The following is a 113,435-nucleotide window of genomic DNA, read 5'->3' as shown; positions in this document are numbered from 1 at the left end:
CGACCTTCGGGTTATGAGCCCGACGAGCTACCGAGCTGCTCCACCCCGCGTCCGAGGTGGCCAATAATAGGCGCCAGCGCACAGATTGCAAGTAAATATATCAAAAAAAGTTTATTCGTAGATTTATACGACAAAGAGTGCGGTCTTTATCAGCATCATGCTGTTTTTTCAGGCAAACGAATCTGAGGAAGGCATCCGGCACTACACTCAATAAGCTGAACACTCCTCATTTTGGGTAGGTATGATATGCGCATCTCCGCCGGACATTGCCGTCAGTTGGGGGCTACACCCGACAGTCACGGCGTCAACTTCGCGATCTGGGCACGCCTGGCCAGCCGGGTAGAACTCCTGCTCTTCTCCAGTGCAGAAGACTGCACCCCAGAGGTGATCCCGCTCTCGCCCCGTTTCAACCGTACCGCCTATTACTGGCATATCCATATTGAAGGCCTGCCCATCGGGCAGCGTTACGCCTATCGCATTCAGGGCCCATGGCGCCCCTATTGCGGTACCCGCTTCGATGGGGAAAAGGTGCTGCTCGATCCCTATGGCCGCAGCATCGAGCTCGGCCCCAACTACGATCGCTGGGCTGCGGCACTCCCGGGCAGCAACATTGCCAGCTGTGCCAAGAACCGGGTGGTCGATACCCGCCACTATAACTGGGAGGGTGACAAGCTACCGGCCCACTCCCTCTCGCGCTCGGTGATCTACGAACTCCATTTGGGGGGCTTCACCAACTCGCCAAGCTCCGGGGTTGCACCTGAACTGCGCGGCACCTACCTGGGTCTCATCGAGAAGATCCCCTATCTGCAATCCCTCGGTGTCACCGCCGTCGAGTTGCTGCCGGTGTTCCAGTTTGATCCGCAGGATTCGCCCAAAGGACTCTCCAACTATTGGGGTTACAGCCCCATGTCCTTTTTCGCCCCCCACGCCCAATATGCCTGCGGGGACGATCCACTGACCGAGTTTCGCGACATGGTCAAGGCACTGCACAAGGCCAATATCGAAGTGATCCTCGATGTGGTCTACAACCACACGGCGGAAGGGGGCAACGATGGCCCCACCTTCTCGTTTCGCGGCATCGACAACGAGGCCTACTACATCCTCGACAACAACCAGCAGGACACCAACTACTCGGGCTGCGGCAACACCTTCAACGGCGCCCACCCGGTAGTGCTGCGGATGATCATGGACAGCCTGCACTTCTGGCGACAGGAGATGCACGTCGATGGCTTCCGGTTTGATCTGGCGGCCATTTTGTCGCGGGATGAATCGGGCCAACCGCAGGCCAACGCCCCCACCCTGCGCACCATAGACACAGACCCCAACATCGCCGATATCAAGCTGATTGCCGAAGCCTGGGATGCGGGGGGGCTCTATCAGGTGGGGTCACTCGCCGGCGCGCGCTGGCGTGAATGGAACGGTCAGTTCCGCGACGATGTGCGCCGTTTTCTGAGGGGGGACGATAACAGCGTGACCGCCTTTGTCGAGCGACTCTGCGGCAGCCCCGATATCTACCACTATCACCATGCCGACCCCGAGAAGAGCATCAACTTCGTCACCTGCCACGACGGCTTTACCCTGTGGGACTGGGCCAGCTACAACCACAAGCACAACGAAGCCAACGGCGAGCAGAACCGCGATGGCTGTGATCACAACTTCAGCTGGAACCACGGCCACGAAGGGGTGACGGAAGATCCCCAGATCAACGCCCTGCGCATGCGGCAGGCAAAGAACATGATGGTAGCCACCCTGCTCTCGGTGGGCTCCCCCATGCTGCTGATGGGCGACGAACTGCTGCGCACCCAGCATGGCAACAACAATGGCTACTGTCAGGACAACCCCACCTGCTGGATGGACTGGCAACCCAGCGCCCGCAGTCAGGAGATGTTCCGCTTCATGAAGGAGCTGATCCAGTATCGCAAACACCTGTTCCAGCGCCCCGAGCAGGAGAGCATGCCGTTGTCACTGACCGAGATCCTGCGCCACAGCGAGATCTGCTGGCACGGCGTCAACGCCATGCAGCCGGACTTCAGCCCCCACTCCCACGCCATCGCCATGTCGGCCCTCTCGAGCGAAACCCGGCTGGCACTCTACGTGCTGTTCAACGCCTACTGGGAGCCCCTCACCTTCAACCTGCCAAGCCCCCCCAAGGGCGTCGGCGGCTACTGGCGACGGATCCTCGATACCGCCCTCCCCTCGCCGCAGGATATCTGCACCTTCGGCATGCCGCTGGAGGGACTGACCCGCGAATATCTGGCCCAGCCGCGCAGCAGTTGCCTCTTTATCTGCGGGGCCGACGACTTCTACTGATGCCCTCTCTTGCAAACAAAAAGCCCCCGGACAAATCCGGGGGCTTTCTATTTCAGAGCTCACAGTAAACCCGTTTGCGTCACACCAGCTGATGGAGCACGCTGGTTGCGGCGATCTGGGCAATGAGCAGACCACACAACGAAGTTGAAACCACAACCGGCGCAGTGTCACGCTGCAGATAGAGCGGGCTGAACCAGAGCAGCAGGGAGGCCACCAGCAATGCAGCCTGGGTCACCACCGCCGGGATCAGGGCATCGAGATTGGCCTCCCCCCCTTGCCAGCCCACCAGCACGCCCAGCCAGATAAGGCTGGCCATGGCACCAACCAGACCGGCCAGTGGCAGCAGGGTATTGAATGCCTGCAGGCGGTGACGTGCTCGCAGCAGCATCAGGTGGGCAAAGGCCGCACCCAGCATCGCCATCTGCAGCAAACCACTCACCCAGCCCTGCAGTTGCAGCAGGCCCACACCATAAACTGCCAGCGGCAACGCCGGTAGCCAGAGCAGGGAAGATGGGATGGAACGTTTCCCCTCCAGCCGTGACTGGGCGAGCGACAGGCTCACGCCCAGCACCAGCGCCGCACCGCCGCTCCAGATCAGCCAGCTGGCCGCCTTGGCCTCTACCGCCAGCATCAGCGAAAGGGCGGTAATGACCCAGATGGAGAAGAGTTGCTGGCTGATGCGCGAGCGTTGGCCAGGGCAGAGATCACCGCGCCAGAGCACGATGCCAAGGGCAACAAGGGCGCCCAGCGCCATCAGGCCGGTCAGGGGAAAAAGCCAGAAAGGGAGTTGGACGAACATGGCGCCTCCAGCAAAGGGTGTCGAAATGCGCCGTGGTGGCGCCAGAGAGGGGCCGAGTATACCCAAACCCGGCGCCATCCCCAACGCCTGACATCACAAGTGGCGGCCTTAACGCTGACCGCGGGCCAGCGCCACCACCCGGGCAAACATCTGGCGGATAACCGGCGGTATGTGTTCAGCGCCGAGCCGCTCCGCCTCTTCGACCACCGCCAGCGCCATACCCGGCTTGCTGCGATGATGGATCGCCTTGTTGATGATATGGCTGGCACTCCACATGGCGCGGCCACCGACACCGGCTTCGCGCCGGAATACTCCCTCAAAGCCGTTGTTGTAGAGGTAGTGCTCGATGTCGACCGCAGGCAGCTGGGTCAGCCGATCCCGCTCCCTGTCGCCTTTGAGCTGCCCGCGGGCCGAAGCGGCATATTTGACCCCCGCCTCGTCGCCATCGGCCAGCAGATGCCACTCGATGCCAAAGTCGCGCGCCACCTTGATCAGCGGTGACTGGCCACACTGGGCAAACTCGATGATCCGCACCCCCTCGGCCCGCAGGCTGTAGCCACAGATCTGGGCCAGCTCCGAGAGCAGCCAGATCTCGGTCTCCCCCTCCACCAGCAGCCAGCAACGGGCAAACAGCGACATGGGCCGGTTGATCCGCACATGGAAGGCAATCTTGCGCAGATCGTCGCTGCTGTAGCGCTCGCCACCCAGCTGGTGGCAGAGGATATCCTGCTGGCGCCGCACCAGCCGACGCACCTGATTGAGCGGCAGGGAGGAGAGCAAGTCCCCCGAGTTGGTGGTGAGCAGCTTCTGGCCAGGCAACTGCTCCAGCAGCCCCCACGCCAGCGCCAGCATGGTCGGATGGAGGCGGCTTTCGGGATCTTCGAGGATCATGATGGGGCGAGCCCCCTCCTCCAACTCCCGGTTGCCACGCGCCTGCAGCAGGGTCGCCGCCATCCCCGCCATCGCCAGCTGCAGGGCCCGGTTGTCCGCCTGACGCAGCAGGGTGTGCAGGTTACCCGGATTGCGCAGTGTCATGGGGCGATTGATGATGTCGCGCTGACTGCGCGGCTTGTTCTTGATGGGCGCCAGCGCATTGAAGTAGTGATCCATCAGCTGGCGCACCGCCTGCAGCGCTTCCTTGAGCTCGGGCTCGCCAATGCGCTGGGGCTCGTCGATGAGCTTGTCGGCCAACTCGTTCAGGCGATGTTCGGAGAGATCTCCCCACTGCAACGTCTCCACCCCGTTGCGGGCGGTGCGGGCATCGCGCAGGCGAAAGACCGGGTTCATGGTGATGAGCATGCAGACCAGTTCGTGAGCATTGGCGATGGGCAGGCTCTTGCCCACCCCGTCGAGAAAATCGTGCAGAGTCGCGACCGTACCATCCTCCAGCAGCTCGGCACTGGCACGATAGTGAATGCGGTTGAACTTGTCCTTGTGCAGCACCCAGGCGGGGCAAAGTCGGGCCAGACGGCGGGAGTGCTGGCACATCTGGGGTCGGTGCTCACAGAAGGTGAGCACCAGTTGCAGATGGCGCGCCGGGGCGAGCTCGGGATCTTCCGGCCGGTGGAAATCCTCGGCGCCAAACTGATAGGGCTCGGCATTTTGCCCTAGCAGACACCAGAGGGCGCGCAGCAGGCTCGATTTCCCCCAGGTGTTTTCACCGATCAGCACTGTGGTATGGTCGAGCCCGAGCGACAACCGATTGATGCCGCGAAATCCTTTAACTTCAATACGTTCCAGATACATCCAGCCATGTCCACGTCACTCTGATGGAGCAATAGTGGCAAAGTTGCCGGAAAAATCCTATCTGGCAGCGCCCTTTTTCAACGGGAACTGTGAGGAATAGCCGGTTCGGGCGGGGTTGGCTCGGTCAGGCGCCCCTGCGGGGCATTCCAGTGGTTGAACCAGAGGTGGCGGGTACGGATCTGGCGCTTGCGATGATTCAATGGCGGCTCCTGTTTGTGGCACTGCGAAATGACGGGGTGAGCGAACTCACCGGAACGCATTGAGTCTCGCGGTTAACTGTGACAGGAGGATGACAGCCGGGCACGCCACTGCCCCGGCGTCAGACCAAACGCCTCGCGAAAGCGGTTGCCAAAGTGGGCCTGGGAGGAGAAACCGCACTGGCTGGCGATCGTCGCCAGCGGTTCAACACCTGCCAGCAACTGTTTGGCCCGCTTGAGGCGCAGCTCCAGCAGGTAGCGATGGGGCGGGCAGCCGAGGCTCTGACTGAACATGCGGGCGAAGTGATACTCGCTCAGACCCGCCTGCTGCGCCAGCTGGGCCAGCGTCACCGGCTCGGCCAGATGAGCATGAAGGTACTCCTGCACCCGCCGGATCGCTACCGGAGCCAGCCCGCCACGCACTGTCGGCAGCGCTGGCGCCGCCTCGGTATGGTGGCGATAGGCGTGGAGGATCAGCATCCAGGCACCGTGAGAGAGCGCCAGGCGGTCGATGCCGTGCTGCCACTCTAGCTGCATCAGCTGACTCTGCACCAGCAATGCGGCCTTCGGATCGTCGATAAAGGTCTTGTCCAGCAGTTGCAGGTGGCGCCCCTCGCGATCGCACACCTCCTCGGCGATGCGGGTCAGGTGGGCCGGGGTGAAGTAGAGGTGGAAGAAGCGAAACTCCTCGCGCACCAGCCATTCGGATCTGTGGTGATCCGGCATGATGCACACCTTGCCGGTGCCGCCACAACCGCCCGGCCCGTCGAGCCGCTCGGTCTGCTCGCCCCCCTGCAGATAGACGCTCAGGGTGTGGTGGCCCGGCTTGTGGTAGCGGGTCTGATCGTAGCAGTTGCGCCAGCTGGCGACGCCAAGCCCGGGCTCCAGCCAGCAGGAGTCCTCCAGCCGGGCGCCGGTGCTGACCAATGCGTCGAATACCCCTGCCGTTTTCATCTGACCCTGCCTCTCCCTGACGATCCCGGCAAGCCCATCCTGCCGTCCGCTCATCTTACCGGCTGACGCCCGGGATAACAGCGGCCCACAAACAAAAACCGCAAGATGGTGCAAGCCAGCAAGCCCCTGCCCACCCCATGCTGGAATACAAACCTACCTACTTGTGGAACAACCGATGAACCTTCTGCTCTATCTCGCCACCGTCCTTATCTGGGGCAGCACCTGGATCGCCATCGCCTGGCAGCTTGGCCCCATTCCCATCGAAGTGTCGGTGCTCTATCGCTTCTTGCTGGCGGCGGTGGCGCTGTTTGCCCTGCTCACCGCCAGCGGCCGCTTTCCGCGCCTGCCGTGGCATGGCCAGCGCTATGCGGCGCTGCTCGGCGCCCTGCTCTTTTCCACCAACTTTCTCTGTTTCTACCACGCCACCCGCTATATCCCGAGCGGCATGTCGGCGGTGATCTTCGCCAGTGCCAGCATCTTCAATGGCCTCAACCTCTGGCTGTTCGAGGGCAAACGCCCGGGCCTGCGCTGGCTGCAAGGGTCGCTATTGGGGCTCTTTGGCACCCTGCTGCTGTTCTGGCCGGTGCTGGCAGATGCGCAACTGGGTGCAAACGGCTGGAAGGGATTGCTGTTCGCCTGTGGCGGCACCCTCTGTTTTTCGCTGGGCAATCTGGTCTCGGCCCGCGGCCAGCGCCACGGCTACCATGTGTTGCAGATGGTGCCCTGGGGCATGGTTTACGGCGTCGTGCTGTTGCTGGGCTGGGTCACATTGCTCGGTCAGCAACTGGTGGTGCCGACCGACAGCCACTATCTGGCGGCCATGGTCTACCTCGCCCTGTTTGGCTCGGTCATCGCCTTTACCGCCTACCTGACCCTGGTGGGGCGCATCGGGGCCAGCAAGGCCTCCTACGCGACCGTGCTCTTTCCGCTGGTAGCGCTCACCCTTTCGACCTTCTATGAGGGATTTGTCTGGCAGCCGGTGTCAGTGGTCGGCGTGGTGGTGAGCCTCATCGGCAATCTGGTGATCTTCGCACCACCCTTGAAGAGCTGGCGCATTGGCCCGTTCAAGGCGGTAAACGACACTTGCTCCTGAAGCGACCAGCCCCTAAGGTAACGCAGATCCAATCTGCAGATGGCAAGGGGGCGAGATGTTACTGGAAGGGCTGGAGACGCTGAGCCTGCTGGCAAGTGAAGGAACCATGGCCAAGGTGGCCAGCCGCCTCTATATCAGCCAGTCGGCGGTGAGCAAGCGGATTGCCCAGCTGGAGCAGCGCCTTGGCAAGAAGCTGATCGAGCCGGAGGGGCGCCAGATCCGCCTCACCCCGCAGGCGCTGGAGCTGCTGGAGCGGGTAGCGCCAAGCCTGGCCGAGATGAAGGGGGTGCTGGCCGACAGCCAGGATCTGGCCGATCACAGTCCCCTCCCCATCGCCTGCTCCGAGACCCTGCTGGCCGGTTATCTCGCCCACTTCATGCGCGGCTACCTTGGCCGCGACCCGCATCTCGCCCTCTCCACCCACCACACCCCGGTCATTCTGGCACGGGTGCGCAGCGGCGATGCCCTGCTCGGCATCTGCGCCGGTCGCCTCCCGCCCGGCCATGGCCTCGGCGCCGAGCTGCTGCTGGAGGAGCCCTTCTATCTGGTGGGAGAAGAGCAGCAGAGCCTGCCCCCTGCCGCTCAGGGTGGTGGGCGCAAGATCCTCACCATGGATCTGGAGAACCCTGCCAATCGCTATCTGCGCGAGCCCCTCGCCGCCCTCGGCCTGGAGCCCGCCATGGAGCTCGACTCCTATCTGGCACTGATCGAGCTGGCCAAGGCCGGTATCGGCCCGGTCCTGCTGCCTGCCGGTCTGCTGGCGCTGGTGGGGGAGCAGGGAGAAACGGCCCGCCTGCTGCCGACACTCGCCCGCCCGCTCCATTTGGTCTACCGGCCAAACAGCCTCAAGCGCGAGCGCATTGCCAAACTGGTCAGCGCCTTGCGCAAACACTTCAGCCATTACAGCGACACACCGCGCTAACGCTGTAAAACCGCAGATATGACAACGGGGCCCGAAGGCCCCGTTAACAATTGCGATGCGGCAAGCAAGGCGCACATCAGATCCAGGCAAACAGCTCGGGATACTGGCTCCACACCAGCTTGGCAGACATCAGCAGGGAGACGGTCACCAGCAACGGCTTGATCAGCTTCACCCCTTTTTTCAACACCATTTTGGAGCCAAAACGGGCGCCCACGAATTGTCCCAGCGCCATGCAGAAACCGACGCTCCACACCACCTTGCCGCCGAGGGCAAAGAACAGCAGGGAGGCGATGTTGGAGGTGAAGTTGAGCAGCTTGGTGTGGGCGGTGGCCCGCGCCATGCCAAAGCCTGCCAGCGCCACGAATCCGATGGCAAAAAATGAACCGGTCCCCGGCCCGAAGAAGCCGTCATAGAAGCCGACCCCGCCCCCCACCAGCAGCGCAAACAGCATGGGGGTCAGGCGGCGGGAGCTCTCGGCATCGCTCACCCGCGGCGAGAAGAAGAAGTAGCAAGCAAAGGCCATCAACAGAAAGGGGAGCAAACGCTCCAGCACGGCGGCATCGATGGTCTGTACCGCCAGCGTGCCCACGGCGGCGCCGATAAAGGTGCAGATCACCGCAGGCCAGATCATGGCCCACTCCAGCAATCCTCTGCGGGCATAGAACCAGGTGGCGGAGAAGGAGCCGAAACTGCTCTGCAGCTTGTTGGTGCCAAGCACCAGCGCGGGGGGCATGCCGGTGGCCAGCAGGGCCGGCACCGTCAACAGGCCGCCGCCACCGGCGATGGCATCGATAAAGCCGGCGATGAGCGCCACGCCAAACAGGGCAAACAGGGTAACCAGTTCCAATTCCATCCATAGACCTCACGGGATTGGGTTGCCCGACACAAGGGCAACCGGGGGGAGAATAAACACGCCGGGCAGAGGGGCTGCACTGACTGCCGGTTATCCTAACGGGCCAAAGTCCATGAATCTAACGAAACAGTGGCAGCCAATTGATTCCTGATTTTCACTAATTTGGGCTCACGCGCCCCTGCCCCTCGGCTCAGGCGGCGCTTTGTGGCGCCGGTGACTCCGCTTCCGCTCCCTTGATGGCGGTCAGGGCCGCCAACAGCGGCGCCTCGTCATCGCCGGGGAAACGGCTGACCCGACCGGCCATGTAGCGACGGCTGAAGAGATTGAACCAGTGCTGCAGCGCCTGCCCGGCCTTGAGCTCCCCGGCCACTTCCAGCACACAGGCGGCCACCTCGGCGGTGCAGAGGTGCTCCTCGCTGTTGGCGACCCGCATACCGTAAGTGGAGAGCGCATCGGGCTTGATGGCCAGCACCGGAAAACCGTCGAGGTAGGGGCTCTTGTTGAACATCTTGCGCGCCTCGGGCCAGGTGCCGTCGAGCAGGATAAAGAGCGGCTTCTTGCCGGGCGCCAGCACAACCTCGCCGGTCAAACGGGCCGGCTCCTTTTCACAAGCGGGAAAGACCACATAGGGTTGCCAGGCAGGATCGGCCAGCAGGGCTAGCAGCTCGGGATGGGGCTCGGTGCGCGACCAGAGAAAGGCCCAGGTGGTATCCGGCAACACATCGGCGATAAGGCGGCCGGTGTTGGAGGGCTTCATCGGCTCGCTGTCGTACATCAGCAGGCAAAAGCCCGCCTCCGCTTTGAGCTCGGGGCGCCACTCGCAGGCACACCAATCCTCACGCAGCTGACAGGCGGGGCAACGGGCCAACGTGCCGCCACGGGCGAGAAACGGTCGGGTAGAGATACTCTTGCGCCAGGCCCGCAGGCGGTTGACGGCGTGATCAGGAACAGGCTTCATCTTGCGTCACAAACAGAGGGAGATCATCAACGGCGGCGCCAGCGGCCCGCCACAAAGGGGCTGGATTGTACCCAGTTGCGCGGCGATGGAACAGCATTCACTGCCCCTTTCGCCAATTCACACGTCCCGCAAAAAAGCTCAGGACTCCTGACAGGTGCGCAGCAGCTCCAGCAACAGGCTGCCGTCGCGCAGCGCTTTGTGCACCTGCACCGAGGTGGGCTTGGTGGGATCTTCGTAGAAGTGGGTGGATTCGATCTGCAGCCGCACCAGATATTCGGCCGGCAACTGGCTCGCCAGCGACTGATGCAACATGGGGAAGAGCAGCCGATCGGCACGGGTGATCTCGCCCCCCAGCAGCAGCTTGCCCGGATTGAGCAGGCAGATGAGATTGGAGAGCACCCGCGACAGGCGCCCCGCCGCCTGATGGAGAATGTCCTGACAGAGGCTGTTGCCCGCCAGCGCCAGCTCGCACAGCTCGCGAATGGTGACGCTCTCCGGCAGATCGTGCTCCTGCATCCGCTCGCGCAGATCCCGGTATTGCGCCTCCAGCGCCTGATTGGTCACCAGCGTGCAGGCGCAGCCAAAGCCGCCGCAGTAGCAGCGCTGGCCATAGGGTTCGAGCTGCAAATGGCTGAGATCGCCGAGCAGCGCATTCTCGCTCTCGATAAGCTGGCCATTGACCACCATGCCGACCCCGATGTCGTTGTGAACGAACACCAGCACCGCATCGGCGCAATTCTTGGCGGCTCCCCACTCGCGCTCTGCCTGGATCCAGGTGCGCACGTCGCCGCTCACCAGCACCGGCACCGCAAAGGCCTCCTGCAAAGCCGGCCCCAGCGGCCAGTTGCGCAGATCGTAGAAGGGGAAGTGCTTGACCATGCCGGAGTGGCGCTCTACCTGTCCCGGCAGACAAAGGGCGATGCAGGCAAGGTTGAGGGCCTTTTTCGGCAAGAAGCTGCGAATGGCGTGAACCAAGCTATCCAGCAGTTCGCCGCGCTCGGCCTCGGTAAAAATATGGCGATGGCGCGCCAGCGAACGACCGGTGAAGTCGAACAGCGCCATGTCTACATAACCACGCCCCAGCCGCATGGAGAGAAACTGGAAGCGGCGCTCGTTGATGCGCAGCAAGGTCTGGCGACGGCCACGCCCCACCGAGCTTTCACCACAGGTGACCACCAGCCCGCTGTCGAGCAGCTCGCGGGTGATCTTGGTAATGCTGGCGGGAGAGAGACCTGTCAAACGGGAGAGATCGGTGCGCGACAACTCCTTGTGCTCTTCCAGGCTGGCATAAACCAGGCCGTAGTTGAGCTGGCGGATCAAGTCGATACTACCTTTCACGATCTCATTCATAGGCTATGGGGCAAACGCAGACACAGAGGGCGGCAATTTTCACACATTATTGGTCAATCCCCAAATAAAGTGCGGCCTGAACCGGGGTTCAGACCGCATCTTGTGGCACTCGTCACCTGACAAGGCCGGATCAATAGCGGAACTGGGAGACCAGCTTGCGCAATTTGTCGCCGGTATTGGCCAGATCACGGGTGGTGCTGTTGGACTCGACCGCCGCGCTGGTCAGCTCGCTGACAATCTGCTGGATGGCCACCAGGTTCTTGTTGATCTCCTCGGAGACCGCGTGTTGCTCCTCGGCGGCCGTGGCGATCTGGATGTTCATGTCGTTGATGGTGCTGACCGCCATCACCATGCTGTCGAGGGAGCTGGCGATATGGCTCGCCTCCTGCACCGTCTCTTGGCTGCGCTCCTCGCTCGCCTGCATTACATCCACCGCCTGCTTCACCCCGCCCTGCAGACGCTGGAGCATCTCGTTGATCTCCTTGGTGCTCTGCTGGGTACGGCCGGCAAGGGATCGCACCTCGTCTGCCACCACCGCAAAGCCGCGGCCCTGCTCGCCAGCCCGGGCCGCTTCGATGGCCGCGTTCAGCGCCAGCAGGTTGGTCTGCTCGGCGATGCCGCGAATGACCTCCACCACAGAGCCGATCTTGCCGGTCTCCTGCGCCAGCTGCTCGATAACGCCGGAGGCGGTATGTACCTCGCCCACCAGCCGGTTGATGCTGTTGATGGCGGTACTGACCACGCCGCGTGCCGCATCCGATTCGCGGGCCGCATCGCTGGTAGCACTGGCGGCATTGGAGGCGCTGGCAGCCACCTCCTGCGCGGTCGAGCTCATCTCGGTCACAGCGGTGACCACCTGATCGGTCTCCCGGCTATGACCGTGCATCTGCTGGTCGTAGTGCTCGCTCAGGTGATGCAGCTTGTCGACGGCGCTGAAGAGGTGGTTGCTGGTCTCCCCGACCTGACTCACTACCGACTGGATCCGCTCGACGAAGCGGTTGAAGGCGCTGGCCAGCTGACCAATCTCATCCTTGCTCTGCACCTTGAGACGTTGGGTCAGATCCCCCTCGCCGTTGGCGATATCGTTCAACGCCAGCACCGCATCTGCCAGCGGTTTGCTGACCCGGTTGCCGACGATAACGGTCGCCACCAGAGTGACGCCCAAAATCACCAGGATCACCAGCACCCCGACCTGCAGCGAGCTGTTCATCTTGCTCTCCCGCTCGGCACGCAGGGTGGCCAGTTCGTTGTCGATGTCATCGATATAAAAGCCGGTCCCTATGATCCACTGGTATTTGTCGAGCACCAGGGTAAAGGCCAGCTTGGGCGCATCACGGCCAATGGAGGGCTTGGCGGTCCAGTATTCGGTAAAGCCATCCCCCTGACGGGCCGACTTGAGGATCTCCTGGATCAGGAACTTGCCCTTGGCATCCTTGTCATTCCAGCGATTTTTCCCCTCCAGTTCAGTGCGAACCGGCAGCAATATGGTATTGCCCTCAAAGTCATAGACAAAGAAGTAACCGTCGCTGCTGTAGCGCAGCGGTCTGAGCAACTCTTTGACCTTTTGCCGATTCTCCGGTGAATCAGGCAAGGAGTAGACAGCGTTGATGGCAGTCTGGGCCATCATGATGTAACTGCTGAGCAGCGCCTTTCGATCCTTGATCGCCTTCTCCCGCGCCACCACCAGATCAGACTCCAGATCGCTTCTGGAGAGCATGTAGTTGCTGAGATTGACCGCCAGTGCCATCAACAGCACAGGGAGCGCTCCGAGTAACAGGATTTTCTGCTTTAACGTCATTTTTCACATCCTTGCAGCTGTTTTTATTGGAATTCCTTGCCCAATCATCAGTATAGGTGCTGGCAGTTCGCGGCTCGCTTTCGTTACAATTCCCTTAAAATAAATCGGCCAATTAGCGAAAAACATGACTCTTTGCCCTTGCGGTTCCAACCTTTCTCTCGATCTGTGCTGCGGATCACTCCACGGCGGTACTCCTGCTCTCACCCCAGAACAGCTGATGCGCTCGCGCTACAGCGCCTTCGTGCTGGGTCTGGGGGATTATCTGGTGCATAGCTGGCACCCCGACTATCTCGGTGATCTGACCGCAGAACTGCTCTCGCAGACCGATACCCAATGGGATGGCCTCGAGATCATCGCCAGTCAGGGCGGCCCCGACGACATACTCGGCATGGTGGAGTTCAAAGCCTGGTTCGTGGAAGGCGAGACTCGTCACTGCCTGCATGAACGGTCCCGCTTCGTGCGTCATGAGGGGCGCTGGGTCTATACCGACGGGGAGATAGATCCCGTCCCGCTCCGGATCGGGCGCAATGATCCCTGCCCCTGTGGCAGCGGCAAGAAGTTCAAGAAGTGTTGCGGCAATTGAGGCTGACTACTTAAATGAATCTGTAACGCGGGAGCATCGGGACCATGATCCATGACACAACAGACTCAGCAGTCACCCTTCAAATCGATCAAGGATCGCATCAAGGCCAATAAGGAGAAGGGCATCTCCATCCAGGGGCCCGATGTCATGGATTATCTCTATCCCGCCAGCAAGGTCGGGATCGAGGTGATCACTCCGACCGGTCAGCTGCGCTCACTGCCTGCCGTGCTGATCGGCGCCGACAAGGCGCGCATCATCTATTTCAGCCTGCCCGCCACCACCCCGGCGGATGCCGCCCTCTACTGCCAGCCGGGTTACCGGCTCACTGCGGCCATCATCTGCGAGCGAGGCGTGGGAGCCATGCTCTGCTTCGAGGGTTTTATCGAGCAGTTCAACAAGCAGCCCCAGCTCTTCACCATGCGCCAGCCAGAGAGCATGACCCTGTTCAAGATCCGCAAGGAGATCCGCTACCCAATCAGTTGCACAGGAGTCGCTCTTTTTGCCCAGCATCCGCTCAACATCCATCTGGTGGACTTTTCACTGGCAGGTTGTGCCTTCAGCACTCACCATCAGGCGCCGACCATTCCCCTCAACCACTCGCTTGAGCTGCGTCTCGATGCCTCTAGCGCCAACGGGATGCCCTACCAGCTGACCGGCACAGTGCGCAACCAGCGCCAGATCAACAACTACCCCGTCTACGGCATGCAGTTCGACGCAGCCGGCTTGCAGCAAAGCGAAACCTTTTTAAAGCACCTAGAATTCAATGGCCATCAGATGGTCGTTCGCACTCAAGCTGGCGCCGTTGCGAACATCGCCATGGGCCACTCCGCCCTCTGAAAGGGGCTATTATCAGGCCGATCCCGATCACATTTCTGAGCATTAACGGTCGAAAATGTTCGATCACGCTCATTTATTTGGTCTGAATCAAACATTTTACTCACGGTTAACGTCAAACTTCTCATCAATGTGAGTAGCGAGACCGGCACCAATGCAAAGAATAACTACACAAGTCGTCATCATAGGCGGCGGGGCCACCGGGGCAGGCATCATGCGCGATTGCGCACTGCGTGGCATTGACTGCATTCTGCTCGAACGGGACGATATCGCCGCCGGCACCACGGGGCGCAACCATGGCCTGCTCCACTCGGGAGCACGCTACGCGGTAACGGATCAGGAGTCCGCCCGCGAGTGCATTCAGGAAAACCGTATCCTCAAGCGGATTGCCAGCCACTGTGTCGAGGACACTGGCGGCCTCTTCCTCACCCTGCCGGAAGATGACATCAATTTCCAAACCACCTTCATGGATGCCTGTGCCCGCGCCGGGATCGAAACCCGTCAGCTCGATCCCCGCGAAGCCTTGCGTATGGAGCCCAACGCCAACCCGGCGATGATCGGCGCCATCCACGTGCCGGATGGCACGGTCGATCCGTTCCGCCTCGCCGCGGCCAACGTGCTGGACGCCAAAGAGCACGGCGCGCGCATCTTTACCCACTGCAAGGTGCTTGGACTCTTGCGCACTCAGGATCGGGTACACGGGGTCAAGGCGATCAACACCCGCACCGGCGAAGCGTTCGAGGTGGAGTGTCAGGAGGTGATCAACGCCGCCGGCATCTGGGGCCAGCAAATTTGCGAATACGCCGATCTCGGCATCCGCATGTTCCCGGCCAAGGGATCCCTGCTCATCATGGATTACCGCATCAATCAGCTGGTGCTCAACCGCGCCCGCAAACCGGCGGATGCGGACATTCTGGTGCCGGGCGATACCATCTCCCTCATCGGCACCACCTCCAGCCGTATCGATTACAACAAGATTGACCAGCTCACCGTCGAGCCCGAAGAGGTGGAGGTGCTGTTGCGCGAGGGGATCAAGCTTGCCCCCATCATGGCGCGCACCCGTCTGTTGCGCGCCTACGCCGGCGTTCGCCCGCTGGTAGCAGTGGATGGCGACGAGAGCGGCCGCAATATCAGCCGCGGCATAGTGCTGCTCGATCACGCCGAGCGCGACGGCCTCAAGGGCTTCAACACCATCACCGGCGGCAAGTTGATGACCTACCGCCTGATGGCCGAGTGGGCCACCGATCTGCTGGCCAAGAAGCTTGGCAACAACAAGCCCTGCCGCACAGCCGAGCTCAATCTGCCCGGCTCGCGGGATCCGGAGAAGGTCTCCGCCCCGGGGCTCTCGGTGCCTGCCGAAGGGTCGGCCCAGTACCGCCACGGCGAACGGGTCATCGCCTTCTTCCGTGACAATCCGAAAGCCAACGCCCTCATCTGCGAGTGCGAGATGGTCACTGCCGGTGAAATCGAATACGCCCTGCGCGAGCTCGATGTGGACAACCTCATCGACCTGCGCCGTCGCACCCGCCTTGGCATGGGCCCCTGTCAGGGCGAGCTCTGCGCCTACCGCGCCGCCGGCCTGATGCAGGAGTACGGCAAGGCGGACGGCCGTCAGGCCTGCGTCATGCTGCGCCAGTTCCTCGAGGAGCGTTACAAGGGCACCCGCCCGGTGCTGTGGGGCGATGCCCTGCGCGAGGCCGAGTTTACCTACTGGATCTACGAGGGGCTGTTTGGCCTGGGCGAATGGACCACACCGCAGCTGGTCACCGATGCGCCACGCGCCCCCGGGCAGCACAATGCCACTCACGCCACTGAGAAGGAGAGCCGTCATGAAGTTTGACAATATCGTTATCGGCGGCGGCATGGCAGGCCTCTCGGCCGCCCTGCGTCTGGTAGAAGCGGGCCAGAAGACCCTGCTGATGGCCTCAGGCCAGAGTGCCCTGCACTTCTCCTCCGGCTCGGTCGACCTGCTGGAGAGCGAAGGGGATCCCCGCGCCGCCCTGCCCGCCTTTATGGCGGCCCATCCGGATCACCCCTACAGCAAAGTCGGAATGCAGAATATCGAGGCAAGTCTGGCCGACCTGCAGCGCCACTGCGCCGAGCAGGGGCTGCCGCTGGTGCGCCACGAAACCAATCACCAGCGCCTGACCCCCATTGGTACCCTCAAACGTACCTGGCTCTCCCCCGATACTTGCGCCTGCGTCACCGATGCACCGATCCCGGACGTGCTGCTGCTGGCCACCCTCGAGGGCTTTCGCGACTTTCATCCGGCACTGGCGGCGGCCAATCTGGCGACCCATCCGCGTTTTGCCCACTGCCGCATTCTGACTGGAGAAATCCGCCTGCCCCAGCTGGCGGAATTCAGCCGCAATCCCCATGAGTTTCGCTCTGCCGATATTGCGCGTCTGTGTGACAAGCACCATCTGGTGGCCGATCTGGCCAGCGAGATCAGTCGAATGGTGCAGGAGAGCGGCGTGCCCGACTGCCGCCATATCGTGCTGCCCGCCTGCCTGTCGCTGGGGCTGGTTGGCCCGCGTCTGGCGGAGCTGGAGCAACGTACCGGCTGCACCATCAAGGAGGTGGCGACCATGCCGCCATCGCTGATCGGGATGCGGATGCAGGAGGCGCTCAAGCGCCGCTTCATGGCCCTTGGCGGCACCTTCCTCACCAGCGAGCGGGTGCTGGGCGCCCGTTACGAGGGGGATCGGGTGGTCGGCGTACACACCCAGAATGGCGATGACCAGCTGTTTGAAGCGGACAACTTCGTGCTCGCCTCCGGCAGCTTCTTCAGCCGCGGGCTGGAGTCCCGTCTGCGCGGCATTCGCGAACCCATCTTCGATGCCGATGTGCTGAGTCTGGAGGAGCGCGACGCCTGGGCCGGTCGCCGCCTGTTCGATCACCACCCCTTTATGGGCTTCGGGGTCAAGACCGACGACAAGCTCAGAGTGCTGCGCGGCGGCAAGCCGCTCACCAACCTCTACGGCGCCGGCAGCGTGCTGGCGCACTATGACCCCATCAAAGAGGGATCAGGTTCCGGTGTCGCGGTTGCCACCGGCTGGCAGGCCGCCGGCCATATTCTGGGCGCCGCCCAATGATGATTTTGTCCCATATCCCGTGCCTTCACACCCTACGGGAGGAGAACTGACATGCTACTGGATCATGCCAATCAAACTTTCGATCAGTGCATCAAATGCACCGTCTGTACCGCCTACTGTCCGGTGGCCAAGGCCAACCCCGCCTACCCCGGCCCAAAACAGGCGGGCCCGGATGGGGAGCGGCTACGGATCAAGAGCCCGGAGCTCTTTGACAGCGCCCTCAAGCACTGCACCAACTGCAAACGCTGCGAAGTCGCCTGCCCGAGCGGGGTACGCATCGGCGACATCATCGCCAAGGCCAAGCACCAGTACAGCGGCTTCAAACCGGGGATCCGCGAGTTCGTGCTCTCCCACACCGATCTGATGGGCAGCATGTCTACCCTGATGGCGCCGGTGGTCAACTTCACCACCGGCCTCAAGCCGATGAAGCTGGTGCTGGACAAGGCGCTGGGAGTCTCCTCCCACCGCGACCTGCCCAAATACTCCCAGGGCACCTTCCGCGGCTGGTACAAGAAGCAGAAAGAGACTCAGGCCCGTTATGAGCGCCAAATTGCCTATTTCCACGGCTGCTACGTCAACTACAACCACCCGCAACTCGGCAAGGAGCTGGTGCAGGTGCTCAACGCCATGAACATCGGTGTCCAACTGCTGGAGCGGGAGAAGTGCTGCGGCGTGCCACTGATTGCCAACGGCTTCATGGACAAGGCCAAGCAGCAGGCGGCCTTCAATATCAAGCAGATGGAGAACTCCCTGCTCGGCAACGAGATGCCGCTGCTGGCCACCTCCTCCACCTGCGGCTTTACCCTGCGCGATGAATATCCCCACCTGCTGGAGCAGGACAACCACAAGGTGCGGGATCGCATCTCGCTGGTGACCCGCTTCCTGTGGAACGAGTTCTACAAGGGCAACAAACCGGCGATGAAGCCGCTCAACCTGCACATCGCCTACCACACCCCCTGCCATATGGAAAAAATGGGGGGTGTCATCTACACCCTCGAATTGCTGCGCGCCATTCCTGGGGTCAAGGTGACGGTGCTGGAGTCCCAGTGTTGTGGTATCGCCGGCACCTACGGCTTCAAGTCGGAGAACTATCAGACCAGCCAGACCATCGGCGAGGGGCTGTTTGATCAAATCAACCGCCTCTCCCCCGATCTGGTGATCACCGATTGCGAAACCTGCAAATGGCAGATCGAGATGAGCACCAGCTTCCGCTGTGAGCATCCCATCCACCTGCTGGCCCAGGCACTGGCCTGATCGGCTGATAAAAAGACAATCCACGCAGAGATAAACAAAGAGCCGGCAATTGCCGGCTCTTCCTTTTACTTTTACGTTTCACGCCTGCTATCAGAGATGCTGGATGATCAAACTGTGGTTATCCAGCATGCTCTGCAGGATGTCGTGGAAGGAGGTGCTGACCGACTCCGACACAGCACAGCCCCACCCCCACTGTAAAAATACAATAAAGGAGCAGCCAAACAGCAGCGCCTATCGATAATTATGTGAATAAAAATTTTAGATTTCGCATAGCCATTCCTCTTGCCGAGCGACGAAGAAGAGATGGCCATAGCGCCGAGGAGTGAACTGACCTCCACAACCCTCTTTGCCCTGCTTCGTAAAATCCGCTGATTTTTCTTGGCAAGACCGTCACAACAGCCTGACTTTTCGTAAAATTCTACCCAGATCTCATTTCTGTGTTTTGCTCGTGCTGCCAATTGATCTGGCGCAACTCCCCTCCCGATAATTCATCATTTTGTTTACCAGTTTGATAACGTCGTTCTCTGAAAATGCATAAATCCGGTTTATTCACCGGTAATAACAACAGGCCTGCCACCCCGCTCGGGGTGTCGATCTCCGCATCACAAAAGGGAGCCGGTCAGGCCAGACAAGGACAATGATTGGGAGTGATGATGGTGAGTTCACACAACAGACAGAGCAGACTGGGGCTTGCCGCCCTGCTGCTTACCACCTGCCTTGGCACCAGCGGCTGGGCACAGGCGGCCGACGAGGCACAATCCAAGGGCAAGATCGAGGCGCGCAGCGAGCTGTTCGCCAAGGATCACGCCGATCAGTTCACCAGCTGGAAAGGTACCAGCGAGAGCCGCGAGCGCACCGACGCCCTGGCGGAAGATCCCCAGATGGTGGTGCTCTGGGCCGGCTACCCCTTCTCCAAGGATTACAACAAGCCGCGCGGCCACTTCTATGCGCTGACCGACGTGCGGGAAACCCTGCGCACCGGCGCCCCCAAGACCGCCGAAGATGGCCCGCTGCCCATGGCCTGCTGGAGCTGCAAAGGCCCGGATGTGGCCCGCGTTATCGATGAAAAGGGTGAGGATGGCTACTTCAAGGGCATGTGGGCCAAGGGCGGCCCCGAGATCGTCAACACCATCGGCTGCGCCGACTGCCACGATACCGCCTCGCAGGAGTTCAAGGAGGGCAAGCCCGCCCTGCACCTCTCCCGTCCCTATGCCGACCGGGCCATGAGTGCCATCGGCAAGCCGTTCAAGGAGCAGGGGCGCTTCGATCAGCAGTCTCAGGTGTGCGGCCAGTGCCACGTGGAGTACTACTTCAGTGGCCCTACCAAGGCAGTGAAATTCCCCTGGGACAAGGGCACCAGCGTCGAGCAAATGGAAGCCTACTATGACGAGCTGGGCTTCGCCGACTGGACGCACGCCCTCTCCAAAACACCGATGCTGAAAGCCCAGCACCCCGAGTACGAGACCTGGCGCGCCGGCATTCACGGCCAGAACAACGTCGCCTGCGTCGACTGCCACATGCCCAAGGTGCAGAACGAGCAGGGCAAGGTCTACACCGATCACAAGGTGGGCAACCCTTTCGATCGCTTCGAGCAGACCTGCCGCAACTGTCATACCCAGAGCAAGGAGATGCTGCAGGGGATCGTCAAGCAGCGCAAGGAGGCGGTACACGAGCTCAAGCTGAAAGTTGAGAAACAGCTGGTTCACACCCACTTTGAAGCCAAGGCGGCCTGGGATGCCGGTGCCACCGAGGCCGAGATGAAGAATATCCTGCAAGACATCCGTCACGCCCAGTGGCGCTGGGACTACGCCATCGCCTCCCACGGGGTGCAGATGCACGCCCCGGAAGTGGCGCTCAAGGTGCTCGGCACTGCACTGGACAAGGCCGCTGATGCCCGCACCAAGCTGGCTCGTCTGCTGGCTGCCAAGGGAATAACCCACGAGATCGCCATTCCCGATATCTCCACCAAGGAGAAAGCGCAAGCCGCCCTTGGCATGGATATGAAGCAGTTCAACAGCGACAAGGCACAGTTCCTCAAGACCACAGTCCCCGCCTGGGACGCCGAGGCCAAAGCGGCCGGACGGCTGGCACAGTAACGGCGCCTGCGGGCCCGGCCAGCTCGGGCCCGCATTGGATGGAGGCTTCCTATGGGTGATTTAACGATGGATTTCTTACGACTGATGCTGATGGCAGCCATGCTGCTCACCAGCCTGCAGGGCCAGGCGGCCGAGCCAGCTGCCGCCCCTGTTCCGACCACTGCTGTCCCAGCCACACAGGAGGTGGAGTTTTTACGCAATCCCGACAAGGCCTGCACCGACTGCCACAAGGAGCAGAGTGAGGGGATGCATGGCAAGCATGGCCAGGCGACCAACCCCAACAATCTGGCGCCGGTCACCTGCACCAACTGTCATGGTCAGCCCTCTCCCCAGCACCGGGAAGGGGTCAAGGATGTGATGCGCTTCAGCCACAGCCTGAAGGATAAAGAGAGCATCAAGCTTTATCCCATCAGCGAGCAGAATGGAGTCTGCATGAGCTGCCACGAGCCCAAAGAGCTTCGCGAGGCGCTCTGGGCCCACGACGTGCACGCCACCAAGCTCACCTGCACCAGCTGCCACCAGCTGCACCCGGCCAAAGAGCCGATGGTGGAGATCCCGGAAAAGTCCCGTATCAAACTCTGCGTTGACTGCCACAGCAAGCAGCATGAGGCCAGCAAGGCCCGGCAGGAGCAGTCCAAACCGGCTACCGGCAAGGAGGCATCATGAGCTGCTCTCGCCGTCACTTCATGGCGGGGATGAGTGCGGGGGCCCTCATCATGATGACGGGGGCTGCTCGTGCCAACACCCGCTCCCTTGCCACCACCCTCGCTCACAGCCAGATCATCGACGGGATCCGCTATGGCATGATCCACGATGAGACGGCCTGCATCGGCTGTACCGCCTGCATGGATGCCTGCCGGGAGGTGAATCAGGTGCCAGAGGGGGTCTCACGCCTCGAGATCATCCGCTCCGGCCCCATCGGCGCCTTCCCTGATGCCGAGTACCACTTCTTTCGCAAGTCCTGCCAGCACTGCGACAACGCCCCCTGTGTGCACGTCTGCCCGACCGGTGCCTCCCATATCCGCAAGGAGGATGGCATCGTCGACGTCAACCCGGATCTCTGCGTCGGCTGCATGTACTGTCTGGCCGCCTGCCCCTATCAGGTGCGCTTTATCAACCCTGTGACCAAGGTGGCCGACAAGTGCGACTTTTGCCGCAAGACCAACCTGGCGGCGGGCAAGGAACCGGCCTGCGTGGAATCCTGTCCCACCAAGGCGCTGGTGTTCGGCAATCTGGATGACCCGGACAGCCCCATCGCCAAACGGCTGGTGAAGGAGACCACCTATCGCTACAAGCAGGCACTCGGCACCTCGCCCAAGATGTACCGCGTGCCCAAAGGGGAGATAAAGTCATGACCATGCAAGCGGCATTTCACTTCCCCTCTCTTGTCTGGGGATTTGCCCGATCGCCATCTACTGCTGTGACAGAGGGAGGAATGGATCATGTTGCATGACGCATTTCACTTCCCTTCACTTGTCTGGGACTGGCCCATCGCCATCTATCTCTTTCTGCTCGGCATCTCCGCCGGCGCCACCACTCTCTCGGTGCTGTTGCGCCGCAAGGGGGCAGGCAGCGAGAGCGGCATCATCAAGGCGACCGCCATTCTGGCGCCGGTGAGCGTGGTGCTGGGGTTACTGATCCTCATCTTCCACCTGGCCCGCCCCTGGACCTTCTGGAAGCTGATGTTCCACTACCAGTTCGACTCCGTGATGTCGATGGGGGTCATGCTGTTTCAGGTCTACATGGCGGTGCTGTTCGCCTGGCTGGCGGTGGTGTTTCGCTCCGAGATCGAGACCTTGCGCCGTCACCTGCTGCAAGAGAAGTTCGCCTTTGTGGATGGGCTGATTGGCTGGCTCGCCCGCATCGAGCGACTGCTGGCGCCGCTCTTGCTGCTGCTCGCCGTGCTCTTGGGGGCCTACACCGGCTTTCTGCTCTCGGCACTCAAGACCTATCCGCTGTTGAACAACCCGGTGCTGCCGGTGCTGTTCCTCATCTCCGGCGTCAGCTCCGGCATCGCCTCCACCATCTTGCTGGCGGTCACACTGTTCAAGGAGAACCATCACAGCCAGGGGGTGAGCTTTGTGCACCGCTTCGAGCGGCCGGTGCTGGCGGTGGAGGTGTTGCTGCTGGTCTGCTTCTTTACCGGCCTCTACTTCGGTGGCGGCCAGAAGGAGGCAGCCATGTGGGCCGCCATCGGCAGCGGCTTCTGGGCTCAGGTGTTCTGGCTAGGGGTAGTGGGCATCGGCATGCTGCTGCCCCAGTTGCTGGCCCTGCTGGCCCCCGCGCCGCTGCGGGCCAAAAACGGCTATCTGGTGCTGGTCTGCAGCCTGACCCTGGTGGGGATCCTGCTGCTGCGCTACTTCGTGCTCTATGCCGGCCAGATGACGGTAGTTTAAAGGTATGATCACCAGCGCCAGCCACCCTCGGGTGACTGGCGCTGGTTTGTTGCTGGCCCAATGAATTTCTGGTGATGCCACACCCGTTGCTTGGCAATGTGTTCCCCCAAAGGGAGACGACGCGGCGTGTGTGGCATGACATGAATGAGATCAAAGATTGAACCGGAGGTTATGTGCTGGCAGAGCTCGGCTATCTCTCACTGTTGCTGGCGACCGGGCTCGCCCTGCTGCAAGGGCTGCTGCCCTGGCTGGGGCTACGGCTCGCCTCCCGCCCGCTGCTCGGCTGCGCAACACCGCTGGCCATCTTGGTCGCGATCCTGCTGTTGGCCGCCCTGCTGCTGCTCGCCAGCTGTTTTGGCCTCGATGACTTCACCCTGGTCTATGTGGCCCAGCACGCCAACAGCGCCCTGCCGCTTGGCTTCAAGCTGGCGGCCGTGTGGGGCGGCCACGAGGGCTCCATGCTCTTTTTTGTCTTTGCGTTGGGGCTGTGGGGCGCTCTGGTGGCGATTTGTTCAAAACGGGTCGATCCGCTGATCACAACCCGGGTACTGGCCATCATGGGGCTGATCGTGGGGCTGTTCGGCCTCTATACCCTGATCTTCTCCAGCCCGTTTGACCGCCAGTTCCCGGGGCCGCTAGAGGGGCGCGATCTCAACCCCATGCTGCAGGATATCGGCCTCATCATCCACCCGCCCCTGCTCTATCTCGGTTACGTCGGCTTTGCGGTCAACTTCGCCTTCGCCATGGCGGCGCTGCACTCGGGTCGGCTCGATGGCGCCGTGGCCCACTGGAGTCGCCCCTGGGCGCTCGGCTCCTGGGTGTTTCTCACCGCCGGCATCGTGTTGGGCTCCTGGTGGGCCTACTACGAGCTCGGCTGGGGCGGCTGGTGGTTCTGGGATCCGGTGGAAAATGCCTCCCTCTTGCCCTGGCTGCTCGGCACCGCCCTGCTGCACGCCCTGGTGGTGTGCGAGAAGCGCGGCGCTTACGGTCACGCCGTGCTGCTGCTCTCCATCTTTACCTTTTCGCTGAGCCTACTCGGTACCTTCGTGGTGCGCTCCGGGGAGCTCACTTCGGTGCACGCCTTTGCGGTGGACCCCAGCCGTGGCCTCACCCTCTTGTTGCTGCTCGGCTTGTTATTGACCTGCGCCCTCACCCTGTTTGCCCTGCGGGCGGACATTCGCGCCCCCTATGCCCGCTTCGGTTTCTGGTCGAAAGAGGGGCTGCTCGGCGCCGCCATCCTGCTGCTTTGCGTGGCCTGCGCCAGCGTGTTGCTCGGCACCTTCTACCCCATGGTGTTCCAGTCACTTCATCTGGGCTCGCTCTCGGTGGGCGCCCCCTATTTCAATACCATCTTCGTGCCGCTGGCCCTCTGCCTGATGGCGCTGATGACCCAGCTGCCGCGCCTGCGCTGGCAGCAGCTTGCGGCATATTCCAGACTAAACGCTCTGTTGCCGCCGCTGTTTGGTCTGCTTGGCGGCGGGCTCATTAGCCTTGCCTATCTGGAACAGGAATCGTTTTCCGGTAACTGGAACGGCATCCTCGCCAATATGGTGAGCCTCTGGCTGATGGCCAGCCTGCTGCTCCCGCTCTTGCAACCGACGTCGCTGCGCGAGCTCACCCTCAATCGGTTCGGTAGCCTGCTGGCCCATCTCGGGGTAGCGGTGTGTGCCCTAGGCATCGCGCAGGTGAGTCACCACAGTCAGGAGGGGGGCGCCGTACTCGCCGCAGGCCAGCCCTATCGGCTCGGCGCCTTCGAGTTTCGCTATGAGGGGAGCGAGCCGATCATCGGCCCCAACTATACCGCCGAGCGCATCACGCTTAGCGTGCATAAGAGCGGTAAAGAGGTGGCACGGCTGACGCCGGAGCGGCGCCACTACAGCGTGCGCACCATGAACATGAACGAACCGGGCATCGCGTGGGGAATGCTCGGCGATCTCTACGTGGTGCTGGGTGAGAAAATGGGGCCCGGCGCCTATGCCATGCGGCTGCACTACAAGCCGCTGGTACGTTGGATCTGGCTCGGCGGCCTGTTGATGATGGCAGGCGGCACCCTGCGTCTGCTCGCCCGTCGCCCCTTGCTTGCTTCCCGTTCCGTTGCGGTTAGCGCCTCCCATCCCCGGCTCGAACAGGAGGCGTTATGAGATCCCGCCTGCGCCTCTTTGTTCCACAGCTGCTGACCCTGAGCCTCTGCATCCTGCTCTGGCTCGGCCTTGGCAACAATCCCTACAGCCAGGATGAGGCGACGCTTGGCCGTACCCTGCCTGCCTGGCAGAGTGACGATCTGTTTGGTGGCGCCCCCATCCACACCGCGGCGCTCAAGGGGGAGCCCTTCATGCTCAACGTCTGGGCCAGCTGGTGCCCCAACTGCCGCGCCGAGCATCCGTTGCTGGGTGAGCTGGCAAGCGCTGTGCCCCTCTATGGCCTCAACTATCGGGACAAGGGGGATGCCGCCCGCGCCTGGCTTATTCAGGCGGGCAACCCCTATCGCGCCGTGCTGGCCGACCCCGATGGCCGACTTGCACTGGAGCTCGGCGTCTATGGCACGCCGGAGACCTATCTGTTCGATGCCGACGGCACCCTGCTCACCCGCCACACGGGTGAGCTCACGCGGGAAGTCTGGCAACGCCAGTTTGCCCCCCAGCTTGCAAAGGCCCGCAGCAACATCGCCGGCCAGCCCGAACTGGAGAGACAAGTGCAGGAGAGCAAGCCATGAGCCGTCTCAGCCACGCCCTGATAGCGCCACTCTTGCTGGCATTGAGCCTCGGGGCCCTTGCCAGCGGGGTCGACACCTATCAGTTTCGCCATCCCGAGCTGCAAAATCGGGCGCAAGAGCTGGCCCGCGCCCTGCGCTGCCCCCAGTGCCAGAACCAGAACCTGGTGGAGTCCAACTCCCCCATCGCGCGGGATCTGCGGCTCGAGGTATACCGCTGGGTCGACGAGGGGCAGTCTGATGAGCAGGTGATCGCCCGCATGACGGAGCGCTTCGGCGATTTCGTGCGCTACGATCCCCCCTTCAAGGCCAGCACAGCGCTGCTATGGGGCGGCCCCGCCTTTATCCTGTTGTTGGCACTCAATCACCTGCGCAGGAGCCTGCATCGCCGGCAACCGGCGCGGGTGCCGCTTGTCGGCGACAGAGCAGAGGGGATGCTCGCCCACGACCCCAGAGCCGAGCTGAACCGCCTCATCATGGCCGAGCAGCAGGTGGGACTTGCCTCCACTAGCCGCCTCTATCGGGAACTGGAGCTGGCTCGCCTCGCCAACGCCCTCCCACCAGCCGAACAGGCCCTGCACGAGCGGCTGGTAAGGGATCGCACTGCCCGTCCGCTGCTCTGGTTGTGCTCCTGGATACTGCTTGGGGCCCTGCTGCTGGCGCTGGTTGCCGGCATCTATGCCGGCACCGGCCGCTATCAGGCGTGGCAGACCTATCAGTCGCGCCCCGATCCACTGGCGGGATTGAGCCCGCGGGATCTGCAGGACAAGGAGCTGGGCGCCCTGCATCAACGTTTGCAGACCAACCCCGCAGATCTCGACGCTTGGGCGGCGCTCGGCCAGCTCTATCTCTATCGGGACGAGTACGATAACGCCCTGCTCGCCTACCAGCGTCTCGCCCTGCTGGAAGGGGGCGCCAGCGCTGCGACTCAGGCCGCCCAAGCCACTGTGCTCTACTATCAGGCGGGCCAGCAGCTGACTCCCGAGGCAACCCGCCTGCTGGAGAGCGCCCTCAAGCAGGACAAGAGCGAGGTGAGCGCCCTGATGCTGCTTGCCTCCGATCACTTCCTGCATGGTCGCTACAGGCAGGCTATTGCGCTGTGGCAACAGTTGCTCGATGAGGAGCGACCCCGCATCAACCGGGCTGCGCTGATCGAGGCAATTCAGACTGCGCGGATGATGGGTGGCTAGCCCGACAGATCCATTGCTTCTTTTCAGGAAGTTAGCGCCTTCTTCCTGCCAAGCCCTGCACAATGCCAATCAATGCAACCCCCCCCATGCGGGGGTGTTTTGTTATTGGTTCACCTTGGCAGGTTTCTCTCGACGTGCGCTTAAGGTCGCTCGCCAGCGGCCAGACGGCGGTTGATATCGGCGATAACCGAGGCGATATCCGCCAGAGTGTCGATCACATAGTGCGCCCCCGCCGCCCGCAGTTTGGCCTCGGCCGGTGCGCGCCGGGCGGCGATCTCTGCCTCGCTCATGGCGACAAACTCGTCCCAGGTGGCGCCAAATTCGTTACCGGAAACCGACAATCCCACCGTCCACATACCCGCGTTAAGCCCTTCGCTGATACCCGGCACGGCGTCATCCACCTTGATGCAGCGATGCACCGCGCTTACTCCGAGCTCAATCACGTTGGCCAGCGCCATCCAGGGGCCGGGGCGACCGCCTGCCTTAAGATCGTCGGTGGCGACCCAGTGATCCGGGCGATAGCCGTGATCGGCCGCAGCAGGTACCAGTGCCTCCATCACCGGACGGGGGTAACCGGAGCAGGAGCCGATACGCAGCCCCTGACCCCGCAGCGCGTCCAGCACCGGCAGCACACCGGGGATCGAGTCTGCAAAGCGGGTCACCGCGGCAATCTGCAGCGGCATAAAGGTGTGATAAATGTGGTCCACCTCAGCATGGCTCATGGGGTGGCCAAAGCGGGCCTGCCAGCGCGCATCCACCGAGGGCAAACGGCCCAGCGCGGCGATATGATCCCACTTGCCAAGGCCCATGGGCTGGCGCGCCTCATCCAGAGTAACGGGGAAGTCATAGGCGCGGGCGAAGGCCTCGACGAAGATGGAGGTGGGGGCGAAGGAGCCGAAATCGACGACGGTGCCGGCCCAGTCGAGGATCAACGCCTCTACGTCGGTGGTCGGGTCTACAGCAATCTGCAAGTCAGTCATGGTGGTGTTCCTGTTTCGGTGAAAGTGCGATCTCGCCGAGGGCGAGATCGAGAATGGCGATGGCGCGCACCAGATCGGCGCGGGCGATATTGAGTGGGGGCGAGAGCTGGATAACATTGCCCTGGGAGACCTTGAAGCTGAGCCCCAGTTCCAGACAGCGATAGAGCAGCCGCTCGGCGGCCTGGCTATTGCGGGTGCGACTCTGATGATCGACCACCAGATCGAGCGCCCAGAGCATACCTATGCCGCGCACCTGCCCGATCAGCGGGTGACGCTCGGCAAGCGCCGCGAGCTCTGTCGCCATAAAACGGCCATCCTCCTGCGCTTTTGCCAACAATCCAGCTTCGCGGATTGTCTCTATAGTGGCGAGGGCCGCCGCGCAGCCGATGGGGCTCTTCTCGTGGGTGTAGTGACCGAGCGAAATAGCTGCGGCCTGATTGAAACGGTCGCGGGTGATGAGCGCCGCAAACGGCACCACCCCGCCCCCCAACCCCTTACCCAGACAGATGATGTCGGGTTCGATGCCGAACTCCTCGAAGCTGAACCAGTGGCCGGTGCGGCCAAGGGCATTGGGGATCTCGTCGACGATCAGCAGCACCTTGTGGCGATCGCAGATCTCCCGCACCCGCTGCCAGTAGGCCTTCGAGGGCACCTGTACGTCGGTGTTGCGGATGGGCTCGGCGATAAAGGCGCCGATCCCTCCCTCCTTCTCGATGACGTACTCCAGATAATTGGCATAGTGCAGGTCATCCCCCTCCCCGCGATACCAGACACCGCGATAGCGGGTGGGCGGCGGAATGCGCTCCACTCCGGCCATCAGCGTGCCCATACCGGCGCGAAAACAGGCCTCGCCACCGACCGAGATGGCATCGAGGGAGGCGCCGTGAAAGGCATCCCAGAGGGACACCACCTTGCTGTTGCCGGTAATGAAGCGGGCAAGCTTCAGGGCAATCCCCACCACCTCGCTGCCACCGGGGGCGAACAGCACCCGGTTAAGATCGCCGGGGGCCAGCTCGGCCAGGGTGCGGGCGCAGTCGATGGCAACCTGATGGGTGTAGCGCCGGGGCGCAAACGGCAGATCGGCGAGTTGCTGCTGCACCGCGGCCACCACTCTGGGGTGGCCGTGGCCCAGCTGATGGGCGCTGTTGCCGTGAAAATCGAGGTAACGCTTGCCCGATACGCTGGTCAACCAGCTCCCCTGCGCGCGCTCAAGCAGATCGAGACAGGGGGTGGAGAGGGCCTGATGGAGAAAGTAGCGGCTATCCTCCGCCAATCCCGCCTGCACCGCCTCGCTCTGACCTGCCCACCAGCGCGCCCGCCCCTCGCCAAGGTTGATATCCCCTTCGCTGTCGGCGCGGCCGCTGCCGTGCAGCTTATGGTCATGCAAATCGCGGCCACGCAGATCGCAACCCTGAACCGGCATGCTGGTCATCACGCAGCCCCCTGCCAGTAGCAGGCGCTGGCCATGGCGGCGAGCAGTTCGCGCACCCGCTCAGGGGTCACATCGCCGATATTGCCGATACGGAAGCAATCAGCCTGCGAGACCTTGCCCGGATAGATGACAAAGCCCTGCGCCTTGAGCCGCTGGTAGAAGTCGGCGAAGCGGTAGTCAGGGTGGGTCGGAGAGTAGAAGGCGGTGATGATGGGAGACTGCCACTGCTCGGGCAGCAGCGGCGCAAAGCCCAGGGCGGCCATGCCATCCACCAGGGTGCGCTGGTTCTCGCTGTAGCGCTGATGGCGGGCGGCAATGCCCCCCTCCTCTTCCAGCTCGCGCAGGGCCTGGGCAAAGGCAAGCACGGTATGGGTGGGCGAGGTAAAGCGCCACTTGCCCCCCTGCAGCTCCATGGTCTGCCACTGGGCGTGCAGGTCGAGGGAGACCGAGCGGGCACGACCGGCGCAGGCCGTCAGCGCGGCGCGGCGAGCGATGACGAAACCAAAACCCGGCACCCCCTGAATGCACTTGTTGGCAGAGCTGATAAGAAACTCGATGCCAAGGCGCCCCATGTCGATGGTGATACCGCCAAAGCTGCTCATGGCATCGACGATCAGGCGAATGCCGCGGCGCTGGCAGAGCGCAGCCACCTCCTCAAGGGGGTTGAGCATGCCGGTGGTGGTCTCGCAGTGCACCATGGCCAGATGGGTGATCTCGGGGTGACGCGCCAGCATCGCCTCGATAGCGGCGGGCTCCGGGCGGGTGGTCTCGCCGCAGTCCAGCTCATGGTGACGCAGGCCAAGACAGCGGGCCATCTCCCCCATGCGGGCACCGTAGGCACCGTTGTTGATGATCAGCAGACACTCATCGCTACCTATCGTCGAGCCCAGCACGCTCTCCACCACATAGCTGCCACTCCCTTGCAGCAGCACGGCGCTGTAGTCACTTTGATATTCCGGGCCGGTGGCCAGCCGCACCAGCTCGCGGCGGATGGGCTCTACCACGCCGAGGTTATAGTCCGCATCCCAGGTGCAGCTGTCTTGCAGCATGGCGGCACGCACAGTCGCGGTGGTCGAGAGGGGGCCCGGGGTCAGCAGCAGGTAATCGACGGCGGCGGGGGCCGCAGGAATATGGGTCATGACTTCGCTCCACTTGGTATATACCAGAATGAGCGTATTGTGGGTAACTGCCCCGCCAAGGTCAAAGGGGTGGCGCTACGTGCAACAAAAAATTCATTTTCAGCGCCGGGATCGCGATAATCTAGGAAGCCTGAACAGCAGGGGCGATGCTGGTATCTACCAACGCATGTTGATGTCGCCGTTTAACGACCGGGCAGATGACCTGCCCTGTGCCCAGCCCATTGCCCAACTCATTGCATAACCAGGGATTTTCATGAGCAAACCGCAATATCTGCAGATCAAGGATGCCCTCGCCAACCAGATCCTGGCGGGGGGGCTGGCCCCCAACGACAAGCTCCCCTCCGAGCGGCTGCTGGGGGAACTCTATGGCACCACAAGGGTCACCATTCGCGAGGCACTGGTTCAGCTGGAGGCCAATGGCCTTATCTATCGGGAGGATCGCCGCGGCTGGTTCGTCACCCCGCCGCGCTTTCGCTTGAACCCCAGACGTACCTCCAACTTTCACCAGATAGTGCGGGAGCAAGGGGGTGAGCCGCGCACCGAACTGCTGGAGAAAAGCCGTCAGGCGGTACCGCCCGCGTTGATGGCGCAGTTGCAGCTCAAGCCGTTCGACAGCCTGTTTCTGCTAAAACGGCTGCGCTACGCCAACGGGCGCGCCATCTGCTACTGCGAGAACCACTGCCTGCCCGAGCGGGTACCCGACCTGCTGGAGCTGGATCTCAACGGCAGCCTGACCGAGATCTATCAGGCCCATTACGATCTCCACTACGCCCGCATGCAGGTACGTTTCTTCCCCACCGCCCTGCCGGACGAGGTGGCCAAAGCGCTGGGGGCCACCGCAGGTCTGCCCGCCCTGCGCCTTGAGCGACTCAACTTCGATCAGCACGGCCGGGTGCTCGACTTCGATCTGGAGTACTGGCGCCACGACAGTCTGGAGATCGAGGTGGATACCCAGGATTAGTCACGAACAAATCAGGAATGGCAAAACGTCACGGGGCTGTCACGGTCACGTCATAAAGTTCCCCTAGCCTCTCTCTCGACCAATCTGGTTTATACCAAGCCGATTTATATGGAGAAGAGGATGAAACAGGGAACCCATCTGCTGGCCGCCACCGTGCTGGCTGCCATGACCGCCCCGGCACTGGCCGCAACCGACCTCACCGTCTATACCGCCTTCGAACCGGAGCAGCTCAGCGAGCTGAAAACCGCGTTCGAGCGCCAGCATCCGGACATCAATATCAAGTGGGTGCGTGACTCCACCGGCGTGGTCACCGCCCGCTTGCTGGCAGAAAAAGCCCAGCCCAAAGCGGATGTGGTATGGGGACTGGCGGCGACCAGCCTGATGCAGCTCGATCAGCAGCAGATGCTCAATGCCTATGCGCCGAAAGGGCTGGATAAGCTCGACAGCCGCTTTCGCGACAGCAAGGCCGAGCCGCACTGGATCGGTCTGGACGCCTTCTTCAGCGCCATCTGCTTCAACAAGGTAGAGGCCGAAAAACAGGGGATCCCGGCACCCACCAGCTGGGCCGACCTCACCAAGCCCATCTACAAGGGCAAGGTGATCATGCCCAACCCCAGCTCCTCCGGCACCGGTTACCTGAGCGTTGCGGGCTGGCTGCAGACCATGGGCGAGCAGCAGGGCTGGCAATTTATGAACGGCCTGCACCAGAACATCGACCGTTACACCCACTCGGGCTCCGCCCCCTGCAAGCTGGCCGCCAGCGGCGAGACGGTGATCGGTATCTCCTTCGACTTCCCGGCTACCAGCCTCAAGGCCAAGGGTGCCCCCATCGAGGTGGTGTTCCCGAAAGAGGGTTCGGGCTGGGACATGGAAGCTGCCGCCATCATCAAGGGCACCCCCAAGCTGGAGGCCGCCAAACAGCTGCTCGACTTTGCCGCCACCGAACAGGCCAACGCCCTCTACAACAAGTCGTTCGCAGTGGTCGCCATTCCGGATGTGGCCAAGCCCAGAGCCGGCTATCCCGCCAACATCAAGGGCCAGATGATCGACAACGACTTTGGCTGGGCTGCCCGCGAGCGTAACACCATCCTGGCCCAGTGGAGCGCCAGCTTCGACGGCAAGACCGAAGCCAAGCAGTAAGCGTGAAGGGCGGCGGTTTGTTCACGCCAGACACACCGCTTCCAATAAACTGCCAGTCGAAGGCCAACAGCTGTTGGCCTTCACTTTTTGGTTTTAACTTCCCGAGTTTGCATTGCCTTCAATTAGCGATGCTTAGTCCATTCGCACAGTGCCCAGCCACTTGCTGGCGACCCGATGTCATTTGACTGTCATCAAGCTGTCATCCCCCGATCACCTGACCGTCACACTTCGCCTGCAAACTGGTATATACCAAATCAGTAGCGAGTCGAACCATGACCCAGCCCTATCTGGACATTCAACATCTCAACAAGCAGTTCGGTGCTTTTCAGGCCCTCAAGGGGATCTCTCTGGCCATTGAACCGGGGGAGTTTATCTGCTTTCTCGGCCCCTCTGGCTGCGGCAAGACCACCTTGCTCAGAGCCATCGCCGGGCTGGATCTGCCAGACAGCGGCGAGATCTGGCAAGGGGGGCGCAATATCTCCCGGCTACCGCCCCAGCAGCGCGACTTTGGCATCGTGTTTCAGTCCTATGCTCTCTTCCCCAACCTGACGGTGGCCCAGAACATCGCCTTCGGCCTTGAGAATCAGGGGCTGGCACGGGATCTTATCAAGGAGCGGGTCGATCACTGGCTGGGGCTGGTGGATCTCACTGCCCAGTCCCACAAATACCCGAGCCAGATCTCCGGCGGCCAGCAACAGCGGGTGGCGCTGGCCCGGGCGCTCGCCCTCTCCCCCGGCCTGCTGCTGCTGGACGAACCGCTCTGCGCGCTGGATGCACTGGTACGCACCCACCTTCGCAGCGAGATCCGCGCCCTGCAGCAGCGCCTTGGCATCACCACCATCATGGTGACCCACGATCAGGAAGAGGCGCTGACCATGGCCGATCGCATCGTGGTGATGGAGGGCGGCCGCATCGTACAGGTGGGCACTCCGCAGGAGATCTACCACCAGCCTGCCAGCCGTTTCGTGGCAAGCTTTGTCGGTACCATGAACTTCCTCGAGACCCTGGTGCTGAGCCCCAATCAGGTGCGCCTCAACGAACAACCGCTGCAACTCGCCAATCAGGCCGCGGCCGGCAGCAAATTGCAGGTGGCGATCCGCCCCGAGGCAATCACCCTGAGTGCGCCGAGCGAGCCCTATCTTGGCCAACATGGCGTTGAAGCAACCATCGATCAGGTGGAGTTTCTCGGCGCAGCCCAGCGTCTTATCTGCACCGCCGACACCTATCTGGGCCCACAGCAAATTCTGGTGGAGCGCCCGACCCACGAGCTGCCCCGCCACGAACAGGGTGGCTGGCGCAGCGGCATGCGCTGCTCGCTGCACTGGCCCGCCGCGGCGATGCAACTGTTTGAAGGAGATCGCCCATGACAGCCCCCTTTGCGACCTCCTCCCTGCTGCCACCAGTGACAGCCCGGCAAGACTCTCGCTGGCAGCGGCTCTGTCGCGGCTGGAGCCGGGATCAGCTGCTGCAACTGATCCTGCTTCTGCTTGGCATCGCCCTGCTCAGCGGCGGTTTGCTGTTGCCGCTGCTCACCATGCTGCAAAAGAGCCTGCAGGATGAGAACGGCCTCTGGGTGGGGCTTGCCAACTTCAGCGCCTACTTCGACTCCCCTCATCTGGGGCGCACCATCGGCAACACCCTCTGGCTCGGGGTGCTGATCACCGCGCTGGTGGTGACCATCGCCTTTGGCTACGCCTATGCCCTCACCCGCACCTGCATGCCGGGCAAACCCCTGTTTCGCCTCATCGGCCTTATTCCGCTCTTGATGCCCTCCCTGTTGCCCGCCATCAGTCTGGTCTACTGGTTTGGCAATCAGGGGATCGCCAAGGGGCTGCTCGGCGGCGAGAGCATCTACGGTCCTATCGGCATCGTCATTGGTCTGGGCTTCTGGTGCTTCCCCCACGCCCTGATGATCCTTATCACTGCGCTCGGTCAGAGCGATGCCCGCCTCTATGAAGCCTCCCGGGTGCTCGGCAGCAGCGGCTGGCGCACCTTTGTCACCGTCACCCTGCCCACCGCCCGTTATGGCCTGCTCAGCGCCGCCATCGCCGTCTTCACCCTCACCATCTGCGACTTCGGGGTGGCCAAGGTGATTGGCGGCCAGTACAGCGTGCTGGCCACCGATATCTACCGGCAGGTGATCGGGATGCAGAACTTCTCGCTGGGCGCCGTTGCCAGCGTCACCCTGCTGCTGCCAGCACTGTTGAGCTTTGCGCTGGAGCACAGAGTGCGCAGCAAGATGCAGGAGCAGAGCAGCACCAAGGCGGTGCCCTATAGCCCCAAGCCCCATCGGCTGCGGGATCTGCTGGCGCTCGGCTGGTGCACGCTCTGGGCCCTGCTGTTTCTGGCGCTGGTGGGGATGGCGGTCTACGGCTCTCTGGTGCAGTTCTGGCCCTACAACCTCGCTCTGACGCTGGATCACTACGCCTTTGACAGCAACAGCGTCTATGGCTGGCAGCCCTTTACCAACACCTTGCAGCTGGGCCTCTATACCGCGCTTATCGGCACCGTGCTGGTGATGGTGCTGGCCTGGGCGCAGGAGAAGGGGCGCCACTTCGCGCCGCTGCGCCAGCTGCTGCATCTGCTCGCCATGCTGTCGCTGGCGGTACCCGGCATGGTGCTGGGGCTGGGTTACATCTTCTTTTTCAACGGCAATCCGCTCTTTAGCGGCCTCTACGGCACCCTGCCACTAATGGTGCTCTCTTGCGTCATCCACTACTACACCGTGGGCCATATGACGGCGCTGACCAGCCTCAAGCAACTGCCCAAGGAGCTGGAGCTGGTGGCCATCTCATTGCGCATTCCGCTCTGGAAGGCGTTCTGGCGGGTCACCCTGCCCGCCTCCCTGCCAGCGCTCTTGGAGATCTTCATCTATCTGTTCGTCAACGCCATGACCACCACCTCAGCGGTGATCTTCCTCTATTCGAGCGACAGCGTGCTCGCCTCCATCGCCGTGCTGAACATGGAGGATTCCGGCGATACCGCCGCGGCCGCCGCCATGGCCACCCTGATCCTGCTGGCCGCCGCCACCATCAAGCTGCTCCAGCTCTTTTTGAGCCGCGCCCTGCTGGATCGCACCCAGCGCTGGCGCCACCAATAACCTTATCGAGGAGTCATCATGTCCACTCTCCCCTTCTGGCTGACCGAGGCGCTCGCCGCCGAACAACCCGCACCGCCCACACCCCTTCACGGCCACCACGAGGCCGATGTCTGCATCGTCGGTGGCGGCTTTACCGGGCTGTGGAGCGCCATCGCCCTTAAACAGGCCGAGCCACACTTGCGCATCATGGTGCTGGAGAAAGATCGCTGCGGCAGCGGCGCCTCCGGGCGCAACGGCGGCTGTTTGCTCACCTGGTCGGCCAAATATCTGACCTTAAAGCGCCTCTTTGGCAAGCAGCAGGCCGCCTGGCTGGTGCAAAGATCCGAACAGGCGGTGCACGAGATCGCCCGCTTCTGCGACACGCACAACATAGAGGCACAGCTGAGGGTCGAGGGCACCTGCTACACCGCCACCAGCGAGGCCCAGCGTGGCCTGATGGAGCCGGTATTGCGGGAGCTGAAACTCGCTGACCTTAACCAGTGGCAGGCGATTGAAGAGGGTGAACTGGCGAGTCAGAGCGGCTCCCACGTTCATCTGGAGGGGCTCTACAGCCCCCACGCCGGTTCGGTGCAGCCGGCACTGCTGGTGCGCGGCCTGCTGCGGGTAGCGCGGGAGCTGGGGGTCGAGGTCTATGAGCACTCTCCCATGCAGCGCCTTGAGGCGGGTCAGCCAGCACGGGTACAGACACCGCAAGGTGAGGTGCGTGCCCGCAAGGTGGTGCTGGCCCTCAACAGCGCCATGGTGCAGCACTTTCGCGAGTTTCGCCGCAGCATAGTGCTGGTCTCCTCGGATATGGTGATAACCGACCCCGCGCCGGATGCACTGGCTGCCCAGCAGCTTGCGCACGGCCGCTCCGTGGTGGATGGCCGCACCTTTGTCCATTACTACCGCTCCACTCCGCAAGGGCGGCTGATGCTGGGCAAGGGGGGCAACACCTTCGCCTTTGCCAACCGCCATCTGGCCGAGTTCGATGCGCCTAGCCGTTATCTTGCCCCTCTCACCCGCACCCTGCGCCGCTTCTTTCCGGCGCTCAAAGAGGTGCCCATCGCCGCCAGCTGGTGCGGCGCCTCCGATCGCTCGGTAGATGGCCTCCCCTTCTTCGGCCACTGGCGAGGGCAGCCCAATATCGTCTATGGCCTCGGCTATTCCGGCAACGGGGTGGCGCAGAGCTGGATCGGTGGCCAGATCCTGGCGGCCCTGGTGCGCGATGAAGTGCGGGAGGAGGACAAGCCGTGGCGCGACTGCGCGCTGGTCAGCGGCCCGCGCGGCTATTTTCCGCCCGAGCCATTTCGCTGGCTGGGCGCCATGGCGGTGCGCAATGCCATCCGGCGCAAGGAGCGGGCGGAAGATGAGAACCGTCCGGTGGCCTGGTATGACAAACAGCTGGCCAAACTTGCCGATGCCGCTGGCAAGGCAGACAAGTAAGCGCGGTAATACCAATTCCGCACGCTTCTGCCCCATCTGACTGCAACAAGCAAAGCGCCGACCCAAGGGTTGGCGCTTTGCTATTGGCGCCATAGGCCATCAGATCCCGAGCGGCGAAAACCTGCGATCAGCTCCGCGCTGCATCACCCGGATCGGAATACATAGACAAGGCGCGGCACACACGGTGCCCAACCAGCCGCCAATAGCACTGTTTCACCAGCGAAACACAATCAAGAAACATTATTTCACTTGCGCAACAATCAGGCTGACAAGGCACCATCCTGCTGGGATATCGCGCCAGAGAGAACCACGCCGAAAAGCCATGCCGAGCAGGGCCAAGGGTGCCAGCCCGTTACGCTTGTGCGCGGTTTATCGCCGCCACTTGTCGGCCGCTGATACTTCCGTACCCAGCAGCAGCGCTGGCCTTGCCTGCCACACCCGCTCGGGGTCGGGCTCGGCAATGGCGGCGGCGATCAGCTGCTCGCTCCAGTGGCGGTGCAGCAGCCACATCTGCTGACCGAGATCCCCATCGCTCCGGGTGCACTGCTTGGTGACATCGGCAGTGCGATAGAAGTAGCGCACCAGAGTCGTGAGCTCGGGTTCCGGCCAGCGGCAGCCAAAATCGCGCAACAGGGATGACCAGAAGTCAATCTGGCCCCGTTCGTGCTGCTGCTCCAGCGCATGCAGCTCGGGGATGAGATCCATCGCATGCCAGAGGGCGCCATAGCCGACAAAGCGGCGCTCCAGCGCCTCCAATGCCTCGTCGAGCAGCACCAGTGCCTGTGGCCAGCTGGTCGCCTGAATGCGGATCTGCTCCTGCGCCTCGCAGACCGCCGCCAGCCACCCCATGGCGAGGCGGCCGATGATCGCCTCCTTGTTGGGATAGAGGTGGTAGAGCGACTTGATCCCCACCCCCGCCCGATCGGCGATGGCATTGGTGTTGAGGGCCGCAAAGCCCTGTTCCTGCAACAGGCTCAGGGTCGCCTCCTCAATGCGGCTGGCCACCGCCTGACTGCGCTGCTGTTTGGGTTGGCGGCGCATGGCAACCCCTTGGGGTAACGGCCCCTCGGTCACTGACTCCTCTGACATCACTCCTCCCTGTTGTTGGCCCATCGGCAAGGCGCTCTGGCGGTAGATCTTGCTACCTCAGCAAAGCGGGCACTGCGCCCCGCTCGCCACCGATTGATGTGACATGGTAAACAAAACGTTAAATATTTGCAGCAATTGCTGGCATTTTTTGACCAAGCAGCCATAAAGAGATCGCGTAATGTGCAGTAAACACTGCACTCAACCCGACCCTCAAGGAGATCACCGCATGGATTGCAAGGCACCACACCCCGCCCGTTCCCGCACTTTTTTGCTGCTCGCCCCGCTGCTGGCCGCCACGCTGGCGGGTTGCCAGCAGGGACAGCCGCCCACCGCCGCACGCACTCTTTATCTCAACGGCAAGATCCACACTCAGGATGGTCAACGGCATGTGGCAGAGGCCATGGTGGTGAGCGGCGGCCAGTTCCTCTATGTGGGCAACCGGCAGGGGGCCGAGGCGCTCAGCACTCCCGACACCCAGGTGGTCGACTTGCAGGGCAAGATGGTGCTGCCGGGGCTGCACGACAACCATATCCACCTGCTGGGCACGGTGGCGCTCGATATGTGCGATCTCGATGGCAAGCCGGTCGATCTCGGCGAGCTGGCGGCCAAGGTGAAGCGCTGCCTGCCGCGCTACGCCCCCAAGGCTGGCGACTGGCTGGTGATCAACCAGTGGTCTCCCTACGAGGGCAACGCCCCCACCGCCGCCTATAAAACCGTGCTGGCGGCTCTCGATGCCGCCGCCCCCGACAATCCGGTGGTGCTGGCCGGGGTCGATGGCCACGCCAGCGCCTACAACTCGCGGGCACTGGCGCTGGCGAACGATAAAAGCGGCAAACAGGTGGGTTTCACCGCTGCCACCCTGGCGCCGGGCGGCCTCTTTGCCTCCTTCAAACCCTATGTGGATCTCGATAGCGGCATCATTCGCGAAGGGGCTCGCAGCGCCATCCCCTCCCCCGACAGTGGCCTGCTCAGCGCCCGTGACGAGCAGGCGGCGAACCAGTATCGCCAGATCCTGCCCGCCGTCTCGACCCTGATGGCCTCGCGCGGCATCACCAGCATTCAGGATGCCTGCGCCACCGACTTTATCCGCGATCGCCTGCGGGAGATGGAAGAGAAGGGGCTGCTCAATATGCGGGTCACCGCCGCCACCTGTTTTCACGAGGATGACTACAGCGGCAAACTCGATATCGGCGGCCATCTGGCCAAGGCCAACCGGGTGCGCGACCAGTTTGCCGGCGATCCGCTGATCAAGGCCGATGCGGTCAAGATCTTCCTCGACGGGGTACTGGAGGGGGATCCCTTCAGCACGCCCCCCTTCCTGCCCAACGCCGGCATGCTGACCAACTACCAGACCCCCCACCTCGCCGCGGATCAGGGTGGCGAGCAGGTCACCATCACCGCCAACAGCGAGGATGCCGGCAGCAAGGGGCTGGTCAACTACCGCGCCGCCGATCTGAACCGCTACGTGGGGGCGCTCGACAAGGCGGGCTTTAGCATCCATATGCACAGCATCGGCGATCGCACTACCCGCATGGCCCTCGATGCGCTGGAGGCAGCCCGCGCCAGCAACGGCGATCACGGCACTCCCCACACCCTCGCCCATCTGCAGGTGGTGCATCCGGACGATCAGCAGCGGCTCGGCCAGCTTGGCCTCTACCTCACCTTCACCTACGCCTGGACCAACCCCCAGCCCGAATATGACATGCTGGTCACCCCCTTTATCCAGCCGACCCGCAAGGGGCAATCCCTGCACGAGGCGATGTACGATCCCAAGGGGTATCTCAAGCAGGCGCTCTATCCGGTGGCCAGCTCGCGCAAGGCGGGAGCTATTCTGGTGGCTGGCAGCGATGCGCCGGTCGACAGCCGCGATCCGCGCCCTTTCGCCAATATGGCCGCCGGGGTCAACCATGCTCCCCAGAGCGGCGATGACTTTCGGGCGAGCCAGCGCATCACCCTCGATCAGATGCTGGATGCCTACACCATCAACGGCGCCCGCGCGGTGCGCCAGCAGGCCGTCAGCGGCTCCATCGAAGCGGGCAAATCGGCCGACTTTATCGTGCTGGATCGGGATCTCTACCAGCTGGTCGCCGCCGGCAAACCGGAGCAGATCGCCGATACCAAAGTCACCCGCACCGTCTTTCGCGGGCAGACGGTCTTTAGCCAATAGGGTTCAGGTGATATGGCGAGCGTGAGCATCTGGTCAGCAGCGATCTGAGCATATACAGCCAGACCAGCGCCCCTTGAGAGCAACATGCCGACCTTTTGGTCGGCATTTTTACTTCGGGAAGTGATAGCGAGCCCTGATGGCAAGGCGCGCTGTACAAGGGTCAATCAACGGGAAGTTAGCCCGCGTTCGGCTCAGCTCTTTAACCCAAATCGGAGGAGCATTGGCAACCAGCGTGACCAGCGGGTTGCCCCAAGCGGCGGCAGGATTGATTCACCAGTGAAACAGCCTCAACCAACTTGGTTGCAACAGCGTAACAATCTTGGCCTGTTGGATTCTGTCCGTAGGCAAAGGCTGTGGCATACTAAGCCCCCCGATCGTCTGAATACGCTTCGCTATTCGAAACCGAGGATTGGCATTCAATAACAATGTGGCTGGATGGGTTGAGTGATGAAAACAGTGTTGATAACCGGAGCGAGCAGAGGATTGGGCTTAGCGCTAGTTCAGACTTTTTACGAGCGCGGATATCAGGTTTACGCCGTGGTCAGAACCATCAGCGCTTGTGACATGCTCACTACTCTCTACCCTGCCGTCTCTGTGCTGATAACCGATGTCACCCATGAGAATTATGAAGAACAGCTATTTGGTTTTATCCAAGACAGAGCAGTAGATATCGTCATAAATAATGCTGGCTCTGCTGGCACCCCGGGGATCGACACAAGGCATAGCACCGGCGACCAGCTGGTTTATGAATTTAAGACCCATTGTGTCGGTGCGCTATCAACCGTTAATGCCGTATTGCGCAATGAAAATGTATTACCCCCATCCTTGATCGTAAATATAAGTTCAAGGAGAGGCTCATTAAATATGCAAGCGGCAGGCGCAGCCAAAGGAGTAAAATGCTCTTTCTCCTATCGCATAGCAAAGGCAGCTCAAAACATGCTGTCACTGTGTATGGCTGATGATCTGGAGAACATGGGGATAAACGTTATCTCGGTTCACCCCGGAGCATTACTTACCAAAATGGCACCTGCTGATGCAACACTGACACCAGAGCAGTCAGCAAATCGATTGGCTGAAATGATAGAAGGCAATAATTTTAATACACGGGATTTTATCTGCTTGGAGACAGGCAAGCTGCCTTGGTAGAACATCGTGATCAAACGGCACAGAATATCTTTACAACTCCAAACTACTTGTAGGTAACGGCATGGCTAATATAGTTAAAAAACTACAACATAAATATGGCGAAAAGAACCGCTATGCTAACTTTGGGCCTTGCCTGAGAAAAGTTCATATCGATGGGTTCAGAGGGATTTATGAACTTGATCTTGATCTAGACTTCCCAATAACAGTCATTTCTGGTCTTAATGGAGCAGGGAAAAGCACTGTAGGTCAACTTGCAATATGTGCATATAAGAAACCATCTACCTCAGTTGAATACAAAAGACAATACATAAAAGATTTTTTTCCTATCTCAACCGCAGATCCAAAACCAATATCTGATGGAGCGAAAGCTATTTATTTTTATGAAACAGATGACTATAAAAAACAACAAGAAGTAACAATATCACGAGCCAACTCAGCATGGTCGGGCTACAAAAGACAACCTGAGCGGCACTGTTACTACGTGGGGTTCACTGTTTATATACCCAAAGTAGAACGAAGAGATGTGAGTGTTTATGGTGGTTCAAATCTCCAATTTACAGAGAAACGAGATATAGACCAAAAAGTCATCGGTAAAATGGCTAGAATCATTGGTCATAAATATGATGATGTTACATTTCAAGGCGTTTCTCATAAGGGGAAAGAATCAGAAGTAGGTATAGCATCAAGACTTGGATACTCATACTCTGAAAATAACATGGGGTTTGGAGAAGGACGAATCCTTTATACTGTTGACAAACTTGAAAATTCTCCAGAACAAAGCCTTTTTATTCTTGAAGAACCTGAAACCTCATTGCATGAGAGTGCACAGCATGAATTTGCAAGATATCTTTTAGATGTATGTAATAGGCGCCACCATCAAATCATTCTTTCAACTCACTCCAGCGTCATAATTAATGCACTTCCACCTGAATCACGAAAGTTACTATTAAGAAATGAAAATGGCGTAGAAGTAGTAAATAAAATCTCATCTAGTCAAATTCGTTCAGTTTTGTCATCAGGTCATGTCAGGCAGCTAGATATATGCGTTGAGGATATTTTCGCAAAAGTATTGCTAACTGAAGTCATTCGTATAAAAAAGAAAGACCTGTTAAAGGTAGTAGCCATCCATGATATTGGAGATAAAGATGCCGTTCGAGAAGCTGTCCGTGTACTAAACAAAACAGGAAAAAGAGCAATAGCAGTAAGAGATGCTGATGTTGGTGTAGCGCCCCAAGAGTCATTACATTCATTTCCAGGAGTGAACCCTCCCGAAAAAGAAGTCTTTAGTCATCCTAAAGTTAAGGCTCTTTTACTAGAAAAATATGATTTAGATGTCGACTGGATTCTTGAAAGAGATGAAGTGACCGACCATCATCTTTATGCAAAAGAACTTGCTCGTGAAGCAGAATCAGAAGAAAGTGTGATACGTACAGTTGCAATTGAAGAATACATTAAAAGTATTGAAGATGAATTTAGCGAATTAATTTTTGCGATTGAAAATGCAGTTAAAAGCTAGTTTTAAATAAAATTTACTTTCTTAATAAAAAGCCGCCCATTGGGCGGCTTTTTTATTAGAGATAACGGGCTAAGCAGAATTACCAGCCGGTTACTTCGCGCAGGGCCTTGCCGATATCGGCCAGGGAGCGGACGGTTTTCACGCCAGCATCTTCCAGCGCGGCAAACTTCTCGGCGGCGGTACCCTTGCCACCGGAGATGATGGCGCCAGCGTGGCCCATCCGCTTGCCGGGAGGGGCGGTAACACCGGCGATATAGGAGACCACCGGCTTGGTGACGTGGGCCTTGATATAGGCGGCCGCGTCTTCCTCGGCGTTGCCGCCGATCTCGCCGATCATCACGATCGCTTCGGTCTGCGGGTCGTTCTGGAACATCTCCAGAATGTCGATAAAGTTGGAGCCCGGGATGGGGTCGCCACCGATACCGACGCAGGTGGACTGGCCAAAGCCCTCGTCAGTGGTCTGCTTGACCGCTTCGTAGGTCAGGGTGCCGGAGCGGGAGACGATGCCCACCTTGCCCGGCTTGTGAATGTGGCCCGGCATGATGCCGATCTTGCACTCACCCGGAGTGATAACGCCCGGGCAGTTGGGGCCGATCATCCGCACGCCGGTCTCTTGCAGCTTCACTTTGACATCCAGCATATCCAGGGTCGGGATGCCTTCGGTGATGGTGACAATCAGCTTGATGCCCGCATCGATCGCTTCCAGGATCGCGTCCTTGCAGAACGGTGCCGGCACATAGATGACGGTGGCGGTGGCGCCGGTCGCTTCGACCGCGTCACGGACGGTGTTGAACACCGGCAGGCCCAGATGGGTGGTGCCGCCCTTGCCCGGGGAGACGCCGCCGACCAGCTGGGTGCCGTAGGAGAGCGCCTGCTCGGAGTGGAAAGTGCCCTGACCGCCGGTAAAGCCCTGGCAGATGACTCGGGTGTCCTTGTTGATCAGTACGCTCATCAGTTGGCCTCCGCTGCTTTGACGACTTGCTGCGCGGCATCGGTCAGACTCTTGGCCGCAATGATGTTGAGGCCGCTCTCGGCCAGCTTGATACCACCCAGCTCGGCGTTGTTGCCTTCCAGACGGACCACGACGGGCACCTTGACCCCCACTTCCTTGACCGCACCTATGATGCCTTCCGCGATCATGTCGCAGCGCACGATGCCGCCGAAGATGTTGACCAGCACCGCTTTGACATTGCTGTCGGAGAGGATGATCTTGAACGCCTCGGTTACGCGCTCCTTGGTGGCGCCGCCGCCGACGTCAAGGAAGTTGGCCGGCTTGCCGCCGTGCAGGTTGACGATATCCATGGTGCCCATGGCCAGACCCGCGCCGTTGACCATGCAGCCGATGTTGCCATCGAGGGCCACATAGTTGAGCTCCCACTGGGCAGCGTGCGCTTCGCGGGGGTCATCCTGCGACGGATCGTGCATCTCGCGCAGCTTGGGCTGACGGTACAGCGCGTTGGCGTCGATGTTGATCTTGCCATCCAGGCAGTGCAGGTTGCCCTGCGCGGTGATCACCAGCGGGTTGATCTCCAGCAGCGCGAAGTCGCAGTCGAGGAACATCTGGCCCAGACCCATGAAGATCTTGGTGAACTGTTTGATCTGATCGCCGACCAGACCCAGTTTGAAGGCCAGCTCGCGCGCCTGATAGGGCTGCGGGCCAACCAGCGGGTCAAGGGTGGCCTTGTGGATCAGATGGGGGGTTTCGTGGGCGATCTTCTCGATGTCCACGCCACCTTCGGTCGAGGCCATGAAGACCACGCGGCGGGAGCCACGGTCAACCACGGCGCCCAGGTAGAGCTCTTTGGCGATGTCGGTGCAGGATTCAACCAGGATCTTGGTGACCGGCTGGCCGTTGGCGTCAGTCTGGTAGGTCACCAGATTCTTGCCCAGCCAGTTTTGGGCAAAAGCACGGATCTCATCCTTGCTCTTGGCCACTTTCACGCCGCCCGCTTTACCGCGGCCACCGGCGTGTACCTGGCATTTGACGACCCAGGTATTGCCGCCAATCTTGTCGGCCGCTTCGGCCGCTTCCTGCGGGGTAGCACAGGCATAACCTTCGGAGACCGGCAGGCCATACTCGGCAAACAGCTGTTTTGCCTGATATTCATGCAGATTCATAGATGCTCTATCCGTGTTGTAGGTATTTCCGTCCGGGGCTCGTGTTTCTCAATCCCCTGTGAGTGGGGGCCTCGGGGGCCCCTCGTTATCTTTCAGTTGGTTGCTCAGACGTCCAGCAGCAGGCGGGTCGGATCTTCCAGCAGCTCCTTGACGGAGACCAGGAAGCCTACCGATTCGCGCCCGTCGATGAGACGGTGATCGTAGGAGAGGGCCAGGTACATCATCGGCAGGATCTCGACCTTGCCGTCAACGGCCATCGGGCGATCCTGGATCTTGTGCATGCCCAGAATGGCGCTCTGGGGCGGGTTGATGATCGGGGTGGACATCAGGGAACCGAACACACCACCGTTGGTGATGGTGAAGTTGCCGCCAGTCAGCTCATCCACGGTCAGTTTGCCGTCGCGGCCCTTGCCGGCCAGATCCTTGATGGCCTTCTCGATGTCGGCCAGGCTCATGTTGTCGCAGTCGCGCAGTACCGGGGTCACCAGACCACGAGGGGTGGAGACGGCGATGCTGACGTCGAAGTAGTTGTGGTAGACGATGTCGTCACCATCCAGCCCGGCGTTCACTTCCGGATAGCGCTTGAGGGACTCCACTACCGCCTTCACGTAGAAGGACATGAAGCCGAGCTTGATGCCGTGCTTCTTCTCGAAGATCTCGCCGTACTGCTTGCGCAGATCCATGATGGGCTTCATGTTGACCTCGTTGAAGGTGGTCAGCATGGCGGTGGTGTTTTTCGCTTCCAGCAGACGCTCGGCGATGCGCTTGCGCAGACGGGTCATCGGTACCCGCTTCTCGCTGCGACCGGCCAGCGCGGCAACTGGCGCGACCGGCGCAGCAGCAACCGGAGCGGCTGCGACAGGCTTGCTCAGCGCCTTGATGTAGGCTTCCACATCATCCTTGGTGATGCGACCGCCCTTGCCGGTGCCGGTCAGCTTGGCCACGTCGATGTCGTGCTCGCCAATCAGACGGCGCACGGAGGGGCTCAAACCATCGGCGCCATCATCGGCAACCGCTTCGGCCGGCTTCTCTTTGGTCTCTTCACCGGCTACGGCAGCCGCCTTGATGGTGGCGATCAGCTGGCGGGAGAGGACGGTTGCCCCCTCTGCCTGCAGGATGTCGCCCAGCACGCCAGCTTGCGGTGCCGGCACTTCCAGCACCACCTTGTCGGTCTCGATGTCGACCAGCACTTCATCACGGGCAACCAGATCACCCGGCTTCTTGTGCCAGGTGGCAATGGTGGCATCCGCCACTGATTCCGGCAGGTCCGGTACCTTGATCTCGATAGTCATCTAATCAGTTCCTTGTTACTTCTTGTTCAGGGCTTAGGCCAGAGTAAGGGCATCTTCCACCAAGGCTTTCTGCTGCTTGGCGTGGACGGACATGTAACCAACCGCCGGCGAGGCGGACGCCGGACGACCGGCATAACGCAGGGTGGCTCCGGTCGGCAGCACCTCATCGTAGTTGTGGCGGGTGCAGTACCAGGCGCCCTGGTTTTGCGGCTCTTCCTGACACCAGACAAAATCGGTGACGTGGCTGTAATCGGCCAGAATGGCGCGCACTTCCTCTTCCGGGAAGGGGTAGAGCTGTTCGATCCGCACGATCGCCACATCCTTCTGCTCCGCCTTGCGACGGGCTTCGAGCAGGTCGTAATAGACCTTGCCGGAACAGAAGACCACCCGCTTGACCGCTTTCGGATCCAGCGCGTCGATCTCGCCAATGGCGTTCTGGAAGGTGCCTTCCGCCAGATCTTCGAGCTTGCTGACCGCCAGCGGGTGGCGCAGCAGGGATTTGGGCGTCATCACGATGAGCGGACGGCGCATCGGGCGCACTACCTGACGGCGCAGCATGTGGAATACTTGAGCCGGGGTAGAGGGGACGCACACCTGCATGTTGTGCTGGGCGCACATCTGCAGATAACGCTCCAGACGGGCGGAGGAGTGCTCCGGCCCCTGCCCCTCGTAACCGTGCGGCAGCAGCATGGTCAGGCCGCACATCCGGCCCCACTTCTGCTCACCGGAGGAGAGGAACTGATCCACCACCACCTGAGCACAGTTGGCGAAGTCACCGAACTGCGCTTCCCAGATGGTGAGGCCGGCCGGCTCGGCGCTGGCGTAGCCATATTCAAAGGCCAGTACCGCGTTCTCGGTCAGTACCGAGTCATAAATCTCGAACGGACCCTGCTCGTCGTGCAGGTTGCACAGCGGGGTGTAGGTGCTGGCATCGGTCTGGTTGTGCAGCACGGCGTGGCGGTGGAAGAAGGTGCCACGGCCGGAGTCTTCACCGGTAAAGCGGATGCGGGAACCTTTGTCCACCAGAGTGGCGTAGGCCAGGGTCTCGGCAAAGCCCCAGTCCACCAGCTTCTCACCGGCAGCCATCAGACGGCGGTCTTCGTAAATCTTCTCGACCTGACGCTGCAGCACGTGGGTAGCCGGATACTGGCTCACCCGCTCGCCGAGGGCTTTGAGGTGATCCATCGGCACTGTGCTGTCATAGGCCATGTTCCAGTCGTGGCCAAGATAAGGGGTCCAGTCGACGGAGTGCAGCTCCATCGGCCGCCACTCTTTGCTCACCCGCTCGCCGCGATCCAGCGCTTCGCGATACTCGTTCACCAGGGTGGTCGCTTGCTCCTGGGCAATACTCCCCTCGGCCACCAGCTGATCGGCGTAGATCTTGCGCGGGGTCGGGTGCTGCTTGATCTTCTGGTACATCAAGGGCTGGGTCGCGTTCGGCTCGTCGGCCTCGTTGTGGCCGTGACGGCGGTAGCAAACCAGCTCGATCACCACGTCGCGCTTGAAGGTGTTGCGATAATCCAGCGCAATCTGGGTCACCAGCACCACGGCTTCCGGATCGTCACCGTTGACGTGCAGCACCGGCGCCTGCACCGCCTTGGCGATGTCGGTGCAATATTCGGTGGAGCGCAGGTCACGGTGATAGGAGGTGGTGAAACCGACCTGGTTGTTGATGACGATGCGCACCGTCCCGCCCACGCCGTAAGCGCGGGTCAGAGACATGTTAAAGGTCTCGGCCACCACGCCCTGACCGGCCATGGCCGAGTCACCGTGAATGGTGATGGGCAACACGCTGGAACCATCCTTGTCACCGCGACGATCCATGCGGGCACGTACCGAGCCGATGACCACAGGGTTGACGATCTCGAGGTGGGACGGGTTGAAGGCCAGCGCCAGATGGACGTTGCCGCCCGGGGTGGCGAAGTCGGAGGAGAAGCCCATGTGGTACTTCACGTCGCCCGTGCCCCAGGATTCGCCGTGCTTGCCGGCAAACTCGTCGAACAGGTCCTGCGCGCGCTTGCCCAGCACGTTGATCAGTACGTTGAGACGACCGCGGTGGGCCATACCGATAACGGCCTCTTTGCAGCCCTGCTCACCGGCGCGACGGATCAGCTCTTTCAGCATGGGGATCATGGCGTCGCCACCTTCCAGCGAGAAGCGCTTGGCCCCCGGGAACTTGGCACCCAGATATTTTTCCAACCCTTCGGCGGCGGTCAGGTTGTCGAGGAAACGGGTCTTCTCTTCGAGGGTGTAGCTCCCCTTCCCTTCAATGGATTCGAGACGCTGTTGCAGCCAACGCTTCTCCTCGGTCGAGGTGAGGTGCATGTAGTCGGCGCCGATGGAGCCGCAATAGGTCTTCTTCAACGAGGCGTAGAGATCGGAGAGCACCATGGTCTCGCGACCGATGGCGTAGGAGCCCACATTGAAGGTGGCCTCCATGTCTGCGCCCTGCAGGTTGTGGAATGCCGGATCCAGTTCGGCGACGGTATCGCGCTGCCACAGACCGAGCGGGTCCAGATTGGCATTCTGGTGACCACGGAAACGGAACGCGTTGATCAGTTGCAGTACCCGCACCTGCTTGGCATCCACTTGCGGATCGGAGACAGGCGCGCTGTAACGGGAGGGATCCTTGGCCAGACGACGGAAATAATCGCGGACCTGGGAGTGGGGTTGTTCAACCGCATGGCCATTGACCTGGGGCAGCTCGCTAAACAGGCTGCGCCACTCATCGGATACGGAGTCAGGATTTTCCAGGAAGGATTCGTACAAATCCTCAATGTAGCTTGCATTCGCACCAGCCAGGTGAGATGACTCCAACCAGGCCTTCATCACGCCGTTATGCATTTCTATCCCTTGTACTTCTTGTTACTGCTACGCAGCTTGTAGGGTTCAAACAGCCATCCTGCCACGGGTGGGATGGCTGTCCGGAAGCAGGGCCGACCTTGGCCGGCCCGAATACTAAACAGCCCGATTGAGCAACATCGACTTGATCTGGCCAATCGCCTTGGTCGGGTTCAAGCCTTTCGGACAGACGTTCACGCAGTTCATGATGCCGTGGCAACGGAACACGCTGAAGGCGTCATCCAGATTACCCAGTCGCTCGGTGGTCGCGGTGTCGCGGCTGTCAGCCAGCCAGCGGTAGGCGGCAAGCAGCCCGGCCGGACCGATGAACTTGTCGGGGTTCCACCAGAAGGAGGGGCACGAAGTGGAGCAGCAGGCACAGAGAATGCACTCGTACAGGCCATCCAGCTTGGCGCGCTCTTCGGGGGATTGCAGGTGCTCACGCACGGGCGGCAATTTGTCTTCATTGATGAGGAAGGGTTTGACCTTCTCCCACTGGGTGTAGAACTGGGTCATGTCGATCACCAGATCCCGGATCACCGGCAGGCCGGGCAAGGGGCGGATAACCACGTTATTGCCCTTCTTCAGCAGATCGGAAAGCGGGGTGATGCAGGCAAGACCGTTCTTGCCATTCATGTTGATGCCGTCAGATCCACAGACCCCTTCGCGGCAGGAGCGGCGGAAGGCGAGTGTGGGATCCAGCTCTTTCAACTGGATCAGTGCATCGAGCACCATCATGTCGGAACCTTCAGGAATATCAAGACGATATTCCTTCATATGGGGGACGTTATCAACATCCGGATTGTATCTGTAGACAGAGAAAGTGACGTTCATAGGGCTGGCTCCGCAATCAGTAAGTCCGGACCTTGGGCGGGAACGCCTCACGGGTCTTGGGTGACATGTTGACAGCGCGACGGGTCATGGACTCGGTGTCCGGATGATAGAGGCTGTGGCACAGCCAGTTCTCATCGTCGCGATCCGGGAAGTCGAAGCGGCAGTGAGCACCACGACTCTCGGTACGGAAGTTGGCGGCAACCGCCGTGGCAAACGCCGTCTCCATCAGGTTGTCCAGCTCCAGACACTCGATGCGCTGGGTGTTGAACTCTTTGGAGGTGTCATCCAGACGGGCTGACTTCAGGCGCTCGCGGATAACCTTGAGCTCGGCCAGCCCTTCTGCCATCGCCGCACCTTCGCGGAATACGGAGAAGTTGTTCTGCATGCAGCGCTGCAGGTCTTTGCGGATCTGCACCGGGTCTTCGCCGTTGCGGGTATTTTCCCAGCGGTTGAAGCGGGCCAGTGCGGCATCGAGATCCGACTCGGAGGCATCGCGGCCGTGATCCATCTCGCCCAGGGTGTTGACCAGATGCATGCCGGCCGCGCGGCCGAACACCACCAGATCCAGCAGGGAGTTGCCGCCCAGACGGTTGGCTCCGTGCACCGAGACGCAGGCAATTTCGCCCACCGCAAACAGACCTACTACCGGCACATCGTTGCCGTTCTTGTCCTGGGTCAGGCACTGGCCATTCACGTTGGTCGGTACGCCGCCCATCATGTAGTGGCAGGTCGGGATGATCGGGATCGGCTCTTTGACCGGATCCACGTGGGCGAAGGTGCGAGAGAGCTCGCAGATACCCGGCAGACGGGATTCCAGCACCTCTTTGCCGAGGTGGTCCAGCTTGAGTTTGATGTGCGGGCCCCAGGGACCGTCGCAGCCACGCCCTTCGCGGATCTCGATCATGATGGAGCGGGCCACCACGTCGCGACCGGCCAGATCCTTGGCGTTGGGGGCATAACGCTCCATGAAGCGCTCGCCATCTTTATTGAGCAGATAGCCGCCTTCACCGCGGCACCCTTCAGTCACCAGCACCCCTGCCCCGGCGATGCCGGTCGGGTGGAACTGCCACATCTCCATGTCCTGCACGCCGACCCCGGCGCGCAGCGCCATGCCGACACCGTCACCGGTGTTGATGTGGGCGTTGGTGGTGGACTGGTAGATGCGACCGGCGCCGCCAGTGGCCAGCACGGTGGCCTTGGCCTTGAAGTAGACGACCTCGCCGCTCTCCATATCGATGGCGGTACAACCCACCACGTGGCCATCCTGGTTCTTCACCAGATCCAGCGCATACCACTCGGAGAAGACGGTGGTCTTGTTCTTGACGTTCTGCTGATAGAGGGTGTGCAGCAGGGCGTGGCCGGTACGGTCGGCCGCAGCCGCAGTACGGGCAGCCTGCTCGCCACCGAAATTCTTGGACTGACCGCCAAACGGACGCTGGTAGACAGTGCCGTTGTCGAAACGGGAGAAGGGCAAGCCCATGTTCTCCAGCTCATAGATGGCTTCGGGGCCGGTCTTGCACATGTACTCGATGGCTTCCTGATCACCGATGTAATCGGAGCCTTTTACGGTGTCATACATGTGCCACTGCCAGTTGTCGTCGTGGGCATTGCCCAGCGCAACCGTGATGCCGCCCTGGGCGGAGACAGTGTGAGAACGGGTCGGGAAGACCTTGGACAACAGAGCGCAGCTCTTGCCGGACTGGGCAATCTGCAGCGCGGCGCGCATGCCGGCACCACCGGCACCAATCACGACCGCATCAAATTCACGAGTTGGAATAGTCACCTTACACACCCCACAGCACGACGAAACCCGTCATCAGATAGACAAACAGCACCACGACCAGCGCGAACTGCAGCGCACCGCGCAATCCCACTGGCTTGATATAGTCGGTCAGCACCTGCCACAGACCGATCCAGGCATGGATCAGTACGCACAGCAGAGCCAACAGGGTGAAGACCTTGGTGAAGGTGTTGGCGAAAAAGCCGGTCCACACCTCGTAGGTGATGTCGTTGAACGCGACAAAACCGACCAGATAGAGGACATAACAGCTCATGATGAGGGCGGTGGCGCGGATCAGGATGTAATCGTGTACGCCGCTGCGCCCGAAGGTTGCAGAATTGGTTACCATACAAGCACTCCCGCCAATACTGCCAGAACCGCGGTGATCACGAAGGCCACACGGGCGCTCTGATTGCCGGATTCCAGCTCTTCCCAATAGCCCATATCCATGACCAGATGACGCAAGCCGCCCACGATGTGGTATGCCAGCGCAGTCAGGATCCCCCACAGCACGAGTTTGACCAGGAAGTTGTCCATGATGGCAACCACGGTTTCAAACCCTTCGGGAGAGGCGAGTGAAGTACCAAGCATCCACAGCAAGATGCCCAGTGCAACAAAGGTGATGACCCCTGATACACGGTGCAGGATGGATGCAATGGCAGTGACAGGAAAGCTGATCGTCTGTAGGTCGAGGTTGACCGGTCTCTGTTTCTTTTTCACGCTTGCCCACTCAGCTCCATTGAGCACGTTAGTTATTGTTTTAACTCGTTTCTGAGGGCACGGGATGGTGATTGTTGGTTATTTGTTACCAAAACACTCTGAAAAAGCCAAAAATCCGGTTTTCGGTTTCACATCAGGCTTTGCCAAAGCGTTTCAAACACCCGCAGCCATGACCCACGTGGCGCAGTATATCGGCGGGCTTAACCGAAGACAATCAAATAGCTACAAAGAAAACACAAAACCGCAAACCTGATCGCATATTTTATTTAACATTTAATTAATGGCCATCCAGCAAAATTGACATTGATAGGGAACTCTGTTTCAAATAAGGCGCTCCAGCCACCTCGGTATGGGTAACAACCTTTGCCAGCGTCATAAAAGTCGTAATAGAGTAGGACTGGAACCAAATTATAAAGAGCAAAGGAGACGTGCTATGGCTGATAAGATAGCCACCCTACACCTGCCCGGGAAAGATCCGGTTGAATTGCCGATCCTCTCCGGAACAGTCGGACCGGATGTCATTGATGTCAGAAAACTGGGTGCACAAGGGTATTTCACCTTTGACCCGGGCTTCATGGCGACCGGTTCTTGCAAGTCCGCCATTACCTATATCGACGGGGATCAGGGTGTCTTGCTGCACCGTGGTTACCCCATCGCCCAGTTGGCCAAAGAGTCCAACTACCTCGAAGTCTGCTACATCCTGCTCTACGGCGAGGCGCCGACCAAGGCCCAGTTCGCCGAATTCCAGCGCACCGTAACCCGTCACACCATGGTGCACGAGCAGATCGCCTTCTTCTTCCGCGGCTTCCGTCGTGACTCCCACCCCATGGCCATCATGTGTGGCGTGGTGGGTGCCCTCTCCGCTTTCTATCACGACGCCCTCGATATCAATAACGAACAGCATCGCGAGATCTGCGCCTTCCGCCTGCTCTCCAAGATGCCGACCCTGGCCGCCATGTGCTTCAAGTACTCCATCGGCCAGCCGTTCATGCAACCGCGCAACGCCCTCTCCTACGCCGGCAACTTCCTGCACATGATGTTTGCGGTGCCGACCGAAGAGTACAAGGTCAACCCGGTGGTTGAGCGCGCCATGGATCGCATCTTCACCCTGCACGCGGATCACGAGCAGAACGCCTCTACCTCGACCGTTCGTCTGGCTGGCTCCTCCGGTGCCAACCCGTTTGCCTGTATCGCGGCCGGTATCGCCTCCCTGTGGGGCCCGGCTCACGGTGGTGCCAACGAGGCCTGCCTGCGCATGCTGGAGGAGATCGGCTCGGTGGATCGCATCCCCGAATACATCGCCCGCGCCAAGGACAAGAACGACTCGTTCCGTCTGATGGGCTTCGGTCACCGGGTCTACAAGAACTACGACCCCCGTGCCCAGGTGATGCGCGAGACCTGCCACGAGGTGCTCAAGGAGCTGCAGATCAAGGATCCGCTGCTCGACGTTGCCATGGAGCTGGAGCGCATTGCGCTCTCCGACCCCTACTTCGTCGACAAGAAGCTCTACCCGAACGTGGACTTCTACTCCGGCATCATCATGAAGGCGATCGGCATCCCGATGAACATGTTCACCGTGATCTTCGCCATCTCCCGCACCATCGGCTGGATCGCCCACTGGAACGAGTTCCACTCCGATCCGGACGGCAAGATCGGTCGTCCGCGCCAGCTCTACATCGGTGAGCCGCTGCGCAAGTTCGTCCCGATCGACGAACGCTAAGCGCTTGAGTCGACATGGTTTGTTACAAAGGCGGTCATTGACCGCCTTTTTATTTGTCGCTCTAATGCCCCTTTCAATTCGAAGGAGTCCACCATGAAACCTCTGCTTGTCAGCGCCGCCCTGCTGCTCACCGCCTGTCAGGGCACCACGGCCCCACAGGGTGAGACCCTCTACATCAACAGCCAGCTGGTCGATTGTGTCGGGGTCGGGCCGATGCAGTGCATGCAGGTGCGCAGCGACGAACAGCAACCCTGGACGCTCTTCTACCAGAACATTGAAGGCTTCCAGTTCGAGCCGGGCTACCAGTATCAGCTCACCGTGAAAAAGGAGCAGCTCACCAACGTGCCGGCGGATGCCTCCTCCCTGCGCTACCAGCTGATCAAGGTGGTCAGCAAGGTCGCCAGCAAGTAACGGCAGGATCAAAAACGGGGGATGGCGCAGGCCATCCCCCGTTTGTTATCACTGTCGCTTCACTAGAGCGACTATCGCAGCGGCAACGCCATATGGAGCAAGGGATAGGGCTTACCCTGGCCATCCAGCGGCGAGCGGCCCGTCACGACGAATCCCATCTTGTGGTAGAAACCCACCGCCTGCTCATTCTGCTCGTTGACGTCAACCAGCGTCGCGTCGCACTGGCTGATGGCATGTTCCACCAGCTGCCGACCCACGCCACTGCCGCGCACCGCCGGCGCCACAAACAGCATCTCTATCTTGCCATCGCATAGCCCGCAAAAACCGGCAATGCGCCCCTCCTCCATCCGGGCACAGTGCAGTGTCACCGCATCGAAGTAGTGCTCCAGAATAAGCGGCTTGAGCGCGAGGATCTCGGCCTCGGGCAGGAAGTGGTGGGTCGCCCGCACCGAGGCCTCCCACAGCGCGATCAGGGCCGGATAATCGGCCCGCGTTGCAGTATCAATCTTCATCAATGACTCTTTGTTGCAGCCCGCAGGATGGCTGTGTCCTCCCCGCGGGCCAACCTGATTAGCGTGCCTGCACCGCCTGCAGTAACACCGACACATCGGCACCAAAACTGCGGGTACGGATCGCCTCGCGGATCTCCGCTTCGCTGTAGCGGCTGCCCGGGTAGACCACCACACAGGAGGTGTCGCCGGGCTTGAGGAAGTGGGTCTCGCCAAACGGGGTATAACGGGTGGCACCGATGCTGATGAGCGCATGGGGAGGATGCCCCGCCTGCGCCAGCTGCCCCTGAATGTGCTCCGCCGGCCCTTCATCCTGTTGATGGTTGAACTTGTCGATGGCCCAGTCGAGCAGCTTGCCGTGGAAGTAGCTGTAGTCGATGGCGGCGCTGTCTACCCCGTAAGCGTGCAGCTCGCCATCGCGCTCCAGATAGCAGGCGATGCGATAGTCATCGAGCTCGCAACCGGCGGCAAAACCGGAGAGCGGCAGCAGGTTGGCCGCCAACCCCTTGCTCTCTTCGCCCCAGTTCTTCTTCTCGCTGATCTTTTTGGCGTTGGGACGACGGATGGAGCAGTCGTTATAGGCGCCAAAGGCACGGGGATGGATCGCCACCACCTGCTTGTCGGCATACTCCAGCTCGCACCAGAGCGCCACTTCCGGCTCAATCTGCACCTTCTCGTCACCGCTGACCGCCGCTTCCGGCAGGAAGATGGCGTTATTGCTCAGCGGGAACACCCCGAGCTGACCCGGATGGCCCGGCACGAAAAAGGGGAACAGCGCCTTGGGCGCGGTGGTATCGCGCACCACGACCGCCACGAAATCCGACGCTTCACCCGCCTGCGCCAGATGACCGGCGAAATTGCCCGCTACCCCGAGTCCGATAAACTTGCTCTCTGCTGTCACTTGCATCTTGCTCACCTGCATCTTGCCAACGCAAGGTAGCAGGCTCGTCGCCCACTACCGCTAAAGTGGCAAGATTAAACCACAAGGTCCCCGCCTTCGCCCAGTCCGGCCCTGCGGCGGTGTGCGCCAGCCCGCTTTTTTGGCCCCGACTGGCGACGCCTTGCGCCATTTCTGTCACCTCGTCCGCCACCCGGGCCGGTCATCTTGTCGCCATCGGCAACAAATCCACCTTGCTGCAAGCGGCCAACGCCCCGGAGAAGCGAAAAACAGAGTGCAACGCCCGAAAGCCGGGCTCATCAATCGATATAAACAAAAACGAGGGCATTCAGCCAAAATGCATAAATTCTACTTATAGTGACCAGCTTGGCCCCTCTCTGCCCCGCAGGCTGCCCGCCAAGCCCCCAGCGGCCATCTTCCGATCTCTTTCTCTCTATTTCTCTTTCTCCCTTTCTTCTCTTTGGCCTGCGCACCAATTTTGCTAGGCTGCCTGCCACACAGACTCACAGAGGGATCTTCTTGATGTCACAGGCACACTTTCAGGGCCGCTTCGAAGTCGAGTTCAAATATCGGCTGGCAGATCGCCCCGCCTTCCTCAAGGCGCTGCTCGCCCTCAATCCGCAGGTGATGCTGGAAGACAATCTGGAGCGGGATCGCTACTTCGACACCCCGGACGATGCCCTTACCCGCGCAGGCAAGAGTCTGGCGATCCGCACCATGGAGCCCTCGGGCATCCAACTCTGGATCGTCAAGGGGCCCGAGGCGGATCGCTGTGAAGCGGTCAATATCAGCGATGCCGACAAGGCTGCCAGCATGCTTTTGACCATGGACTACCGGCAGATCCTCGAGATCACCAAACAGCGCAGCATCTACTTCCTGGGCCCGTTTCACGTCACCCTGGATCACCTGGCCGGGATCGGCGATTTTGCCGAGCTGGCCATCATGACCGATGACGAGGCACGCCTGCCTGAATTTCGCCAGCAACTGCTCGCGTTGGCTGCGCGGCTGGGGCTCTCTCCCGATATGGAGGAGCCCCACTCCTACCGCACCCTGTGCAGCCGGCACATGCAGGCAACACCCACCACACAACCAGAGGATTCAACCCGATGATCGACAAACTCGCCTGGCTCACCTTTAAAGATCAGCAACTGCTCTGCGCCCGCTCCCACGGCAAAGCCATCTACTACATCCCCGGCGGCAAACGCGAGCCGGGCGAGAGCGACGAAGCAGCTCTGATCCGCGAGATTGACGAGGAGCTGGCCGTCACCCTGCAACCCGATACCCTGCGCTTTGCCTGCGAGTTCAGCGCCCAGGCCGATGGCAAACCGGCCGGGGTCGAGGTGCGGCTGCGCTGCTACACCGGCCAAGCCAGCGGCACCCCGGTCGCCTCAGCCGAGATTGCCGAGCTGCGCTGGCTCGACAGCAGCCATCTTGACGAGCTATCCCCCGTCTCCCGCCTGCTCTTTGGCTGGCTCAAGGAGCAGGGGCTGATCCGCTAACTGGCCGCAGCCTCCTTGCATCACGGCCAGAGCACACTGTGGCTGAACCGCAGGCAGGATGCCGTTCACACAACGAAAAGGATGTCGGATGGAGATTATTGACGTACCCGCTATCGAGGATCTGCTGCCCGCCCTCATCGCCCTGCTGCAGGATTGTGTCAACAGCGGTGCCTCGGTCGGTTTTTTACCGCCCCTCCGTGTTGAGGATGGGGCTAAATACTGGCAAGGGGTGGCAGCAGATCTGGCATCAGGGGGCCGAAAACTGTGGCTTGCCATTGAACAGCAAGCCGTTGTGGGCGCCGTGCAGCTCTCACTCTGTGGCAAGGCCAATGGCCGCCACCGGGCCGAGGTGGAAAAACTGATGGTACTGCAAGCGGCGAGAGGCAAAGGTATTGGCCGTGCGTTGATGCAGGCAATAGAGCAAGGCGCCCATGCCGCAGGTCGTTCGCTGCTGGTGCTGGATACTCGCGCCGGTGACGTAGCCTCCCACCTCTATCGTCAACTCGGCTATCAGGAGGCGGGCCAGATCCCCCATTTTGCCCTCGGTGCCGACGGCAAGCTGGCGGCGACGGTTATCTTCTACAAGATGCTCTGAACACTCCCCCCGCTTCTCTTATCAAAACAGCAGGGCCGAACTGACCGGCCCTGCTTGTGGCAGCGTGACTTTTTGTTGCAGCAATAGGCTTGCGACAGACAGCAACGAAACAGCCATTGACCCAGCCCCCCTCAACCCCCGCCATCGCTCGCGCCAAAATACAACAAAACCAATAAATTGATTAATTAAGGGATAATACGAGCCCCATTTCTTGTTCATCTCTTACTTCAGCAGGCGTATCGTGTGAGACCCATTTGATAATCAAATCTATGTTGTTCACTGCCTTGAGGAATAATGGATGCCTACTTTGCCCCGTACTGTCACCTCCCCCAAAAAGTTCATCATCGGCCAACACCTTCTCCCGCAACTCCATGAGCACGTTAAAGATTTTGGTGACAATGCGCTGCTCATCAGCGACGAGTTCATTCTTGAGCGGGTGCAAGAGGAGGCCCTGGCGGGGATCCTGCAGGCTGGCCTCAGTGGAGTGGTCGACAAGTTTCGCTACGAATGCACCGAACAGGAGATCCAGCGTCTGACCCACCTTGCCGAGCAATATGGCGCGAACGTGATTGTCGGGATCGGCGGCGGCAAGACGCTGGATGTCGCCAAGGCCGTGGCCTTCTATCAGCGTCGTCCGGTTGTGCTGTTCCCGACGATTGCCTCCACGGATGCCCCCTGTACGGCACTGGCAGTCATCTACAACCAGGTGGGCGAATTTGAGCGCTATCTGTTCCTGCCGCAAAATCCGGACGTGGTGCTGGCTGACACTGCCATCATTGCTGCCGCCCCTCCCCGCTTCTTTTCCGCAGGTGTCGGCGATGCCCTGGCCACCTATTTCGAAGCGCGCGCCTGCTATCGGGCCGACGGGCTCAATCTGGTTGGCAAGCGTCCTTCACGTACCGGGCTGGGTCTGGCAAAGCTCTGTTATGAGCTGCTGAGGGAAAACATCGAGCTGGCCATGGATGCGATACGCCACCATGTCTCCACTCCGGCGCTGGAGCAGGTCATCGAAGCCACCATCTACCTCAGCGGGGTCGGCGCAGAAGCCGGTGGGCTGGCCGCTGCCCATGCCGTCAACAATGGCATGTCACTGATCGCGGAGCTCCATCGTGCCCAGCATGGCGAGAAGGTAGTCTTCGGCCTGCTGACCCAGCTGGTGCTTGAGCGCGCCCCGCAACATGAACTTGATGAGGTGTTGCGCATCATCGACTGTGCAGGCCTGCCGATGACGCTGCAAGAGCTTGGGCTCACCCACTTTGATGAAAGCGAGTGGCGCAAGGTGGCACAGCTGGCCTGCGATCCCCTCGATACCATGGGCAACATGCCGATGACAGTCAGTGAACAGGATGTCTACGCCGCCATGGTAGCGGCCAATGCCATGGCAGAGCGTTATCGCCTCCGCCATCCCCGCGCCTGATTGATTTGCCGCACCCAATGCGGCAAACAGCAAAAAGGCTTGCCCATTGGCAAGCCTTTTTCATCTGCAATCCCTCTCTTGTCGGGATAGACGAACGTCTGCGCTGACTCAGGGTAGTTTAACCGCCCGCACTTCAACCTCAGGCAGGGCAAAGGCCTCTTGCGCGGCGATGAGTTGCAGCTCGTAAGCCTGCTGGCGCCAGGTCTCTTGCAGCACGGCGTCCACCGCCGCATTGGTACGCTCAAAGGCGCTTACCGCATCGTGCCCGGTCAGCAGGTTGGCCAACATCAGGGCGCTGATAAGATCGCCAACCCCGACCGGCTGGCGGGCAAAGTCATAGAGCGGGCGGGCAATCAGGTAATCCCCATCCGGGGTGGCCAGCAGCATCTCGAAACGGCTCGGGTCTTGCGCCGCGCGGCCCAGATGCTTGACCAGTACCAGCTTGACGCCACGGGCCAGCAGCTGATGGGCGGCAGCGCGGGTTTGCGCCAGATCCGCCAGATGGGTATCGCAGAGGGTCTCCAGCTCCAGCAGGTTGGGGGCCATCATGTCGGCCACCGGCAGCGCCTGCTCGGTCAGAAAACGGGTGACGCCGGGGGCGACGATGCACCCCTTCTCGGGATGACCCATCACCGGATCGCAGAAGTAGATGGCATCGGGATTGGCCGCCTTGGCGGCGTTGACCACCTTGAGGATCTCGTCACCCTGCTCAGCCGAACCCAGGTAACCGCTCAGCACCGCATCGCACTGGCCCAGCACCCCGATATTGCCCAGCCCTTCGGCCAGCGCGCTGATGTGTCCCGCCGGCATCGCCATTCCCTGCCAACCCTGTGCGTACTGGGTATGGTTGGAAAACTGCACCGTATTGACAGGCCACACGTCGACACCCAGACGGCGCATGGGGAAGACGGCGGCGCTGTTGCCGGCACAGCCGAACACCACGTGGGACTGAATAGAGATAACGGATTTCATCGGGATCACCACAACAAAGGATCAGCAAAGGGGGCAATATATCGGATGAAGATATTGGATTGCCACCCTGTCACGGCACGAACCGGCATTTTCCTGATTAAACGCAGGCTTTTGGCCTGAAGCCATGCCATTCTGCACTGCTTTGCATTCGTTTTTTCTGCTCGCTATGGACGGGCGAAGTGGTAGACCCACCCCTCATCCAGCGCCATCCCGGCTGGCGGAGTCAACAGGGCGGGCAGTCGGGCAACCCGACCGCCAGCGGCATATTGCAGCGCCATCAGGGCGCACAGCGCCGCATCGTAGCGATCCGTATCCGGCACCACATCGGCAGGCAGCAGCGCCGCCAGCTCGGGTCTGGCAGGGGATGCCTTGCCCGCAACCTTGGCCAGCGCCGGATAGACCTCCAGTACGGCGCGACTGGCCTGCGGGGCGACGGTCGGCACCAGTTGCAGCTCAGGCAGATTGGGCAGCATGGAGAGGGCCAGGGTGGCATTGTTGCCGAGCCGGTCGAAGGTGGCCGACAGCGGCTTCTTGCCATATTGCTGATACAACCAGCGCTCGCAGTCGCGATAGGCGTAGGGGTTGTCGATCTCCCGCTCGGGCACGGCGCAGGAGAGCGGCCGGCCGTTAAGCAGGTCACGCAAGGCGCGGGGAAAGGCGAGCGGCGCATCGATACCGAGCGCCAGTTGCGGGCAGGCCTCGACCTGCGCAAGCAAGGCTTCGTCTTGCAGGGCCGGACGCAGCAAGGCGGCCAGATCCGGCGCGACCCGTGAGCTCAGGCGAAACAGCGGCGACACCCCGAGCCAGTGCAGGCTGTTGGAGTCGGCCTGCCAGCCCACCACGGCCACCGCCTGGGCGCTGCCCTGCCAGCCCCGCACATCCCAGCCAATTCCGATTGCACTCATCTGCCCTGCCGTCATCTGTTACCTCTGTGTCACGGATAGAAGGGGCACAGGGTAATCAGCCGAAGCGCTTAACGCAAAGCGAACCGCCCACTCAGAACGATTTCTGGAAGTTCACCAGCGGCAAAATGGGGAAAACGCCGTTGGCGGCGTAGTTGGCCAACCCGATCTGCAAGCCGTCGAGGTGTTTGGTGGCATTGATAAAACCGATCTGGAAGGTGGTGCGCTCGGCATAGTTGACCAGCCCGACGTTGGCCAGCGCATTGCCTTTGGCGATATTGACCGCCCCCCAGTTGATCCCCTGTACGTTATTGGTCAGGTTGACCAGCCCGAGATTGACGCCGGTATCCTGCCCCTCATGCCAGTTGACGGCATTGATGGCCACCCCGCCAAACTGGTGGCGCACCCGGCCAGCACCGAGAAAGATCCCGAGCTGCAGGCCACTGAACCGATCCACATCGGAGAGGGCAAATACCGGCAGATCGATCCCCTTCACCTGACCGGTACGACCGTAAAGCAGAGAGGCGCGCGCCCCTTCCACCTGATGGGAGGCGGGCAGATTGACCCCGGGCAGGGAAAACTGTACCGGCGTACTGGCTTGCGCTGCGCCGCACAGCGTGAGGGCGCCGCAGGCCAGCAGCAGTCGGGAGAGTGTCATGGGAAGCTCCTTGCAGTTGCATCAGCAGGAAAAGGAGCATGCTAACAGCCGGGGAGTACCGAGGGGACAGCGCGAGGGACGCGCTGCGTCATCAGGCGTCCCAGCCATCTACCAAATGCGGGGTGGCACGCAAAAAGGCCGCCTGTGTCCGGCCATTTTTCACGGCCATCGGCCCCCTTCCCTTTCCTTGCCGGGGTGAACTGCCTAAAATAGCCGCCCTGCCACGTCCGGCATTCATCCAGTTAGAGGATTTCCCATGGAGACGTTTCTGCTCGAAGGCCACCCCTTCGTTGCCTTGTGTGACCTTATCAAGCATCAGGGTTGGGCCGATTGTGGCGGCGCGGCCAAGGCGCTCGTCGCCGAAGGGCTGGTCGAAGTGGACGGTCAGGTAGAGACCCGCAAGCGCTGCAAGATCGTGGCCGAGCAGGTGGTCAACTTCAACGGCATGAAGGTCGTGGTCAAAGAGGGGATGAGCCCGGAGATCGAGTGATCGGTCACGGCTGATTGCCGCCGCTCCGCCAGATCTGCCGGCGGAGCGTTTGAGCAGCCCGCACGGGCGTATCTCTTGAGCGCGTCAGCTGGCCTTGATCGAGAGGGTCAATACGAAACGCGCCATCGCCTCATCCCCGTTCAGTGACGGACAGGTGGCCACCACCTGGATGGGGCGATTGATGCGCTGACCAGTGGCCAGCGATTCATCGATCATGGCATCGATCTCCTCCCCCGCTGCGCAGTCAAACTGTACATCCCCCTCGGGCCGCTTCAAAAACTCCCCCTGTACATCCTTGAAGGCGAAGTGCACCTTCTTGCGTCGCTGCCGCCCCTTCTCCATCACCAGCAGACCGCCCACCAGATCGGCGCCGGTGGCCAGCGCGCCAAAATACATGCTGCCCAGATGGTTGCGGGTACGCCAGCCAAGGGGAATGCGAATGCGCAGCGCCCTGGCGCTCATCTCTTCGATGATCGGGGCACAAAAACCGATGACGGGAATGTAGCGCCAGGCAAAGAGCCGCAGCGCCAGGTTGGCCTTCAAACGTTGCAAATCCATATGCGAACTGATCCGATGAGTTGATGTAAACAACATGTTGCCAGCATGACCATCATTGGACAAGGACGCGGATCACGCTTGCCGCTATTTCATTGCCCAAAAAAAGAGGGAACCGCAACGGTTCCCTCTTTGTGCATTTGCCGGTCGATCAGGCCAGCTTCTCTTCGAGCCAGGCCCCCTGACTCTGCATCTCGAACAGCTGGGCATAATGGCCGCCGAGGGCCATCAGCTCGCCATGGCTGCCCCGCTCGTTCACCTGCCCGCGAGAGAGCAGCAGGATCTCGTCCGCATCGACGATGGTCGAGAGGCGGTGGGCGATGGCAATGGTGGTACGGCCACGACGCGCCGCCGCCAGCGCCGAAGAGAGGGCCAACTCGGTCTGGGAATCCACGCTGGCAGTCGCCTCGTCCAGAATGAGGATGCGCGGATCGCCCACCAGGGCGCGGGCAAAGGAGAGCAGCTGGCGCTGCCCGGCGGAGAGGTTCTTGCCCCCCTCCTCCATCAGGGTGTTCAAGCCATCCGGCAGGCTGCGCACAAACTCGGCCAGCTGTACCTCGGTCAGCGCCTGCCACAGCCGCGCCTCGTCGATGCCAGCCCGGCCGAGCCGCAGGTTCTCGGCCAGGGTACCGACGAAGATAAAGGGATCTTGCTGTACCAACCCGATACTGCGGCGCACCGCCGAGAGCGACAGGCTCGCCATGGGGTGATCATCAAAGCGGATAATACCCTGACCCAGTGGATAGAAGCCCATCAGCAGGCTGATGATGGTGGACTTGCCGCTGCCGGTGTGGCCCACCAACGCCAGCATCTGGCCCGGTGTGGCGGTAAAGCTTATGTCACGCAGCACCTGCTGCTCGCCATCGTAGGAGAATCCCACCCGCTCGAAACTGACCCGCCCTTCCAGCGGGAGCTGCTCGCCGTCGGTACTCTCGCGGGTTTCATCGAGCAGGGCAAAGACCCGCTCCCCCGCCACCATCGCCTGCTGCAGCTGGTTGAGCTGGTTGGTCATCTCGATAAGCGGCTCAATCATCCGCCCCAGATAGCTGATAAAGGCGTAGAGCACCCCCACCTGAATGGCACCCGCGCTACTCAGCCCCTCGTGGGCAAACAGCGCCAGCAGACCGATCAACACCATCATGTAAAAGAGATCGATAAGCGGGCGCAGCAGGATGCCGTTGATCTTGAGACTCTTGAGGCGCGCCGCCCAGTGCTGCTGGTTCACCTCGGCAAAGGCGTTGGCAAAATGGCGCTCCTGCACCATGGCCTGAATGACCGGCATCCCCTGTAGCGACTCGTTGAGACGGCTGTTGATGTCGGAGAGCAGGCTGCGGGTCGCCCGTACCACGGGCACGCTCAGTTTCTGGTAAAGCCACATCACTCCGCCCACCGCCGGCAGCAGGCAGGCACACACCAGCATCAGCCGCAGATCCAACAGCGCCATGGAAATGAGAATGCCGCACAAGAGCACCACCTTCTGCACCAGCAGCCCAATCACCTGCACGTAGAGGTTCATGATCGCCTCGGTGTCGTTGGTGATACGGGAAATCAGCGAGCCGGAGCGATGCTGGTCAAAGTAGCGGGCCGGCAACCGGATCGCGGTGGCAAATACCTGTTCGCGCAAGGTTTGCACCACCGCCTGGGCGATGCGGTTAAAGCGCAGGGATTGCAGGTAGAAACCCGCGGCAGAGAGCACCTGCAAACCGAGATAGCCGGCAGCAATGGCCGCAATGGCGGGCCACACCAGCTGGCGCGGTGTCAGATAGTCATCGATGAACAGTTTGATCAGCAGGGGGCCCGCCACTTCGGCACCGGTGGCCAACAGCAAGCAGAGGCCTGCCTGGATCAGCCAGCGCGGATAACGGGCACAATAGGCGAGCAGCCGTTTGATGGTCGGGTTCACAGGCTCTCCTCCACAGCTTCTTCAAGACGCTGGTAACGCACCATATCTGCATACCAGCCATTGTGATCCATCAGGGCGCCGTGGCGGCCACGCTCACTGACTGCCCCCTGCTCCAGTACCAGAATTTCATCGGCCTGCTCCACCGCCGTCATCCGGTGGCTGACCAGAATAAGGGTGCGCTTGTGTGCCTTGAGAGCATGCAGGATCTGCTGCTCGGTGTGGGCATCCACCGCCGAGAGCGCATCATCGAGCACCAGAATGGGTGCCTCCAGCAGCAGAGCACGGGCGATGGCGAGCCGCTGCTTCTGGCCGCCGGAGAGGGTCACCCCCTTCTCCCCCACTTCGGTCTCGTAGCCTTTGGGGAAACGGCTGATGTCGTCATGGACACAGGCGATCCGCGCCACCCGCTCCACCTCCTCGCGGCTGGCATCAGGCCGACCAAGGGCGATGTTGGCAGCAATGGTGGTGGAAAACAGGAATGGCTCCTGCGGCACATAGGCAAACTGGCTGCGCAGCTCACCCAGCGCAAGTTGCGAGATGGGAATATCCCCCATGCAGATCTCTCCCGCAGTGGGATTGGCCAGCCGCATCAGCAGTTTGAGCAGAGAACTTTTACCCGCACCGGTACGCCCGACAATCCCCAGCATACCGCCAGCTTGCAGGGTGAACTCCACACTCTGCAACAGGGTACGTTGCTCAAGCTGGTACCCCACATCGCGGGCCTGCAACGGGAAGGGCGAGACCAGCGCAAGCGGGTGAGCCGGCTCTTCGATATCGCTGCGCTCGCCGAGCAGACTTTCAATTCGCGAATAGGCGGCGCTGCCCCGCTCTATGATGTTGAACAGCCAGGCGATGGCGAACATGGGCCAGATCAGCTGGCCGAGGTACATGGTGAAGCTGGTGAGCTCCCCCAGGGTCAGCTCGTCACGGAGTACCAGTGCACTGCCACCCGCTACCGCCAGAAAATAGGAGCAACCGATGCAGAGATAGATGACGGGATCGAACTTGGCATCGATGCGGGCCACAGCCATGTTGTGTTCCCCGGCCTGCCGGGTCAGTTCGGCAAAACCTTGATCTTCTAGGGATTCAACGGCGTAGGACTTGAGCACTCGCACACCGGAGAGCGCCTCCTGGGTTTTGTTGTTGAGTTTGGAAAAGGCCCCCTGCGCTGATTTGAACTGCTTGTAGATCTGCTTGCCAAAGCGGTTCATGAAAAAAGCCATCACCGGCAACGGCAACAGGGAGAGCAGAGTCAGTTGCCAGGAGTACTGGCTGCACATGATGGAGAGCACCAGCACCCCGACCATGATGGAGTCCACCAGGGTCAAGACCCCTTCCCCGGCGGTCATCTCCACCGCCTGAATATCGTTGGTGGCATGGGCCATCAGATCGCCGGTACGGTGGCGCTGGTAGAAATCGGGGCTCATCCGGGTGAAGTGGCTGAACAGACGGTTGCGCAGCACAAAGGCTAGCCGGTACGAGGCGCCAAACAACATGACTCGCCAGGCATAACGCAGCATGTAGATGAGTAAACCGAGGCCAAACAGTCCGGCCAGATAGCCCGTCAGCGTTGCGCTATCGAGGGATCCCCTGGTAATGCCGTCCACCACCCAGCCGACCACTTTGGGCGGAATGACGGTCAACAAGGCCACCACCATCAGCAGAGATATGGCGATCAGATACCGCCGCCACTGCTCCCTGAAAAACCAGCTCAATCGTATAAATACGCTCACACCACCAACCTTTGCCCTTTTAACTGCCATAAAGCACAGATGCAGACAGCATTCTCACGGGTCGACATCAGAATAGAAAACAATCGCCTCCGGCTGGAGGCGATTTGAATCGAAGGGTCATCATATCCCGAACCAGGGGGTATGAGAATAATTACTATTTAATTCACTGAGAGGGGCGATCATCACCTGTTGCATAGGGGTTATACGTATTCTCATGCTGCTCACCGGTCAGAAGAAAGTGGGATACCTCCTCTCTGGTCTGGCTGAATACCTGTTGCAGTTGCTCAAGATCTGCTTCGCTCAGCACCTCGTTTTGCCGCAGCCGCCACTCCAGCTCGCCAGCAACCACCTGCAGACGGGCTGCGGAGATATTGGCCGACACCCCCTTGAGGGTGTGCAGCAGTTTGCACGCGACATCCGGCTGCTGACGGCGCAAGGCCGAGCGGATCTCCCATAGATCATCCTTGTGCTCCGACATGAAGAGCTTGAAGAGGATCTGCAGCGCCTCCTTGTCCTGCTCCAGCCGCTTGAGCGCATCCTGCAGGTCGAGCACCCCCATCATGTCGGGCGGTTTCACCTCCAGCATACCGCTCTGCTCCAGCTCTTGTGGTTTTACCCACTGCAGCAGGTTATTGTAAAGATCAAGCTTGCTGACCGGTTTGGTGACATAGCCATTCATCCCGACCCCCAGACAACGCTCCTTGTCGCCCGGCATGGCACTGGCGGTCAGCGCTATGATGGGCACATCGTGCTTGTCGACCATCTTGCGGATCTGGCGGGTAGCATCGAGGCCATCGAGCACCGGCATCTGCAGATCCATCAGGATGACATCAAACGGCTGCTCGGCAACGCGTTCCACCGCCTCGCGGCCATTGTTGACCACGGTCACGACTGCATCCACACGGCGCAGGTATTCGATAATGAGTTGCTGGTTAACCCGGTTATCCTCGGCAAGCAACACCCGGGTTCCCTGCAGCAGAGATTTGAAATGCTGCTGATCGCCTTGCGCTTCCGCTTGTCGCAAGTGGTGTTCATAAGAGCTGCCGTTGAGCAGCTCATCCACCTTGGCCAGGAGGGAGTTTTCGGTCATCGGCTTGGGCAGGAAATGGGTCAGACCGATGCTTTCCATCTTGCCGTGCAGACCATCTCTGGACCAGGCACTGATCATCAGAATGGGGATCCGTCGCCATTGGCTGTGCTGATACATCTCAAGAGCCAGATCCAGCCCATCCTCCTGCCCCATCCGCCAGTCGAGAATAGCCAGCTTCAGGCTCTGCCCCTCTTCCCGCAACACCTGACGAGCACGGGAAAGCGAATTGACTGCAAGCACTCTGACGCCGGCGCGGGTAAGGATATCTTTGGCCAGATCCAGCACCAGCTCGTTGTCATCCATCACCAGCACCAGCGGTTGATGTTCGAAGAACACTTTACGGCCGGCCACGCCATACACAGCCTGAGTCATGGGAATATCAAACTGGAACAGCGAACCGACCCCGGGTTTGCTCTGCACCGAGATCCGCCCGCCCATCAGTTCCACCAGGCGCTGGGAGATGTTAAGGCCAAGGCCGGAACCGCCATATTTTCTGGTATTGCTGGCATCAATCTGGGTAAAAGCCTGAAACAAATGAGCCTGCTTATCCTCCGCAATCCCGATACCGGTATCACGGATACTGAAGCGGATCCGCATGGGATGCGCGCTCGCCAAACTAATCGATACTTCCACCTCACCACGCTCGGTAAACTTGATAGCGTTATTGACCAAGTTGACCAGCACCTGCCCCAGACGCAGGGGATCACCACGCAGGAAAACCGGAACATCAGACGACTTACAAATGATCACCTCGACATGTTTGCGTTCAGCCAAATCGGCAAACATGCCCGCCAGCGAATCCAGCTGCTCGCTGAGATCGAAATCGATCTCTTCCAGCGTCAGCTTGCCTGATTCCACCTTGGTCAAATCGAGGATGTCGTTGATCAGCAGCAGCAAGGTATCTGAAGAGGATTTTATCTTGCCAAGATAATCACGCTGTTGTTGATCCAGCTCGGTTTGCAGCGCCAGCGAACTAAACCCGATGATGGCATTCATGGGCGTGCGGATCTCATGGCTCATGTTGGCCAGAAAATCGCTTTTGGCCTGCGCCAGCAGACCGGTCTGGTGAGAGAGCTCACTCAGCTTCTGATTTCGCCGCCACAGGGTATAGGCCACCAGACCAAAGCAAATCAAAGCCCCCCCGAGCACCATCAGATAGAAGCGGTTCATCAGTTTGGCGGCACACTCAAGCCGATCGAGCTTCCAGCGCACCAGAGTATCAACCACATGCATGTCGATCAGCCTGTTACGCAATGTGTGATACGCAACCACTTGGCGACTCAGATCTGCACTCAACTGAACCAGAGCTATAACGTCTGGCTGATCGCGATACCGGGTTGTCAATTGTTGCTGCAGCAGGGTCAGCTGCTCCTGCTCCTCTTTACTCCAGCTTTTTTGCAGGAATGACCCCAACTGTGCCAGCTCCTTGAGATTGCTCTGCAAGGTGTCGTCTGCCTGTGGCAGTGCCAGTACCTTGTGCAGTTGCAGCTGGAATGGCTGCTGAATGTACTCTATCGCCATCTCCATGGCATGAAGTTGGGCCAGCTCCATCAGATAGGATTCCATATCCTGTAACAGAGTCTGGGAAAGGGGAAAAGAGATGAGCAGTGGATCACTGCGAACCATACGCACAAAGCTATCCAGATTTGCAGATAACTGGCTGAGGCGCTGCTGAACGTTGGTGTCATTGGCCTGCTCCCGTCCAAGCAAATAGACGGTATCCGAATTAATCCGGTTCAGCACAACCTCTGCCGCGGTACTCATATCCTCAGCTTGCTGCTGCTGACTGAGCAACTGCCAGCAGTATCCCGAAAACGCGAGCAGCAAGGCCACAACCAGCCCAAGCAGCACACGGTTTTTCCGTGATCCTTTGTTCATCCCGTCTCGACTCTCAACTGTGGTCGCTGAATTATCCTGCAGGGTAATGAACCCCGGGAGCATGATCCACTCCTGCCGGTCATTGTGTTACCGTGACGCGGCGCTGATTGGGCAGTAAATCTCCCCATCAGAATACATCTACAGGAGCCAATTATGTCATTTGTCACTACTTATTGTAGCCACTGCTTTACCAGAAACCGCCTGCCTGAGGACCATATCGACCATTCAGCCAAGTGTGGCCACTGCAAAGCCGCGCTTTTTGGCCAGACCCCGACTCTCGGTCGTGACAACCTGTTCGATACTCTCATCAGCTCCGACATTCCGGTTGTCGTCGATTTCTGGGCCAGCTGGTGCGGCCCTTGCCAACAATTTGCCCCTGTGTTTCACGAAGTGGCCCACGAAATGGAACCACAAATGCGCTTTGTCAAAGTGGATACCGAGCAGCAAGCCAGCATCGCTGCACGCTACGCCATTCGCAGTATCCCCACGCTGATGGTTTTCAAACAGGGCAAGATGGTGGCGCAAGTCAACGGTTCACTGCCCAAGAGCATGTTCAAACAGTGGCTGGAGCAATTCGTCAACGTTTGATGGATGTTGTGCACATGTTTAATTTCGCGCCGATTAATCAATCACTCTGTGAGTAGTGACTGATTTTCGGCACACAGGCCTGTTTCATCCAGGTGAAGGGATGTAGTCTCGGCAACACAAAAACAACCATAAATTAACCGAGAGAACATTATGCACACATCTGCTGTACCCTCAGCCTCATCTCGCTGGCTGGATTTCAAATCAGGGATAGTTATCCTGGATGTCCTGCTGCTCTGTGCCATGCTCGCCTGGCTACCGTTTGACCCCATGGTCAACAAGGGGCTGGGTATTCTGGTCTTCATCGCCATCCTCTGGCTGACTGAAGCCCTCCATGTCACCATCACCGCACTGCTGGTGCCTCTGCTCGCGACCGTGCTCGGGGTCTTTGACATGAGCAAGTCACTCACCGACTTCGCCAACCCGATCCTCTTCCTCTTTTTCGGTGGCTTCGCGCTAGCTGCCGCCCTCTCCAAACAGGGACTGGACACCCTGATGGCTGGCAAGGTGATGCATCTGGCCAACGGGCACCTTGGCTGGGGCGTCATTTTGCTCTTCACCATTACCGCCGCCATGTCCATGTGGATCAGCAACACCGCCACCACCGCCATGATGCTGCCACTGGCGATCGGCATGCTGACCCGCCTTGATAGCAAAAAGAATCGTGCCACCTTCGTGTTCGTCCTGCTTGGTATCGCCTACAGCGCCAGCATCGGCGGTATCGGCACCCTGGTGGGTAGCCCACCCAACGCGATTGCAGCAGCCCAGATGGGGATCGGCTTCACCGACTGGATGAAGTTCGGCATTCCGGTCGTCCTTATCCTGATGCCTTGCGGCATTGCCCTGCTCTATCTGGTCACTCGCCCGCAGCTCAACCACAAGGTTGAACTGCAGGATGTCACCATCAACTGGACCCGCGAGCGCAAAGTTACCCTGGCTATCTTCCTGACCACTGTGGTGTTGTGGATCGGTTCGCAACCTATCTCCAACGCCTTTGGCGGGATACCTCAACTCGATACCCTGATCGCCATGGGGGCCATCGTTGCCATCGTAGTCAGCCGCGTCGCCAGCTGGGATGACGTGAACAAGAACACCGACTGGGGCGTGTTGATGCTGTTTGGCGGCGGCCTGACCCTGAGCGCCATCCTCAAGGCCACCGGTACCAGCGCCTTTCTGGCGGAACATCTGTCGGCCGTCCTCTCTCACGCCAACATTTTCGTGATCCTGCTGCTGCTTGCCGCTTTCGTGGTCTTCCTGACCGAGCTGGTCTCCAATACCGCGACCGCTGCGCTGCTGATCCCGCTCTTTGCCGGTGTGGCTGAAGCGCTGGGCGTCTCTCCCGTCGTCATGGCGGTTCTCATCGCTATCGGTGCCTCTTGCGCCTTTATGCTGCCAGTCGCAACGCCGCCCAATGCCATCGTCTTTGCCAGCGGCCATATCCGCCAGCAAGAGATGATGAAAGCCGGTATGTCATTGAATCTGGTCTTCACTGTGCTGCTGGCGATGCTGGCCTTCTTTGTCGGCGATATTCTCTGATATCCACTAACCCCCGGATAAACAAAACCCCCGCATTGCGGGGGTTTTTTATTGCCGTGAACCGTTAGTTGACGGAGCAGCGTTTCAGGTTCCAGATCCGCTCTACATAGTCCTGAATGGAGCGGTCGGAGTTGAACTTGCCCATGGTCGCCGAGTTGATGATGGCCTTCTTAGCCCACAGCGCCGGATCGCGATACCAGGTATCGATCAGCTTGTGCGCATCGGAGTAGGACTGGAAGTCCGCCAGTGTCAGGTAAGGGTCACCCCCTTCCAGCAAGGAGCGCTTGATGGAAGCCAGCTCACCCGGACGACCCGGAGTGAAGTAGTCGGTATCAAACCAGTCCAGCACAGCTTTCAGCTCTGAGTTCGCATAGTAGAAGTCATACGGGTTGTAACCGCGGCCTTTCAGGGCCTTCACCTCATCCACGTTCAGACCGAAGATGGCGCAGTTTTCAGCACCGGCCTCTTCCGCGATCTCGATGTTGGCGCCGTCCAGCGTACCGATGGTGATGGCACCGTTGAGGGCCATCTTCATGTTGCCGGTACCGGACGCTTCATAGCCTGCAGTGGAGATCTGCTCGGAGACGTCAGCTGCCGGGATCAGCTTTTCGGCCAAGCTCACGCGGTAGTTCGGCATGAACACCACTTTCAGCTTGCCCTGAATACGGGCGTCGTTGTTGACCCGATCCGCCAACTTGTTGATGGCATAGATGATGTCTTTGGCCAGCTTGTAACCCGGTGCCGCTTTGGAGCCGAAAATGAACACGCGCGGATGCATGTCATAGTCCGGGTTGGCCAGCAAACGACGGTAGAGCGCCATGATGTGGATAAGGTTCAGCTGCTGACGTTTGTACTCGTGCAGACGCTTGATCTGGACATCGAAGATCGCCTCGGCGCTCACATCGATGCCGGTTTCCGCCTTGATGACCTTGACCAGCTTCTCTTTGTTGTGCCGCTTGATGGTCATAAACTGCTTCTGGAACGCTTTGTCGTCGGCAAACTTCACGACACCACGCAGCTTGTCCAGCTGAAGCGGCCACTCCTTGCCCACCACTTCGTTATAGAGTGCAGCCAGTTCCGGGTTACACGCCAGCAGCCAGCGACGCGGGGTTACCCCGTTGGTCACGTTGCACATTTTTTCCGGCCACAGCTCGGCATACTCGGGGAAGAGATCTTCCTTGACCAGCTTGGAGTGGATCTCCGCAACGCCGTTCACTTTGGAAGAGCCGATGACGCAGAGGTTGCCCATGCGCACCTTGCGTACACTCCCCTCTTCGATGATGGAGAGTTTGGCTTTAATGGCATCATTACCGGGCCACTTGGGTTCGACCAGCTCGTTCAGGAAACGGGCGTTGATCTCATAAATGATCTCGAGATGGCGTGGCAACACCTTCTCGAACAGGCTGACAGACCACTTCTCCAGCGCTTCCGGCAGCAGGGTGTGGTTGGTGTAGGAGAAGACCTGATAGCTGATCTCCCAGGCGGCAGCCCAGTCCAGCCCCTCTTCATCCACCAGCACTCGCATCAGTTCGGGAATGGCGATAGTGGGGTGAGTATCGTTGAGCTGGATAGCGATTTGGGCCGCGAAATTGCTGAAGTCACTCTCATGTACCCGCTTGTAGCGGCGCATGATGTCCTTGATGGAGCAGGCGCAGAAAAAGTACTGCTGGATCAGGCGCAGCTCTTTACCGGCATCGGTCTCATCGTTCGGATAGAGCACCTTGGAGATGGTTTCGGCCTGTGCTTTCTCTGCCTGGGAGTCGATGTAACCACCGGCGTTGAACACGTCCCAGTCAAAAAATTCGGAGGCTCGGGATTCCCACAGACGCAGGATGTTGACGGTACTCCCGCCAAAACCGACGACCGGGATATCCCAAGGCACCCCTTTGATCTTGCGACCCGCGTGCCAAACCTTCTTCAGGCCGCCATTGTCACCAAACACGGTCTCGACATAGCCATAGAGGGGGACTTCCTGTACCGACTCCGGACGGCAAATCTCCCAAGGGTTGCCATATTCACGCCAGGAGTCCGGACGCTCAATCTGGCGGCCATCCTGGATCTCCTGACGGAACAGACCGTGTTCGTAGTGGATACCGTAGCCCACTGCCGGGTAGTTCAGGGTTGCCAGCGAGTCGATGAAGCAGGCAGCCAGACGACCCAAGCCACCATTGCCGAGCGCCATATCGGGCTCTTGTTCACACAAGTCGGTCAGATCCAGACCGAGTTCGCTCAGCGCCTCTTCACAAATCTTGTAAAGAGAGAGGTTGTGCAGGTTGTTGGAGGTCAGACGCCCCATCAGGAATTCAGCAGAGAGATAGTGAATAGCACGAGTATCTTTCTTGAAGTGAGTCTGCTGAGTGCGGGTCAGGCGCTCGTAAACCTGTTCGTTGACCGCCGCTGCGGTGGCTTTCCACCATGCATCGTGAGAGGCTTTCTGTTCGCTTGTTCCCAAGGTAGAACGCAGGTGACGCACGATACTCGCCTTGAGCTGATCTTTATCCAGTTGGAGATCCTGGTCTGTCTTCTTCTTGGTAGCCATAAACCATATTCCTTCGTTACAAATAAAATTGTTATCCCGAGGATCGGGACCGGCGCTGTTGTTATCTCAAAATATGTACCGGCGTGAGAATACTAACGAAAGCCGCACAATTAAAAGTTAACGCAAGTCACACTTTAACCGATGAAAACCGCCCCAAAAGCGTGAAAACCCTTTCCTTTGACTCGTTGCCATTCATAAAAAATAACCACCTTTATCAATAGGTTATGTTTAAAGTTAAAATAAAATAACGTGAATAGGTTTTCAACGATTGCCAGGCTTTGAAAATCCTTGAAAATAGGCACTGAAACGGCGCATTGAAAGCGATTTCAATGCGCCGATATATGCTACAAGGCAAATATGAAACCTGCATTGCACCATCAGGTGTGTGCCTTGAACTGATTACTCAAAGGATCATAGTGATATCCAATCTGGCCCAACCGCACCGCCAGCTGCTCCTCACTCATGTCGTAATAAGCCAGCAACTCCTCCAGCCCATCACATTCAAGCCGCAATTTCTCATTGATGATGCCCAGCAAAATGTTGGCATCCAGACGCTGCAAAGTGCTGATATCCATCTCGGATCCTCCTCTTGACGACCTGTATAACCATGGGTGGTACGCCAGCGTTTGTCCATAGAACAAAAAAACACCACCATTCAATAGAATATGTACCTATTTAAAATCAATCGCTTAAAGGATATTTGCATCGTAGCGGTCACATATTTCTTTAAAAACAACTTGTCAGGTACCCAGAACACAACTACTGTATACACATACAGCTTGTATTTTCATACAGGGCAAAGGATATGAACCAGACTCTGCACTCTCTCTCTATCGCAATGAGCAGCACCATCAGCCGTCCATGGCCAACAAGGATCCTCTGCAAAGCGGGTGCGGCCACAGCCAGCGTGCGTATTCACTCCGATGAACAGTTTCTGGATGAATTGACCCGCATCGGTAACAACCATACCGGATGGATCCTGTTAATCGCCCCACCCGGCCGCCCTGCAGCCAACCGCTTGCAAGAGCGTGGTATAGACCCGAAACGGGTGCTGATCGTGCACAGCCCGAAGATCAAGAACTGGCAACAGACACTGGAGCGTAGCCTTTGTCAGGGGCATTGTGCAGCGGTCTTTACCTGGCTGCCCGAACAGATCGAGCTGGATCACGCCAGATTGCAGCGTCTTGGCCAGCAGTCAGGCATATTGGCCTGCTTCTTTGGCGCCAAACGTATTGCTGTGAACGGTAAACAGATGAGTTATGGCGAACAGGATATCTATCTCAATCACTGAGCCAGGGTCGAGCTCCTCTTGATAGTGCCTTTTTCACCCCCACTCGAGTGAAGATGATAGGCACTCAAAGAGTCTGGAAAGAGATGGTTAAAACAGACGGTACAATGAACCAGTCTCAGACGCAGGTATCTTATGGCTCCAGGCAATATATCGAGTTCACTCATATTTTCTCGCCATTGGTACGCTCATCTTGAAATGCCAGGGGACAAGGGGTATAACCACGCGTTTTATCAGGTGTATTAAGTGAGCGGTATGATGCAAGCCCCCTTTTGGCAGACCAAGAGTCTGCAGCAGATGACTGAATCCGAATGGGAATCCCTCTGCGATGGTTGCGGCAAATGCTGCCTCAACAAGCTGATCGATGAAGATACCGAAGAGCTGGTGTTCACCAACGTAGCCTGCAACCTGCTCAACACCAAAACCTGCCAGTGCTCCGACTATATGAACCGCTTCAAGAAAGAACCGGATTGCCTGCAGATCACCCACGACAAGATTGCCGAGTATGACTGGCTCCCCTCCACTTGCGCTTACCGCCTGCTTGCCGAAGGGCACCCCTTGCCAGAGTGGCATCCCCTGCTGACAGGTAGCCGTTCAGCCATGCATCAAGCGGGACAATCCGTCCGTGGCAAGGTGATCCACGAAGATGAGGCGGGTGAATGGATTGACCACATCATCACCTGGGCCAGCTAACGCGCTCAATCTGCAATATCTGAAACAACAAGGGCTGCACATGGTGCGGCCCTTGTTGTTTCTGCCAGACATGCTGCCCATCCGGGTAGAGTATTCACGTTGATTTGACGGGCATGATGCACATGCCCGCCCCTCACAATCAGACTCATGCCAAGCAGAGGCAGAGGCAGAGGCAGAGGCAGAGGCAGAGGCAGAGGCAGAGGCAGAGGCAGACTAACAAAACCCTCCAATCCGGCAAGATGGGGACATAAAAAAACCGGCGCCTTGGCGCCGGTTTTTGCTCACTGCGACTCGATTACAGAGCGGCGGTGAAGGTACGGGTGATGACGTCTTGCTGTTGCTCTTTGGTCAAAGAGTTGAAGCGAACGGCATAACCGGATACGCGGATGGTCAACTGCGGATATTTCTCCGGGTTTTCCATGGCGTCCAGCAGCATTTCACGGTTCATCACGTTAACGTTCAGGTGCTGACCACCCTCTACGTTGGATTCGTGGTGGAAGTAACCGTCCATCAGGCCAGCCAGGTTGGCTTTCTGGGCTTCCATATCTTTACCCAGTGCGTTCGGTACGATGGAGAAGGTATAGGAGATACCATCTTTAGCGTAAGCGAACGGCAGCTTGGCAACGGAAGTCAGGGATGCAACAGCACCTTTCTGATCACGACCGTGCATCGGGTTGGCACCCGGGCCGAACGGAGCACCGGCACGACGGCCATCCGGGGTGTTACCGGTCTTCTTGCCATATACCACGTTGGAGGTGATGGTCAGCACGGACTGGGTAGCAACAGCACCACGGTAGGTGTTCAGCTTCTGAATCTTCTTCATGAAGCGCTCAACCAGGTCACAGGCGATGTCATCGACGCGAGCGTCGTTGTTACCGAACTGTGGGTATTCGCCGTCGATTTCGAAGTCGATGGCAACGCCATCTTCGTCACGAACCGGCTTGACTTTGGCGTACTTGATAGCAGACAGGGAGTCAGCTGCTACGGACAGACCCGCGATACCACACGCCATGGTGCGATATACGTCACGGTCGTGCAGCGCCATCAGAGAGGCTTCGTAGCTGTACTTGTCGTGCATGTAGTGGATGATGTTCAGCGCAGCAACGTATTGCTTGGCCAGCCAATCCATGAAGTGATCCAGACGATCCATCACGTCGTTGTAGTCGAGGTACTCAGACTTGACCATTTCGGTTTTCGGACCGACCTGGATCTTGAGCTTCTCGTCCATACCGCCGTTGATTGCATACAGCATGGTCTTGGCCAAGTTGGCACGAGCACCGAAGAACTGCATTTGCTTACCAACGATCATCGGGGATACACAGCAAGCGATGGCGTAGTCATCGTTGTTGAAATCCGGACGCATCAGATCGTCGTTCTCGTACTGAACGGAAGAGGTCTCGATGGATACCTTGGCACAGTACTTCTTGAAACCGACCGGCAGCTTCTCGGACCACAGGATGGTCAGGTTCGGCTCAGGAGACGGGCCCATGGTGTACAGGGTGTTCAGCATACGGAAGCTGTTCTTGGTGACCAGGGTACGGCCGTCAACGCCCATACCAGCCAGGGTCTCGGTAGCCCACATCGGGTCGCCGGAGAACAGTGAATCGTATTCCGGGGTACGCAAGAAGCGAACCATACGCAGCTTCATGACCATGTGGTCCATCAGCTCCTGGGCTTCTTGCTCGGTGATCAGGCCTTTCTGCAGGTCACGCTCGATGTAGATGTCCAGGAAGCTGGAGGTACGACCGAAGGACATGGCAGCGCCGTTCTGGGACTTGACTGCCGCCAGGTAGGCGAAGTAGGTCCACTGTACGGCTTCTTTGGCGTTCTTGGCCGGTACGGAGATATCGCAACCGTACTTGGCAGCCATCACCTTCATCTGTGCCAGGGCACGGTGCTGCTCGGAGATCTCTTCGCGCAGACGGATGGTAGCTTCCAGGTTGACGCCGTTTTCCAGGTCAGCTTGCAGGGACTTGAACTGGGCCAGTTTGTCGGCCATCAGGAAGTCGATACCGTACAGAGCGACGCGACGGTAGTCACCGATGATACGGCCACGGCCGTAGGCATCCGGCAGACCGGTGATAACACCAGACTTACGGCAGTTCAGGATGTCTTTGGTGTAAACGTCAAACACGCCCTGGTTGTGAGTCTTGCGGTACTCGGTGAAGATCTTCTCGACCATCGGGTCCAGTTGACGACCGTACACTTCGCAAGAAGTTTTAACCATCTTGATACCGCCGTTGGCGATGATGGCGCGCTTCAGCGGCTTGTCAGTCTGCAGACCAACGATCTGCTCCAGGCTCTGATCGATATAACCGGCATCGTGTGCGGTAATGGTGGAGGGCAGGTCAGTATCAAAATCGACCGGCGCGTGAGTGCGGTTCTCGATTTTGATCCCTTCCATGACCTTGTCCCACAGCTTGGTGGTCGCTTCGGTCGCGCCAGCCAGGAAGGACTCGTCACCTTCATACGGGGTGTAGTTCTTCTGGATGAAGTCACGGGTGTTGACAGAGGTCTGCCATTCACCGGCCGCGAAGCCTTCCCATGCTTTTTGGAACTGTTCGTTAAGTTCTGCCATTTTTCATTACCTCACACGGTATTGATGTAGTATCCCGCAATCATCCTTAATGATGACGACGGAAGATAAACCAGTAAGTCAGACCAACCATCACGCCACCACCGATGATATTGCCGATGGTCACGGGGATGAGGTTGTGTAGGACGAAGTTGGATACGGTCAGGTCAGCAAAGGTTGCCGGATCCTGGCCGATGGCCTGCCAAAACTCCGGGCCAGCCACGCTATGGATAGCGATGCCAACCGGAATCATAAACATGTTTGCGATGCTGTGCTCGAAACCTGAGGCAACGAACATGGCAACCGGCAGCAGCATAACCACTACCTTGTCAGTCGCGCTGCGGGCACCAAATGCCATCCATGCAGCCAGACATACCATCAGGTTACAGAGGATACCCAGCGCCACCGCTTCGAAGAAGGTGTGGTGAATTTTGTGCTGAGCCACTTTCAGGGCATTCAGACCCCACTGGCCGTCTGCTGCCGTGTACTCGGCAGAAACGATGATCAACGCCACCATCAGCAGACCGCCAATCAGGTTGCCGAAGTAGACCAGCCCCCAGTTCTTGAGCAGCTGGGCCCAGCTGATCCGGTTGGCCGCTTTGGCTACCAGCGTCAGGGTGGTGGAGGTGAACAGCTCGGCACCAAGCAGTACGCAGAGAATAAGTCCGAGAGAGAAGCAGAGACCGCCGACCAGCTTGGCCATACCCCAAGGCATGGAACCGGTTCCGGTAGTCACTGTGATGTAGAAGATAAATGCGATGGCGATGAAAGCGCCTGCGGTAATGGCCAGTGGAATGACCTTGTATGCCGGCTTGGTAGCCTTGGCGTAGGTGATGTCTTCAGCCAGTGCAGCGATGGCTTCGGGCTTGAGACAATCGAATGGGGATTCAGCTTTCAATTATGATCTACCTGAATGTTTTGCCTGTTGAAATCATAACAAAGGGCCAAATGGCCAAAATTGACATCGATCAAATTTATCAGTGTGCGATTGTAATTTTACTACAAATATTTGAGCCGCATGGCTACGCCAGTTTACACCAGGTTTCAGCTGAAACAGAAGTGTTGGATTTTTAATGTAATGATTTTAAAGAATTTATAGTTCGCCACATAAACCATGCATTGGCAAGATATCTTTGCAGTTCCCAAGCATGCCCCCTGCCCTGCCTGCAACCCCCTTAGAGGTATTTTTTGTTTTTTATTTCATCTTTGAATAACAACGACATCGCTTATCTGCATCAAACAGAAGGGGCCAACCGGCCCCTCCTTTACTCGCACATTGTCAATGTATCTTTATGACCACTGGTGGGCACGCTTGGCCTTTTGCAGCTTCTCGTAAGCCGCCAGCAGCTTCTGGTGCAGCGGGAATTGGGAAAGCGACAAGTCAGCCGCCTCCAGCCCGTGGAAGCACGCTTCACCGCTGGCGTTGGCCCACGCCTGTGCCAGCGTCTCTTCGCCATACATGCGGGTAAAGACGCCGCGATACTGCTCGGGGTCGCGCTCCTCGTCGAGGAAAAGCTCGACGCAGGCACGCAGGGCACGGTAGTAACTGGCTCGCTCGGCAGTGAACACCGACTGGTTGAACTCCATGGTCCAGTCGATGAGATCGAGAGCAGTCTCCAGCTCACCGGCAGCCAGCGCCAGCATGGCTTTCAGCTCACCGACGCGCAGGGTGTGCAGCGCGGTGCCCTTGGCGGCAGCGATCCCCAGCAGCTCACGCACTCGGGTACGCTCGTCGTGCCCCTCTTCGTCCAGTTGATCAAACAACGCCATATACTGCTCGGCATCCCAATCAAGTGATGGCAGCGCCAGGATGGTCTCGCGCAGATGGGCACCCATGGTGTTGTTGGCCAGCAGCAGGTCTTCGGCCGGATAGATGTCGGACATGCCGGGCACCAGGATGCGGCAGGCGTAGACGCCCAGGTGCTCGTAATCGGCGATATAGACCGGCTGCTCCAGCTCGTGGAAGATGCCGATCAGGTGATCGAACTCCTCCTGCGAGGTGCCGCGGAAGTCCCAGTCGGCAAACTCGAAGTCGGCCTCTTCCTTGAACAGATCCCAGCTGATAAGGCCGGAAGAGTCGATGAAGTGGGTTTCGAGGTTGTGGTGATCCGCCACCTGCTCGTTGTCGAATGAGGGCGGCACAAACACGTCGAGATCCTTGAGACCACGGCCCTGCAGCAACTCGGTGACGGTACGTTCGAAGGCCACTTCAAAGCGCGGGTGGGCGCCGAAGGAGGCAAAGCAGGTGCCGTTGCTCGGGTTGAGCAGCACCACGCAGATAACCGGATAGCGGCCGCCCAGAGACGCATCGAAGCTATAAATCGGGAAACCTTCCGCCTCCAGCGCCGCGATGGAGGCGGCAATCCCCGGGTAACGGGCAATCACGTCGCTCGGGATCTGCGGCAGGCTCAGTGCCTCGGCGATGATCCTGTTCTTCACGTGGCGCTCGAATACCTCGGAGAGTGCCTGAGTACGCGCTTCGGTCTTGGTGTTGCCAGCGCTCATGCCGTTGGAGACGTAGAGGTTGCCGATGATGTTCATCGGGATGTAGACGGTCTCGTGATCGGACTGGCGCTCGAACGGCAAGGCGGCGATGCCGCGCTCCTCGTTGCCAGATTGCAGATCCACCAGCATCTCGGCGGTCACTTCACCATCCGGGTTGTAGAACTTGCGGGTGAAGCTGTCGAGCAGACCGGCTGGCAGTTGCTCCCCTTCGATGGGGAACCACTTCTCGTTCGGGTAGTGAACGAAATCGCCGTTGGCTACCTGCTCGCCCAGATAGAAGTCGGCGAAGAAGTAGTTGGTGGAGAGACGCTCGAAATACTCACCCAGAGCGGAGGCAAGTGCCGCCTTCTTGCTGGCCCCCTTGCCGTTGGTAAAGCAGAGGGAGCACTCCTTGTCCCGGATGTGCACCGACCAGACGTTCGGCACGGGGTTGAGCCAGGAGGCCTCTTCGATATCAAAGCCCAGGGCTTGCAGCTTGGTCTGGAAGCGTTCGATGGAGTCTTCCAGCGCCGCGTCCTTGCCGGGAATAAAAGTGTGGTCAGTCATCACGATATCCTGATTTTTATTGGCTCATGTTTGGCCGCAGATAATAGCAGGGGTCGCCGGCTTTGGCAGGACAAAAATCAGCAAACGCCAAGCAATGCGCCCCACTTCCGGCCCCCTCTCCCCTCTCTGCCAAAGATGGCAACCAAAGCAAACGGGCCCGGGGATTGCCCGGGCCCGCTTGTTACGCGACGCGATAAACCGTCAGAGCTGCTTGCCCTGGCTGGCGATCACCTGGCTGTACCAGTGGAAACTCGCCTTCTTGATCCGGCGAAGGGAGCCCCCCTGCTCATCACGCTCCACATAGACGAAGCCGTAACGCTTCTGGTAGCCGTTGAGCCAGCTCAGGATGTCGGTGAACGACCAGGCGCAGTAGCCAAGCAATTCCACCCCATCCTGCATCGCCTCCTGGCACGCCTTGACGTGGCTGCGCAGATAATCGATGCGGTACTCATCGTTCACCTTGTCGCCCGCCTCCAGCTTGTCAAACTCGCCAAGGCCGTTCTCGGTGATCATCAGCGGCAAACCGTAACGGGAAGAGAGGCGGCGCAGCGCGATGCGCATCCCGGTCGGGTCGATGGCCCAGTCCCAGTTGCTGGTCTCAAGGTGCGGATTGGGCGCCGTCTTGTAGAGGCCGGGAATGCCGCTCGAGGGCGTAGTACCCTTCTTGCCGGTGGTGTTGATCCGCTGCAGGGTCTGACCACCCAAGGGGTTATCGGTGTAGGTCAGGGTGTAGTAGTAGTTGACGCCGATGTAGTCGGGCGTCCCTTCGCGCAGCAACTCCATATCGCCCGGCAGGATCTCGGGCGCCTCGCCGTTTTCCCGTAAGTAAGCGAGCGCCGCCTGCGGATAACGGCCAAAGCAGTAGGCATCCAGCCACCAGAGGTTGTTGAACTCCTCGGCGTTCTCATAGGCCAGCATATCTTTCGGGTCGCACGACGCCGGATAGGCAGGGGAGTAGGCAAAGCTCGGGCCAATCAAGCCGTTCGGCACATGCTGGCGAAACGCCTTGATCACCCGGGCATTGGCCAGAAAGGCGATATGGTTGGCGGCGAAGAAGCGCTTGCGATCCTGCACTGCGGGCGGATGGGTGCCGAGCTGATAGGCATTGGTCAGGTTGTAGTTCTGCTCGTTGAGGGAGACCCAGTACTTCACCTTGCCGGCAAAGCGCTGATAGAGGGTTACGCAGTAGCGCTCGAAATCCTCAATGATCCGTCGATCTTCCCAGCCGCCGTACTCATCCTGCAGCGCCTGCGGCAGATCCCAGTGATACAGGGTCAGCACCGGCTCGATCTGGTGGGCCAAGAGGGTGTCGATCAGCTTCTCGTAGAAGGCCAGACCCGCCTCGTTCACCTCCCCCCGACCGGTGGGGTAGATGCGCGGCCAGCTCACCGAGAAGCGGTAAGCCTTGAGCCCCATCTCGGCCATCAGCGCCACGTCCTCCTCCATGCGGTGGTAGTGATCTACCGCCACATCGCCGTTGCTCCCCTCAAAGGTCTTGCCAGGCTGCTTGGTGAAGAGATCCCACACCGAGGGCCCCTTGCCATCGGCATTCCAGCCCCCCTCCACCTGATAGGCGGCAGAGGCGGCGCCCCACAGAAAATCGCTCGGGAAGTCGTTGAACTTGTGATGATGCATCTGGTGTTGCTCCTTCTGCGGCGGTGGTCCTGGCCACCTAGATTGCGCCGACTGGCGGCACCCAATTGAATTGGCAATAGCATCGAACAGTTCTAAAATTCCGTCCAATGACAAATATGACCATTCAATATTCCCAACAGGAATGAAAGGAGCCACTGTGGAGCTACGGGATCTGAAGGCCTTCGTCACCTTGGGGGAGGTACTCCACTTCGGTCAGGCGGCGGTACGTCAGCATGTCACCCAGTCGGCCCTGAGCAAGCAGATAAGGCGGCTGGAGGAGGAGCTGGGCGGCGAACTGTTCGATCGCAACGCCAGCACCACTCGCCTCACTGTGCTGGGGCGGGCCCTTTATGAGGATGCCCGCGCTGTGGTCATCCAGAGCGAGCAGCTCTCCCGCACCGCCCGCGATGTGCTGGCGGGCAACGTAGGCACCCTGCGTATCGGTTTTGGCGTGGCCACCAAGATCCTGGTGCCTGCGGTCATCGCCCGCTTTCGCGCCGAGCGACCGCAGGTGACCATTGAGCTCAACGATCTCTCCACCCACCACCAGTTGCTGGCGCTGAGCGAGGGCAAGCTGGATCTCGGTTTTTGCCGCCTGCCCGCCCCCAAGGGGTGGCACGCCATGCCGGTCGAGCGAGCCCACTTCGTCGCCGTGCTGCCCGCCAGCTATCGGGAGGTGAGGAAATTGGCAGATCTGGTGGATAAGCCGTTGGCTATCCTGCGCCGGGACAAGGCGCCGTCGTTTTACGATCACTTGATGAACTATCTGGCCCAGAGCGGGCTGCGTTTTCAGGGGATCCAGTATGTCAACGACTTTGCAGCGGGCGTCGCTACCGCCGCCGCCGGGATCGCCTGGACCCTGGTGCCCTCCTCCACCACCATAGAGCACCCGGATGTGCTCACCCTGCCCTTAACGGAGAGCGAGGCGTGCTGGGCGATTGGCCTCATCCGTCCGCCAAATAGTCACTCGCCACTGGCTGATGCCTTCTGGCAGACGGTTACCGATCACATAACGGGGGAAAATCCCCTTCCTGATTAAAAAATTAATAATTTCTTAAGAATCCCTGTGTCTATTTAGGGGGCATTCTTCTCAGCCCGAGTACGCCCCCATGAAAAAAGTCAGAGACATACTGCGCCGCTTCGACGGTCAGCGTCGCCAATGGACATCCGGCATCGAACGCTCGCTCCTCGCCTGGCTGGCCCGAGGCTCCCTGCTGCCACCCGGTGAAGCGCCCCCTCGCCGCATTCTTGTGGTTCGCAGCAACAACCGGATTGGCAACAACCTCTTTTTGCTCCCCTTCCTGCAGCAAGTACAAAAGTCCCACCCCGGCGCCGAGATCGAGCTGGTTTGCTGCAAGGGGCCACTGCTCCCCCTGTTCACTGCCCTCAAGTTGCACCGCATTCATCTGATCAGATTGCAGGGGAAAGGGTTGCTCAGTGCCCTGCCCGCCCTTTGGCAACTGCGCCAGCAGCGTTACGATAGGGTATATGTGCCGTTTGCCTCCAGCACCGACCACCTGCTGGCCGCCTGGGTGCGCGGCTGCGAAAAACGGGGATTTGACGATGCCAGAGGGGATGCGATCTTCGCCCGTCCGGAACCCATCGAAGAAGATCGCCACTATGCCTACCGCCCGCTGCGCCTGCTGGGAGTGGATGCGGGCCCCGAGCAGCAGATAGCGCTGGAGCTGCCCATGGCGACCTGCCATCCTCAGCTGGCGGAGCTGGCCAGTGCGCACCCGGGGCAACCGCTTATCGGCTTTTTTACCGGCGCCCGCAAAGGCAAGGGGCTCTCCCCCATTCAGTGGCAACGACTGCTGGCCCAATTGCGCCGGCAAGCTCCCGATGCGGTGATGATCCAGTTCAACGACCCGGCTGCGCCACTGCCTCTGGTCGGTGATGCCACCCTCTCGCTCACCAGTCTGTGCGAATTTGCGGCCGTCACAGCCGGACTTTCCCTCTTTGTCAGCTGCGATACCGGGCCGCTGCATCTGGCTGCCGCCAGTGGTGTCCCTTGTCTTGGCCTCTTTACCCAGACAGATCCGCGCCACTACGGCTGCCTCGGTGCCCAGCACCACAATCTGGTGGTGACTGATCGCGACCAGATCGCCCTTAATCACCAGTGGCTAAGTCGGGTGCTGGAGCGTGAGCGCCCATCACTGCCGTCCGCGCCACTGTTTATGGAACAATCCGCCCCCCAGCCACTCAATCTGCAGCAAGCGTGCTGAATGCGGCGCTTGTAGTTGATGCAAATAAAGAGGGAAGGCTTGCGCCTTCCCTCTTTCGTTTTTAGCCCCCAAGTTGCAACGACTTGTGTCATCAGGGTTCAACGATAGCGTGCTTCAATGCGCGCCAGCTCGCCACTTTGTCGCAACTGCTGCAAAGCCCTGTTGAACTCGGTGATCCGGGTATTGAAGCGGGAGTGTTTGCCGATGCAGAGGTTAAACGGTGTCGACTCAAGCACCAGTGGCACTTCAACCACCTGATTGGCCAACCCCAGCTTGTTGAGTTTGAAGTGTGCGACCAGTGGGTCTGTCACCATCAGATCCCCCCGACCCGCCGCCAGCATTTTGAAAACGTTATCAACATTAATGGTGTGATGAACGGTGAAGCTGGCCAGATTCTCCTTGCCCCAGCCATTGCCCAGATAGTCGAGAAAGGTGAACGCCTTGAGATCCCCCAGACGTTTGGCTTGCAGGAACTCTGGCATATGGGGATGAGCGCGCGGCGTAAATATCGTCAGGGTCGTCATGGTGACCGGCTCTTCCACAACCAGGGTATAGCTGCGCCGCTCGCGGGTAGCAACGGTCACGAAACCATCGGCCTGCGCCAGACGCACCATTTTTTGCGCCCGTTGCCACGGATAGCCTTCGTGGTGCACCCGCAGCCCCATTTGCGCCGCAACCCGCTCCATCACGTCGATCATCAGCCCGCGCATCTTGCCCTGTTCGTCACGCCACGAATATGGGGCAAAGTCGTCAAAATAGACCATCTTCAACTCGGACGCTGGCGCCGCCCAGACACTCTGCCACATCAGCAATCCCCACAGGATTGCGATCCTCATACCAACACCCATGGCCGCGACTCCATCCACTCCTGCCACCTCTGAGCCTAGTGCAAAGCGGGCTGCGGCAAGGCTCAGGATCCAGTGGAGAAAGTGGCCAACGAAAAAAGAGAGGGGAAGCAGTGGCGTCCCCTCTCTCGTTGCTTTGTCAGCACACCACCTTATCGATGGCGGCTACGACCTTCTGATCACGCCAGCTCGGCGCGCAGCGCCCTGGTGGCATCGACCATCACCTTGAGGGCGGCTTCTGTCTCTTCCCAGCCGCGGGTCTTGAGGCCGCAATCCGGGTTGACCCAGAGCCGCTTGGCCGGGATCTGCTTGGCCGCCTTGCGCAGCAACCCCTCAATCCAGCTCTGGCTCGGCACGTTTGGCGAGTGGATGTCGTAGACGCCCGGGCCAATCTCGTTGGGGTAGTTGAAACGTTCGAACGCTTCGAGCAGCTGCATCTGGCTGCGGCTGGTCTCTATGGTGATCACGTCCGCATCCAGCGCCGCCACCGCCTCGATGATGAGGTTGAAGTCGCTGTAACACATGTGGGTGTGGATCTGGATGCTATCCGCCACCGGACTGGCACTCAGACGGAAGGCGCGCACCGCCCAGTCGAGATAAGCCTGATGATCCTGCTTGCGCAGCGGCAACCCTTCACGGATCGCCGGTTCGTCGATCTGGATGATCTTGATGCCGGCGGCTTCCAAGTCAGCCACCTCGTCGCGAATGGCCAGCCCGATTTGCAGGGCGGATTGCTCGCGGCTCACGTCTTCGCGCGGGAAGGACCAGCAGAGGATGGTCACTGGGCCGGTCAGCATCCCCTTGACCGGCTTGTCGGTCAGGCTCTGGGCAAACTTTGTCCACGCCAGGGTCATGGGGGTCGGGCGGTCGATATCGCGGGTGATCACCGGCGGCTTGACGCAGCGGGAGCCATAGCTCTGTACCCAGCCGAAGCGGGTGATGGCAAAGCCATCCAGCAGCTCACCGAAATACTCCACCATGTCGTTGCGCTCGGCCTCGCCGTGCACCAGCACATCCAGCCCGATGGCCTCCTGACGCGCGATGGCATCGCGGATCTCTGCCTTAATGCCCGCCTCGTAGGCGCTGTCATCGATGCGACCGGCACGCCAATCCTGCCGCAATACCCGGATCTGCGAGGTCTGCGGGAAGGAGCCGATGGTGGTGGTGGGCAGCAGCGGCAGTTTGAGATCTGAGCGCTGCAGCTCGGCCCTGACCGGATAGGGGCTGTGGCGATCAAAATCGCTGTTGGTGAGGCTGGCGAGCCGTGACTGCACCGCCTTCTTGTGGACGCGGCTATCAGACTCGCGATCCACGATGGGCTGGCTATAGGCGGTGATTTTGTCGAGCTCGCCCCCATCCAGATACTCTCTGAGCAGTCCCAGCTCGAAACATTTTTGTAAGGCGAAGGCGAACCAGCTGCGGGTCTGGGGATCCAGCTCCTGCTCCAGGGTCAAATCCACCGGGCTATGCAGCAATGAGCAGGATGAGGCCACCCAGAGCCGCTCGCCGAGTTTGGCTTTCAGTGCCTTCAGGGTCGGCGCCAGCTTGGCCAGGTTGGCACGCCAGACGTTGCGGCCGTTGATCACCCCGGCGGAGATGACCCACTGGGCCGGCAGATGCGGCACCAGGGTCTCCAGCTGTTCGGGGGCGGCCACCAGATCCAGATGCAGGCCATCCACCTTGAGGCTGGTGATGATATCGCGCTGATGGGCCACTGAGCCGAAATAGGTGGTGAGCAGCAGTTTGCAGGGGCCCGCGAGGCGCTCGTAGGCGTTGAGGTAGGCCAGCCGCCACTCGTCCGGCAAGTCCAACGTCAGCGCCGGTTCGTCGATCTGCACCCACTCCACCCCTTGTGCAGCCAGTTTCGCCAGGATCTCCTGATAGACGATCAGCAGGCGATCGAGCAGTTCAAGGCGCGAGAAGCCGCTCTCTTTCTCCTTGCCAAGCCACAGATAGGAGATCGGCCCCAGCAGCACCGCCTTGACCGGCAGCCCCAGCACCTTGGCCTCTTCGACCTCGTCAAACAGCTGGCTCCAGCCCAGCTTGAAGCGCTGATCACGGCTGAATTCCGGCACCAGATAGTGATAGTTGGTGTTGAACCATTTGGTCATCTCGGCGGCGGCCGCCGCCGGGCCGGTCGGCGCACGGCCGCGGGCGACCCGGAACAGGGTGTCGAGATCGGTCTCGCCATGGCGATGGCGGGCAGGCACTGCATCCACCAGCAGACTGGTGCCAAGCACCTGATCGTACCAGGCAAAGTCGCCCACCGGCAGTAGATTGACCCCGGCGCCGTGCTGTGCCTGCCAGTGGCGCTCACGCAGCGTCTTGCCCACGGCAACGAGTTCGGCCTGAGTGGTCTCGCCACGCCAGTAGGATTCGAGGGCAAATTTCAGCTCGCGCTTGGCGCCGATACGGGGGAAGCCCAGGGTGTGTGCTCGTGTCATAGGTTCATTTCCTTATGCTCATTCATCTGATGGGAAACTGGATGATTTAGCCGTCCAGATGTTTACACATCCAAAATGACAAGATAAGGTGACGCTGGCTATTGAATCCTCTTCAACTGGCTCTCAAATAATCCTCAACTGACCGCCAATCAGGTTCAGCGCGAGGATACAGAGGCCCATTCTTGCATGTGTTAAGAAGCACAGCAGCAAGACGGCAGGAGGCTGAGGCTAAAGGTCAGGCCGCGCCGACAGCATTATCAGTGCCATACGCAATCTCACAAGGAGCCATCTTATGGCAGTGCCAAGCAATGCAGGGATAGAGATCAAACACTTGAAAACATTGACCGCGCTGGCCGAACAGGGCTCGCTGGCCGGTGCGGCGCTGACCCTCAACCTCACCCAGTCCGCTCTCTCCCACCAGCTCAAAGAGCTGGAGACCCGCCTCAATCTGGAGCTCTATCTGCGCAAGAGCCGCCCGCTGGTGCTGACCGCAGCCGGCAGCCAGCTGCTCGCCCTCGCCCGTCAGGTACTGCCCGCCCTGACCCAGACCGAGAAACAGCTGCAGGCCCTGCAGAGCGGCGATGCGGGCAGGCTGCATCTGGCGCTCGATTGCCACAGCTGCATCCAGTGGCTACTGCCGCTCTTGCCGGAATTTCGCCGCCAGTGGCCTGGGGTGGATCTGGAAGTGGAGTCGGTGCCGGGCTTTGATGCCATCAATACCCTGCTCGGTGGCCAGCTCGACCTGCTGCTCACCTCCGATGTGCAGGCCCGGGGCGATCTCCACTTCGAGCCGCTGTTCGCCTTCGATCTCACTCTGGTGATGGCGCAGGATCACCCCCTCTGCCACCAGAGCCACATCGAGCCGGGCGATCTGGGGTCGGAAGTGCTGCTGGTCTACCCGGTGGAGCGCAGTCGCATGGATATCTTCAGCCGCTTTTTGCAACCCGCTGGGGTGGAGCCCGCCCGCTGCAAGCCGGTGGACAATACCTCAGTGATGCTGCAGATGGCCGCCGCCGGCCTCGGGGTCGCCGCCCTGCCGCGCTGGGCCAGCGACGAGTTTGTCAAACAGGGGATGCTCTGCGCCCGCCCTCTCGGGAGCGGTATTCGTCGCCATATGTATGGCGCGGTGCGGGCCGCCGATCGGGATCAAGCCTGCCTGCAGAGCCTGTTCGAGCGCATTCGCACCAAGATGGAGGGATAACACCTTCAGCGGGGCTGGCCGACCTCTACCAACAGTGCAGGCAACTTTGCCTTGATAAAATCGATGAGGGCTCTGACCGCCGGTGACAGGCCGCGCCGCGCGGGATAGAGCATTACCAGCTTGCCATCTTTGGGACGCCACTCGGGCAGCAGTTGTTGCAGCCGCCCATCCGCCAGCTCATTGACGCAGGCGTAAAGTGGCAAGCCCACCATCCCGAGCCCCGCCAGCGCCGCCTGTTTGAGGGTTTGCACATTGTCGCTGCGCAACAGCACATTGACCGCCACCTCCTCACTCTCCCCACTATCGTGCCGCAGCCGCAACAGATCGGCCTGACGCTCCAGCGAGCTGAAAAGCAGGGCATCCTCTCCCTCCAGCTGGCGCGGATGCATCAATGCACCGTGGCGAGAGAGCCACGCCGGGGTCGCCAGCACGCCCCACTGGACCGTACAGAGCGGCACCTGCACCAAACTGGAGGGGGGCTGCTCGAAGGCCACCCCGCGGATCACCACATCCAGCCCCTCCTCCAGCAGATCCACCTGCCGGTTGCTGGCTTGCACGGCGAGCCTCACCTTGGGGTATTGGGCCATAAAAGCGGGCAGCAAGCGGGCGAGCAGCGCATCGGCGATGGTAATGGGTACGCTGATCCGTACCAGACCGCTCGGCTCCTGCTGCCGTTGCCGCACAGCCGCCTCTCCGGCCTGCGCCTCGGCCAGCATCGCCTGACAGTGGCGATAGAGCACCTCACCGGCATCGGTCAGGCTGAGCTGACGCGAGGTACGTTGCAGCAGCCGGGTATCCAGCCGCTCCTCCAGCAGCCTGATCCGGCGCGAGATCCGCGACTTGGGTACGCCAAGCGCCCGCGCGGCGGCAGTGAATCCCTGTCGCTGTACCACATGGGTGAAGAGATAGAGATCATTCAAATCAAGTTCCAGTGGTGTCATCGGGCAGCCTTGGTCAGGGTGAGGTGCATTTACATCGTTCCATTGATGGAACGATAAGAACCTATTTCACCAGATTGTCGCCATTTTTGCAGCCATCATAATGGCCCGGTCCCCATCAGACGGTTGCTGCGCGGGCAATCCGCCCCACCAGCAAGGACCGTTTGACTGTTCCGATATCACAAGGAGTTCACCATGAAACTGCGACAAATCTGCTCTGCCACCCTGCTCGGTCTGGCGACCCTGACCACCACGCTGGCCACCACAGCGACACCGGCCATGGCTGCCGAGGCAACCAGCCATCCGACCGTATCACCCAACCGCTATCTGGAGATGCTCTCCCGAGACAATGCGGTACTGCTGCTGGTCGACCATCAAGTCGGCTTGTTGAGCGGCGTGCGCGACACCACGGTGGGCGAGCTCAAGCACAACGTGGTGGCGCTGGCCAACGCCGCCCGCGCCCTCGGCGTGCCGGTGATCGTGACCGCTACCATGCCCGATGGCATGTGGGGCCCCACCATGCCTGAACTGACCAGTGCCCTGCCGGATGTGAAAGTGATCAACCGCACCGTCATCAACGCTTGGGACGATCCTGCCGTGCGCGCCGCCATTGAGAAGACCGGCCGCAAACAACTGATCATCGCCGGGGTATCCCTCGAGATCTGCGCCAGCTTCCCGGCCCTCTCTGCCAAGGCTGCCGGCTATGATACCCGGGTGGTGCTCGATGCCTCCGGCACCTTCAACGAAGCCAAGCGCACCACGGGTCTGCAACGCTTGCTGGGGGCCGGTATCCCGGTCACCGACTACGCCTCTGCCGCGGTCGAGATGCTGCGCAGCAACGTCGACCCCAAGGCGCACGATGTCTACAGCGCCCTCGACATGCCTTTCGCCACCCTGGTGTGGCAGATGCAAGAGGGTGCCAAGAAGTCGTAACTCGCCCCGCCTTCGGTCAGATGACCGAAGGCTTCTTTTGTCTTCAAGAGGTTATATCGATGACCAGACGCCTGACTCTCTCCGCCCCCGTCAAGGGCCAACCGCTGCGCATTGGCAGCGGCTTTGCAGCCAGCCATTTTGGCGAACACTTTTTCAACGGTCTGATAGACCCCGTGGTGATGGTGGATCACTTCCAGATGACCGCCCCCACCTTCGAGCCCCATCCCCACGCCGGGATCTCTGCCGTCACCTATCTGTTCGAGGATTCGACGAGCCCCCACGTCAACTACGACTCCCTCGGCAATCAGGGCCCCATCGAACCGGGAGCGCTGCATTGGCTGGCGGCCGGACGCGGGGCCGTGCATACCGAACAGCCGGAGGGGGAATCGCCCTATGTCCACGCCCTGCAGATCTTCGTCAACCTGCCAGCCCGTCAGAAGATGGCGTCGCCTTTTGCCGTCCACGCAGCCGCTGCCACCATCCCCGAATTTCATGGCGAAGGGGTGCGAGTACGGGTGGTCGCAGGCCACAGTAACGGGATAACGGCGCCACACTCGGCAGAACTCCCCCAACCCTTTACCCTGCTCGATGGCAATAGCGAGCCAGGTAGCCGCTTCACCCATCTGCTGGCGGCGGGCTGGAATGCCATGATCTATCCCCTGACCGGATCGCTGACTTTGCAGGCTGAGGGAGAGCGGCACCTCATCCCGGCAGGTCACGGGATGGGGGTAAGCCTCCCTGCCGACGGCGGCGAGGCGGTGGCTCTGCAGCTTGAGGCCACCGAGCCCTGCCACTTCGTGCTGCTCTCAGGCCAGGCGCTCAATGAACCCCTGGTCAAACATGGCCCCTTCGTGATGAACAGCCACGACGCCATTGCAGATCGGCTGCATGCCTATCAGCGCGGCGAATTTGGTCAGCTCAACGATGAGTGGCTGCGCAACGGCCAATCTCAGCCATGAACACGCTCGCTGGCCACCAGCCACAAAGAACCTGTTGGCCTCTGGTCTTCCTCGCCATTTTCGCCGGTGCCAGCGGCGCCCTCTGCCTTGGCAAAGTGCCCGCCGTACTCGGCATACTGCGCAGCGAGCTGGGGCTGACACTGGTCGAAGCCAGCTATCTCGCCTCGGCTTTCAATACGCTGGCGATCCTCTTCAGCCTCTTTCTCGGCCTGCTGCTGACTCGCTGGAGTGGACGGCAAACCGGGGTTGTCGGGCTTTTGGTTGTCGTCACAGGCGGCGCGTTGGCGCTGCCCGCCACCGGGCTGGCCATGATGCTGCTGTCGCGCATTGTCGAAGGGATTGGCTTTTTGCTGGTCTCGGTGGCCATGCCCGCCTTTATCGTGGCGGTGACCCGGGAGGAGGATAAACGACTGGCCCTGAGTCTGTGGGCGGTCAACCTGCCCCTTGGTGCGGCGGCCGGCATGCTGCTCACCCCCTGGCTCACGGCGCAAGGTGGCTGGCGCCTGGCCTGGCTGATCCTGATGGCTCTGCAACTCTCAGCCCTGCTGCTTCTGCTCGCCAGTCGTTCGGCAGATAAACTGCGGGTCAGGGCACCCCAAAACTCGATCAACTCGGGCCTCCCGCTGCGCCAACTCACGGTGCTCCGGCAGAAGGCTCTCTGGCGCTACGGGTTGGCGTTCACGCTCTACAGCCTGATGCTATGGGCGCTCTTTGTCTGGCTGCCAACCATGTTGCAAGGCACTCCCGGGATTGGCCAAAGCCAGATCGCCCTGCTCTCGGCGCTGGCGGTGGTCGCCAATATTCCCGGCAACCTGATGGGGGCATGGCTGCTGCGCCGGGGCGTGGCGCGAGATCGGCTCATCAGCTGGGCACTGGGTCTGATGGCGCTGTGCGGCATGATCACCTTCTGGCCCGGCCAGTCGCCGTGGTGGGCCTATGGATTGTGCCTCGTCCTCTCCCTGGCGGGTGGTATGGCGCCGCCGGCTATCCTCTCGTCAGCACAGGGAGTAAGTCAGGGGCCGGTGCAACTGGCCATTGTGCAGGGATTTTTTGTCCAGCTCGCCAACCTCGGTCAGCTGCTTGGCCCCCTGTTGCTGGCAGCCCTGATGATGGACAACGGCCAATGGGGGAACGCTCGCTGGCTCTTTCTGGGCAGCTTGCTGCTGACAATCGGACTCTATCTGTGGCGCCGCCCGCTCGTTGGCGGGCAAGAACCCAACTGACAGATAGGCCAAGCCGCATTGATATGTGTCAGGAGGCGCCTGCAAAGTAGCTGCGCAGCGCCTCGACCACCCGTCGCACCTTCTCCGGGATCTCCCGCTGCGGCGTGATGGCGTGGATCTCCATCGGCTGCACCCGAAAACCGGGCAGCAGTTCGAGCAGACGCCCCTGCGCCAGATCCTCGCCAATCTCCCCCTCCGGTTGCAGCGAGATACCCTGCCCCGCCAGCGCAAACTGGCGCAGGGGCAGCACGTTGTTACAGAGCACCTTGGCCTTGAACCTCACCCTGTGTTCGCCCCCCTTCTCGTCAAGCAGCAGCAAACCGTTGCCCAGCATGTCGCCACAGAGCCAGTCGTGGGCGGCCAGATCGGCGGGCGTGCGCGGCGCTCCCTTGCGCGCCAGATAGGCGGGGGCGGCGCAGAGCAGCATCCGGGTCTGCCCCAGTTTACGGGCAACCAGGGTTGAGTCAGGCAAACTGCCGACCCGCAATGCAACGTCGATCCGCTCGGCAATCAGATCTCGTTTCTCGTCGTCGGCGATGATCTGGATGGTGAGGCCGGGGTGGGCCTGCAACAGCGGCGAGAGGGCCAGAGCCAGCGGTTGGCCCGCCATCCCCACCGGGGCAGTGATCCGCACTTCCCCGAGCAGGGCGTCGCGCACCTCCGAGAGGCGCAGCTCGGTCTCGCTCAGAGTCTGCTGCAACGCCCGGCAACCTTGCCACACCACCTCTCCCGCTTCGGTCAGACTGAGGCGACGGGTGGAGCGATGGAGCAGGGGCAGCCCGAGCAGGCTCTCCAGCTGGCTGATATGCTGACTGACGGCAGAGGGTGTCATGCCGAGGGATTTGGCCGCCCCTGTCATGCTGCCCGCGTCTACCACGGCAGCGAAGATGGCGTAACGTCTGAGCTGCTCCATTATTAAATCCAGCTTATAAGTGAATGCATTTTATAGGTGATTATTAAATCATAACTGGCGGCGTAGGATAGCCCCATTCCAACAGTGAAGGAGAGTTCCCCATGAAGATTGCCCTGATCGGTGCCAGCGGTTTTGTCGGTTCAGCCATCCTGAACGAGGCCATCAGCCGTGGCCATCATGTCACCGCCATCGTCCGCGATGTCAGCAAGGTGGCCGCCCATCCGCAGGTCACCGCCGTGGCGGTTGATGCCCAAAACCCGGAAGCGTTGGTCGAGGTGCTCAAGGGGCACGATCGGGTGATCAGCGCCTACAACCCGGGCTGGACCACACCGGATATCTACGACCAGTACCTCAAGGGCGCCAACGCGATTGTCGCAGCAGCCAAAGCGGCCAACAGCTGGTTGCTGGTAGTAGGTGGCGCCGGCAGTCTGGAGGTCGCCCCCGGCGTGCAACTGGTGGATACCCCGGAGTTTCCGGCCGAGTGGAAACAGGGGGCACTGGCGGCCCGCGACGGTCTCACCGCCCTGCGCCGTGAAACCGCTCTCGACTGGCGCTTTGTCTCTCCCCCGGTGTTCCTGGAGCCGGGCGAGAAGCGCGGCGGCTATCGGATTGGTGGCGATCAAGTGCTCTTTAGTGGCGAACAGCCTGCCGGGATCACCGCCGGTGATCTGGCCGACGGCGTGCTGAATGAGGTGGAAAAACCGGCTCACCTGCGCCAGCGCTTTACCCTGGGTTACTGAGAGCCAGCAACCGGTTAAGGCCAGAATACGCGTTTACTCGCCTGCGCTTTCGGTCAGGTGAACACCCGCGCAAGCAAAAGGGAGGCATCCGCCTCCCTTCTGTTTTGGCCATTTTCTGTTTTGGTCATTTTTGCCGCTGTCAACTTGCCTCTGGTTATCACTCTCCCCCTCATCATTTCCCTTTTACCCTGCAATGGCTGCGCAAAAAACCGTCAGCCCATCAGACACCGAATTCCATTTCGAATTTTGTATATAACTAAGAATAATTTGTTGTTTCCGTCTTATAACACCGAACAGTAGCATCCCCTTCATTCCAGATGGCGCCACACCGCAAGCGCATACCGCCACACTGTCGCGCCATCCCGTTTGCCGCTCATCAAGCCAGTCCGCACCAGAGGCAGCAGAAGAGATGGCGCCAGAGATAACGAAAGAGTGAGGAGGTGCACATGGAACATTCACCACTGCCGATCATCGATCTGGCTGCCCTCAACGGGGCACCCGACCTGCGTCGCCCTATGTTGGCCAAGCTGGCTGCGGCCGCCCGCGACGTCGGCTTTTTCTATCTGACAGGGCATGGCCTGAGTGACGCCGAGCAGCGAGAGACCCTGGCGCTGGCAGAGCGCTTCTTTGCCCTGCCGGAGCAGGAGAAGCTGGCGGTGCAAATGGTCAACAGCCCCCACTTTCGCGGCTACAACCGGGTCGGTGCCGAGCTAACCCGCCAGCGGCCGGATCTGCGGGAGCAGTTCGATATCATGAATGAGGCGCAAGCCCTGCCTGCAGCCCTGATCCGTGAACCCTGGCAGCGGCTGATCGGCCCCAACCAGTGGCCAATCGCCCTGCCAGAGATGAAAGCCCATCTGCTGGCGTGGCAGGAGCGGCTGAGCGACATCACCCTCACCCTGCTGGCCGCTTTTGCCGAAGTGCTGGAGCAACCGGCCAACGTGTTTGACGACAGCATCCGCGGCGCCCCCTACCAGCACATGAAGCTCATTCACTACCCGGGGCAAGAGGCGGGCGGCAGCAGTCAGGGGGTCGGCGCCCACAAGGATCCCGGCTACCTGACGCTGGTGATGCAGGACAATCATTCGGGGCTTGAGGTCGAGACGGCCAACGGCTGGATCTCCGCGCCCCCTCTGCAGGGAGCACTGGTGGTCAATATCGGCGAGCTGCTGGAGCTGGCCTCCAACGGCTATCTCAAGGCGACCCTGCATCGGGTGGTAAGCCCGCCGCCCGGCGTCTCGCGCCTCTCCTGCGCCTTCTTTATGGCGGCGCGGCTCGATGCCACCGTGCCACTGCTCAGCCTCTCCCCCGAGCTGGCAGCACAGGCGCAAGGGCCGGAGAGTGACCCGACCAATCCGCTCTTCTATCAGGTGGGGGAGAACGTGCTGAAAGGGCGGCTGCGCTCCCACCCGGATGTGGCGGCGCGGCACTATGGGCCGGTGGAACCAACTCGCCTCCCGCGCACTGAAAGCGAAGCGATAACGGCCTAAGCAGCGCAAAGATCCCTAGGCGGGTATATGCATAAGCCATAAGCCGCATGCACATACCCGCGCTGACAAAAACAACAAGCAACGAACAACAAAACAAGTCATGGCCAGAGCCTGGTCATCACGGAGCAACACGATGAAATTCAAGACCATGAGCGTACACAGCGGCCAGCGGATCGACCCACAGACCGGCGCCCTCACCACCCCGCTCTACCAGAGCAGCACCTTCAGCTACTTCAACGCCCAGGCGGGCAAGGAGCGCTTTGCAGGTCAAGCCCCCGGCTTTATCTATAGCCGCTTTGGCAACCCCACCACCGCCGAGCTGGAGCAGAAACTGGCGGCGCTGGAAGGGGCTGACGAAGCGCTGGTGGTGGCGAGCGGCATGGCGGCGGTGAGCGCCATCATGTATGCCCTGGCCGACAGCGGCGATGAGGTGGCCTATATCGGCCCGCTCTACGGCGGCACCGATGCGTTCCTCAAGCAGACCTTCAGCCGCGCCGGCATCAAGGTCACCGCTTACGAGAGCGATCGGGATCTGCTGGCCAACATCCGCCCTGCCACCAAGGTGGTACTGTTCGAAACCCTGACCAACCCCACCCTCAAGGTGGTAGATCCGCGGCTGGTGGTGGAAGCAGCCCGCAAGGTGGGTGCCATCACTGTGTGTGACAACACCTTCCTTACCCCCTACCTGCTGCGCCCGCTGGAGCTCGGGGTCGATGTAGTGATGCACAGCGGCACCAAATATCTGGGCGGCCACGGCGACATCATTGCCGGGGTGGTGGCGGGCTCTCACGCCCTGATGAAATCGATCCGCACCGTGGCCCTCAAGCATATCGGCTCCCCCATCGGCCCGCAGGAGGCCTACCTGCTGCAGCGCGGGGTCAAAACCCTGCCCCTGAGGATGGATGCCCACCTGCACAATGCCCAGAAAGTGGCCGAGTTTCTGGCCGCCCATCCGGCGGTGAAGAAGGTGATCTACCCGGGGCTTGCCAACCATCCGGGCCATGATGCCCTCGGCGCCTTCGCCAGCGGCTTTGGCGGCATGGTGAGCATTGAACTTGAAGGAGGGTTTGCACGCTGCGCCACCCTGCTCGACAACCTGCAACTGTTCGTGCAGGCAGTGAGCTTGGGCGATTTGGAGAGTCTTGCCTGCCATCCGGCCAGTACCACTCACGCCGCCATGGACGAGGCGAGCCGTCTCGCCGCCGGGGTCAATGAAGACCTCATCCGCTTCAGTATCGGGGTGGAAGATGCGGACGACCTGATCGCCGATCTGGCAGCTGCGCTGGCGCAGATCTAGCCACATAGCTGCGAGTGATAACCCCCAAACACAACAACGGCCCATCAAGGGCCGTTGTTGTTTGTCGCGATGTGGCAAATGCGGGATTTACTCCTCCCACACCACCACTTGCGATGAGGGCCAGCGCTCCCCGACATGGGCATATTTTTGCTCCAGCAGATGGCGCTTGATCTTCATGGTGGGAGTCAGCACGCCGTTCTCGATATTCCAGGGGGTTTTCACCACCAGAATGCCGCGGATCTTGGCGTGGGACTCCAGCTGATCGTTAACCCGCACCCGCGCAGCCTCCAGTCTGGCCACGACCTCATCCCGATTTCCTTTGGCAGCGCTCTCGGCCAGCTGCACCAGCGCGACAGGCTGGGGCATGCCATAACCAATCACGCAGAGCTGCTCGATAATGGGCTCCTGCCCCAGCATCCCTTCGATGGGCACCGGCGCCACATACTTGCCCTTGGCGGTCTTGAACACATCCTTCATCCGGCCGGTGATGGTGAGATAACCCTCCTTGTCCAGCTTGCCCATGTCGCCGGTGTGGAGCCACCCCTCGGCATCGATGGCCTCGGCACTGTGCTCGGGATCCTTGTAATAACCCACCATCATCCCCTCGCAGCGACAGAGGATCTCCCCCTCGTCGGAGATCTTGATGGTCACCCCGGGCCCCGCCTTGCCGACGGTGCCGATCTTGTCGGCGCGAAACGGGTAGTTGATGGTCGAAAACGCATGGTTCTCGGTCATGCCCCACGCTTCGGTCACCTTGAGACCGATGCTCAGATACCACTCAAGCAGCGCAGGGGAGACCGGTGCAGAACCGCAGCCCAACACCCGTGCCTGATCCAGCCCCAGCCCTTTCTTCAGCTTGCTCTTGATAAGGCTGGAGACCAGCGGGATCTTGAGCAGCAGTTCGAGTTTCTTCTGGGGCAGCTTCTCGTGGATCTTGATGCGGAACATGGCCCACAGCCGCGGTACCGAGATAAATACGGTAGGACGGCAGCGCTTGACGTCCTCGACGAAGGTGTCGAGGGATTCGGGGAAGGCGATGGTGGCGCCGCCAAACAGGCTGCCGCCGTAGATGTAGACCCGCTCGGTGATGTGGGCGAGCGGCAGGTAGGAGAAACCGCGATCAGCCTGGGTCAGGTTTACCGTCTCCACCAGCTTCTCGCACGACCACGCATAACGCTCGACGGTCAGCATGGCCCCTTTCGGCTTGCCGGTACTGCCAGAGGTATAGACCAGGCTCAGCAGGGAATCGGGCTCCTGCACCGGGCTGTCGGGAATGGGCTCGTGTGTTTCCAGCAGATCATCCCACTGGTAGCTGGCCGGCATGGTGTCGTAAGGAAAGGCGATACGCAGCAGATCGGCAGGTACCCCCGCCTCCTGACTCTTCCAGTCATCAAGCTTGCCAACGAAGATCGCCTTGGCCTCGCTGTGGCGCAGCACATATTCGATGGTATCGACGTTGGCGGTCGGGTAGATGGGCACGCTCACGTACTGCCCCATCTGCATCGCCAGATCGGCGATAAACCACTGGGCGCAATTCTTGGAGAGTAGCGCCACTTTATCGCCGGCAACCAGCCCCAGATGACGCAGGGCCGTCACCATGCGCCGCGCTTCATCGGCCACTTCACCCCAGGTGAAATCGACATATTCGCGGTTGATGGTTTGACGCAGATAGGTTCGATCAGGACACTGCCGCTCCCAGTGATAGAGCATCTCGAGCGGCAGTTTTTTGGCAATACGTGAGGCTGAAGCCATAGTTTAATCCCTGAAACAAAAGGCGAAACTTATTATTAACCTTTCACTAACTTCAGGGAAGAATAAACTCAAACTTCAGTTTGAAATGTGTATCCGATCAAGCTTCTGCCTGTTGTTGCAAACGAATCCACATCGCTTGCACCAACTGCTCGTCCTGCTCGGAGAGCTCGCCTTGCAAAATCGCCTCGTTGAGGCTGCGCAACACATAGCTTTTGACATCCCGCACCAGGGTCTTGCCCTCCAGCTCGGCACGGGCGACCGCCAGCGAAATATGGCCTCGCAGGTAACCACCGGCAAAGAGTTCATCTTCGCTCGCAGTAGCAACCATGCCGTCGATCAGTCCCAACAACTTGTGCTCAAAATCGTGAATCGTCATGTAACGCAGCCTCATTTGCGGCAAATAATTCGGGGGTATGGAACCGCACTCGGGTTGAATGCAGCTCTCTGGCGCCAGGCCAGCAGCTTCCATGGCGTCCTATTCCGGGCTGGCCACCGGGTAGATGACCTGATCCTTGTATCCCGTGGTTATGCGCAGATAACCACTCAACGCCCGGTTCAATTCAGGCTCATCGGTATCGACCAGGAGTGGTCTCCCCTGCAGGGAAGCCAGCTTGCTCTTGGTTGCCAGCACCTGGATGTTCTCCAGCCCGACACTCCGAATCACCTCAGGACTCAATTGCTGATTTCCGCGCCCGAACAGATGTCCCTGTCCGCCAATCAGGGTAATGATCAGCCGGCAGCGACGGCCACGGATCCGGGTCAGGATCTCGGCGGCGCTGAGATCCTGCCCGATAAGCCTGCCATTTTCCACCAGATCCACACCAAGCAGCGTATTTTCCAGACCGAGCTCTGCCATGCAGGCTGCCACCGTGCTGCCAGAGCCCATCAGATAGAGGGTATCTGGCTCCATCTGCTCGACCACACCGGCTGCCAGATCCGCCAGCACCAGCTCTTCGGACTCCCGCCCTCCCTGCTTGACCGCCTGCACGTACCGCAGATCGCCGGGCACCAGCAGCTGGCCATAGTGACGAGCCCGCACCTTGCCTGCGCGAAACGCCTCTTCGTCGATATCGCGCACCTCGGCATCGATAAGGCTGAGCAGTTCACCGGCGATCATCCGCGCCGCCACCCGCCCGCTGGCGGCCGGGGTCACCCCGTAGACGCCGGAGTGGATCTTGCACCCCGCCGGGATCCCAAGCACATGGCAGGACTCCCCCACCGCGGCGCAGATGTCCCGCGCCGTGCCATCGCCACCGGCAAACAGCAGCAGAGCGACGCCCGCATCCCGCATCCGCTCTGCCGCATGGCGGGTATCGGCGGCAGAGGTATGCTCCCCGGCCGGTTGATAGACGATGCGATGCGGCAGGCCCAGTTCACGCACTACCTGCTCCCCCATGTCGCCAGCCACCGTCAGCACCTCAAACGGCACGGTCACTTCACACAGCGGCAGCAGTGCCTGACGGGTGCGCTCCTGTGCTTTGGGCACGGCGCCGCGAGCCAGCGCCTCGGCCACTACGCCGTCACTCCCCTTGAGCGCCACTGCGCCGCCAATTCCGGCGACCGGATTTATGATGAGCCCTAATCGAAACATGCACTCCTCCCTTGCGATGGCGACCATTTTTATCTTTTCGCCCCACTGGGACAAGCGGTTCCCCCCTGCTAAAATGTTCCGCTTCTTTTTTTCAACCAAGGTTCAATCATGCTGGAATGGGTTCTGGATCCCTCTGCCTGGGTAGCGCTCGCCACCCTGACCCTGCTCGAGATCGTGCTGGGCATCGATAACATCATCTTTATCTCCATTCTGGTCGGCCGTCTGCCTGAGGCGCAGCGCCAGCGCGCTCGCATTCTGGGTCTGGCCCTCGCCATGGGTACCCGCATCCTGCTGCTGCTCTCGCTGGCCTGGGTCATGCGTCTCACGGCTCCGCTCTTTACCGTGCTGGGCGAAGCCATCTCGGGCCGCGATCTCATCCTGCTGCTGGGGGGCCTGTTCCTCATCGGCAAGAGCGTGCTGGAGATCCACGCCACCCTTGAGGGGGCGGCTGAGCCGGAAAAGGTGGCAGGAGCGGCCTCCGGTTTTATCAGCACCTTGATCCAGATCGCCATTCTCGACATCGTCTTTAGTCTGGATTCGGTGATCACCGCCGTCGGCATGGCTGATCACGTTCCTGTCATGGTGCTGGCCATAATGATCGCCGTCTTCATCATGATGTTTGCCGCCAAGGCGATCGGTGATTTTGTCGACAACCACCCCACCATCAAGATGCTGGCCCTCTCCTTCCTCACCCTGGTCGGCTTCGCCCTGATGGCGGAGGGGATGGATCTGCACATTCCGAAGGGTTACATCTACTTCGCCATGGCCTTCTCGCTGGTGGTGGAGATGATCAACATCCGCCTGCGCAAGCACACCGATGCCAACGAGCAGAGCGAATCATAAGCTCGCCGGCCGGATCAAAAAGAGCGCCTCTTTGGCGCTCTTTTGCTATGCACACGGCACGCTTGGCAGGATTGTCGCTTACTGGTTGGCGATAACGATGGCCACCCGGCGGTTTTCGGCCCGTCCGGCAGCACTCTTGTTGTCCGCCACCGGCGCGGTTTCGCCGCGACCACGGACCTCCAGGTTGGCTGGCTTCATCCCGACCGAGACGAGCACATCCGCCACCGACTGGGCCCGCTTCAGGGAGAGTTGCTGGTTGTAGCTGCTCTCGCCGGTGTTGTCGGTGTGACCGTCAACCCGCGCCTTGTCGAGCCCTACCCCAAGCAAGGCTTTGCCCAGCTTTTCCACGGTCTGACGGGTTTGGGGATTGAGCTCCCCGACGTTGTTGGCAAACAACACCCGGTTGGCCAGATCCAGCGTCCAACCCTCGTCGGTCAGATAAAAACCTTGCTCCTTCAATACCGCCAGCTGTTCAGGGGTGAGCCCCTTCGGGGCACTCTGACAACCTGCCAGCAGAGAGAAGATCAACCCCAGCAGCAAGGTCTTGAGGGAGAGGGATATTTTCATTGTTATGTCTCCTTAACGACATCAATTCACGCCGGCTCGGTGGCATCCACCTCCTCGCGGCGCGCACGTTTTGCCAAATACATGGCTTTGTCTGCCAGCTCGCACAGCTCGCTGGCACTGACCCCGGATTGATGAATGGCATAACCGATGCTGATCCCAGCCACCAGTTGCTGCCCATCCCGCAATACCACGGTTTCACTCATCGCCTGCTGAATGCGGTTGATCACCTCCTCCACATCCTGTTGCAGATGCACAGGGCTCAGCAGGATGGCGAACTCATCCCCCCCCAGACGGCACACCAGATCCTGCGGCCGCAGCTGATGCTCCACCCGCCTTGCCAGGGTTATCAGCACATCGTCACCGGCGTTGTGGCCCAGGGTATCGTTAATCTGTTTGAAGCGATCGCAATCGAGGTAAAGCAGCGCAAAGTCCCCCTCACCCTGTTCAGCCTCGGTGATGGCCTGTGCCAGCCTGGCGTCAAACAAGACCCTGTTGGGCAATCCGGTCAACACATCGTGGGTGGCCTGATGAAGCAGACTGGCATTTTCTCGCGCCTGATGGGCTTGCCACGCCTGCAACTCGTCCAGCAGGGAGTTGAAGTCATCCCCCAGCTCGTTGAGCTCGACAATCCCGGCGGGCGGTGCCCGCATCCCCAAGGTGCGCTGGCGGCGCACCGAGTGGGCCACCCGGGCCAGCTCGCGCAGGGGACCTATGATGGAGACCTGCATCCGCCCCGCCACGTAAAGGGCCCCCATGGCGCTCAAGAGCAGGCAGATCAGCATCACCAGCAGCACCGCAATCAGGAAGATCAGCAGTGACTCGCCATGGCCGATCAGCTCGACCTCGCCGATCTTTTCACTGCCACGCAGCATGGGCTCGCGCACCGGCCCGGGCAGGATCAACTGGGCAAGATAACCCTCCAGCTCGGCAATCGGGGTGTTCATGGTGCGCGACCAGCTGGTCAAGAGCGTGCCATCGGGCAGATAGATGCGCGCCTCGGCCACCTCCTCGCGCTCGGCAATGGCCCGCAGCGCCTCACCCGCCGCCTCTTCATCATGAAACACCACGGCCGCCTCGGTGGTATAACTGATGGCGCGCGCCACCAGCTCCAGATTGTGATCGGCGTAAAAACGCATCACCAGCAGGGCGGTCAGGGTCAGCAGGATCCCCGCCACGCAAGCCGAAGTAAAGGCTGTCACCAGATGGGTGCGCCCCAGACTCTGGCGCAGGGTCAGCCGTGCGTCATGGCGATCGGACGATGGCGTCATGGCACACCCCGATCAGCCATGGCCAGCTTGAGCACGGCCGGGTGCACCCGCACACCGCTGAGCGCCAGCGCATCCAGATTCACTTTGAAACGCAGCCGCCCGCTACGGCTGTCCGGCTGCAGACAGAAGACGGGACTGCTGCTGCACTCCGGGTTCTGCTCACTGATGCTGAGCACGGGATGCCCCTTCAAACGGGAGAAGAGCGCCAGCCGGGTTGACTCGTCCATCACACCCAGATAGAGCACATGGCACTGGCCGGCAATGGCCGGATCCGTCACCTCATAGCGATTGACCTGCACCGGCCGGCCGTTGCCCTGCCGGGTAATGGTGGAGAGCACACCGGCATATTCAGTGGGCGCGGCGATGCACAGATGCAGCACCGGCGGCTCCTTTGGCCAGCGGGTGTAGCTCAGAATATCGAGCACCAGCTCCTTGACCGCATTGGCCCGGCTCTCTGCAGTGGTCTGAGCGTCGGCAAGCGCGGCACGGGAGCAAGCCAGCCCGGGCAATAGCACCAGCAACGCAACGACGAGTCGAAATGAGAAGTGTGACGACATGATCAGGGGATAGGCGCCTCTACAACACCGCAGCAGCGCGGTTCGGGTACATGAGCTCAGATAGTAAGTGGCCGGACAACAGCCTGACAAGCCTTGACGTGAGACTCAGCTGACAGAGCTGTAAATAAAAACAGAGAGCCCGTTTTGCAACGGGCTCTCTGTTCACCTCAACGGACAGGGTATCACTTTTTGCTGATCCCGTACTCCCGCAATTTGTTGGCGATGGCGGTGTGCGACACACCCAGTCGTTTGGCGAGCTGGCGAGTCGAGGGAAACGCCGGATAGAGCCGTGCCAGCAGCTGGCTCTCGAAGCGCTTTACCGCATCGTCAAGGTTGCCCTCGAACCACTCGTCGATAAGCGGTGCCGTATCAGCCGCTACCGGCAGATCGATCTGCTCGGGGCCAAGCTCGTCCCCCTCCAGCAGCGTCATGGCGCGATAGAGGCAGTTGCGCAGCTGGCGCACGTTGCCCGGCCAGCGATAAGCAGTCAGATAGTCGGCCATGTTGCGGGTAAAGCGCGGGCGCGGACGCTGCAGTTCGCTGGCAAAACGCGAGACAAACTGCTGGGCCAGCACCATGACATCCGCCTTGCGCTCGCGCAGCGGCGGCAGCGCCAGACTCAGCACGTTGAGGCGATAGTAGAGATCCTCGCGGAAGGAGCCATCGTTGACCAGATCGAGCAGCTGTTTCTGGGTGGTGCAGATAAAGCGCACATTGACCTTCACCTCCTGCTCGTCACCGACCCGGCGGAACACGCCATCTTGCAGCACCCGCAAGAACTTGGTCTGCAGGTGGGGCGACATGTCGCCGATCTCGTCCAGCATCAGGGTGCCGCCGCTCGCCAGCTCCAGCACGCCGCGCTTGCCCTCGGTATTGTTGCCAAAGGCACCGGGGGCATAGCCAAACAGCTCGCTCTCGGCCACGTTATCCGGCATGGCGGCGCAGTTGAGGGCCATGAAGGGGTGGCTGGAGCGCAGGCTGGCGGCGTGACAGGCGCGAGCCAGCAGCTCCTTGCCGGTACCGGTCTCGCCGACGATGAGCAGCGGCGCATCCTGCATCGCCAGCTTGCGCGCCTGCGCCAGCACCTCCTTCATCTTGGGGCTCTCACCCTGCAGATGCTCGAACCCCTCCGCCTCCACCGCGTGGAGCGCGCTGAAGTGCAGACCGACCCGACGGGCCGATTTGAGCACCACCACGGCCCCCGCCAGCGCCTGTTTACCTTTCTGTTCATCGACAAAGAGCGGCAGCAGATCCGCCAGATACTCTTCGCCGTTGAAGCTGAGTTTGCAGGTTTGCGGCCGGATGTCGCTCGCTTCCAGCCAGCGGCTGAAGGAGAAGCCCTTGACCAGCGAGCCAAGCGCCACGCCGCGCACCTCCTCCACCGGCAAGCCGAGGGTGGTGAGGGCCGACTGGTTGGCCTGGGTCACCTTGCCCTTGGCATCGAGCGAGAAGACCAGATCCGGCAGCGCCTTGAGCAGCGCCTCAATCTCGTGGTGCTCCCGCTCGGAGGGCATGTAGGGGATGGTCTTGACGTCATAGACGCCGGGAATGCGGCGGATCTCCGGCATCAGATGCTGAAAATCGCTGAACTCCAGCTCGGGAAAGTTGAGATAGATGATGCCTGAGGTATCGATTTCGATGCCGCGCAGATCGATATTGTGCTCCACCAGGCGGTCGAGCAGTTCCCGGGTCAGGCCCAGGCGGTCTTCACAGCTGACTTCAAGACGCATTCGGGACACACTTCCTAGCTAACTCTATGAATGAGCGGATAATACAGACTCGATCCCCCCAGTGCGAGCGCTAGCCCACAAAAATGCGGGCCTGCCCCGCTTTCGCCGGGCAGGCCCGAGTCAGTTGCTGCCGCTTATTTGAGTAGCTGGTCGGTACGCGCCGCCATGATGAAGTCATTGCGGTGCAGCCCACCGATCTTGTGAGTCCACCAGCTGACCGTTACCATATCGTCCACTCGGTGAGTGATGGCGTCTTCACTTCAGCAGCTCATCCGTGCGTGCCGCCATGATGAAGTCGTTGCGGTGCAGCCCGCCAATCTTGTGGGTCCACCAGCTGACCGTTACCTTGCCCCACTCGGTCAAAATGGCCGGATGGTGGAACTCCGCCTCTGCCAGCTCCCCCAGGCGATTGGTAAACGCCAGCGCCTCCTTGAAGTTGCGAAAGGCAAATTCGCGCCGCAGCTGCAACGCACCCGCCACCACCAGCGGCTGCCAGTCGGGGATAAGCTGCATCAACTCACGCAGCTCCTCATCGCTCACTCTGGGGGCATCGGCGCGGCACGCTTCACACTGCTGGCTGGCCAGTTCGGACATGGGTCTCTCCTCTGTTCTTAATGTGCAATATCTGATGTGAAATAACGGATAAATCAACTCGCCTGTTTGCCTGCAACCGGCTCAAAGCGCGGCGCATGCAGGCCAAGCTGGCGCGCCTGCGCCACCCCGTTCATGATCTCCACCTCACCCAGCCGGTAGAGGGCATCGAGCTCGGGCAGCACAAAGTAGGTGGGCTGCATGATGTCGATGCGATAGGGGGTGCGCAGCACCTCCAGCAGATCGAAGGGTTGCAGCAGCGGCTTGCCGGAGAGGGCATAGGCCGTCTCGCCGATAGAGGAGAGAATGCCGCCGCCGTAGATACGCAGTCCGTCCGCCGTGGCCAGGAGGCCAAACTCCACGGTGAACCAGTAGAGACGGGCCAGAAAGACCCGCTCCTCCTTGCTCGCCTGCTGGCCAAGCTGGCCATAGAGGTGAGTGAAGTGGGCAAAAGCGGGATTGGTCAGCATGGCGCAGTGGCCGAAGATCTCGTGAAAGATATCGGGCTCCTGCAGGTAATCGAGCTCGTCGCGGCGCCGGATAAAGGTGGCGACCGGGAACTGGCGGTTGGCCAGCAGGGCAAAGAAGCGGTCAAACGAGATAAGCGCAGGCACGGCTGCCACCGACCAGCCGGTGGTCGCCAGCAATACCTCGTTGAGCTCCGCCAGCTGGGGGATGCGATCTCGCGGCAACGTCAGTCTTTCAAGGCCCGCCAGATACTCGTCACACGCCTTGCCTTCAAGCGCCGCCAGCTGGCGTTCGATCAGGATCTGCCAGGTGCCGTGCTCTTCGGCCGAGTAGTGGATCATCCCCCGGGCATCCGGCTGGTGAGCGGTATAAAGGGTTGCCATAAGCGGTTCCATCCTCTGCGCCGGGTGAGGCGCCTTGCCATTGGGTCACAGGATCACTGTAACGAACCGGCAACAAAAAAAGCAGCTGACCCGGTGGTCGGCTGCTGGTGAGAGATGTAAATAAAATGTGACATTCACGCCTAATGGCGAGCTGACTCATTCAGAGTGAGCCAAGCCCTTGGTACCCGTTGTACGCCTCATCCCTGAAGGAGACGGGATAAGAGCGGAGCAGCTCCGTTGCCCGGTTTATGCCGTGATAGCCCATCCGCTCGGCGCAGATTGTTGCAAAAAACGACGAAAAAAGTGGATGCGCGTTTCACCAGTAAAACAATGTAGATCCTCGGCATGCCCTGGCCCCCATCAGGATGCGCCAACTGCCGAGCTCCGATCCGGGGTTAGCTCGTCCCCTTGAGATAACCGGCCAGCTGACCCACCAGCCGCTTGCGCAGCTCTCCCAGCTTCGGCTTTTCATCCGCACACCAGGGCAGCGGGCGGCACGCCTCTATGGTGCGCAGGCCAAGGCGAGCGGTGAGCAGGCCCGCCCCCACCCCTTGCGCGGCGCGGGCAGAGAGCTTGGCGGTAAGCTCGGCCCCCAGCAAGTCCATCCCCACCTCGGTCACCAGCTCGGTGGCACCGGCGTAGAGCATGTTACGAAACACCTGACGGATGAGGCGTATGCGGCTCCAGTAGCCAAGCTCGATTGCGTAGACATCGGCGATATCCTCGATCATCCGCAGGTTGCGCCACAGCATCAGCATCATGTCGACGGTGGCGAGCGGGCTTAGCGCCACCAGTACGGCGGCCTCCCCCGACCATTTGGCCACCCGCGCCTGCGCCAGCTTGTCGCGCTCGCCGAGTACCAGCTGGCTGTAGAGGGTCAGCACCTCCCGATCGCTGTGGCTCTCGTCGAGCTGGGCCAGCCAGGTTTGATACCCCTCGCGCCCCTTGTCGCCACTTTTGACCGCCAACCCTTCACAGAATGCCTGGCCCTGTCCGACCCCCTGATGGGCCAGCAGATCTTCTGCCCGCGAGCGCACATCCTGGCGCCGCTTGAGGGTGCGCAGGCGCAGCCACTCGCGCCCCACCACGCTGGCGGTACCCGCCGCCACCAGCGCCGAGGCCGCGAGCCAGGCGCTGCCCCAGAGCGGGGTGGTGAGAAACTGATCGTAAAGGAATGCGCCATATTGGCCCAACGAGAGCAGACCGACCGCCCCCAGCCCCCACGCCAACAGCCGATGGCGGCGACGCGGTTTGATGACGAGGGCACTCTCCACCTCGGTGAGCTCGTCCAGCTCGTCGAGGCGCTCGAAACTCGCCTCCTCCAGTCGCTGGGCCGGCGCGGGCGGGAGCTCGTCACTGGCCACCGTCAAGGCAGGCTCAAGGATCACCTTGCCCTGCAGCGGTGGCCGCTCTTTTATCTGATCGTTCATCGCATTGTTCTCCTGTGCGCAGCCTTCGGCTCAGGTGCCAAGACCGCACACCGTTATTCGAGGTGATCCCCGAGCAGAAACTCCAGCGCCGCATCGAGCCGGATATGGGGCAGCGCCTGATGGGGGCTCATGGGCATGGGGCGAAACGCCTGAAAATCAAAGCCCTGACTGTTCCACCACTGCGCGGGCGGAATATGGGGCGGCACCTCCCCCGGAAAGAGCAGCAGCGGCTCACCGCTTAGGCTGGTGCCGCGGATGGCGGGAAACTCGCGGCCATTGGCCACCCCCTTGCCCACCTCGGTCGCCTTGATGGCGGCGAGCGCCAGACACTCGGTAGTGATCCCCTCGAAACGGGCCTGGCCGCGGCCGCTGCGCACCAGATGCTGGAGCAGTGAGACCATGGGCCCATGCTGTTCGGGGGTGACGTGATCAGCCTTGCTCGCCACAAACAGCAGCTTGTCGATACGGGGTGAGAAGAGTCGCCGCCACCAGTTGCTCTTGCCGTAGGCAAAGCTCTCCATGATGCGAGCGATGGCCTGCTGCATGTCGCCAAAGCTGGCTGCCCCGGCGTTGAGAGGCTGCAGGCAATCCACCAGCACGATCTGGCGATCAAAGCCGGCAAAGTGCTGCTCATAAAAACCCTGCACCAGATGCTGCTTGTATTGCTCGAAGCGCTGCCTGAGGGTGGCGTAGAGGCTGCCATCGGCGGGCTCGCCGGCGGGCATCTCCCACACCCAGGGGACAAATTGCAGCATGGGGGCACCGGCATACTCCCCCGGCAAGACGAAGCGGCCGGGTTGGATCAGGTGCAGTCCCAGCTCCTGTTTGCAGGCGTGCAGATAGACGGTGTAGCGCTCGGCCAGCTCAGCCACCGGTCGCTCGGCAAAAGGTTGCGTTGCCTGCCACCCGGGGGTCAGCCAGCTGGCGGCAAGCGCCTGCAGCTCGGGACGACGCAGCTGTTCGCGCACCTGTTCGCTCCACTGCTCGTAGTTCATCTCAAGGAGCGGCAAGTCGAGCAGCCACTCCCCGGGATAGTCCACCAGATCCACGTAGAGGGTGGAGATCTCCCCCAGATGCTTGCGCAGGGGGTGACGGGTGCGGTAGCGAATTTCGAGGCGCACCTCGGCCACGCCGCGGGTGGGCTCGGGCCAGGCTGGCGGCTCGCCAAACAGGGAGTCGAGGCCGCGCTCGTAGGCAAAGGTGGGGATATGGGCATTTTGCTGCGGTACCCGGCGGGCACCGAGAATACGCCCCTGACGCAGGGCATCCCACAACGGCAGGCGGCCATCGATGGCCGCGTGTTCCAGCTGGTTGACCAGCGCCGTGATAAAGGCGGTTTTGCCGCTGCGAGAGAGGCCGGTCACCGCCAGCCGGATATGGCGATCCCGCACCCGGTTCACCACGTCGTTCGCCTTGCTCTGCAGGCGAGTCAACTTCTGTTCCAGTTTATTGAGTATCAAGGCTTGACCCGTTCTCCCTTGGTGGTTGCATCCGGCGTGATTGGCCGTGCGACAAGGCAAACTGGCTATCCGCATCGGGATTGGTCAATCAGCCTGAGTGGCGTCGATGATGGATCACCACAGAAAGCGCCACCATCGACATTGAGTGCTTTAGCAGGCACTACAGCTTGCGAAATTCCCGCTGCAGGGTGAACTCGCGAGAGGTCACCAGCTTCTCGATGCGCTGAACTCGAGGCTCCAGCGCATCCAGTTCCTGCGCGACACGGCTCAGCGCCTGCTGGGGGGTGACACCCGCCTGCCAGCTGCGCGCCTTCATCCGCACCTCGGCAAAATCGGCATCCTCGTGGGAATAGAGGGTAACCGGCTTTTTGTCGAGCAAAAACCAGGCGGCAATGTAAGCGGTGAAGGTGATGAACCCGGCGAAGATGAGGCCACTGATGGCGAGCAGCCGCACGATCCAGGTCTCCACCCCGAAATACTCTGCCAAACCGGCGCAAACTCCGGCAATCTTGCCCTGCCGGGGATCGCGATAGAGGTTGCGCCCCTCACGATTGACACTGCTCATACCTTGTTCCTCCAACCGGGCACTTCCGCATCCAGAATCGATTCGAGCGCACCGACTCGCTCCTGCATTTTTTCGGTACGGGCCAGCAACCCTTGCAGCTGTTCCCGCTCGCTATCGGCAAGACCGGCGCCGATGCGCCCCTTGGCCCGGTAGTGCAGCACCAGCCAGATGGGTGCCACCACCACCATGAAAACCACCATGGGAACCATCAATACACCCAGCAGACTCTCCATCGCTTACTCCCCCTGCTGGCCGTCACGCTGACCCAGCTTTTGGCGCATCGCCTCAAGCTCTTTGCTTATCTGATCGTCCACTTCCAGTTCGGCAAACTGCTGCGCCAGCGCCTTGTCGGACTGACCCAGATCGGCGCGAGCCTCCATCTCGTCGATGCGACGCTCCATCCGCTCGAATTTGCTCACCACCGCCTGACTGTCACCACGGGCAACCTGGCTCTGCACGTTGAGACGGCTGCTGGCCGCTTCGCTGCGAATGGCCATTGCTTTCTGGCGGGCACGGGCATCTTCCAGCTTGGCTTCGAGCTGGCGGATCTCCTCACCCAGCTTCTCGATGCCGCTGTCGACCGCCTGCTGCTCGCGGTAGAGGGTCTCTGACAACTCGCTCTGTTTCTTCTTCTCGATAAGGGCGGCGCGGGCCAGATCTTCACGCCCCTTGGTCAGAGCCAGTTCGGCCTTGGCCTGCCACTCGTCGACCCGCTCCTGATGGCGGGCGACCTGACGGCCAATCTCTTTCTGGCTGGCGAGGAAGCGGGCCAGATTGGAGCGCTCCTTGACCAGCTCGTCCTCCATCTCCTGGATGATCAGGCGCACCATCTTCTGGGGATCTTCTGCCTTGTCGAGCAGGGCCGTCAGGTTGGAATTGATGATGTCGGCCAGACGGGAAAAAATACTCATGATTGCACTCCTGTTAATGGCATGGCGTTGTTTCTCCATTGACAATGGCAACTTGTGTGCCAATCTGGAGCGAAATTTAACTTGTTGATTTATATGGGGCTGCTTTGCCCCGTTTCAATAGATGCCATGCAGGTGGTGATAAAAATCACCAACTTTTGGTA

101 protein-coding genes are annotated in these 113,435 nt (G+C 60.4%); 46 read left to right on the top strand and 55 right to left on the bottom strand.

The genetic code is table 11. The annotated features are described in order from the left end of the window. Both AAHA39_RS10510 and glgX read left to right on the top strand, forming a co-directional pair. A partial coding sequence (locus AAHA39_RS10510; protein ID WP_342690016.1) for a hypothetical protein occupies window positions 1-186 on the top strand: 186 nt, incomplete at its 5' end. A 60-nt stretch (window positions 187-246) separates the two neighbouring features. Then, the gene (gene glgX, locus AAHA39_RS10505; protein WP_041210273.1) at window positions 247-2,310 is read left to right on the top strand and encodes a glycogen debranching protein GlgX; all 2,064 of its coding nucleotides are present in this window, start codon (window positions 247-249) and stop codon (window positions 2,308-2,310) included. A gap of 79 nt (window positions 2,311-2,389) precedes the next feature. Here glgX and AAHA39_RS10500 read toward each other — a convergent pair whose 3' ends face one another. The 4 genes from AAHA39_RS10500 to AAHA39_RS10485 form a co-directional block, all read right to left on the bottom strand. After that, window positions 2,390-3,109, bottom strand: coding sequence for a hypothetical protein (locus AAHA39_RS10500; protein ID WP_320656552.1), 720 nt, complete (start codon window positions 3,107-3,109; stop codon window positions 2,390-2,392). 108 nt (window positions 3,110-3,217) lie between these two features. Next, window positions 3,218-4,855, bottom strand: coding sequence for an ATP-dependent endonuclease (locus tag AAHA39_RS10495; protein ID WP_041210275.1), 1,638 nt, complete (start codon window positions 4,853-4,855; stop codon window positions 3,218-3,220). 77 nt (window positions 4,856-4,932) lie between these two features. Further along, window positions 4,933-5,055, bottom strand: a complete 123-nt coding sequence (locus AAHA39_RS10490) for a hypothetical protein (protein ID WP_255933577.1) — start codon at window positions 5,053-5,055, stop codon at window positions 4,933-4,935. 72 nt (window positions 5,056-5,127) lie between these two features. After that, the gene (locus AAHA39_RS10485) at window positions 5,128-6,006 is read right to left on the bottom strand and encodes a helix-turn-helix domain-containing protein (protein WP_156128762.1); all 879 of its coding nucleotides are present in this window, start codon (window positions 6,004-6,006) and stop codon (window positions 5,128-5,130) included. Window positions 6,007-6,181: 175 nt separating this feature from the next. On the opposite strand from AAHA39_RS10485, the gene AAHA39_RS10480 reads away from it, so the two are divergent. Both AAHA39_RS10480 and AAHA39_RS10475 read left to right on the top strand, forming a co-directional pair. Beyond that, a complete protein-coding gene (locus AAHA39_RS10480) occupies window positions 6,182-7,099 on the top strand; it encodes a DMT family transporter (RefSeq protein WP_185227231.1) in 918 nt (305 codons plus the stop codon). 55 nt (window positions 7,100-7,154) lie between these two features. After that, on the top strand, window positions 7,155-8,021 hold the full coding sequence (locus AAHA39_RS10475; RefSeq protein WP_320656551.1) for a LysR family transcriptional regulator: 867 nt from the start codon (window positions 7,155-7,157) through the stop codon (window positions 8,019-8,021). 76 nt (window positions 8,022-8,097) lie between these two features. Here AAHA39_RS10475 and AAHA39_RS10470 read toward each other — a convergent pair whose 3' ends face one another. From AAHA39_RS10470 to AAHA39_RS10455, 4 genes are all read right to left on the bottom strand, one after another. After that, window positions 8,098-8,874 carry a TSUP family transporter gene (locus tag AAHA39_RS10470; protein WP_043851743.1) on the bottom strand — a complete coding sequence of 259 codons (777 nt, stop codon included), beginning with the start codon at window positions 8,872-8,874 and terminating at the stop codon, window positions 8,098-8,100. A gap of 190 nt (window positions 8,875-9,064) precedes the next feature. Continuing rightward, window positions 9,065-9,832 carry a tRNA-uridine aminocarboxypropyltransferase gene (locus AAHA39_RS10465; protein ID WP_320656550.1) on the bottom strand — a complete coding sequence of 256 codons (768 nt, stop codon included), beginning with the start codon at window positions 9,830-9,832 and terminating at the stop codon, window positions 9,065-9,067. 138 nt (window positions 9,833-9,970) lie between these two features. Beyond that, window positions 9,971-11,182, bottom strand: coding sequence for an ROK family transcriptional regulator (locus AAHA39_RS10460; RefSeq protein ID WP_320656549.1), 1,212 nt, complete (start codon window positions 11,180-11,182; stop codon window positions 9,971-9,973). Window positions 11,183-11,312: 130 nt separating this feature from the next. Further along, complete coding sequence (locus tag AAHA39_RS10455; RefSeq protein ID WP_033116114.1) at window positions 11,313-12,980, bottom strand: methyl-accepting chemotaxis protein; 1,668 nt, start codon at window positions 12,978-12,980, stop codon at window positions 11,313-11,315. 124 nt (window positions 12,981-13,104) lie between these two features. Between AAHA39_RS10455 and AAHA39_RS10450 the strand changes: the two genes are divergently transcribed. From AAHA39_RS10450 to nrfF, 12 genes are all read left to right on the top strand, one after another. Then, window positions 13,105-13,563 carry a YchJ family protein gene (locus AAHA39_RS10450; RefSeq protein WP_081849384.1) on the top strand — a complete coding sequence of 153 codons (459 nt, stop codon included), beginning with the start codon at window positions 13,105-13,107 and terminating at the stop codon, window positions 13,561-13,563. A gap of 51 nt (window positions 13,564-13,614) precedes the next feature. Next, window positions 13,615-14,400, top strand: coding sequence for a PilZ domain-containing protein (locus AAHA39_RS10445; protein WP_320656548.1), 786 nt, complete (start codon window positions 13,615-13,617; stop codon window positions 14,398-14,400). A gap of 151 nt (window positions 14,401-14,551) precedes the next feature. Beyond that, window positions 14,552-16,237, top strand: coding sequence for an anaerobic glycerol-3-phosphate dehydrogenase subunit A (gene glpA / locus AAHA39_RS10440; protein ID WP_320656547.1), 1,686 nt, complete (start codon window positions 14,552-14,554; stop codon window positions 16,235-16,237). Then, on the top strand, window positions 16,227-17,492 hold the full coding sequence (gene glpB, locus AAHA39_RS10435; RefSeq protein WP_071915069.1) for a glycerol-3-phosphate dehydrogenase subunit GlpB: 1,266 nt from the start codon (window positions 16,227-16,229) through the stop codon (window positions 17,490-17,492). Before glpA ends, glpB begins: the two co-directional genes overlap by 11 nt. A gap of 51 nt (window positions 17,493-17,543) precedes the next feature. Beyond that, window positions 17,544-18,746: an anaerobic glycerol-3-phosphate dehydrogenase subunit GlpC gene (gene glpC / locus AAHA39_RS10430; protein WP_267511135.1), complete on the top strand. Its 1,203-nt coding sequence runs from the start codon at window positions 17,544-17,546 to the stop codon at window positions 18,744-18,746. Window positions 18,747-19,396: 650 nt separating this feature from the next. Beyond that, window positions 19,397-20,842 (top strand): ammonia-forming nitrite reductase cytochrome c552 subunit, encoded by a 1,446-nt coding sequence (gene nrfA, locus AAHA39_RS10425; protein WP_320656546.1) that lies wholly within the window; start codon window positions 19,397-19,399, stop codon window positions 20,840-20,842. Between the two features lie 51 nt (window positions 20,843-20,893). Next, window positions 20,894-21,508, top strand: a complete 615-nt coding sequence (gene nrfB, locus AAHA39_RS10420; protein WP_320656545.1) for a cytochrome c nitrite reductase pentaheme subunit — start codon at window positions 20,894-20,896, stop codon at window positions 21,506-21,508. Further along, window positions 21,505-22,197: a cytochrome c nitrite reductase Fe-S protein gene (gene nrfC, locus AAHA39_RS10415; protein WP_320656544.1), complete on the top strand. Its 693-nt coding sequence runs from the start codon at window positions 21,505-21,507 to the stop codon at window positions 22,195-22,197. Before nrfB ends, nrfC begins: the two co-directional genes overlap by 4 nt. An 87-nt stretch (window positions 22,198-22,284) precedes the next feature. Then, complete coding sequence (nrfD, locus tag AAHA39_RS10410) at window positions 22,285-23,238, top strand: cytochrome c nitrite reductase subunit NrfD (protein WP_320656543.1); 954 nt, start codon at window positions 22,285-22,287, stop codon at window positions 23,236-23,238. A gap of 173 nt (window positions 23,239-23,411) precedes the next feature. Further along, window positions 23,412-25,379, top strand: a complete 1,968-nt coding sequence (gene nrfE, locus AAHA39_RS10405) for a heme lyase NrfEFG subunit NrfE (RefSeq protein WP_320656542.1) — start codon at window positions 23,412-23,414, stop codon at window positions 25,377-25,379. After that, window positions 25,376-25,951 carry a DsbE family thiol:disulfide interchange protein gene (locus AAHA39_RS10400; protein ID WP_320656540.1) on the top strand — a complete coding sequence of 192 codons (576 nt, stop codon included), beginning with the start codon at window positions 25,376-25,378 and terminating at the stop codon, window positions 25,949-25,951. The genes nrfE and AAHA39_RS10400 overlap by 4 nt, the downstream gene beginning before the upstream one ends. Next, window positions 25,948-27,138 carry a heme lyase NrfEFG subunit NrfF gene (gene nrfF / locus AAHA39_RS10395; RefSeq protein ID WP_320656539.1) on the top strand — a complete coding sequence of 397 codons (1,191 nt, stop codon included), beginning with the start codon at window positions 25,948-25,950 and terminating at the stop codon, window positions 27,136-27,138. The genes AAHA39_RS10400 and nrfF overlap by 4 nt, the downstream gene beginning before the upstream one ends. A 140-nt stretch (window positions 27,139-27,278) precedes the next feature. Here nrfF and phnX read toward each other — a convergent pair whose 3' ends face one another. From phnX to phnW, 3 genes are read right to left on the bottom strand one after another with little or no spacing between them, the layout of a single operon-like run. Continuing rightward, window positions 27,279-28,118, bottom strand: coding sequence for a phosphonoacetaldehyde hydrolase (gene phnX, locus AAHA39_RS10390; RefSeq protein WP_320656538.1), 840 nt, complete (start codon window positions 28,116-28,118; stop codon window positions 27,279-27,281). After that, entirely contained in the window at window positions 28,111-29,550 is a 1,440-nt protein-coding gene (locus AAHA39_RS10385; protein WP_320656537.1) for an aspartate aminotransferase family protein, read from the bottom strand. Before AAHA39_RS10385 ends, phnX begins: the two co-directional genes overlap by 8 nt. Then, window positions 29,550-30,689, bottom strand: a complete 1,140-nt coding sequence (gene phnW / locus AAHA39_RS10380) for a 2-aminoethylphosphonate--pyruvate transaminase (RefSeq protein ID WP_320656536.1) — start codon at window positions 30,687-30,689, stop codon at window positions 29,550-29,552. The genes AAHA39_RS10385 and phnW overlap by 1 nt, the downstream gene beginning before the upstream one ends. Before the next feature lie 253 nt (window positions 30,690-30,942). Between phnW and phnR the strand changes: the two genes are divergently transcribed. The 5 genes from phnR to AAHA39_RS10355 all read left to right on the top strand — a co-directional run bounded on the left by phnR (window position 30,943) and on the right by AAHA39_RS10355 (window position 37,315). Continuing rightward, window positions 30,943-31,650 carry a phosphonate utilization transcriptional regulator PhnR gene (gene phnR, locus AAHA39_RS10375; protein WP_201910178.1) on the top strand — a complete coding sequence of 236 codons (708 nt, stop codon included), beginning with the start codon at window positions 30,943-30,945 and terminating at the stop codon, window positions 31,648-31,650. Between the two features lie 120 nt (window positions 31,651-31,770). Next, on the top strand, window positions 31,771-32,790 hold the full coding sequence (locus tag AAHA39_RS10370) for a putative 2-aminoethylphosphonate ABC transporter substrate-binding protein (RefSeq protein ID WP_320656535.1): 1,020 nt from the start codon (window positions 31,771-31,773) through the stop codon (window positions 32,788-32,790). A 272-nt stretch (window positions 32,791-33,062) separates the two neighbouring features. Then, window positions 33,063-34,157, top strand: a complete 1,095-nt coding sequence (locus tag AAHA39_RS10365; protein ID WP_320656534.1) for a putative 2-aminoethylphosphonate ABC transporter ATP-binding protein — start codon at window positions 33,063-33,065, stop codon at window positions 34,155-34,157. Next, the gene (locus AAHA39_RS10360; RefSeq protein ID WP_320656533.1) at window positions 34,154-35,890 is read left to right on the top strand and encodes a putative 2-aminoethylphosphonate ABC transporter permease subunit; all 1,737 of its coding nucleotides are present in this window, start codon (window positions 34,154-34,156) and stop codon (window positions 35,888-35,890) included. The genes AAHA39_RS10365 and AAHA39_RS10360 overlap by 4 nt, the downstream gene beginning before the upstream one ends. A gap of 18 nt (window positions 35,891-35,908) precedes the next feature. After that, window positions 35,909-37,315: an FAD-dependent oxidoreductase gene (locus AAHA39_RS10355; RefSeq protein ID WP_320656532.1), complete on the top strand. Its 1,407-nt coding sequence runs from the start codon at window positions 35,909-35,911 to the stop codon at window positions 37,313-37,315. Between the two features lie 369 nt (window positions 37,316-37,684). Here AAHA39_RS10355 and AAHA39_RS10350 read toward each other — a convergent pair whose 3' ends face one another. After that, window positions 37,685-38,404: a TetR/AcrR family transcriptional regulator gene (locus tag AAHA39_RS10350; protein WP_320656531.1), complete on the bottom strand. Its 720-nt coding sequence runs from the start codon at window positions 38,402-38,404 to the stop codon at window positions 37,685-37,687. Window positions 38,405-38,630: 226 nt separating this feature from the next. Between AAHA39_RS10350 and AAHA39_RS10345 the strand changes: the two genes are divergently transcribed. The 3 genes from AAHA39_RS10345 (at window position 38,631) to AAHA39_RS10335 (ending at window position 43,233) form a co-directional block, all read left to right on the top strand. Then, window positions 38,631-40,571: an amidohydrolase gene (locus tag AAHA39_RS10345; protein ID WP_320656530.1), complete on the top strand. Its 1,941-nt coding sequence runs from the start codon at window positions 38,631-38,633 to the stop codon at window positions 40,569-40,571. A 447-nt stretch (window positions 40,572-41,018) separates the two neighbouring features. After that, window positions 41,019-41,717: an SDR family NAD(P)-dependent oxidoreductase gene (locus AAHA39_RS10340; protein WP_320656529.1), complete on the top strand. Its 699-nt coding sequence runs from the start codon at window positions 41,019-41,021 to the stop codon at window positions 41,715-41,717. Window positions 41,718-41,778: 61 nt separating this feature from the next. Further along, a complete protein-coding gene (locus AAHA39_RS10335; protein ID WP_320656528.1) occupies window positions 41,779-43,233 on the top strand; it encodes an ATP-dependent nuclease in 1,455 nt (484 codons plus the stop codon). A gap of 79 nt (window positions 43,234-43,312) precedes the next feature. Here AAHA39_RS10335 and sucD read toward each other — a convergent pair whose 3' ends face one another. The 8 genes from sucD to sdhC all read right to left on the bottom strand — a co-directional run bounded on the left by sucD (window position 43,313) and on the right by sdhC (window position 52,818). Then, complete coding sequence (gene sucD, locus AAHA39_RS10330) at window positions 43,313-44,185, bottom strand: succinate--CoA ligase subunit alpha (protein WP_005346088.1); 873 nt, start codon at window positions 44,183-44,185, stop codon at window positions 43,313-43,315. Beyond that, window positions 44,185-45,351, bottom strand: coding sequence for an ADP-forming succinate--CoA ligase subunit beta (gene sucC, locus AAHA39_RS10325; RefSeq protein WP_005346090.1), 1,167 nt, complete (start codon window positions 45,349-45,351; stop codon window positions 44,185-44,187). The genes sucD and sucC overlap by 1 nt, the downstream gene beginning before the upstream one ends. A gap of 104 nt (window positions 45,352-45,455) precedes the next feature. Continuing rightward, entirely contained in the window at window positions 45,456-46,643 is a 1,188-nt protein-coding gene (gene odhB, locus AAHA39_RS10320; protein ID WP_320657315.1) for a 2-oxoglutarate dehydrogenase complex dihydrolipoyllysine-residue succinyltransferase, read from the bottom strand. A gap of 33 nt (window positions 46,644-46,676) precedes the next feature. Further along, entirely contained in the window at window positions 46,677-49,487 is a 2,811-nt protein-coding gene (gene sucA, locus AAHA39_RS10315; protein ID WP_041210303.1) for a 2-oxoglutarate dehydrogenase E1 component, read from the bottom strand. Window positions 49,488-49,601: 114 nt separating this feature from the next. Continuing rightward, window positions 49,602-50,318, bottom strand: a complete 717-nt coding sequence (locus AAHA39_RS10310; RefSeq protein WP_041210304.1) for a succinate dehydrogenase iron-sulfur subunit — start codon at window positions 50,316-50,318, stop codon at window positions 49,602-49,604. Between the two features lie 16 nt (window positions 50,319-50,334). Further along, window positions 50,335-52,101, bottom strand: a complete 1,767-nt coding sequence (sdhA, locus tag AAHA39_RS10305) for a succinate dehydrogenase flavoprotein subunit (RefSeq protein WP_041210305.1) — start codon at window positions 52,099-52,101, stop codon at window positions 50,335-50,337. A 1-nt stretch (window position 52,102) separates the two neighbouring features. Next, window positions 52,103-52,447 (bottom strand): succinate dehydrogenase, hydrophobic membrane anchor protein, encoded by a 345-nt coding sequence (gene sdhD / locus AAHA39_RS10300; RefSeq protein WP_041210306.1) that lies wholly within the window; start codon window positions 52,445-52,447, stop codon window positions 52,103-52,105. Then, window positions 52,441-52,818, bottom strand: coding sequence for a succinate dehydrogenase cytochrome b556 subunit (gene sdhC, locus AAHA39_RS10295; protein WP_041210307.1), 378 nt, complete (start codon window positions 52,816-52,818; stop codon window positions 52,441-52,443). Before sdhC ends, sdhD begins: the two co-directional genes overlap by 7 nt. Window positions 52,819-52,882: 64 nt before the next feature. Between sdhC and AAHA39_RS10290 the strand changes: the two genes are divergently transcribed. The 3 genes from AAHA39_RS10290 to AAHA39_RS10280 all read left to right on the top strand — a co-directional run bounded on the left by AAHA39_RS10290 (window position 52,883) and on the right by AAHA39_RS10280 (window position 54,949). Next, window positions 52,883-53,071, top strand: a complete 189-nt coding sequence (locus AAHA39_RS10290) for a hypothetical protein (protein WP_124242845.1) — start codon at window positions 52,883-52,885, stop codon at window positions 53,069-53,071. Window positions 53,072-53,251: 180 nt separating this feature from the next. Beyond that, a complete protein-coding gene (locus AAHA39_RS10285; protein WP_033116137.1) occupies window positions 53,252-54,538 on the top strand; it encodes a citrate synthase in 1,287 nt (428 codons plus the stop codon). Window positions 54,539-54,631: 93 nt separating this feature from the next. Then, on the top strand, window positions 54,632-54,949 hold the full coding sequence (locus tag AAHA39_RS10280) for a DUF4377 domain-containing protein (RefSeq protein WP_320657314.1): 318 nt from the start codon (window positions 54,632-54,634) through the stop codon (window positions 54,947-54,949). Between the two features lie 71 nt (window positions 54,950-55,020). On the opposite strand, the gene AAHA39_RS10275 is transcribed toward AAHA39_RS10280, so the two are convergent. Together AAHA39_RS10275 and AAHA39_RS10270 are read right to left on the bottom strand one after the other, a co-directional pair. Continuing rightward, window positions 55,021-55,461: an acetyltransferase gene (locus AAHA39_RS10275; RefSeq protein ID WP_320657313.1), complete on the bottom strand. Its 441-nt coding sequence runs from the start codon at window positions 55,459-55,461 to the stop codon at window positions 55,021-55,023. 58 nt (window positions 55,462-55,519) lie between these two features. Continuing rightward, a complete protein-coding gene (locus AAHA39_RS10270; RefSeq protein ID WP_320657312.1) occupies window positions 55,520-56,365 on the bottom strand; it encodes a DUF5718 family protein in 846 nt (281 codons plus the stop codon). 513 nt (window positions 56,366-56,878) lie between these two features. Between AAHA39_RS10270 and AAHA39_RS10265 the strand changes: the two genes are divergently transcribed. The 3 genes from AAHA39_RS10265 (at window position 56,879) to AAHA39_RS10255 (ending at window position 58,450) form a co-directional block, all read left to right on the top strand. Next, the gene (locus tag AAHA39_RS10265; protein WP_320657311.1) at window positions 56,879-57,466 is read left to right on the top strand and encodes a class IV adenylate cyclase; all 588 of its coding nucleotides are present in this window, start codon (window positions 56,879-56,881) and stop codon (window positions 57,464-57,466) included. Continuing rightward, a complete protein-coding gene (locus AAHA39_RS10260; RefSeq protein ID WP_042032071.1) occupies window positions 57,463-57,855 on the top strand; it encodes an NUDIX hydrolase in 393 nt (130 codons plus the stop codon). The genes AAHA39_RS10265 and AAHA39_RS10260 overlap by 4 nt, the downstream gene beginning before the upstream one ends. A gap of 88 nt (window positions 57,856-57,943) precedes the next feature. Beyond that, window positions 57,944-58,450, top strand: coding sequence for a GNAT family N-acetyltransferase (locus tag AAHA39_RS10255; RefSeq protein ID WP_320657310.1), 507 nt, complete (start codon window positions 57,944-57,946; stop codon window positions 58,448-58,450). A 21-nt stretch (window positions 58,451-58,471) separates the two neighbouring features. On the opposite strand, the gene AAHA39_RS10250 is transcribed toward AAHA39_RS10255, so the two are convergent. Then, the gene (locus AAHA39_RS10250) at window positions 58,472-58,669 is read right to left on the bottom strand and encodes a hypothetical protein (RefSeq protein WP_320657309.1); all 198 of its coding nucleotides are present in this window, start codon (window positions 58,667-58,669) and stop codon (window positions 58,472-58,474) included. A 79-nt stretch (window positions 58,670-58,748) separates the two neighbouring features. Here AAHA39_RS10250 and AAHA39_RS10245 point away from each other — a divergent pair, with 79 nt between their 5' ends. Next, window positions 58,749-59,867: a glycerol dehydrogenase gene (locus AAHA39_RS10245; RefSeq protein WP_320657308.1), complete on the top strand. Its 1,119-nt coding sequence runs from the start codon at window positions 58,749-58,751 to the stop codon at window positions 59,865-59,867. 108 nt (window positions 59,868-59,975) lie between these two features. On the opposite strand, the gene pdxY is transcribed toward AAHA39_RS10245, so the two are convergent. From pdxY to AAHA39_RS10230, 3 genes are all read right to left on the bottom strand, one after another. Next, on the bottom strand, window positions 59,976-60,839 hold the full coding sequence (pdxY, locus tag AAHA39_RS10240) for a pyridoxal kinase PdxY (protein ID WP_320657307.1): 864 nt from the start codon (window positions 60,837-60,839) through the stop codon (window positions 59,976-59,978). 164 nt (window positions 60,840-61,003) lie between these two features. Next, window positions 61,004-61,759 (bottom strand): DUF429 domain-containing protein, encoded by a 756-nt coding sequence (locus tag AAHA39_RS10235; protein ID WP_320657306.1) that lies wholly within the window; start codon window positions 61,757-61,759, stop codon window positions 61,004-61,006. 76 nt (window positions 61,760-61,835) lie between these two features. Then, on the bottom strand, window positions 61,836-62,399 hold the full coding sequence (locus AAHA39_RS10230; protein ID WP_320657305.1) for a VC2662 family protein: 564 nt from the start codon (window positions 62,397-62,399) through the stop codon (window positions 61,836-61,838). Between the two features lie 256 nt (window positions 62,400-62,655). Here AAHA39_RS10230 and ybcJ point away from each other — a divergent pair, with 256 nt between their 5' ends. Next, window positions 62,656-62,889 carry a ribosome-associated protein YbcJ gene (gene ybcJ, locus AAHA39_RS10225; RefSeq protein ID WP_033116144.1) on the top strand — a complete coding sequence of 78 codons (234 nt, stop codon included), beginning with the start codon at window positions 62,656-62,658 and terminating at the stop codon, window positions 62,887-62,889. 84 nt (window positions 62,890-62,973) lie between these two features. On the opposite strand, the gene AAHA39_RS10220 is transcribed toward ybcJ, so the two are convergent. The 4 genes from AAHA39_RS10220 to AAHA39_RS10205 form a co-directional block, all read right to left on the bottom strand. After that, a complete protein-coding gene (locus AAHA39_RS10220; protein ID WP_182925588.1) occupies window positions 62,974-63,447 on the bottom strand; it encodes a DUF4442 domain-containing protein in 474 nt (157 codons plus the stop codon). A 148-nt stretch (window positions 63,448-63,595) separates the two neighbouring features. After that, a complete protein-coding gene (locus AAHA39_RS10215) occupies window positions 63,596-65,347 on the bottom strand; it encodes an ABC transporter transmembrane domain-containing protein (RefSeq protein ID WP_320657304.1) in 1,752 nt (583 codons plus the stop codon). After that, window positions 65,344-67,080: an ABC transporter transmembrane domain-containing protein gene (locus AAHA39_RS10210; RefSeq protein ID WP_320657303.1), complete on the bottom strand. Its 1,737-nt coding sequence runs from the start codon at window positions 67,078-67,080 to the stop codon at window positions 65,344-65,346. The genes AAHA39_RS10215 and AAHA39_RS10210 overlap by 4 nt, the downstream gene beginning before the upstream one ends. Window positions 67,081-67,243: 163 nt before the next feature. Beyond that, the gene (locus AAHA39_RS10205) at window positions 67,244-70,048 is read right to left on the bottom strand and encodes a hybrid sensor histidine kinase/response regulator (protein WP_320657302.1); all 2,805 of its coding nucleotides are present in this window, start codon (window positions 70,046-70,048) and stop codon (window positions 67,244-67,246) included. 153 nt (window positions 70,049-70,201) lie between these two features. Between AAHA39_RS10205 and trxC the strand changes: the two genes are divergently transcribed. Beyond that, on the top strand, window positions 70,202-70,636 hold the full coding sequence (trxC, locus tag AAHA39_RS10200) for a thioredoxin TrxC (RefSeq protein WP_320657301.1): 435 nt from the start codon (window positions 70,202-70,204) through the stop codon (window positions 70,634-70,636). Window positions 70,637-70,786: 150 nt separating this feature from the next. Then, window positions 70,787-72,169, top strand: a complete 1,383-nt coding sequence (locus AAHA39_RS10195) for an SLC13 family permease (protein WP_320657300.1) — start codon at window positions 70,787-70,789, stop codon at window positions 72,167-72,169. A 64-nt stretch (window positions 72,170-72,233) separates the two neighbouring features. Here AAHA39_RS10195 and AAHA39_RS10190 read toward each other — a convergent pair whose 3' ends face one another. Next, complete coding sequence (locus tag AAHA39_RS10190; protein WP_182925594.1) at window positions 72,234-74,708, bottom strand: glycogen/starch/alpha-glucan phosphorylase; 2,475 nt, start codon at window positions 74,706-74,708, stop codon at window positions 72,234-72,236. Window positions 74,709-75,085: 377 nt separating this feature from the next. Next, window positions 75,086-75,283 carry a DUF4250 domain-containing protein gene (locus tag AAHA39_RS10185; RefSeq protein WP_043852128.1) on the bottom strand — a complete coding sequence of 66 codons (198 nt, stop codon included), beginning with the start codon at window positions 75,281-75,283 and terminating at the stop codon, window positions 75,086-75,088. 230 nt (window positions 75,284-75,513) lie between these two features. Here AAHA39_RS10185 and AAHA39_RS10180 point away from each other — a divergent pair, with 230 nt between their 5' ends. Next, the gene (locus AAHA39_RS10180) at window positions 75,514-75,999 is read left to right on the top strand and encodes a cell division inhibitor (RefSeq protein ID WP_320657299.1); all 486 of its coding nucleotides are present in this window, start codon (window positions 75,514-75,516) and stop codon (window positions 75,997-75,999) included. 255 nt (window positions 76,000-76,254) lie between these two features. Continuing rightward, the gene (locus tag AAHA39_RS10175; RefSeq protein WP_042032055.1) at window positions 76,255-76,689 is read left to right on the top strand and encodes a YcgN family cysteine cluster protein; all 435 of its coding nucleotides are present in this window, start codon (window positions 76,255-76,257) and stop codon (window positions 76,687-76,689) included. Between the two features lie 295 nt (window positions 76,690-76,984). Here AAHA39_RS10175 and pflB read toward each other — a convergent pair whose 3' ends face one another. From pflB to AAHA39_RS10155, 4 genes are all read right to left on the bottom strand, one after another. After that, window positions 76,985-79,267 (bottom strand): formate C-acetyltransferase, encoded by a 2,283-nt coding sequence (gene pflB / locus AAHA39_RS10170; protein ID WP_033114694.1) that lies wholly within the window; start codon window positions 79,265-79,267, stop codon window positions 76,985-76,987. Window positions 79,268-79,313: 46 nt separating this feature from the next. Beyond that, entirely contained in the window at window positions 79,314-80,162 is an 849-nt protein-coding gene (gene focA, locus AAHA39_RS10165) for a formate transporter FocA (protein WP_041210327.1), read from the bottom strand. 392 nt (window positions 80,163-80,554) lie between these two features. Continuing rightward, window positions 80,555-82,315, bottom strand: a complete 1,761-nt coding sequence (gene ycaO / locus AAHA39_RS10160; RefSeq protein WP_320655962.1) for a 30S ribosomal protein S12 methylthiotransferase accessory factor YcaO — start codon at window positions 82,313-82,315, stop codon at window positions 80,555-80,557. 201 nt (window positions 82,316-82,516) lie between these two features. After that, a complete protein-coding gene (locus tag AAHA39_RS10155) occupies window positions 82,517-83,950 on the bottom strand; it encodes a glycoside hydrolase family 1 protein (protein WP_320655961.1) in 1,434 nt (477 codons plus the stop codon). 157 nt (window positions 83,951-84,107) lie between these two features. On the opposite strand from AAHA39_RS10155, the gene AAHA39_RS10150 reads away from it, so the two are divergent. Continuing rightward, a complete protein-coding gene (locus AAHA39_RS10150; protein WP_320655960.1) occupies window positions 84,108-84,989 on the top strand; it encodes a LysR family transcriptional regulator in 882 nt (293 codons plus the stop codon). Window positions 84,990-85,059: 70 nt separating this feature from the next. Next, window positions 85,060-86,175 (top strand): glycosyltransferase family 9 protein, encoded by a 1,116-nt coding sequence (locus tag AAHA39_RS10145; RefSeq protein WP_320655959.1) that lies wholly within the window; start codon window positions 85,060-85,062, stop codon window positions 86,173-86,175. 98 nt (window positions 86,176-86,273) lie between these two features. On the opposite strand, the gene AAHA39_RS10140 is transcribed toward AAHA39_RS10145, so the two are convergent. Together AAHA39_RS10140 and metE are read right to left on the bottom strand one after the other, a co-directional pair. Beyond that, on the bottom strand, window positions 86,274-86,981 hold the full coding sequence (locus tag AAHA39_RS10140; protein ID WP_320655964.1) for a substrate-binding periplasmic protein: 708 nt from the start codon (window positions 86,979-86,981) through the stop codon (window positions 86,274-86,276). Between the two features lie 218 nt (window positions 86,982-87,199). After that, window positions 87,200-89,464, bottom strand: a complete 2,265-nt coding sequence (metE, locus tag AAHA39_RS10135) for a 5-methyltetrahydropteroyltriglutamate--homocysteine S-methyltransferase (protein WP_320655958.1) — start codon at window positions 89,462-89,464, stop codon at window positions 87,200-87,202. Between the two features lie 292 nt (window positions 89,465-89,756). Between metE and AAHA39_RS10130 the strand changes: the two genes are divergently transcribed. Beyond that, on the top strand, window positions 89,757-90,665 hold the full coding sequence (locus AAHA39_RS10130; protein ID WP_320655957.1) for a LysR substrate-binding domain-containing protein: 909 nt from the start codon (window positions 89,757-89,759) through the stop codon (window positions 90,663-90,665). Between the two features lie 5 nt (window positions 90,666-90,670). Here AAHA39_RS10130 and AAHA39_RS10125 read toward each other — a convergent pair whose 3' ends face one another. After that, window positions 90,671-91,606 (bottom strand): LysR substrate-binding domain-containing protein, encoded by a 936-nt coding sequence (locus tag AAHA39_RS10125; RefSeq protein WP_320655956.1) that lies wholly within the window; start codon window positions 91,604-91,606, stop codon window positions 90,671-90,673. Window positions 91,607-91,798: 192 nt separating this feature from the next. On the opposite strand from AAHA39_RS10125, the gene AAHA39_RS10120 reads away from it, so the two are divergent. Genes AAHA39_RS10120 through AAHA39_RS10110 form a run of 3 tightly spaced genes read left to right on the top strand, consistent with a single transcriptional unit; the run spans window position 91,799 to window position 94,718 of the window. Beyond that, window positions 91,799-92,536 carry an isochorismatase family protein gene (locus AAHA39_RS10120; RefSeq protein WP_320655955.1) on the top strand — a complete coding sequence of 246 codons (738 nt, stop codon included), beginning with the start codon at window positions 91,799-91,801 and terminating at the stop codon, window positions 92,534-92,536. A 59-nt stretch (window positions 92,537-92,595) separates the two neighbouring features. Continuing rightward, a complete protein-coding gene (locus tag AAHA39_RS10115; RefSeq protein WP_320655954.1) occupies window positions 92,596-93,495 on the top strand; it encodes a pirin family protein in 900 nt (299 codons plus the stop codon). Beyond that, window positions 93,492-94,718: an MFS transporter gene (locus AAHA39_RS10110; RefSeq protein ID WP_320655953.1), complete on the top strand. Its 1,227-nt coding sequence runs from the start codon at window positions 93,492-93,494 to the stop codon at window positions 94,716-94,718. The genes AAHA39_RS10115 and AAHA39_RS10110 overlap by 4 nt, the downstream gene beginning before the upstream one ends. A 28-nt stretch (window positions 94,719-94,746) precedes the next feature. Here AAHA39_RS10110 and AAHA39_RS10105 read toward each other — a convergent pair whose 3' ends face one another. Next, on the bottom strand, window positions 94,747-95,631 hold the full coding sequence (locus AAHA39_RS10105; RefSeq protein WP_320655952.1) for a LysR family transcriptional regulator: 885 nt from the start codon (window positions 95,629-95,631) through the stop codon (window positions 94,747-94,749). A gap of 101 nt (window positions 95,632-95,732) precedes the next feature. On the opposite strand from AAHA39_RS10105, the gene AAHA39_RS10100 reads away from it, so the two are divergent. From AAHA39_RS10100 to AAHA39_RS10090, 3 genes are all read left to right on the top strand, one after another. Beyond that, window positions 95,733-96,371 carry an NAD(P)-dependent oxidoreductase gene (locus tag AAHA39_RS10100; protein ID WP_320655951.1) on the top strand — a complete coding sequence of 213 codons (639 nt, stop codon included), beginning with the start codon at window positions 95,733-95,735 and terminating at the stop codon, window positions 96,369-96,371. A gap of 446 nt (window positions 96,372-96,817) precedes the next feature. Beyond that, window positions 96,818-97,861, top strand: a complete 1,044-nt coding sequence (locus AAHA39_RS10095) for an isopenicillin N synthase family dioxygenase (RefSeq protein WP_320655950.1) — start codon at window positions 96,818-96,820, stop codon at window positions 97,859-97,861. A 133-nt stretch (window positions 97,862-97,994) separates the two neighbouring features. Then, window positions 97,995-99,158 (top strand): trans-sulfuration enzyme family protein, encoded by a 1,164-nt coding sequence (locus AAHA39_RS10090; protein WP_104014963.1) that lies wholly within the window; start codon window positions 97,995-97,997, stop codon window positions 99,156-99,158. An 87-nt stretch (window positions 99,159-99,245) separates the two neighbouring features. Here AAHA39_RS10090 and AAHA39_RS10085 read toward each other — a convergent pair whose 3' ends face one another. The 3 genes from AAHA39_RS10085 to AAHA39_RS10075 all read right to left on the bottom strand — a co-directional run bounded on the left by AAHA39_RS10085 (window position 99,246) and on the right by AAHA39_RS10075 (window position 102,501). Continuing rightward, a complete protein-coding gene (locus AAHA39_RS10085; protein WP_042032040.1) occupies window positions 99,246-100,910 on the bottom strand; it encodes an AMP-binding protein in 1,665 nt (554 codons plus the stop codon). Between the two features lie 97 nt (window positions 100,911-101,007). Next, entirely contained in the window at window positions 101,008-101,286 is a 279-nt protein-coding gene (locus AAHA39_RS10080; RefSeq protein ID WP_041210342.1) for a YfcL family protein, read from the bottom strand. Window positions 101,287-101,385: 99 nt separating this feature from the next. Continuing rightward, window positions 101,386-102,501, bottom strand: a complete 1,116-nt coding sequence (locus tag AAHA39_RS10075) for an ATP-NAD kinase family protein (RefSeq protein ID WP_320655949.1) — start codon at window positions 102,499-102,501, stop codon at window positions 101,386-101,388. A gap of 108 nt (window positions 102,502-102,609) precedes the next feature. Here AAHA39_RS10075 and AAHA39_RS10070 point away from each other — a divergent pair, with 108 nt between their 5' ends. Beyond that, the gene (locus tag AAHA39_RS10070) at window positions 102,610-103,344 is read left to right on the top strand and encodes a TerC family protein (RefSeq protein ID WP_041210344.1); all 735 of its coding nucleotides are present in this window, start codon (window positions 102,610-102,612) and stop codon (window positions 103,342-103,344) included. 78 nt (window positions 103,345-103,422) lie between these two features. On the opposite strand, the gene AAHA39_RS10065 is transcribed toward AAHA39_RS10070, so the two are convergent. From AAHA39_RS10065 to pspA, 12 genes are all read right to left on the bottom strand, one after another. Beyond that, window positions 103,423-103,911, bottom strand: coding sequence for an OmpA family protein (locus AAHA39_RS10065; RefSeq protein ID WP_042032037.1), 489 nt, complete (start codon window positions 103,909-103,911; stop codon window positions 103,423-103,425). A 26-nt stretch (window positions 103,912-103,937) separates the two neighbouring features. Further along, complete coding sequence (locus AAHA39_RS10060; protein WP_156852973.1) at window positions 103,938-105,179, bottom strand: diguanylate cyclase domain-containing protein; 1,242 nt, start codon at window positions 105,177-105,179, stop codon at window positions 103,938-103,940. After that, window positions 105,176-105,736 carry a YfiR family protein gene (locus AAHA39_RS10055; RefSeq protein ID WP_042032034.1) on the bottom strand — a complete coding sequence of 187 codons (561 nt, stop codon included), beginning with the start codon at window positions 105,734-105,736 and terminating at the stop codon, window positions 105,176-105,178. The genes AAHA39_RS10060 and AAHA39_RS10055 overlap by 4 nt, the downstream gene beginning before the upstream one ends. Window positions 105,737-105,918: 182 nt before the next feature. Then, window positions 105,919-107,466, bottom strand: coding sequence for a transcriptional regulator TyrR (gene tyrR / locus AAHA39_RS10050; RefSeq protein ID WP_041210348.1), 1,548 nt, complete (start codon window positions 107,464-107,466; stop codon window positions 105,919-105,921). Between the two features lie 134 nt (window positions 107,467-107,600). Further along, window positions 107,601-107,693 (bottom strand): 4a-hydroxytetrahydrobiopterin dehydratase, encoded by a 93-nt coding sequence (locus AAHA39_RS10045; protein WP_268884775.1) that lies wholly within the window; start codon window positions 107,691-107,693, stop codon window positions 107,601-107,603. Between the two features lie 28 nt (window positions 107,694-107,721). Then, on the bottom strand, window positions 107,722-108,060 hold the full coding sequence (locus tag AAHA39_RS10040) for a 4a-hydroxytetrahydrobiopterin dehydratase (RefSeq protein WP_156852975.1): 339 nt from the start codon (window positions 108,058-108,060) through the stop codon (window positions 107,722-107,724). A 53-nt stretch (window positions 108,061-108,113) separates the two neighbouring features. After that, entirely contained in the window at window positions 108,114-108,908 is a 795-nt protein-coding gene (gene phhA / locus AAHA39_RS10035; protein ID WP_255933460.1) for a phenylalanine 4-monooxygenase, read from the bottom strand. A 395-nt stretch (window positions 108,909-109,303) separates the two neighbouring features. Beyond that, window positions 109,304-110,338 carry a YcjF family protein gene (locus AAHA39_RS10030; RefSeq protein ID WP_320655948.1) on the bottom strand — a complete coding sequence of 345 codons (1,035 nt, stop codon included), beginning with the start codon at window positions 110,336-110,338 and terminating at the stop codon, window positions 109,304-109,306. Between the two features lie 53 nt (window positions 110,339-110,391). Further along, window positions 110,392-111,798: a YcjX family protein gene (locus tag AAHA39_RS10025; RefSeq protein WP_320655947.1), complete on the bottom strand. Its 1,407-nt coding sequence runs from the start codon at window positions 111,796-111,798 to the stop codon at window positions 110,392-110,394. Between the two features lie 160 nt (window positions 111,799-111,958). Further along, window positions 111,959-112,363 (bottom strand): envelope stress response membrane protein PspC, encoded by a 405-nt coding sequence (gene pspC, locus AAHA39_RS10020; protein WP_041210357.1) that lies wholly within the window; start codon window positions 112,361-112,363, stop codon window positions 111,959-111,961. After that, complete coding sequence (gene pspB / locus AAHA39_RS10015) at window positions 112,360-112,596, bottom strand: envelope stress response membrane protein PspB (protein ID WP_041210358.1); 237 nt, start codon at window positions 112,594-112,596, stop codon at window positions 112,360-112,362. Before pspB ends, pspC begins: the two co-directional genes overlap by 4 nt. 3 nt (window positions 112,597-112,599) lie before the next feature. Then, window positions 112,600-113,274, bottom strand: a complete 675-nt coding sequence (pspA, locus tag AAHA39_RS10010) for a phage shock protein PspA (RefSeq protein WP_041210359.1) — start codon at window positions 113,272-113,274, stop codon at window positions 112,600-112,602. Window positions 113,275-113,435 lie beyond the last annotated feature (161 nt).

The organism is Aeromonas sp. SE22 (assembly GCF_038739755.1).
Classification (GTDB): Bacteria; Pseudomonadota; Gammaproteobacteria; order Enterobacterales; family Aeromonadaceae; genus Aeromonas; species Aeromonas jandaei.
This window is presented reverse-complemented; position numbering and strand designations above follow the sequence as displayed.

Excerpts from the sequence above, each read along its gene's own strand:
- glgX (WP_041210273.1), top strand. The coding sequence starts at position 247 with ATGCGCATCTCCGCCGGACATTGCCGTCAGTTGGGGGCTACACCCGAC.
- AAHA39_RS10500 (WP_320656552.1), bottom strand. The coding sequence starts at position 3,109 with ATGTTCGTCCAACTCCCTTTCTGGCTTTTTCCCCTGACCGGCCTGATG.
- AAHA39_RS10495 (WP_041210275.1), bottom strand. The coding sequence starts at position 4,855 with ATGTATCTGGAACGTATTGAAGTTAAAGGATTTCGCGGCATCAATCGG.
- AAHA39_RS10485 (WP_156128762.1), bottom strand. The coding sequence starts at position 6,006 with ATGAAAACGGCAGGGGTATTCGACGCATTGGTCAGCACCGGCGCCCGG.
- AAHA39_RS10480 (WP_185227231.1), top strand. The coding sequence starts at position 6,182 with ATGAACCTTCTGCTCTATCTCGCCACCGTCCTTATCTGGGGCAGCACC.
- AAHA39_RS10475 (WP_320656551.1), top strand. The coding sequence starts at position 7,155 with ATGTTACTGGAAGGGCTGGAGACGCTGAGCCTGCTGGCAAGTGAAGGA.
- AAHA39_RS10470 (WP_043851743.1), bottom strand. The coding sequence starts at position 8,874 with ATGGAATTGGAACTGGTTACCCTGTTTGCCCTGTTTGGCGTGGCGCTC.
- AAHA39_RS10465 (WP_320656550.1), bottom strand. The coding sequence starts at position 9,832 with ATGAAGCCTGTTCCTGATCACGCCGTCAACCGCCTGCGGGCCTGGCGC.
- AAHA39_RS10460 (WP_320656549.1), bottom strand. The coding sequence starts at position 11,182 with ATGAATGAGATCGTGAAAGGTAGTATCGACTTGATCCGCCAGCTCAAC.
- AAHA39_RS10455 (WP_033116114.1), bottom strand. The coding sequence starts at position 12,980 with ATGACGTTAAAGCAGAAAATCCTGTTACTCGGAGCGCTCCCTGTGCTG.
- AAHA39_RS10450 (WP_081849384.1), top strand. The coding sequence starts at position 13,105 with ATGACTCTTTGCCCTTGCGGTTCCAACCTTTCTCTCGATCTGTGCTGC.
- AAHA39_RS10445 (WP_320656548.1), top strand. The coding sequence starts at position 13,615 with ATGACACAACAGACTCAGCAGTCACCCTTCAAATCGATCAAGGATCGC.
- glpA (WP_320656547.1), top strand. The coding sequence starts at position 14,552 with ATGCAAAGAATAACTACACAAGTCGTCATCATAGGCGGCGGGGCCACC.
- glpB (WP_071915069.1), top strand. The coding sequence starts at position 16,227 with ATGAAGTTTGACAATATCGTTATCGGCGGCGGCATGGCAGGCCTCTCG.
- glpC (WP_267511135.1), top strand. The coding sequence starts at position 17,544 with ATGCTACTGGATCATGCCAATCAAACTTTCGATCAGTGCATCAAATGC.
- nrfA (WP_320656546.1), top strand. The coding sequence starts at position 19,397 with ATGATGGTGAGTTCACACAACAGACAGAGCAGACTGGGGCTTGCCGCC.
- nrfB (WP_320656545.1), top strand. The coding sequence starts at position 20,894 with ATGGGTGATTTAACGATGGATTTCTTACGACTGATGCTGATGGCAGCC.
- nrfC (WP_320656544.1), top strand. The coding sequence starts at position 21,505 with ATGAGCTGCTCTCGCCGTCACTTCATGGCGGGGATGAGTGCGGGGGCC.
- nrfD (WP_320656543.1), top strand. The coding sequence starts at position 22,285 with ATGTTGCATGACGCATTTCACTTCCCTTCACTTGTCTGGGACTGGCCC.
- AAHA39_RS10400 (WP_320656540.1), top strand. The coding sequence starts at position 25,376 with ATGAGATCCCGCCTGCGCCTCTTTGTTCCACAGCTGCTGACCCTGAGC.
- nrfF (WP_320656539.1), top strand. The coding sequence starts at position 25,948 with ATGAGCCGTCTCAGCCACGCCCTGATAGCGCCACTCTTGCTGGCATTG.
- phnX (WP_320656538.1), bottom strand. The coding sequence starts at position 28,118 with ATGACTGACTTGCAGATTGCTGTAGACCCGACCACCGACGTAGAGGCG.
- AAHA39_RS10385 (WP_320656537.1), bottom strand. The coding sequence starts at position 29,550 with ATGACCAGCATGCCGGTTCAGGGTTGCGATCTGCGTGGCCGCGATTTG.
- phnW (WP_320656536.1), bottom strand. The coding sequence starts at position 30,689 with ATGACCCATATTCCTGCGGCCCCCGCCGCCGTCGATTACCTGCTGCTG.
- phnR (WP_201910178.1), top strand. The coding sequence starts at position 30,943 with ATGAGCAAACCGCAATATCTGCAGATCAAGGATGCCCTCGCCAACCAG.
- AAHA39_RS10370 (WP_320656535.1), top strand. The coding sequence starts at position 31,771 with ATGAAACAGGGAACCCATCTGCTGGCCGCCACCGTGCTGGCTGCCATG.
- AAHA39_RS10365 (WP_320656534.1), top strand. The coding sequence starts at position 33,063 with ATGACCCAGCCCTATCTGGACATTCAACATCTCAACAAGCAGTTCGGT.
- AAHA39_RS10360 (WP_320656533.1), top strand. The coding sequence starts at position 34,154 with ATGACAGCCCCCTTTGCGACCTCCTCCCTGCTGCCACCAGTGACAGCC.
- AAHA39_RS10355 (WP_320656532.1), top strand. The coding sequence starts at position 35,909 with ATGTCCACTCTCCCCTTCTGGCTGACCGAGGCGCTCGCCGCCGAACAA.
- AAHA39_RS10350 (WP_320656531.1), bottom strand. The coding sequence starts at position 38,404 with ATGTCAGAGGAGTCAGTGACCGAGGGGCCGTTACCCCAAGGGGTTGCC.
- AAHA39_RS10345 (WP_320656530.1), top strand. The coding sequence starts at position 38,631 with ATGGATTGCAAGGCACCACACCCCGCCCGTTCCCGCACTTTTTTGCTG.
- AAHA39_RS10340 (WP_320656529.1), top strand. The coding sequence starts at position 41,019 with ATGAAAACAGTGTTGATAACCGGAGCGAGCAGAGGATTGGGCTTAGCG.
- AAHA39_RS10335 (WP_320656528.1), top strand. The coding sequence starts at position 41,779 with ATGGCTAATATAGTTAAAAAACTACAACATAAATATGGCGAAAAGAAC.
- sucD (WP_005346088.1), bottom strand. The coding sequence starts at position 44,185 with ATGAGCGTACTGATCAACAAGGACACCCGAGTCATCTGCCAGGGCTTT.
- sucC (WP_005346090.1), bottom strand. The coding sequence starts at position 45,351 with ATGAATCTGCATGAATATCAGGCAAAACAGCTGTTTGCCGAGTATGGC.
- odhB (WP_320657315.1), bottom strand. The coding sequence starts at position 46,643 with ATGACTATCGAGATCAAGGTACCGGACCTGCCGGAATCAGTGGCGGAT.
- sucA (WP_041210303.1), bottom strand. The coding sequence starts at position 49,487 with ATGCATAACGGCGTGATGAAGGCCTGGTTGGAGTCATCTCACCTGGCT.
- AAHA39_RS10310 (WP_041210304.1), bottom strand. The coding sequence starts at position 50,318 with ATGAACGTCACTTTCTCTGTCTACAGATACAATCCGGATGTTGATAAC.
- sdhD (WP_041210306.1), bottom strand. The coding sequence starts at position 52,447 with ATGGTAACCAATTCTGCAACCTTCGGGCGCAGCGGCGTACACGATTAC.
- AAHA39_RS10290 (WP_124242845.1), top strand. The coding sequence starts at position 52,883 with ATGGTGATTGTTGGTTATTTGTTACCAAAACACTCTGAAAAAGCCAAA.
- AAHA39_RS10285 (WP_033116137.1), top strand. The coding sequence starts at position 53,252 with ATGGCTGATAAGATAGCCACCCTACACCTGCCCGGGAAAGATCCGGTT.
- AAHA39_RS10280 (WP_320657314.1), top strand. The coding sequence starts at position 54,632 with ATGAAACCTCTGCTTGTCAGCGCCGCCCTGCTGCTCACCGCCTGTCAG.
- AAHA39_RS10275 (WP_320657313.1), bottom strand. The coding sequence starts at position 55,461 with ATGAAGATTGATACTGCAACGCGGGCCGATTATCCGGCCCTGATCGCG.
- AAHA39_RS10270 (WP_320657312.1), bottom strand. The coding sequence starts at position 56,365 with ATGCAAGTGACAGCAGAGAGCAAGTTTATCGGACTCGGGGTAGCGGGC.
- AAHA39_RS10265 (WP_320657311.1), top strand. The coding sequence starts at position 56,879 with ATGTCACAGGCACACTTTCAGGGCCGCTTCGAAGTCGAGTTCAAATAT.
- AAHA39_RS10260 (WP_042032071.1), top strand. The coding sequence starts at position 57,463 with ATGATCGACAAACTCGCCTGGCTCACCTTTAAAGATCAGCAACTGCTC.
- AAHA39_RS10255 (WP_320657310.1), top strand. The coding sequence starts at position 57,944 with ATGGAGATTATTGACGTACCCGCTATCGAGGATCTGCTGCCCGCCCTC.
- AAHA39_RS10250 (WP_320657309.1), bottom strand. The coding sequence starts at position 58,669 with ATGAACAAGAAATGGGGCTCGTATTATCCCTTAATTAATCAATTTATT.
- AAHA39_RS10245 (WP_320657308.1), top strand. The coding sequence starts at position 58,749 with ATGCCTACTTTGCCCCGTACTGTCACCTCCCCCAAAAAGTTCATCATC.
- pdxY (WP_320657307.1), bottom strand. The coding sequence starts at position 60,839 with ATGAAATCCGTTATCTCTATTCAGTCCCACGTGGTGTTCGGCTGTGCC.
- AAHA39_RS10235 (WP_320657306.1), bottom strand. The coding sequence starts at position 61,759 with ATGACGGCAGGGCAGATGAGTGCAATCGGAATTGGCTGGGATGTGCGG.
- AAHA39_RS10230 (WP_320657305.1), bottom strand. The coding sequence starts at position 62,399 with ATGACACTCTCCCGACTGCTGCTGGCCTGCGGCGCCCTCACGCTGTGC.
- ybcJ (WP_033116144.1), top strand. The coding sequence starts at position 62,656 with ATGGAGACGTTTCTGCTCGAAGGCCACCCCTTCGTTGCCTTGTGTGAC.
- AAHA39_RS10220 (WP_182925588.1), bottom strand. The coding sequence starts at position 63,447 with ATGGATTTGCAACGTTTGAAGGCCAACCTGGCGCTGCGGCTCTTTGCC.
- AAHA39_RS10205 (WP_320657302.1), bottom strand. The coding sequence starts at position 70,048 with ATGAACAAAGGATCACGGAAAAACCGTGTGCTGCTTGGGCTGGTTGTG.
- trxC (WP_320657301.1), top strand. The coding sequence starts at position 70,202 with ATGTCATTTGTCACTACTTATTGTAGCCACTGCTTTACCAGAAACCGC.
- AAHA39_RS10195 (WP_320657300.1), top strand. The coding sequence starts at position 70,787 with ATGCACACATCTGCTGTACCCTCAGCCTCATCTCGCTGGCTGGATTTC.
- AAHA39_RS10190 (WP_182925594.1), bottom strand. The coding sequence starts at position 74,708 with ATGGCTACCAAGAAGAAGACAGACCAGGATCTCCAACTGGATAAAGAT.
- AAHA39_RS10185 (WP_043852128.1), bottom strand. The coding sequence starts at position 75,283 with ATGGATATCAGCACTTTGCAGCGTCTGGATGCCAACATTTTGCTGGGC.
- AAHA39_RS10180 (WP_320657299.1), top strand. The coding sequence starts at position 75,514 with ATGAACCAGACTCTGCACTCTCTCTCTATCGCAATGAGCAGCACCATC.
- AAHA39_RS10175 (WP_042032055.1), top strand. The coding sequence starts at position 76,255 with ATGCAAGCCCCCTTTTGGCAGACCAAGAGTCTGCAGCAGATGACTGAA.
- pflB (WP_033114694.1), bottom strand. The coding sequence starts at position 79,267 with ATGGCAGAACTTAACGAACAGTTCCAAAAAGCATGGGAAGGCTTCGCG.
- ycaO (WP_320655962.1), bottom strand. The coding sequence starts at position 82,315 with ATGACTGACCACACTTTTATTCCCGGCAAGGACGCGGCGCTGGAAGAC.
- AAHA39_RS10155 (WP_320655961.1), bottom strand. The coding sequence starts at position 83,950 with ATGCATCATCACAAGTTCAACGACTTCCCGAGCGATTTTCTGTGGGGC.
- AAHA39_RS10145 (WP_320655959.1), top strand. The coding sequence starts at position 85,060 with ATGAAAAAAGTCAGAGACATACTGCGCCGCTTCGACGGTCAGCGTCGC.
- AAHA39_RS10140 (WP_320655964.1), bottom strand. The coding sequence starts at position 86,981 with ATGTGGCAGAGTGTCTGGGCGGCGCCAGCGTCCGAGTTGAAGATGGTC.
- metE (WP_320655958.1), bottom strand. The coding sequence starts at position 89,464 with ATGACACGAGCACACACCCTGGGCTTCCCCCGTATCGGCGCCAAGCGC.
- AAHA39_RS10130 (WP_320655957.1), top strand. The coding sequence starts at position 89,757 with ATGGCAGTGCCAAGCAATGCAGGGATAGAGATCAAACACTTGAAAACA.
- AAHA39_RS10125 (WP_320655956.1), bottom strand. The coding sequence starts at position 91,606 with ATGACACCACTGGAACTTGATTTGAATGATCTCTATCTCTTCACCCAT.
- AAHA39_RS10120 (WP_320655955.1), top strand. The coding sequence starts at position 91,799 with ATGAAACTGCGACAAATCTGCTCTGCCACCCTGCTCGGTCTGGCGACC.
- AAHA39_RS10115 (WP_320655954.1), top strand. The coding sequence starts at position 92,596 with ATGACCAGACGCCTGACTCTCTCCGCCCCCGTCAAGGGCCAACCGCTG.
- AAHA39_RS10110 (WP_320655953.1), top strand. The coding sequence starts at position 93,492 with ATGAACACGCTCGCTGGCCACCAGCCACAAAGAACCTGTTGGCCTCTG.
- AAHA39_RS10105 (WP_320655952.1), bottom strand. The coding sequence starts at position 95,631 with ATGGAGCAGCTCAGACGTTACGCCATCTTCGCTGCCGTGGTAGACGCG.
- AAHA39_RS10100 (WP_320655951.1), top strand. The coding sequence starts at position 95,733 with ATGAAGATTGCCCTGATCGGTGCCAGCGGTTTTGTCGGTTCAGCCATC.
- AAHA39_RS10095 (WP_320655950.1), top strand. The coding sequence starts at position 96,818 with ATGGAACATTCACCACTGCCGATCATCGATCTGGCTGCCCTCAACGGG.
- AAHA39_RS10090 (WP_104014963.1), top strand. The coding sequence starts at position 97,995 with ATGAAATTCAAGACCATGAGCGTACACAGCGGCCAGCGGATCGACCCA.
- AAHA39_RS10085 (WP_042032040.1), bottom strand. The coding sequence starts at position 100,910 with ATGGCTTCAGCCTCACGTATTGCCAAAAAACTGCCGCTCGAGATGCTC.
- AAHA39_RS10080 (WP_041210342.1), bottom strand. The coding sequence starts at position 101,286 with ATGACGATTCACGATTTTGAGCACAAGTTGTTGGGACTGATCGACGGC.
- AAHA39_RS10075 (WP_320655949.1), bottom strand. The coding sequence starts at position 102,501 with ATGTTTCGATTAGGGCTCATCATAAATCCGGTCGCCGGAATTGGCGGC.
- AAHA39_RS10070 (WP_041210344.1), top strand. The coding sequence starts at position 102,610 with ATGCTGGAATGGGTTCTGGATCCCTCTGCCTGGGTAGCGCTCGCCACC.
- AAHA39_RS10065 (WP_042032037.1), bottom strand. The coding sequence starts at position 103,911 with ATGAAAATATCCCTCTCCCTCAAGACCTTGCTGCTGGGGTTGATCTTC.
- AAHA39_RS10060 (WP_156852973.1), bottom strand. The coding sequence starts at position 105,179 with ATGACGCCATCGTCCGATCGCCATGACGCACGGCTGACCCTGCGCCAG.
- AAHA39_RS10055 (WP_042032034.1), bottom strand. The coding sequence starts at position 105,736 with ATGTCGTCACACTTCTCATTTCGACTCGTCGTTGCGTTGCTGGTGCTA.
- tyrR (WP_041210348.1), bottom strand. The coding sequence starts at position 107,466 with ATGCGTCTTGAAGTCAGCTGTGAAGACCGCCTGGGCCTGACCCGGGAA.
- AAHA39_RS10045 (WP_268884775.1), bottom strand. The coding sequence starts at position 107,693 with ATGGTAACGGTCAGCTGGTGGACTCACAAGATCGGTGGGCTGCACCGC.
- AAHA39_RS10040 (WP_156852975.1), bottom strand. The coding sequence starts at position 108,060 with ATGTCCGAACTGGCCAGCCAGCAGTGTGAAGCGTGCCGCGCCGATGCC.
- phhA (WP_255933460.1), bottom strand. The coding sequence starts at position 108,908 with ATGGCAACCCTTTATACCGCTCACCAGCCGGATGCCCGGGGGATGATC.
- AAHA39_RS10030 (WP_320655948.1), bottom strand. The coding sequence starts at position 110,338 with ATGAACGATCAGATAAAAGAGCGGCCACCGCTGCAGGGCAAGGTGATC.
- pspC (WP_041210357.1), bottom strand. The coding sequence starts at position 112,363 with ATGAGCAGTGTCAATCGTGAGGGGCGCAACCTCTATCGCGATCCCCGG.
- pspB (WP_041210358.1), bottom strand. The coding sequence starts at position 112,596 with ATGGAGAGTCTGCTGGGTGTATTGATGGTTCCCATGGTGGTTTTCATG.
- pspA (WP_041210359.1), bottom strand. The coding sequence starts at position 113,274 with ATGAGTATTTTTTCCCGTCTGGCCGACATCATCAATTCCAACCTGACG.